The organism is Microbacterium sp. ANT_H45B, from assembly GCF_008369345.1.
GTDB lineage: Bacteria > Actinomycetota > Actinomycetes > Actinomycetales > Microbacteriaceae > Microbacterium.
On sequence record NZ_VOBK01000001.1, the window covers coordinates 850,327 to 965,669 of the forward strand.

The 115,343-nt window shown below is 67.4% G+C and carries 105 protein-coding genes and 3 pseudogenes (2 of these 108 only partly in view); 47 read left to right on the forward strand and 61 right to left on the reverse strand.

Annotated features, from left to right (window positions below; all coding sequences use genetic code 11):
* Together FQ142_RS04095 and FQ142_RS04100 are read right to left on the reverse strand one after the other, a co-directional pair.
* Positions 1–2,232, reverse strand: the 5' portion of a protein-coding gene (locus FQ142_RS04095; RefSeq protein ID WP_149422327.1) for a glycoside hydrolase family 2 TIM barrel-domain containing protein. The gene continues 192 nt to the left of window position 1, outside the view; the window shows 2,232 of its 2,424 coding nt (coding positions 1–2,232); the start codon lies at positions 2,230–2,232; the stop codon falls past the left edge of the window.
* Positions 2,233–2,284: 52 nt separating this feature from the next.
* Positions 2,285–3,607: an MFS transporter gene (locus tag FQ142_RS04100; RefSeq protein ID WP_149422328.1), complete on the reverse strand. Its 1,323-nt coding sequence runs from the start codon at positions 3,605–3,607 to the stop codon at positions 2,285–2,287.
* A gap of 116 nt (positions 3,608–3,723) precedes the next feature.
* Here FQ142_RS04100 and FQ142_RS04105 point away from each other — a divergent pair, with 116 nt between their 5' ends.
* A complete protein-coding gene (locus FQ142_RS04105; protein ID WP_149422329.1) occupies positions 3,724–4,674 on the forward strand; it encodes a LacI family DNA-binding transcriptional regulator in 951 nt (316 codons plus the stop codon).
* 237 nt (positions 4,675–4,911) lie between these two features.
* On the opposite strand, the gene FQ142_RS04110 is transcribed toward FQ142_RS04105, so the two are convergent.
* The gene (locus FQ142_RS04110) at positions 4,912–5,532 is read right to left on the reverse strand and encodes a TetR/AcrR family transcriptional regulator (RefSeq protein ID WP_149422330.1); all 621 of its coding nucleotides are present in this window, start codon (positions 5,530–5,532) and stop codon (positions 4,912–4,914) included.
* A 110-nt stretch (positions 5,533–5,642) separates the two neighbouring features.
* Here FQ142_RS04110 and FQ142_RS04115 point away from each other — a divergent pair, with 110 nt between their 5' ends.
* Positions 5,643–7,811 carry a beta-glucosidase family protein gene (locus FQ142_RS04115; protein WP_149422331.1) on the forward strand — a complete coding sequence of 723 codons (2,169 nt, stop codon included), beginning with the start codon at positions 5,643–5,645 and terminating at the stop codon, positions 7,809–7,811.
* A 144-nt stretch (positions 7,812–7,955) separates the two neighbouring features.
* Here the strand turns inward: FQ142_RS04115 and FQ142_RS04120 are convergent, their stop codons facing one another.
* Positions 7,956–10,604: an alpha-L-rhamnosidase gene (locus FQ142_RS04120; protein ID WP_149422332.1), complete on the reverse strand. Its 2,649-nt coding sequence runs from the start codon at positions 10,602–10,604 to the stop codon at positions 7,956–7,958.
* A gap of 20 nt (positions 10,605–10,624) precedes the next feature.
* Positions 10,625–11,863, reverse strand: a complete 1,239-nt coding sequence (locus FQ142_RS04125) for an MFS transporter (protein ID WP_149422333.1) — start codon at positions 11,861–11,863, stop codon at positions 10,625–10,627.
* A 228-nt stretch (positions 11,864–12,091) separates the two neighbouring features.
* Between FQ142_RS04125 and FQ142_RS04130 the strand changes: the two genes are divergently transcribed.
* The 3 genes and pseudogenes from FQ142_RS04130 (at position 12,092) to FQ142_RS17585 (ending at position 13,624) form a co-directional block, all read left to right on the forward strand.
* Complete coding sequence (locus FQ142_RS04130; RefSeq protein WP_188042294.1) at positions 12,092–12,676, forward strand: MarR family winged helix-turn-helix transcriptional regulator; 585 nt, start codon at positions 12,092–12,094, stop codon at positions 12,674–12,676.
* A gap of 211 nt (positions 12,677–12,887) precedes the next feature.
* Positions 12,888–13,073 (forward strand): annotated as a pseudogene (locus FQ142_RS17400) (recombinase family protein); the annotation flags it as partial.
* A gap of 20 nt (positions 13,074–13,093) precedes the next feature.
* Positions 13,094–13,624, forward strand: coding sequence for a zinc-binding dehydrogenase (locus tag FQ142_RS17585; RefSeq protein ID WP_223145275.1), 531 nt, complete (start codon positions 13,094–13,096; stop codon positions 13,622–13,624).
* On the opposite strand, the gene FQ142_RS04140 is transcribed toward FQ142_RS17585, so the two are convergent.
* The 3 genes from FQ142_RS04140 to FQ142_RS04150 form a co-directional block, all read right to left on the reverse strand.
* Positions 13,611–14,963, reverse strand: coding sequence for a HipA domain-containing protein (locus tag FQ142_RS04140; RefSeq protein ID WP_188042295.1), 1,353 nt, complete (start codon positions 14,961–14,963; stop codon positions 13,611–13,613). The genes FQ142_RS17585 and FQ142_RS04140 overlap by 14 nt on opposite strands.
* Positions 14,960–15,649 carry a helix-turn-helix transcriptional regulator gene (locus FQ142_RS04145; RefSeq protein ID WP_149422336.1) on the reverse strand — a complete coding sequence of 230 codons (690 nt, stop codon included), beginning with the start codon at positions 15,647–15,649 and terminating at the stop codon, positions 14,960–14,962. Before FQ142_RS04145 ends, FQ142_RS04140 begins: the two co-directional genes overlap by 4 nt.
* Positions 15,650–15,710: 61 nt before the next feature.
* On the reverse strand, positions 15,711–16,094 hold the full coding sequence (locus FQ142_RS04150; protein ID WP_188042296.1) for a MerR family transcriptional regulator: 384 nt from the start codon (positions 16,092–16,094) through the stop codon (positions 15,711–15,713).
* 115 nt (positions 16,095–16,209) lie between these two features.
* On the opposite strand from FQ142_RS04150, the gene FQ142_RS04155 reads away from it, so the two are divergent.
* Complete coding sequence (locus FQ142_RS04155) at positions 16,210–17,151, forward strand: aromatic alcohol reductase (protein WP_149422338.1); 942 nt, start codon at positions 16,210–16,212, stop codon at positions 17,149–17,151.
* Between the two features lie 69 nt (positions 17,152–17,220).
* On the opposite strand, the gene FQ142_RS04160 is transcribed toward FQ142_RS04155, so the two are convergent.
* The 3 genes and pseudogenes from FQ142_RS04160 to FQ142_RS04170 all read right to left on the reverse strand — a co-directional run bounded on the left by FQ142_RS04160 (position 17,221) and on the right by FQ142_RS04170 (position 20,109).
* A complete protein-coding gene (locus tag FQ142_RS04160; protein WP_149422339.1) occupies positions 17,221–18,402 on the reverse strand; it encodes a PucR family transcriptional regulator in 1,182 nt (393 codons plus the stop codon).
* A 33-nt stretch (positions 18,403–18,435) separates the two neighbouring features.
* Positions 18,436–18,627, reverse strand: a pseudogene (locus FQ142_RS04165) (amidohydrolase); the annotation flags it as partial.
* Positions 18,628–18,669: 42 nt separating this feature from the next.
* Positions 18,670–20,109 (reverse strand): peptide MFS transporter, encoded by a 1,440-nt coding sequence (locus tag FQ142_RS04170; protein ID WP_188042297.1) that lies wholly within the window; start codon positions 20,107–20,109, stop codon positions 18,670–18,672.
* A gap of 145 nt (positions 20,110–20,254) precedes the next feature.
* Here FQ142_RS04170 and FQ142_RS04175 point away from each other — a divergent pair, with 145 nt between their 5' ends.
* Together FQ142_RS04175 and FQ142_RS04180 are read left to right on the forward strand one after the other, a co-directional pair.
* On the forward strand, positions 20,255–21,160 hold the full coding sequence (locus tag FQ142_RS04175) for an alpha/beta fold hydrolase (protein ID WP_149422342.1): 906 nt from the start codon (positions 20,255–20,257) through the stop codon (positions 21,158–21,160).
* A 118-nt stretch (positions 21,161–21,278) separates the two neighbouring features.
* Entirely contained in the window at positions 21,279–22,553 is a 1,275-nt protein-coding gene (locus FQ142_RS04180) for a M24 family metallopeptidase (protein WP_149422343.1), read from the forward strand.
* Between the two features lie 289 nt (positions 22,554–22,842).
* Here the strand turns inward: FQ142_RS04180 and FQ142_RS04185 are convergent, their stop codons facing one another.
* The 8 genes and pseudogenes from FQ142_RS04185 to FQ142_RS04215 all read right to left on the reverse strand — a co-directional run bounded on the left by FQ142_RS04185 (position 22,843) and on the right by FQ142_RS04215 (position 30,765).
* Entirely contained in the window at positions 22,843–23,601 is a 759-nt protein-coding gene (locus tag FQ142_RS04185) for an ABC transporter ATP-binding protein (RefSeq protein ID WP_262492047.1), read from the reverse strand.
* Entirely contained in the window at positions 23,598–24,440 is an 843-nt protein-coding gene (locus FQ142_RS04190) for an ABC transporter ATP-binding protein (RefSeq protein ID WP_188042298.1), read from the reverse strand. The genes FQ142_RS04185 and FQ142_RS04190 overlap by 4 nt, the downstream gene beginning before the upstream one ends.
* A 47-nt stretch (positions 24,441–24,487) precedes the next feature.
* Positions 24,488–25,381: an ABC transporter permease gene (locus tag FQ142_RS04195; RefSeq protein WP_149422346.1), complete on the reverse strand. Its 894-nt coding sequence runs from the start codon at positions 25,379–25,381 to the stop codon at positions 24,488–24,490.
* A complete protein-coding gene (locus tag FQ142_RS04200; protein WP_188042299.1) occupies positions 25,378–26,028 on the reverse strand; it encodes an ABC transporter permease in 651 nt (216 codons plus the stop codon). The genes FQ142_RS04195 and FQ142_RS04200 overlap by 4 nt, the downstream gene beginning before the upstream one ends.
* Positions 26,029–26,058: 30 nt before the next feature.
* Positions 26,059–26,334, reverse strand: a pseudogene (locus FQ142_RS17735) (ABC transporter permease); the annotation flags it as partial.
* Positions 26,335–26,337: 3 nt separating this feature from the next.
* Positions 26,338–27,912, reverse strand: coding sequence for an ABC transporter substrate-binding protein (locus FQ142_RS04205; protein ID WP_149422348.1), 1,575 nt, complete (start codon positions 27,910–27,912; stop codon positions 26,338–26,340).
* Positions 27,913–27,953: 41 nt separating this feature from the next.
* Positions 27,954–30,068, reverse strand: coding sequence for a CocE/NonD family hydrolase (locus FQ142_RS04210; protein WP_149422349.1), 2,115 nt, complete (start codon positions 30,066–30,068; stop codon positions 27,954–27,956).
* Between the two features lie 124 nt (positions 30,069–30,192).
* Positions 30,193–30,765 carry a TetR/AcrR family transcriptional regulator gene (locus FQ142_RS04215; protein ID WP_188042300.1) on the reverse strand — a complete coding sequence of 191 codons (573 nt, stop codon included), beginning with the start codon at positions 30,763–30,765 and terminating at the stop codon, positions 30,193–30,195.
* A gap of 208 nt (positions 30,766–30,973) precedes the next feature.
* On the opposite strand from FQ142_RS04215, the gene FQ142_RS04220 reads away from it, so the two are divergent.
* Both FQ142_RS04220 and FQ142_RS04225 read left to right on the forward strand, forming a co-directional pair.
* Entirely contained in the window at positions 30,974–32,029 is a 1,056-nt protein-coding gene (locus FQ142_RS04220; protein ID WP_188042301.1) for a flavin reductase, read from the forward strand.
* 19 nt (positions 32,030–32,048) lie between these two features.
* Positions 32,049–33,395 (forward strand): LLM class flavin-dependent oxidoreductase, encoded by a 1,347-nt coding sequence (locus FQ142_RS04225; protein ID WP_149422352.1) that lies wholly within the window; start codon positions 32,049–32,051, stop codon positions 33,393–33,395.
* A 1,251-nt stretch (positions 33,396–34,646) separates the two neighbouring features.
* On the opposite strand, the gene FQ142_RS17410 is transcribed toward FQ142_RS04225, so the two are convergent.
* From FQ142_RS17410 to aztB, 6 genes are all read right to left on the reverse strand, one after another.
* Positions 34,647–36,191, reverse strand: a complete 1,545-nt coding sequence (locus tag FQ142_RS17410; protein WP_188042302.1) for a hypothetical protein — start codon at positions 36,189–36,191, stop codon at positions 34,647–34,649.
* Complete coding sequence (locus FQ142_RS04235) at positions 36,119–36,430, reverse strand: hypothetical protein (protein WP_149422353.1); 312 nt, start codon at positions 36,428–36,430, stop codon at positions 36,119–36,121. The genes FQ142_RS17410 and FQ142_RS04235 overlap by 73 nt, the downstream gene beginning before the upstream one ends.
* Before the next feature lie 125 nt (positions 36,431–36,555).
* Positions 36,556–37,767, reverse strand: coding sequence for a zinc metallochaperone AztD (aztD, locus tag FQ142_RS04240; RefSeq protein ID WP_149422354.1), 1,212 nt, complete (start codon positions 37,765–37,767; stop codon positions 36,556–36,558).
* A 29-nt stretch (positions 37,768–37,796) separates the two neighbouring features.
* Positions 37,797–38,717, reverse strand: coding sequence for a zinc ABC transporter substrate-binding protein AztC (aztC, locus tag FQ142_RS04245; protein ID WP_149422355.1), 921 nt, complete (start codon positions 38,715–38,717; stop codon positions 37,797–37,799).
* 1 nt (position 38,718) lies between these two features.
* Positions 38,719–39,942 (reverse strand): ABC transporter, encoded by a 1,224-nt coding sequence (locus tag FQ142_RS04250; RefSeq protein WP_149422356.1) that lies wholly within the window; start codon positions 39,940–39,942, stop codon positions 38,719–38,721.
* Positions 39,943–40,024: 82 nt separating this feature from the next.
* Positions 40,025–40,876 (reverse strand): zinc ABC transporter permease AztB, encoded by an 852-nt coding sequence (gene aztB, locus FQ142_RS04255; RefSeq protein ID WP_149422357.1) that lies wholly within the window; start codon positions 40,874–40,876, stop codon positions 40,025–40,027.
* 55 nt (positions 40,877–40,931) lie between these two features.
* Between aztB and aztA the strand changes: the two genes are divergently transcribed.
* A complete protein-coding gene (gene aztA, locus FQ142_RS04260) occupies positions 40,932–41,588 on the forward strand; it encodes a zinc ABC transporter ATP-binding protein AztA (protein ID WP_149422358.1) in 657 nt (218 codons plus the stop codon).
* Positions 41,589–41,755: 167 nt separating this feature from the next.
* Here aztA and FQ142_RS04265 read toward each other — a convergent pair whose 3' ends face one another.
* A complete protein-coding gene (locus FQ142_RS04265; protein WP_149422359.1) occupies positions 41,756–42,046 on the reverse strand; it encodes a hypothetical protein in 291 nt (96 codons plus the stop codon).
* Positions 42,047–42,201: 155 nt separating this feature from the next.
* Between FQ142_RS04265 and FQ142_RS04270 the strand changes: the two genes are divergently transcribed.
* Positions 42,202–42,858 carry a TetR family transcriptional regulator gene (locus FQ142_RS04270; protein ID WP_149422360.1) on the forward strand — a complete coding sequence of 219 codons (657 nt, stop codon included), beginning with the start codon at positions 42,202–42,204 and terminating at the stop codon, positions 42,856–42,858.
* Positions 42,859–43,012: 154 nt separating this feature from the next.
* Positions 43,013–43,582, forward strand: a complete 570-nt coding sequence (locus tag FQ142_RS04275; protein ID WP_149422361.1) for a hypothetical protein — start codon at positions 43,013–43,015, stop codon at positions 43,580–43,582.
* A gap of 12 nt (positions 43,583–43,594) precedes the next feature.
* On the opposite strand, the gene FQ142_RS04280 is transcribed toward FQ142_RS04275, so the two are convergent.
* From FQ142_RS04280 to uxaC, 7 genes are all read right to left on the reverse strand, one after another.
* A complete protein-coding gene (locus FQ142_RS04280; protein ID WP_149422362.1) occupies positions 43,595–44,605 on the reverse strand; it encodes a LacI family DNA-binding transcriptional regulator in 1,011 nt (336 codons plus the stop codon).
* Positions 44,606–44,710: 105 nt separating this feature from the next.
* Positions 44,711–45,706, reverse strand: coding sequence for a Gfo/Idh/MocA family protein (locus FQ142_RS04285; RefSeq protein ID WP_188042303.1), 996 nt, complete (start codon positions 45,704–45,706; stop codon positions 44,711–44,713).
* Between the two features lie 25 nt (positions 45,707–45,731).
* Positions 45,732–46,565, reverse strand: coding sequence for an ATP-binding cassette domain-containing protein (locus FQ142_RS04290; protein ID WP_149422364.1), 834 nt, complete (start codon positions 46,563–46,565; stop codon positions 45,732–45,734).
* Positions 46,562–48,373, reverse strand: coding sequence for a dipeptide/oligopeptide/nickel ABC transporter permease/ATP-binding protein (locus FQ142_RS04295; RefSeq protein WP_262492048.1), 1,812 nt, complete (start codon positions 48,371–48,373; stop codon positions 46,562–46,564). The genes FQ142_RS04290 and FQ142_RS04295 overlap by 4 nt, the downstream gene beginning before the upstream one ends.
* Complete coding sequence (locus tag FQ142_RS04300) at positions 48,370–49,311, reverse strand: ABC transporter permease (protein WP_149422365.1); 942 nt, start codon at positions 49,309–49,311, stop codon at positions 48,370–48,372. Before FQ142_RS04300 ends, FQ142_RS04295 begins: the two co-directional genes overlap by 4 nt.
* 61 nt (positions 49,312–49,372) lie before the next feature.
* Positions 49,373–50,719, reverse strand: coding sequence for a mannitol dehydrogenase family protein (locus FQ142_RS04305; protein WP_149422366.1), 1,347 nt, complete (start codon positions 50,717–50,719; stop codon positions 49,373–49,375).
* The gene (gene uxaC, locus FQ142_RS04310; protein WP_149422367.1) at positions 50,716–52,110 is read right to left on the reverse strand and encodes a glucuronate isomerase; all 1,395 of its coding nucleotides are present in this window, start codon (positions 52,108–52,110) and stop codon (positions 50,716–50,718) included. Before uxaC ends, FQ142_RS04305 begins: the two co-directional genes overlap by 4 nt.
* 179 nt (positions 52,111–52,289) lie before the next feature.
* Between uxaC and manD the strand changes: the two genes are divergently transcribed.
* The 6 genes from manD to FQ142_RS04340 all read left to right on the forward strand — a co-directional run bounded on the left by manD (position 52,290) and on the right by FQ142_RS04340 (position 59,524).
* Entirely contained in the window at positions 52,290–53,528 is a 1,239-nt protein-coding gene (gene manD / locus FQ142_RS04315) for a D-mannonate dehydratase ManD (protein ID WP_149422368.1), read from the forward strand.
* Between the two features lie 121 nt (positions 53,529–53,649).
* Positions 53,650–55,413, forward strand: a complete 1,764-nt coding sequence (uidA, locus tag FQ142_RS04320; RefSeq protein ID WP_149422369.1) for a beta-glucuronidase — start codon at positions 53,650–53,652, stop codon at positions 55,411–55,413.
* A gap of 189 nt (positions 55,414–55,602) precedes the next feature.
* On the forward strand, positions 55,603–57,156 hold the full coding sequence (locus FQ142_RS04325; protein ID WP_149422370.1) for an ABC transporter substrate-binding protein: 1,554 nt from the start codon (positions 55,603–55,605) through the stop codon (positions 57,154–57,156).
* A 150-nt stretch (positions 57,157–57,306) separates the two neighbouring features.
* Entirely contained in the window at positions 57,307–58,563 is a 1,257-nt protein-coding gene (locus FQ142_RS04330; RefSeq protein ID WP_149422371.1) for a flavin-dependent oxidoreductase, read from the forward strand.
* Positions 58,560–59,054 carry a MarR family winged helix-turn-helix transcriptional regulator gene (locus FQ142_RS04335; protein ID WP_149422372.1) on the forward strand — a complete coding sequence of 165 codons (495 nt, stop codon included), beginning with the start codon at positions 58,560–58,562 and terminating at the stop codon, positions 59,052–59,054. The genes FQ142_RS04330 and FQ142_RS04335 overlap by 4 nt, the downstream gene beginning before the upstream one ends.
* Positions 59,051–59,524 (forward strand): DUF3237 domain-containing protein, encoded by a 474-nt coding sequence (locus FQ142_RS04340; RefSeq protein ID WP_149422373.1) that lies wholly within the window; start codon positions 59,051–59,053, stop codon positions 59,522–59,524. Before FQ142_RS04335 ends, FQ142_RS04340 begins: the two co-directional genes overlap by 4 nt.
* Positions 59,525–59,549: 25 nt before the next feature.
* Here the strand turns inward: FQ142_RS04340 and FQ142_RS04345 are convergent, their stop codons facing one another.
* Complete coding sequence (locus FQ142_RS04345) at positions 59,550–60,569, reverse strand: LacI family DNA-binding transcriptional regulator (protein WP_149422374.1); 1,020 nt, start codon at positions 60,567–60,569, stop codon at positions 59,550–59,552.
* 147 nt (positions 60,570–60,716) lie between these two features.
* On the opposite strand from FQ142_RS04345, the gene FQ142_RS04350 reads away from it, so the two are divergent.
* The gene (locus tag FQ142_RS04350) at positions 60,717–62,189 is read left to right on the forward strand and encodes an APC family permease (RefSeq protein ID WP_149422375.1); all 1,473 of its coding nucleotides are present in this window, start codon (positions 60,717–60,719) and stop codon (positions 62,187–62,189) included.
* On the forward strand, positions 62,186–63,844 hold the full coding sequence (locus tag FQ142_RS04355; RefSeq protein WP_149422376.1) for an amidohydrolase: 1,659 nt from the start codon (positions 62,186–62,188) through the stop codon (positions 63,842–63,844). Before FQ142_RS04350 ends, FQ142_RS04355 begins: the two co-directional genes overlap by 4 nt.
* On the opposite strand, the gene FQ142_RS17415 is transcribed toward FQ142_RS04355, so the two are convergent.
* The 5 genes from FQ142_RS17415 to FQ142_RS04375 form a co-directional block, all read right to left on the reverse strand.
* On the reverse strand, positions 63,804–63,974 hold the full coding sequence (locus FQ142_RS17415; protein WP_188042304.1) for a hypothetical protein: 171 nt from the start codon (positions 63,972–63,974) through the stop codon (positions 63,804–63,806). The genes FQ142_RS04355 and FQ142_RS17415 overlap by 41 nt on opposite strands.
* A 76-nt stretch (positions 63,975–64,050) precedes the next feature.
* A complete protein-coding gene (locus FQ142_RS04360; protein WP_316502124.1) occupies positions 64,051–65,601 on the reverse strand; it encodes a glycoside hydrolase family 32 protein in 1,551 nt (516 codons plus the stop codon).
* On the reverse strand, positions 65,598–66,431 hold the full coding sequence (locus FQ142_RS04365; RefSeq protein WP_149422378.1) for a carbohydrate ABC transporter permease: 834 nt from the start codon (positions 66,429–66,431) through the stop codon (positions 65,598–65,600). Before FQ142_RS04365 ends, FQ142_RS04360 begins: the two co-directional genes overlap by 4 nt.
* Before the next feature lie 7 nt (positions 66,432–66,438).
* Positions 66,439–67,377 (reverse strand): carbohydrate ABC transporter permease, encoded by a 939-nt coding sequence (locus FQ142_RS04370; protein ID WP_223145267.1) that lies wholly within the window; start codon positions 67,375–67,377, stop codon positions 66,439–66,441.
* A complete protein-coding gene (locus tag FQ142_RS04375) occupies positions 67,377–68,759 on the reverse strand; it encodes an extracellular solute-binding protein (RefSeq protein WP_149422379.1) in 1,383 nt (460 codons plus the stop codon). Before FQ142_RS04375 ends, FQ142_RS04370 begins: the two co-directional genes overlap by 1 nt.
* Before the next feature lie 195 nt (positions 68,760–68,954).
* Between FQ142_RS04375 and FQ142_RS04380 the strand changes: the two genes are divergently transcribed.
* The 9 genes from FQ142_RS04380 to FQ142_RS04420 all read left to right on the forward strand — a co-directional run bounded on the left by FQ142_RS04380 (position 68,955) and on the right by FQ142_RS04420 (position 80,711).
* Positions 68,955–69,980 carry a LacI family DNA-binding transcriptional regulator gene (locus FQ142_RS04380; RefSeq protein ID WP_149422380.1) on the forward strand — a complete coding sequence of 342 codons (1,026 nt, stop codon included), beginning with the start codon at positions 68,955–68,957 and terminating at the stop codon, positions 69,978–69,980.
* 118 nt (positions 69,981–70,098) lie between these two features.
* The gene (locus tag FQ142_RS04385) at positions 70,099–71,082 is read left to right on the forward strand and encodes a LacI family DNA-binding transcriptional regulator (RefSeq protein WP_188042305.1); all 984 of its coding nucleotides are present in this window, start codon (positions 70,099–70,101) and stop codon (positions 71,080–71,082) included.
* Between the two features lie 84 nt (positions 71,083–71,166).
* Positions 71,167–72,834, forward strand: coding sequence for an ABC transporter substrate-binding protein (locus FQ142_RS04390; protein WP_149422382.1), 1,668 nt, complete (start codon positions 71,167–71,169; stop codon positions 72,832–72,834).
* 95 nt (positions 72,835–72,929) lie between these two features.
* Complete coding sequence (locus FQ142_RS04395) at positions 72,930–73,904, forward strand: ABC transporter permease (protein WP_056415664.1); 975 nt, start codon at positions 72,930–72,932, stop codon at positions 73,902–73,904.
* Between the two features lie 2 nt (positions 73,905–73,906).
* Entirely contained in the window at positions 73,907–74,851 is a 945-nt protein-coding gene (locus FQ142_RS04400; RefSeq protein WP_253384359.1) for an ABC transporter permease, read from the forward strand.
* Entirely contained in the window at positions 74,848–76,677 is a 1,830-nt protein-coding gene (locus FQ142_RS04405) for an ABC transporter ATP-binding protein (RefSeq protein ID WP_149422383.1), read from the forward strand. Before FQ142_RS04400 ends, FQ142_RS04405 begins: the two co-directional genes overlap by 4 nt.
* 84 nt (positions 76,678–76,761) lie before the next feature.
* The gene (locus FQ142_RS04410) at positions 76,762–78,141 is read left to right on the forward strand and encodes a glycoside hydrolase family 32 protein (protein ID WP_149422384.1); all 1,380 of its coding nucleotides are present in this window, start codon (positions 76,762–76,764) and stop codon (positions 78,139–78,141) included.
* Entirely contained in the window at positions 78,138–79,091 is a 954-nt protein-coding gene (locus FQ142_RS04415; RefSeq protein ID WP_149422385.1) for a carbohydrate kinase family protein, read from the forward strand. Before FQ142_RS04410 ends, FQ142_RS04415 begins: the two co-directional genes overlap by 4 nt.
* Before the next feature lie 36 nt (positions 79,092–79,127).
* The gene (locus FQ142_RS04420; RefSeq protein ID WP_262492050.1) at positions 79,128–80,711 is read left to right on the forward strand and encodes a glycoside hydrolase family 32 protein; all 1,584 of its coding nucleotides are present in this window, start codon (positions 79,128–79,130) and stop codon (positions 80,709–80,711) included.
* Between the two features lie 24 nt (positions 80,712–80,735).
* On the opposite strand, the gene dinB is transcribed toward FQ142_RS04420, so the two are convergent.
* Together dinB and FQ142_RS04430 are read right to left on the reverse strand one after the other, a co-directional pair.
* Positions 80,736–81,932, reverse strand: coding sequence for a DNA polymerase IV (gene dinB, locus FQ142_RS04425; protein WP_149422386.1), 1,197 nt, complete (start codon positions 81,930–81,932; stop codon positions 80,736–80,738).
* Positions 81,933–81,981: 49 nt separating this feature from the next.
* Complete coding sequence (locus FQ142_RS04430) at positions 81,982–82,644, reverse strand: ArsR family transcriptional regulator (protein WP_262492051.1); 663 nt, start codon at positions 82,642–82,644, stop codon at positions 81,982–81,984.
* Between the two features lie 116 nt (positions 82,645–82,760).
* Between FQ142_RS04430 and FQ142_RS04435 the strand changes: the two genes are divergently transcribed.
* The 11 genes from FQ142_RS04435 to FQ142_RS04485 all read left to right on the forward strand — a co-directional run bounded on the left by FQ142_RS04435 (position 82,761) and on the right by FQ142_RS04485 (position 91,864).
* Positions 82,761–83,021 (forward strand): DUF6458 family protein, encoded by a 261-nt coding sequence (locus FQ142_RS04435; RefSeq protein ID WP_056415682.1) that lies wholly within the window; start codon positions 82,761–82,763, stop codon positions 83,019–83,021.
* Positions 83,022–83,027: 6 nt separating this feature from the next.
* Positions 83,028–83,699, forward strand: coding sequence for a phosphatase PAP2 family protein (locus tag FQ142_RS04440; protein ID WP_149422388.1), 672 nt, complete (start codon positions 83,028–83,030; stop codon positions 83,697–83,699).
* The gene (locus FQ142_RS04445; RefSeq protein ID WP_149422389.1) at positions 83,696–84,508 is read left to right on the forward strand and encodes a DUF1206 domain-containing protein; all 813 of its coding nucleotides are present in this window, start codon (positions 83,696–83,698) and stop codon (positions 84,506–84,508) included. The genes FQ142_RS04440 and FQ142_RS04445 overlap by 4 nt, the downstream gene beginning before the upstream one ends.
* A gap of 119 nt (positions 84,509–84,627) precedes the next feature.
* Entirely contained in the window at positions 84,628–86,358 is a 1,731-nt protein-coding gene (locus tag FQ142_RS04450) for a DHA2 family efflux MFS transporter permease subunit (protein WP_149422390.1), read from the forward strand.
* Position 86,359: 1 nt separating this feature from the next.
* The gene (locus tag FQ142_RS04455; RefSeq protein WP_056415692.1) at positions 86,360–86,815 is read left to right on the forward strand and encodes a MarR family winged helix-turn-helix transcriptional regulator; all 456 of its coding nucleotides are present in this window, start codon (positions 86,360–86,362) and stop codon (positions 86,813–86,815) included.
* A gap of 123 nt (positions 86,816–86,938) precedes the next feature.
* On the forward strand, positions 86,939–87,676 hold the full coding sequence (locus FQ142_RS04460) for an ABC transporter permease (RefSeq protein WP_149422391.1): 738 nt from the start codon (positions 86,939–86,941) through the stop codon (positions 87,674–87,676).
* A complete protein-coding gene (locus tag FQ142_RS04465) occupies positions 87,676–88,446 on the forward strand; it encodes an ABC transporter permease (RefSeq protein WP_149422392.1) in 771 nt (256 codons plus the stop codon). The genes FQ142_RS04460 and FQ142_RS04465 overlap by 1 nt, the downstream gene beginning before the upstream one ends.
* A complete protein-coding gene (locus tag FQ142_RS04470) occupies positions 88,443–89,399 on the forward strand; it encodes an ABC transporter substrate-binding protein (RefSeq protein WP_149422393.1) in 957 nt (318 codons plus the stop codon). Before FQ142_RS04465 ends, FQ142_RS04470 begins: the two co-directional genes overlap by 4 nt.
* Positions 89,400–89,500: 101 nt before the next feature.
* Positions 89,501–90,034: a MarR family winged helix-turn-helix transcriptional regulator gene (locus tag FQ142_RS04475; protein ID WP_149422394.1), complete on the forward strand. Its 534-nt coding sequence runs from the start codon at positions 89,501–89,503 to the stop codon at positions 90,032–90,034.
* 39 nt (positions 90,035–90,073) lie between these two features.
* On the forward strand, positions 90,074–91,162 hold the full coding sequence (locus FQ142_RS04480) for an alkene reductase (RefSeq protein WP_149422395.1): 1,089 nt from the start codon (positions 90,074–90,076) through the stop codon (positions 91,160–91,162).
* Between the two features lie 66 nt (positions 91,163–91,228).
* Complete coding sequence (locus FQ142_RS04485) at positions 91,229–91,864, forward strand: DUF1684 domain-containing protein (RefSeq protein ID WP_149422396.1); 636 nt, start codon at positions 91,229–91,231, stop codon at positions 91,862–91,864.
* A 9-nt stretch (positions 91,865–91,873) separates the two neighbouring features.
* Here FQ142_RS04485 and FQ142_RS04490 read toward each other — a convergent pair whose 3' ends face one another.
* A complete protein-coding gene (locus FQ142_RS04490; protein WP_149422397.1) occupies positions 91,874–93,274 on the reverse strand; it encodes a threonine/serine exporter ThrE family protein in 1,401 nt (466 codons plus the stop codon).
* A 73-nt stretch (positions 93,275–93,347) separates the two neighbouring features.
* On the reverse strand, positions 93,348–93,692 hold the full coding sequence (locus FQ142_RS04495) for a hypothetical protein (RefSeq protein WP_056415709.1): 345 nt from the start codon (positions 93,690–93,692) through the stop codon (positions 93,348–93,350).
* A gap of 230 nt (positions 93,693–93,922) precedes the next feature.
* Here FQ142_RS04495 and FQ142_RS04500 point away from each other — a divergent pair, with 230 nt between their 5' ends.
* Positions 93,923–95,107 (forward strand): zinc-dependent alcohol dehydrogenase, encoded by a 1,185-nt coding sequence (locus FQ142_RS04500; RefSeq protein WP_149422398.1) that lies wholly within the window; start codon positions 93,923–93,925, stop codon positions 95,105–95,107.
* A gap of 3 nt (positions 95,108–95,110) precedes the next feature.
* Here the strand turns inward: FQ142_RS04500 and FQ142_RS04505 are convergent, their stop codons facing one another.
* Positions 95,111–95,929, reverse strand: coding sequence for a CPBP family intramembrane glutamic endopeptidase (locus tag FQ142_RS04505; RefSeq protein WP_149422399.1), 819 nt, complete (start codon positions 95,927–95,929; stop codon positions 95,111–95,113).
* Between the two features lie 135 nt (positions 95,930–96,064).
* On the reverse strand, positions 96,065–96,502 hold the full coding sequence (locus FQ142_RS04510) for an SRPBCC family protein (protein WP_149422400.1): 438 nt from the start codon (positions 96,500–96,502) through the stop codon (positions 96,065–96,067).
* Between the two features lie 226 nt (positions 96,503–96,728).
* On the opposite strand from FQ142_RS04510, the gene FQ142_RS04515 reads away from it, so the two are divergent.
* Positions 96,729–98,024 (forward strand): hypothetical protein, encoded by a 1,296-nt coding sequence (locus FQ142_RS04515; protein WP_149422401.1) that lies wholly within the window; start codon positions 96,729–96,731, stop codon positions 98,022–98,024.
* Between the two features lie 350 nt (positions 98,025–98,374).
* Here the strand turns inward: FQ142_RS04515 and FQ142_RS04520 are convergent, their stop codons facing one another.
* The 8 genes from FQ142_RS04520 to FQ142_RS04555 form a co-directional block, all read right to left on the reverse strand.
* On the reverse strand, positions 98,375–98,932 hold the full coding sequence (locus FQ142_RS04520; protein ID WP_149422402.1) for a hypothetical protein: 558 nt from the start codon (positions 98,930–98,932) through the stop codon (positions 98,375–98,377).
* On the reverse strand, positions 98,929–99,627 hold the full coding sequence (locus FQ142_RS04525) for a DUF4352 domain-containing protein (RefSeq protein ID WP_149422403.1): 699 nt from the start codon (positions 99,625–99,627) through the stop codon (positions 98,929–98,931). Before FQ142_RS04525 ends, FQ142_RS04520 begins: the two co-directional genes overlap by 4 nt.
* A 36-nt stretch (positions 99,628–99,663) precedes the next feature.
* A complete protein-coding gene (locus tag FQ142_RS04530; RefSeq protein ID WP_262492052.1) occupies positions 99,664–100,467 on the reverse strand; it encodes an endo alpha-1,4 polygalactosaminidase in 804 nt (267 codons plus the stop codon).
* Between the two features lie 5 nt (positions 100,468–100,472).
* Positions 100,473–101,168 (reverse strand): DUF899 family protein, encoded by a 696-nt coding sequence (locus tag FQ142_RS04535; RefSeq protein ID WP_149422405.1) that lies wholly within the window; start codon positions 101,166–101,168, stop codon positions 100,473–100,475.
* Positions 101,169–101,225: 57 nt separating this feature from the next.
* Positions 101,226–102,632 (reverse strand): MFS transporter, encoded by a 1,407-nt coding sequence (locus tag FQ142_RS04540; protein WP_262492053.1) that lies wholly within the window; start codon positions 102,630–102,632, stop codon positions 101,226–101,228.
* Between the two features lie 64 nt (positions 102,633–102,696).
* Positions 102,697–103,767 (reverse strand): YbdK family carboxylate-amine ligase, encoded by a 1,071-nt coding sequence (locus tag FQ142_RS04545; RefSeq protein ID WP_149422406.1) that lies wholly within the window; start codon positions 103,765–103,767, stop codon positions 102,697–102,699.
* A gap of 10 nt (positions 103,768–103,777) precedes the next feature.
* Positions 103,778–104,044: a Rho termination factor N-terminal domain-containing protein gene (locus FQ142_RS04550; RefSeq protein WP_056415735.1), complete on the reverse strand. Its 267-nt coding sequence runs from the start codon at positions 104,042–104,044 to the stop codon at positions 103,778–103,780.
* A gap of 65 nt (positions 104,045–104,109) precedes the next feature.
* Entirely contained in the window at positions 104,110–104,316 is a 207-nt protein-coding gene (locus FQ142_RS04555; protein ID WP_149422407.1) for a CsbD family protein, read from the reverse strand.
* A 251-nt stretch (positions 104,317–104,567) separates the two neighbouring features.
* Here FQ142_RS04555 and FQ142_RS04560 point away from each other — a divergent pair, with 251 nt between their 5' ends.
* A complete protein-coding gene (locus FQ142_RS04560; protein ID WP_262492054.1) occupies positions 104,568–104,924 on the forward strand; it encodes a hypothetical protein in 357 nt (118 codons plus the stop codon).
* A gap of 19 nt (positions 104,925–104,943) precedes the next feature.
* Here the strand turns inward: FQ142_RS04560 and FQ142_RS04565 are convergent, their stop codons facing one another.
* A complete protein-coding gene (locus FQ142_RS04565) occupies positions 104,944–105,291 on the reverse strand; it encodes a hypothetical protein (protein WP_188042306.1) in 348 nt (115 codons plus the stop codon).
* 327 nt (positions 105,292–105,618) lie between these two features.
* Here FQ142_RS04565 and FQ142_RS04570 point away from each other — a divergent pair, with 327 nt between their 5' ends.
* Complete coding sequence (locus tag FQ142_RS04570) at positions 105,619–106,104, forward strand: FBP domain-containing protein (protein WP_149422409.1); 486 nt, start codon at positions 105,619–105,621, stop codon at positions 106,102–106,104.
* A gap of 64 nt (positions 106,105–106,168) precedes the next feature.
* The gene (locus FQ142_RS04575; RefSeq protein ID WP_149422410.1) at positions 106,169–106,807 is read left to right on the forward strand and encodes a Type 1 glutamine amidotransferase-like domain-containing protein; all 639 of its coding nucleotides are present in this window, start codon (positions 106,169–106,171) and stop codon (positions 106,805–106,807) included.
* 224 nt (positions 106,808–107,031) lie between these two features.
* Here the strand turns inward: FQ142_RS04575 and FQ142_RS04580 are convergent, their stop codons facing one another.
* The 5 genes from FQ142_RS04580 to FQ142_RS04600 all read right to left on the reverse strand — a co-directional run bounded on the left by FQ142_RS04580 (position 107,032) and on the right by FQ142_RS04600 (position 113,072).
* The gene (locus FQ142_RS04580; protein ID WP_149422411.1) at positions 107,032–107,430 is read right to left on the reverse strand and encodes an ACT domain-containing protein; all 399 of its coding nucleotides are present in this window, start codon (positions 107,428–107,430) and stop codon (positions 107,032–107,034) included.
* A 142-nt stretch (positions 107,431–107,572) separates the two neighbouring features.
* Positions 107,573–109,891 carry a beta-glucosidase family protein gene (locus tag FQ142_RS04585; RefSeq protein WP_149422412.1) on the reverse strand — a complete coding sequence of 773 codons (2,319 nt, stop codon included), beginning with the start codon at positions 109,889–109,891 and terminating at the stop codon, positions 107,573–107,575.
* Positions 109,892–109,943: 52 nt separating this feature from the next.
* On the reverse strand, positions 109,944–110,816 hold the full coding sequence (locus FQ142_RS04590) for a carbohydrate ABC transporter permease (protein WP_056415754.1): 873 nt from the start codon (positions 110,814–110,816) through the stop codon (positions 109,944–109,946).
* Entirely contained in the window at positions 110,813–111,796 is a 984-nt protein-coding gene (locus tag FQ142_RS04595) for a carbohydrate ABC transporter permease (protein ID WP_149422413.1), read from the reverse strand. Before FQ142_RS04595 ends, FQ142_RS04590 begins: the two co-directional genes overlap by 4 nt.
* Positions 111,777–113,072: an ABC transporter substrate-binding protein gene (locus FQ142_RS04600; protein WP_149422414.1), complete on the reverse strand. Its 1,296-nt coding sequence runs from the start codon at positions 113,070–113,072 to the stop codon at positions 111,777–111,779. The genes FQ142_RS04595 and FQ142_RS04600 overlap by 20 nt, the downstream gene beginning before the upstream one ends.
* Positions 113,073–113,239: 167 nt before the next feature.
* Here FQ142_RS04600 and FQ142_RS04605 point away from each other — a divergent pair, with 167 nt between their 5' ends.
* Positions 113,240–114,241, forward strand: a complete 1,002-nt coding sequence (locus tag FQ142_RS04605) for a LacI family DNA-binding transcriptional regulator (RefSeq protein ID WP_149422415.1) — start codon at positions 113,240–113,242, stop codon at positions 114,239–114,241.
* Here FQ142_RS04605 and FQ142_RS04610 read toward each other — a convergent pair.
* Together FQ142_RS04610 and FQ142_RS04615 are read right to left on the reverse strand one after the other, a co-directional pair.
* The gene (locus FQ142_RS04610) at positions 114,186–115,037 is read right to left on the reverse strand and encodes a PaaX family transcriptional regulator C-terminal domain-containing protein (RefSeq protein WP_262492055.1); all 852 of its coding nucleotides are present in this window, start codon (positions 115,035–115,037) and stop codon (positions 114,186–114,188) included. The two genes, FQ142_RS04605 and FQ142_RS04610, sit on opposite strands and share 56 nt — an antisense overlap.
* A gap of 16 nt (positions 115,038–115,053) precedes the next feature.
* Positions 115,054–115,343: the end of a kynureninase gene (locus FQ142_RS04615; protein WP_149422417.1), read on the reverse strand. The gene runs 964 nt beyond the window's last position; only the last 290 of its 1,254 coding nucleotides appear in the window; its start codon lies off the right edge, out of view; its stop codon occupies positions 115,054–115,056.

Genomic DNA, 115,343 nt, shown 5'->3' on the forward strand with positions numbered 1-115,343 from the left:
AATCTCCACCGAGACGGCAGCGGTGACGTCAGTCGCGATCGTTCCTGTCTCGTCGGCGAGCTCGACGCTGACGTATGCGAGATCCGTACCGTCTGCTCGCAGTTCGGTGCGATCCGCGCTGAGGGCAATTTGGATACGGTCGCTGTGCGTGCGCAGCGTGCTCCTCCCGATTTCCTTTCCGTCTCGGATGGCGATCGCAGTGAGCTCACCCGGACGGTATTCGATGTCGAACTTCGCGATGCATGCCTTCTGGGCTCCAACCTGAGCATGGCCGATGGTTGAGCCATCGAGGCGGAGCTCGACCTCGTCGGAATCGCTGTAGACGTCGACCTTGATCGGCGACCCGGGCGGCACTTTCCAGCTCCAGCTGCTTACGACGTCATCCCACGACCAGCCACCCACGAACACTTCGCGTCCATGATGCTCGGGTCGCTGGACGGCGATGAAAGGCTGGTTCCGCAGTCCCCAGATTGTTTCCTGCCAGAACGAGACCGGGCGACGATTTCCGAGAATGTCGATCGTGCCGGATTGGGCGAGCATCCACGGAAATGGGGAGCTCGTGCCCCGCGGCGTATCGGCATCGTCTGGGTAGACGGGTCGTCCAATGCTCGCTTCACCGATGTAGTCCCATGCAGTCCAGGCGAAGTCGCCGATCACGGTCGGGTGCTGCTCGACGAGTGGCCAGATCCGATCGAGTGCTCGCGGGAAGGTCTCGGATCCCACAAGGATGCGGTTCGGGTGTTTCTCGGCGTCGATCGCGTAGCGAGCCTCGGCGTAGTTGACACCGCAGACGTCGAGCTGCGACTGGGATTCTTCGATTCGTTCGGAGACCAGGCCCGTCGAGCCAAGGGTGTTCATCATGTCTTCCATCGATCCCATGAGCGCGTTGATGTTCAAGGGCTCATCGCCCGAAGACATCTGTGCCGCGAAGACGTCCATGGTGGCGACCATGCCGTTGATGGCGTTGGTAATGAGGCGGGTGCTGTCGAGCGAACGCACTTTCTCCGCAAGGGCGCGGCCCCAGGTAGATCCGATTGAGCTACCGGTTTCGAAGATCTCGTTGCCGGTGGAGTACATGATGACGCTCGGGTGATTGAAGTCCTTAGCGACCATCGATTCGACGTCGCGCTCCCACCACTCGGGAAAATCCAGGGAGTAATCGAAGGCGGTCTTGCTCTTCGTCCACACATCGGACACCTCATCCCAGACGAGGAGTCCGTGGCGATCGCAGGCGTCGAGGAACGCGCGGCTGATGTTGTTGTGGGAACTGCGGACGGCGTTGTAGCCGGCCTCCTTGAGCAGCACGACGCGACGCTCCTCAGCGCGTGGGTGAGCGGCGCTGCCGAGCGGGCCGTTGTCGTGGTGAATGCAGCCTCCCCGGAGCTTCACCGAGCTCCCATTGATTCGCAGACCATGTACCGGATCGACGGTCACGGATCGTACGCCGAAAACGGATTCGTCCTCATCGAGGAGGGTGTCGCCCTCTTGTAGGCGAGTGTGCGCTGTATGCAGACGAGGGTCGTCGACGTCCCACAGCGCGGGCGCCAAGAGGTAGTGACGCAGGTGCACTCGCCCCGTCGTGCCAGGAAGGAGTGTGATCGGCGCTGTTTGCAGACTGAGCACCGTATCGGTATCGTCGCGGATCTCTGTCTCGACCCGGACGGTGCGCGTGTGTCGAGTCTCATTGGCGACCTCGACGCTGGTGGTCACGAATGCGAGGTCGGCCTCGATGACGGGGGTCGCGATGCGCACGCCGTCAAGCGGGATGTGCACAGGCTCAGTGGCTACGAGCCACACGTTCCGGTAGAGGCCGGCGCCGGTGTACCACCGGCTATCTTCATGGGTGCGGACCTCCACGCTGATGGTGTTCGCCTCGCCGAACCGGAGAAACGGATCCAGGGCGACGCTGAACCCGACGTACCCGTTCGGGCGCTGAGCCGCGAAGTCGCCGTTGACGTATACGACAGCGTCACGGTAGGCGCCTTCGATGTCGAGGACGACACTCTTTTCACGCCACTCCGCGGGCACGTCGATGGTCTTGGTGTACTCGAGGTGCGCGCTCGGGTAGTAGCCGGTGTGACTGCCGTTGGGGCTGTCCGCGGAGCGCGTCAGGTCGCGGAGGCCGTCGTGGGGCAGGGTAACGGGCGTCTTTACCGTTCCACCGCTGAAGGCGTCGAAGGGCGAGCCTTTGGGACCGACGCTCCAGTCACTGTTGAAGGGTTGACGGATCATGCGAGTGCCTCTCTGACGATGTGCGATAGGTGGTTGGATGAGCGATCGGTCATTACCGAACGCTCTTGATGAATCGGACACTGATGGCACCGAGGATGACGGCGACTATGGTCACGACGAAAAGAGGCTGATAGAGACCGGTCGCCGCGACGAGTGCGCCGGCCAGTGCGGGCGCAATCACCTGTGGTCCGGCATTCGCGACATTCATCACGCCGAGATCCCGCGCGGCGTTGTCCATGTTCGGCAGAACTCGGGTGATCAACGATTGATCGACGGCGAGGTAGATGCCGAAGGCAACGCCCAGGATGCCGCTTCCGATGAAGGCGCCGGTGAGAGTGGGTACCAGGAAGTAAACGAGTGCGCCGGGGGCGAAGAGGAGGCTCGACAGAGCCACGAACACACGAACTCGTCCGAATTTGTCCGACAGCCATCCGCCGATGATCGAGAAGATGAGGAGCGCGAGGGTGCTTACCCCCTGAACAGCGACGAAGACGGCGGCGGCTTCGGTGACCGTACCGACACCGATGTAGTCAGCAAGGATGTACAGCTGCATGCCAGACATGAAGTTGTAGCCGAAGATGATGAGGAACCGGCCGGCGAACGTCCACCAGAAGTCCGGGGCGCTGCGGAAGCTCGGAAAGCGAGCCGCCGCTCGGCGTTCGGCTTTGGAGGCGCGAACCGTCGCCCCGACCGGCACATAGTCCTTCGTCGTCAACGCGAAAATCGTCCCCATGACGAGCATGATCGCAGCGATGCCCACGTACCCCACGAACAGGTTCGTCGTGAGGCCAGCGATCGTGATTCCGCCGAAGCCGCCCACGATCGACGACGCGCCCACCAGCCCGGACATGGTCCCTCGGTTGCGGATCGGGACGCGCTCAGGGAGAACGGCGGTCAGAGCAGCCTGCAGACCACTCAGCGGCCACATCGCGACCGACCAGGTGATGGCAAGTACGAGGGGACTAGGGCTACTGGCGGTGACCAGCAGGGCGATGGTTGCCGTGACCGCGGATCCTAAGATCCAGATGTTACGGCGGCCAAGGAAGCGACTACTCGTCTTGTCCGAGAGGAACCCGAGTAGCGGCTGCGCTACCAAACTTGAGATTGCTCCGGCGCTGATCACGAGGCCCAGCATGCCGGCCGCCCCGGTCGTGTCGCCGAGCATCTGCGCGACCTGCCTACCGAGCATCACCTGAAGCACACCGCCCCAAACGACGTTGACACTGATCATCGCCAGGGGGTAGACGACCCAGAGCCATCGGCTCATGTTCTGCGGTCCGGTCGATGTGTCGAGAAGGGGATTAGGTGCAACTGCTGAGCCGGGAACGGCGGCTTGATAGGGGCCGGTTTCGGGTTGAACGTTATTGATCGACATTTGGGGTCTCCACGGCTCTGTGAGGGCGAACGCTTACGCGCGTTATCGGTCGATCTAACACCAAAATGATTACGCGCGTCAACTAGGCTTGTCGTATAGACTGAGGGGATGGGCACATGACGGTCACCAGCGATGACGTTGCACGCGCTGCGGGGGTGTCTCGGCCCGCTGTCAGTCAGATCCTGAATGGGCGAGGGCGCTTCGCCCCCGAAACCATTCGACGAGTGGAAGAGATGGCCGCGGCCATGAACTACCGCCCGTCAGCGGCCGCTCGAACTCTTGCTACCGGAACGAGCGACCTCGTCGTTGCTCTCGTACCCAACACAACGTTCGGAACTAACCTGCAAGACGTCATCGACGTTCTCACCGCAGAGCTCGCTCAAGTCGGTCTGACCCTCGTTCTGCATTTCGCGAGTTCTCCCGTAGAACTGCTTGAACACTTCATCACGACAATTCGCCCCCGAGCAGTGATCGCGCCCTTCGTCGCCGCCACGGCCGCGGAGCGGAAATCCATAGAAGACAGCGGCGTCACTCTGATCGATCTGGCGGCGGGGCAAGATGTGAACTATCGCATCGGTCAGCTCCAGGGTGAGTACCTAGTAGCGAAGGGGCACCAGAACCTCGTCTACGCACACCTGCACGACGCCCGCCTCGACGTTTACGGCGATACCCGAGAACAAGGACTAGCGGAGTATTGCCGAGAGCACGGCCTGGCAGCGCCGAATTCGATCCGACTATCTGTCGACCTTGTCGACGCGATATCCGTCTTGCGCCGCCTTCCCCACGGAGTGGCCATCGCCTGCTATAACGACGACGTCGCCGTCGCTCTCCTCGCCGCAGCCCGAGAAATCGACCGTCGCGTTCCTGAGGATGTAGCTCTGCTAGGCACCGACGCGACTCGAATCGGCGCACTAATGGCGCCCCGCCTCACCACCATCGCGGTTGACACAACGATCGCCGTACATGTGATGGTCCACCACATCGTGAGCCGGCTCGCCGGCTCTGTTCCCGTTGACCCCCTCACCGATCTTCATATGCTCAAAGTCGTACAGGGCGGCTCCGCATAGAGCGGCAAGCCGCGTGAAGACGAGGAGCTCAGCAACTGTCGCCGGGAACCGTCCAGACGACATAGCCGAGACTCAATGGGGCCGTCTCATTCGGAGGCTCTACGTCGGTTCGGCGGCGAATCGCGAGTTGCCCGAGAATCGTAAGGCCTACCCCAATCACCCCGACCCACGCGTCCATACCGCGAGATTGCGTGAACGCACCGAGGGCGCCTGGTGCGTCGCGCCGATCGCAAGGGATTACGGGGTCGAGTCTCGGTCGAGTAGCATCCCGGCGTCTCGCCAGAGCTCGAACAGATCAAGGTGCGGCTCCCGCAGCCAACTGATCTGCAGCCCATCAAGGACGGCGATCACCTCGATCGCAAACTCCTCCGGGCGCGGATGCCAGGAGCCTATTGCGGCAGCGACGGCTTTTCTGACGGTCAGAGCGCGTTCCAAAAAGTAACCATGGGCCGGGTGTTCCGGATTGAGCGATTCCGCGCCGAGCACGGTATACAGTCGCACGATCTCACGCTGGGAAGCGTTGCGCCGCACGGTCTCATCCAGGGCGCGCCAGGCGCCCTCTCGATCCAGAGGCGCGCCCATCTCCCCTTGACCAAGAACGGCGACGTCTACTTCGTCGCGGTGGCGCAGAACCGCAATCAGAATTTCTTCACGTGACGTGAAGTAGTGATCGAGTCCACGTCGGGTCATCCCGCACGCCTCGGCAAGACCGAGCAGCGTGAAGGCACTAAACCCACGCTCGGAAATCAACGTCGTCGCCTGCTCGATGATCATGGCGCGCCGCACCTCGGGCGCGAGACGGGTCCGTGATTGCCGCACTGTCGCAGTCTTGCCCGTCGTTTCTTCTTGCGCAGCCACGTCTATATGTCTATCATCTTCTTACCCGCATAGATGCGGGTAAGGGCCTTGATCCCAAAGATACCTTCGCAACGCTCATGTTGACGGAGGTCGAAGTTAAGGAAAAGTCGATGACGACCACTCACACCTTGTTCGATGACGCTGTTCAGCGCGTACGTGCTGGTAACACCGCGCAGTCTGAAGCCATCAGCCTCCTTGCGCAACTGACCGCGGAGGAAAAGCTGGGTCTGCTCGATGGCGATCAAGACTTCTGGTCGGGTATGGCGGAGATGACTCAGGGTTACAACCGAACCCCCATCGTCATGGGCTGCGTCGACCGGGTCGGTATCCCGGGTCTCCGATTCAGTGACGGACCGCGTGGTGTCGTCATGGGCGCCTCGACTGCCTTCCCCGTTTCCATGGCTCGCGGAGCGACCTGGGATCTCGCCCTCGAGGAGCAGATCGGGATCGCGATCGGCGCAGAGGTTCGAGCCCAAGGAGGAAACTTCTTCGGTGGCGTCTGCATCAACCTTCCCCGGCACCCTGCCTGGGGGCGCGCACAAGAGACGTATGGCGAGGACAGCTATGCGCTCGGTGAGTTCGGCGGCGCGCTCACTCGCGGTGTCCGCCATCATGCCATGGCCGTGTCGAAGCACTTCGCGTTGAATTCGATGGAGAACGGCCGCTTCGTCGTCAACGTCACCGCCGACGACGCCACACTTCACGAGGTCTACCTGCCGCACTTCCGACGCACCGTGGAAGCGGGCGTCGACGGGATCATGACCGCCTACAACAGCGTCAATGGTGAGTGGGCTGGACAGAACGAGATCCTCATGGAGGGCATTCTGCGTGGCCAGTGGGACTTCCAAGGAGTCACCGTCTCCGACTTCCTCCTCGGACTTCGGGACGCCGGCAAGTCCCTCCACGCAGGGCTGGATGTCGAGGAACCTTTCCAGCAGCAGCGTGCCCAGCACCTTGAGGCCGACCTCGACGCGGGGCGAGCCTCCTGGGCTGACGTCGATCGTGCCGGTCGACGCATCCTCGCCACCCAACTCGCGTTCTACGCGCGCGAACTCGACGACGAGCCCTCGATCGATGTGGTCTTCTCTCACGAACACCGCGCGCTGGCCCGAGAGGCTGCCGCTACCGCGGCGGTGCTCCTGAAGAACGACGACGTGAACGGTCAACCTCTTCTTCCCCTCGACGCATCATCGCTGCGACAGGTTGCGGTAATCGGTCGCCTCGCAGGATTGGCCAACACCGGCGACGAGGGCTCCTCGAACGTCCGCACGCCGCATGTCACAACTCCCCTAGAGGGCATCCGCACCGCCTTTCCGGGCGCGAGCGTCGACTTCGTAGAAGCCGACGACCCAAGCACCGCCGCGGCCAGCGCGGCCAGCGCGGACGTTGCGATCGTTGTCGTCGGGTACACCTCCGCCGACGAGGGCGAGTACCTCGGCAACATCATGACTTCTCACCCCAGCCTCCTGTCTCTGTTCCCTCCTGCGCCCGAGGGCGTGGATCTGGGCGCGTTGATGGACGCCGCCAGCGATGGCGGCACGGTGATGGGAAGCGCGATCGGCGGCGACCGCCGATCCCTGCGCTTGCGCCCCATCGATGCAGACATCATCCGCGCCACCGTCGCCGCCAACCCGCGCACAGTCGTGGTCATTGTCACCGCAGGCGCAGTCATCGCCGAAGAGTGGCGGCACGAAGTTCCCGCTGTACTTATCGGCTGGTACAACGGCTCCGAGGGAGGAACCGCCCTCGCGGACGTCCTCCTTGGCCATCATGACGCCACCGGCAGGCTGCCCTATTCCATACCTAAGGACGAAAGCCACCTCCCTTTCCTCGACATCGACGCCACCGAAATCACCTACGACCGGTGGCACGGACAACGACTCCTCGACCGCGACGGCAACTCCGCAGCATTCCCACTCGGTTTCGGACTGTCATACACGACATTCAGCATCGACCAGGTCACCGTCTCGCCCGTCGTCGACGAACACTTTGATGCCACGGTCTCCGTATCGAACACCGGAGATCGGCCCGGCCGACACGTCGTGCAGCTCTACGCCGTCATCGACGCGAACGACTTCCCCCGGCGCGTGCTCGTCGGTTTCGCACCCGTGTGGCTCGAGGCCGGCGAAACTAAGACCGTCACAGTCGAAGGATCGACCCGCCCCACCAACCGGTGGACTGACGACGGTTTCGTCCCTGCCTCCCCCTCAGCGGTCATCGAGGCAGCAGCCTTCTCCGGGGACAAGGAGGCAGCGACGACAACGCTGGACTTACTGTGAGAAGCACCCGCGCGATGGGGAGGCGCCACAGCAGGCGTCTTTCAAAGTAATTGCTTTTCGAAACGTTCGGCATAGGTCTGATACGCCTGACGATGAGATGACGCGAACGGCAGCATCGAGCCAAGCGATTTCGAATGAGTACGGCTATGGGTTGCCGTGCGCCATCTCTAATGCGCTCGACGTGAATTCGTGGCTTCCCGGTCCCACCTCCGTCGAGATTCTGCCTAGAACGATGTCCGCGCGAACGCCCGGGGGTATTTCAGTTGTCAGGGTTACCGCACCGGACGGGCTTGTGCTCCAGGCTGATGACGCGCGTCCGTACGGTGTGTCGATCGAGACCGAAGCGGAGGTCAGGCCACCTCCGATGATCGGAGCGATCCGCAGCCGGGCATACCCGGGTGCCGCGGGGGCCAGGCCGGCAACGCGCTCTTGTAGGAACGCGGCGACGGCACCGAACGCGTAGTGATTGTGTGAGGCTTCGGGTTCCCCGTGCTTGTAGCCGTCCCAGGTCTCCCATGTTGTCGTCGCTCCGAGTTCGATGGCGTGCAGCCACGATGGAGCGCTGGTCTGGAGGAGGACACGCAGAGCGACGTCGGCGTGCCCGGTGTCGACGAGCGTATCGAGCAACATCGGCGTGCTGAGGAACCCGGTGGCGAGGTGGTCGCCGGCTTGCCGCACGAGTTCCGCGAGGCGGGTGGCGGCTCGGTCGCGCTGACTCGGTTCGAGCAGATCGAATGCGAGGGCTCGCACGTAGTCGTCTTGCCGGTCGTCGCCGATGCGGCTTCCTTCTTCGGTCACGAAGGCGGCTCGCCAGGCCGTGCTCGCGTTGTCTGCGAGCTGTGCATAACGGCGCGAGTCTGTGTCCTCGCCCAGTACGTCGGCTATCCGCGACAGGAGTTGGGCGGAGTGGGCGAGATAGGCCGTTGCGACGCTCGTTCGTCGGCCGAGGAAATTGCCCGGCATCTCTGACGCGAGGGTTTCTCCGGGACGAAGCCACTCTCCCCAGTGGTAGCCGGTGTCGACGATGTACCGCTCGAGGTGTCCAACACCGCGCCTGAATCTGCGTCTCACGCCACGCTTGCGTGCGGCCCGCAACGCCAGCTGGTCGACCCACGCTTTGGAACTGGCGTACTGGTCTCGAAGGACTGTGGTGTCGCCGTAGTACTGGTACAGCGTCCAGGGCAGCATAACGGCGACGTCGCCCCAACCGGCCGAGGTGCGCGTGAAGCCCAGCGGGTTGCGGCTGATACCGACCGCGGCCTCGGAGGGAATGAAGGGAGGGATGGTGCCGTCCGAGTGCTGCTCGGCGGCGAGGTTGCGCAGGTATCGCCGGAGGTAGGCGTCGGCGTCGACCAGTTGCACCGCCGTCGGTCCGAACACCTGGATATCGCCCGTCCAGCCGCTGCGTTCCCGGGTCGGGCAGTCGGTCGGGGTGTCGGTGAAGTTCGAGCGGAGCGACTCCACCACGTTGTGCCAGAGCTGGTTCAGACGTCCGTCTGAACTCTGGAACTCGCTGATGGCAGGCAGCGGGGTCGAGAGGACGATGGCTTCCACGTCTTCGGTTGAGATAGGGTCCGCTGGTCCGTCGATGCACAGGTATCGGAACCCCTTGATCGTGGCACCGGGGGTGTACTCGACCGGCTCGCCAGCCAGGATCGCCTCGTCGCGTTGGAACCAGTCCTTCTTCGACGAGCCGCCGCCGAGGTAGCCGGTCGCGATCTCTCCGGTCGAGGAAAGTACCTCGCTGTAGATCAGCCGCACGGTGGCGCCCTCCGGACCTGACAATCTGACGCGTGCAACGCCGGACATGTTCTGGCCGAAGTCCACTAACTGCTTGCCTGACGGGGTGCGGGAGAGTGTTCCGCGGCGGCGGCCGATCTGCTCGACCCGCGCGACGGACTCCGCGATCATCAGGCGGTGTTCGGGGATGACCATAGCGGAAACGGCACCGTCTGATCGGCCGTGCAGCCACGGCAGTTCAGGAATCCTGAGGTCGACGCGTTCGCCATCCTTCGGATCCGCGACGCGAACGCGTCCGTAGCTGGCAGTCCAGCTCGCGTCGGTCGTCACGCTGATGGTGCTGCCGTCCGCGAGATCGAGTTGCAACTGCATCAGGGCTGCCAGCCGATCGCCATAGCGGTTGGGCAGCGAGAATGCGCCGAGGCGTCCCCTGAACCGGCCTTCGGAGACGATGATGCCGACGGTGTTCGTGCCGGCGCGCAGCGCGTCGGTCGTGTCGTAGACCTGGTACTCCGTGTAGTTGTGAAAGGGGGTCCATCTGGGGACGAGTGCCGTGCCGGTAATGTCATGCTCGTTGATGAACAGTCGATACCACCCAAGCGCACTGGTGTAGGCCCGCGCTCGCACGACATCGGCAGGGAGTTCGATCGTCGTCGACAGGTAGACGCTCCGCGGGTCCTTCTTCGCGGCCTCCGGGTGGCTGATCCAAGCGGCCCGCCAGTCGGTCGGGTGTAGCAGGCCGGTCTCGAACGAAGCCGTGGCCCAGTCGCTCACGGTGCCGTCTGCTCCATGCACACGCACGCGCCAGCTGTACTCGGTGCGCGAGCGGAGGGCAGCGCCGGCGTACTGGGCGCCGTATGGAGCCGTGCTCTTGATGTGGCCGCTCGTCCAGGTGATGTCATCGGGGAGGAAAGACGAGTCGTCAGAGACTTCGATCTCGTAACCGAGCTGCGGCGGCGCATCGCTCGGGAGCGTCCACGCGAATTCCGGAGCCACCGAGTCGATGCCGAAGGGCGCGGGGCGTCGATTGACTGTGAGTGAATGCGGGGTCATGGGGAGTCCTTTCGACAGGGTTAGCGGGAAGCGAGCGGCGCGGAGTGTTCTGCCTGGCCGATCGTGTCGGCCTCGGAGTCAAACTCGTCATGCCGGTCGCGAGTGCGGAACACAATCCACGCCCAGCCCACGCCGATAGCGGAACCGACCGTCAGGATGCCGAACAGGAGCGAGGGACCTCCGATGAGCAGAGTCGGGGTGATGCTTGCCAGCGCGGCTGCTGTGAACCGTTGGATGGCGATGATGGAGCCCTGCGCTGTCGTGCGCAGGAGTGTGGGGAATTGTTCCTGTGCCCAGACCCGCTGGATGCCTTCGAACGCGAAGGCCGAGCCCACGCCCATCAAGAGCAAGCTGCAGAGGTAGACCGGCACGCTCGCGCCGAAGATTGCGACGACCAGAGGAGAGAGAACGAAAGCGATTCCGCCGATCTGGAAAAAGCGGAACCGAACGGGCTTGTCCGCGATCCTCATGAACCAGAGGTACCCGATGATGCTCACTGGCAGCAGCGGAAGGGTGACGAGTGATGCCTGGCTGATCGTGACACCGCCGAAGTTGACGAGGATGTAGGTGCCATAGCTGCCGATCGTGCTCGCGATCAGATTAGTCAGCGAGGCGAACATCACCAAGGCGAGGAAGACCGTTCCATAAGGGCTCCGGAAGAGCATTCGGATGCTGGCGCGCTCCGCACGGACAGTCCTCACCCCGGCTCGTCGTTCCGCCTGGGCCGCGAGCCATGGTGCGGATTCTGGGATCGTCAGCCGTCCGAGAAGAATCAGTACGCCGACCACGGCGATGTGCCCGAAGAGGATCATCGGTGCCACCCGTCCCAGGTCGCCGACGAGGGTGCTGATGACGATGTTCGCAATAATGCCGGCCATCCACAGCAGGTTTGTGAACCCGATCAGGCGGCCCCGATTGTGCTCGGTAGCTGCCTCAGAGATAGTCGACAGCGAAACGGGCAGGTCGGCGCCGCTCGCGAATCCAAGCATGATCGCCCCGATCAGGATCACGGGGAACGATGACGCGAACACCAGCACGACCGCACCGACAACGAGTGCGATCATCGTCGCCGTGAAGACGGGGCGCCGACCGAAGCGATCGCCGAGACGACCACCCACGAGGGCACCGATGGCCATCGCTGCGGTGAGGGCTCCACCGGCCAAACCGATCTGGAGCTCGTCCAAACCGAGGGTCTGCTGAAAGACGACGATCGCGGTGGCAAAACCGGTGATGGCAGCGGCGTCGACGTATGAGGCCATACCGGACACGACGGCGACCCACCAGGGACGTGGGCCGGATGTGGTAGCGAGAGACACGGGACTTCTCCTTTGAAGAACACGGGATGAAGAATCGTCAGGCGACGAATGAAACGAATCAACTCGCACAGCGTCCCACGAAGTATGTTCCTGAGTCAAATAGTTTTCTCAGGTTCTTGCCAACTGCGCCTTATGCTTGGGGCGTCCCGAGTCCCAAAGGAGCTGCGTACGGTGCCGAGAAGTAAGAACGCCATTACGCTGCACGCCCTGGCGGCTGAGGAGATCGCTCCGCTGGCCGGAGCCCGTGTGTCGGCGTTCCAGTCGGCGTTCCAGGCGATCGTGACCTGGGGAACGTCGCGGACGTATCGCGAGCAACTTATGCGCGACAGCGGATTCCCTTTACCCAAAGACCTGCCAGCATTTCTGGTGATCAACCAGCTCGTATATCGCGGACTCGCGACGCCCACCTCGCTCGCTGACGCGGTCGACACCACACGGTCGAACATGAGCCGTATCATCGCCCGCCTCGAGGACGCAGCCTTGGTCTTCCGCGCGCACGACCCGCGAGACGCCCGCGGCACCGTAATCGGGCTGACCGCCTCCGGTCGAGATCTCGGAACCCGCGTGCTCGACTCCATGCAGGATTTCGGAGCGTTAGACGGATGGAGTGCGCAGGAGATCGAGATGCTCGAGCAGTTGACGATCAAGCTCGCGATGACGCTCGATGCGTTTCCGAACCATCCGCTCACCGTCACTGCTGGCGTATCGTTCAACCCCGTCGAACGGCCACCGGCTGCGGTCGAACGCGAGCTGTGACGTCACTGGTTAGATGAGGCGGCTATCGTCGCACGATGCCGAGGAGGGGTATGTGCATCAGCCCTGCGGTGTTCCGGCGAAGCACCAAGAAGCGATCACAGAAAGCCGCCTCGAAGCGCTAACAATCACACGGTTCTGTCTTAGAAAGACGTCTTACCGCAAAGCGTCTCAGCGTCGTGACCGGCAGGGGTTTCTGAGTCAGAATGGCCATATGAGACTTCTTGGGTACACGCGGGTGAGTACGTCGAGTCAGGACGCGCAGCTGCAGCTCGATGCTCTCGTCACGGCTGGGGTCCAGAAGCGAGACGTGTTCGCCGACGTCACCTCCGGAAGCAAGACCGCGATCGAGCGTCGAGGGATGAAGAAGCTCCTCGAGCACGCCGAGCCTGGTGACACGGCTAGGTTCACCCCCGGAGAATCGATGCTCGTGCACGCCGGTGCCGGTGGCTCGGCTCACAGTTCCTCCAGGTCGCTCGGACGCTCGGAGGGGGACGCATCGACGCGGTCGTCGGCACACCTGAAAAGCAAACGATCGGGCACCGCCTCGGATACGACAACACCTACCCCCGCACCGACCTGGCGTCCATCCCAGACGACCTCGTCATCGACCCCGTCGGAGGAGAAGCAGCCACACGTGCACTCCGCATGTTGCGGTCAGGTGGACGTCTCATCAAGGTCGGCAACGCCTCGCAAGCAGCGGACGTGACCATCAGCTCACTCGCGCACTGGCTGCAGAACAAGACCACCGCCGGATTCAACGTCGGCGCCTGGCTCGCCGCATTCCCCGAACACGGAACCCACTCCCTGCGATGGTCGCTCGACGCAGTCACGACAGGAACGGTCCGGGTCGACCTCACGCGAACGGGTCGCTGGGCGCAGACCACCGAGATTCTGAACAAGCTCCACGCCGGTGTGACGACGGGCAAAGCCACGATCAGAGTCGCCTAGGCCGTGCGGCAGTCCCCTCGAGCAGTGCACCTGAATGACTGATCGCACTCAGGGCGTCGAAGACTCTCAGGGTCTGCGTGTACGTGGCGTGCGGGTAGAGCGCGACGGAGGGGAGCTCGTTCAGGCGATCGGGGATTGCTTCGGTGACGACAGCGACGGCGGGCTGGAGGCCCGCGGCGACCTGGAGGGCGAAGTCCCGCAGATACCCTTCGGCGAGCCCTGCGTCGGCTTCGAGGCGTCGAATACTGTCGCCATTGAAGGTGCCGAGTGTGTTCGCGCCGTCGACGGCGAAAGCGAGCTCGACGTCGTCGAAGACCGCAGGTTCGTGGGCGAGGACTTGCTCTCGCTGCGTGAACGGGAGCGAGCTGTTGAGGTCATAAAAGGGGGCGAGCACGCTACGACCGGGCACGTGGGTGAGGGAGTAGTTCTTGGAGTGCCCATCGTTGTGACCGATGATCCAGGAGAAGACGTGCAGCTTCGCGAACCGCTCCTTGGCGGTCCTGGCGTCCGCAGCGCTGAGGTTGCGGTCGAAGACGGTGAAGATGTCGCGGTAGCCGGGGCCGCCGTCGGACTCGTACTTCTGGACGTGCGACGTCCCGGTAGCTTGAGCGAGGTCTTCCTGGTGGATTCGGCTGATGGCGCCGTTGTCTTCGAAGCGATCGAAGCGTTCCACTATGAGGACGTGCTCGCCGTCGAACTCGGCGATCACGGATGCGGCCGTGTCGATCCCGAGCAGGCGTGCGACCTGCAGCGTGATGTGCTCGGTGACGTCGGAGCCGGGCAGCGGCTGGATGCCCGGCTTGAAGATGTGTGTCGACGGCTGCCGTCCAGACGGCTCGAACCACTGATTGTCGCGAAGGGTGAGCGCGAACTTCCCCTGAGCGCCGCCGAGCGAGAACCCTTCTTCGACTGCGCGGTGCTGCAACCAGTCGGAATCGTCTCGACGGATCTGCCTGATCCGGTCGCCGATCTCTCTGTCGGTGAGCGGCGTCAGGTTCTCCTCCTGCCTGGGTGATGTGCCTGCGGGGTAGAACTCGAGTGCGCCGGCGACATCGGCTCCGTAGACGGAGAGCAGGTCGAAGGTGCTGTCGCTGGTCAGCTTCGCTTGCCGCGCCCACCGGGAACGAACATCAGCGCGGTCCGGCATGAGGTTGTCGAGGAACCGCTTGGTCTCGTCGTTCCCGAAGGGGGGACTTACGACGGGGAGTGTCACAGAGATGGGGACTGGGGTGTCCGATTCGACGTATTCGGGCAGGTAGCGCAGTTGCAGGTTCTCGCCCCGCCGGGTGATCGTGGCGACGTGGGTGTCGTAGAGGTACACGTTGAGGGCGCGGATCATTCGATACCTGCCTCGGCATACGGGTCGGCGTCCGTTCGGGCTTCCGCCGTTCGGGCATCCGCGGCGGCTCTGGAGCCGGCTTCCACCGCACGAGGCGGATCGATGAGGACGGAGCCCGGGACGGTGAGACGTTCGGTGAGTCCGCGGGAGGCTTCGCGGATGGAGGCGAGCGTAGCGGGGTCGAGGTTCGCTTCGATCTGCTTGAGGATGCCAGACGTGTCGCATTCGGGTGGGAGCGATGGGACGATCCGAGGGAGCGAGCCAAGGAGCTGCTTGTCGAGTGCTCCGAGCGTGCCCGAGCCGATCAGCGGTGTGATGCGCGTGGCGAGTGCGTCGGCCGCTGCCTGGGCGGCACCCGTCGCGACGGTCGTGGCGCGAGGGATGCGGCGCTCGGTGGTGGCGTCCAGGTGGATGCCGAGGTGGTCGAGGATGAGCAACACCGTGTCGAAGGAGGTGCCGCCGTTGCCGCGTTCGAGGCGGGCGAGGGACTGACGGGTGATGCCGACAGCGTCGGCGACGTCCTGCTGGGTGAGGTTGCGCTGGACGCGGGCGTTCTTGACCATACGCGCGAGGTCTGATGGTGTCTGCAGCTTCACCGTGGCCACCCCATCTGTGTTCGAAAAATCGCACCGCACGTTTTGGTTATAAAAATATACCATCATCGTCAGGTGCCGTAAAAAGAACATGGCGCGACTGTGCCAAAAACTTTACATGGGCAGGCCTTTCAGGCGGACTGCCGCGGACCGGTCACGCGGGTGCGGTCGTCAGCAGATCCGCATGGTCGGAGTTCTGGAGATAGCTGATGACAGCCTCGCGGCTCTTCTGCAGGCAGATGATGCGGTTCTCGACCACGCGCAGCTCTCTCGCCAGCTCTTCGGCGGAGGCTCGGCTCTCGTGCGTCGACTGCTGGTTCGGAACAGGCGCCTCGATGTCCAGCACGATCTTGATCATGCGAGTGGAGAGTCCCGCTTCGACGAGTGCACGGACGTGGCGGGCATGATCGATCTGCTCGGCGGAGTAGTCGCGGTACCCGTTCCCCGACCGTGATGCCGCGATGAGTCCCTGCTGCTCGTAGTAACGCAGCATGCGTGCCGGCGCTCCGATCTCTTCCGCGGCTTCGCTGATCTTCATCGCGGTGTGCCCTTCCTCGATGGTGCTGGATTTGACCTTGACAGTGATGTCAAAGTTTACGCTTTGTGAGCGTACGGCGTCCCGATCCTCGAGATGCCGGAGAAAGGAAGAACACATGTCAGTGAGCGGCTGGGACGGCGCCTCGCGGGAGATCCTCGTCATCGGAGCAGGTGAACTCGGGATGCCCGTGCTGCGCAACATCGCGCGCCGGGCGGCCGATGTGCCGGGAACTTCCGTGGATGTGCTGCTGCGCGCCCATACGATCGACTCCACCGTTCCGGCGAAGCAGCGCGACGTCGCGGAGATCCGCGCCCTCGGCATCGGGATCGTCCCCGGCGACCTGGTCGAGAACACCGTTGACGACCTCGCGGCGATCTTCTCGGGCTACGACACCGTCATCGGCTGCACGGGGATCACCGCAGGCCTCGACACTCCGATGAAGGTCGCGCAGGCCGCGCTGCAGGCGAAGCTCCCGCGGTACTTCCCGTGGCAGTTCGGAGTCGACTTCGATGTGATCGGGCGGGGGAGCCCTCAGGACATCTTCGACTCGCAGCTCGACGTGCGAGACCTCCTCCGATCACAGGACGCCACCGAGTGGGTGATCATATCCACAGGCATGTTCATGAACTACCTCTTCGAGCCCGGGTCGGGGATGGTCGACCTGCCGAACGACACCGTGAACGCACTCGGCACCCCGGACACCGCCGTCACCGTGACGACCCCGGAAGACATCGGTGCGCTCACCGCGGCGATCCTGTTCGCCGAGCCACGGATCCGGAACGAGATCGTCTACGTCGCCGGCGACACGATCACGTACAGCCAGCTGGCGGAGGCGCTGGAACAGGGTCTGGGGCGCTCGTTTGCGCTGCGCGTATGGTCGGAGCCCCTCCTCATGGCTGAACTCGCCGCCGACCCGGACAACATGACCAGGAAGTATCGCGCAGTGTTCGCGCAGGGACGCGGCGTGGCTTGGGGGAAGGAAGGCACGTTCAACGCGCGCCACGGCATCCCGACCATGACTCTGCGCGAATGGGTGGAGAGGAACCTCGTCGAGTAGACGACGCTGGTGGTGACGCTGCCGAGTGTGCCGATCTCGCCGCAAGCTGCTGCCCGCGGCTCCGCTGCGTCAGTCGATGAATCGCCGCTTCGCCAGCCAGGCGTGGATCACCAGGCGATCATCGCTCTTCGTGAGGTCGAGACCGATCGATGTCGCTGCGCGATCGAGGCGCTGATAGATGGTCGCCCGGTGCACACCGAACCGCGCAGCGATCGCAGTGGCGCTTCCCGCTTCCTCGAAATACGCAGTGAGCAACTCCGACACGTCGGGTGGTGCCGCCTCGAGCCGACGGATGGGGTCGGTGCGCAGATGCTCGGGCATGACGGGGCCGAACATGGCGGCCAGGGATGCTTCGACCGGTGAGTCGATCCAGTAAGAGGACGAACTGCGCATCGCCCGTGCGACTTTGGTGGCCACCACTGCCTGATCGTACGACTGCCAGGCATCGGCGAGACGATGAACGGTTCCGCCCACACCGACACGACCGGGAAGAGCATCCCCACTCCGCGCGCGGGTGAGTTCGCCGACGAGGCCGCTCACGATGCTGTCCAAGGCCTCGCGCGCAGGAGGCCTCTGAAAACCGATGAGGATGAACGTCGCGGGCGCCGTCGGAACGAACGCGTACGAATCGATGCGCGGCGTGGTGATCGCGCGAGAGATCAGGCGTGTGAGAACCTCGCGCACCGGCGGCCCGTCCCAGGGCCCCCACTCGAGGTCGACCTCCACGCACAGAGAGACCAGATGGTGCGACTGCGGGAACATCCCGAGCCCCCACAGCTCATCGGCCGCTCTCGTGCGATTCGTCTCCTCGTCGGTGAGGAGGGCCATCATCTCGGCCTCGACCTCGAGGTTCACGTCTTCGATGGATCGAGAGGCGTTCTCCATCAGGTGTCGCAGGACATCGGCCGCCTCGAGCACGCTCAGATACTCCGACGGCGGGAGTGGCGTGGACAGCGTGATGATCAGATACCCGAAGGTCTCAGCCGGAGAACGCAACGCCAGAAACATGCGCGGGAAGTGAATCCCGCTGTCGGCATCCGCGTCGATCACGACTGCCGCGGTGCGCGGGAGCATCGGGTGGCCGAGCGCCTCGTGCGCGTCGCGGGTGGTCAGCAGAGTGATGTGTGCGGGGTCCACGTCGTCGTGATGCCGGCTGCTGGCGACCAGGGTCAGATCGGCATAGACGAGGGATGCGGAACGCCGCAGCGACGCAGCGAGCCGATCGATGATCTCCTGCACTGCGTCGAACACGCTGCTCGCCTTTCTCGCGGCACTCCTGCGCCGCTACGCCACGATGTGGCCGGCCTGGATCACGAGTCGGACGTCTTCGAACGCTCGCATGTCGTCCAGGTCGCCACCCGGGACGGCGATGAGATCTCCGACCGCGCCGGGCGCGGTCGTCCCCAGATCGCTACGAGCCAGGCAGTTCGCCGCCATCACTGTAGCCGATCGCAGGGCGTCCATCGGCGTCATCCCCGCATCGACGAACTCGGAGGTCTCCTCCCCGGAGCTGCCAGCTCATGGTGCGACCTTTCGGCCGAGGGTGAGCCGTGCGATCAGCATGCCTGCCGCGACGACGAATCCGAGACCGCTGAACGCGGCGAAGTACACGCTCGGGTCGTCGGCATCGAACAGGTCACCGCCGACGCCGGCGAGGGATATGCCGAGTGAGATCCCGACATAGTGCAACGACAGCATCCGGCTCTCGTTGCCTGCGGGCGCGAGTTCTGTCGCGAGTGACATCCCCGACGGGGAGACCACGACGTCTGCCACACCGAAGACGAGCACCACGATGGCGAGCACCAGCATCGGCGTCATGGGCTGCGCCGAAGAGGCTGCCAGCAATCCCATCGCAAGACCGCAGCAGGCGAACGTGAAGATGAACTTCACGGAGAGCGTCGGCTGGCGGTCTCCCAACTTCGCCCACACCGCAGCCAGGATCGGCGCGGCGACGACGACGCACAGCGGCGCGAGACCCACCACGGTGGCCGGTGGAAGTTCGACGCCGAACAGGAAACGATCCGTCCGCACGTCCGAGAAGATCGCGATCGTCGTATAGATCTGCTGGAAGATCAGGTTGAACGCGACGGTCGCCACGAAGAACGGCAGGTACCGGACGATGCCCTTCCGGTCGCGTGCCGTGAAGGCGGACGAAGTGAAGTACCTCGTCAGTATGGCGACGACGTAGACGCCGGTCCCCACCGCGATCACGGTTGACGGGTTGATGCCGTGCGCGACCATGACCGACAGTGCGACGGTCGCCATGACCGCCGCGGCGATGGGGAGAGCCAAAGCCAGCCCGCGGGGTCGTTCTTCGGCGGGAGGGGGCGGACTGTTCGCCTCCACCGCTCTGCGGAACGGCAGGTAGAAGAAGAAGCCGAGAAGGATCACCGCTGCCGCGACGAGGAAGCCTGCCTGAAACCCCCACGCCTCCTGGATGAACCCCGATGCGGTGAATCCGACGAAGGCGCCCAGGGCGCTCCCGAGGTAGAAGATGGTGAATCCGGATTCACGCCTGGACGCCGTGCCGTTCATCACACCGCTGGTCAGTGTGCCTTCGCTGACCAGCGTCAGCGCGGGCGAGAGGGTGAGGAGAATGAGTCCCACTCCGAGTCCGACGGGGCCGGGAGCGAACGCGAGGGTGAGGTACCCGGCCGCAGAGATCAGCGCCCCAGCCCGCAGCCCTATCCCGGCGCCGATCACCCGATCGACCAGCCAGGAGGTGAAGATCGTCCCCAGCAGACTCATCGCGACCCAGGCGGAGACGATCGCGATGCTCTGGGCCGGCGGAAGCTCGAGACCTCCGTCGGACACCGCGAAGTAGACGTAATAGGTGATCAGTGCTTGCGCGCAGTACTGCGCGATCGTGTCGAATGTCGTGAAGCCGGTGACCGGGTACAGCGGCCGGGGGAGGCCCGCGAAGGTCCGAACGGATGAATCGGGAATGACGTTCGACATGGATCCGTCCCTTGCTGAGTGTCGTGTTGGATCGAGTAAATCGGATGCGTCACGGCTCAGATCTTTACAAGTGTCGTATCTCTGAGGTCGCCACCTCGACGATTGTCGACTGCCTCGATTATCGCTTCCCGTCCACGATGGGTCCATGCACAGCTCCCCCGCGTCTGTCGATGCCGGCCCGCTCGTACCCCCTTGGCGGCACAGCTACGACCTGCCTGTCGCTGGAGGCTCGACGATCCATGTCCGCGAATGGGGCGATCCGAGCGGTCCGCTGGTCATCTGGCACCACGGGACACCGAGTTCGTCCGCGTCGATACCCGGAGGGTGGGACGCCGCGCGAGACAGCGGCATCCGGCTCTGCTCCTTCGACCGGCCGGGGTATGCGCGATCCCTGCGGCGCCCAGGACGAGTCGTCGCCGATGCCGGCCACTGGGCGACGGCGATCGCCGATCACCTCGGTGTCGAGAGATTCGTATCCGTCGGCACCTCGGGCGGTGGCCCTTTCGCGGCGGCAGCGGCAGCTCTGCATCCCGACCGCGTGAGCGCGCTGGGCATCATCGTCGGCATCGCGCCGGGCGAGGACGGGTTCGATCCGGCGACCGACATGGTGGAGGCGACGGTCGGGGAGATCGCCGCGGCTCGCGCGGGCGAGGAACGCCTGCGGGCGTTCATCGACGACCTCGGTTCCGTCGACGATGCCCTGGACGAATGGCTGGCACGCTATCCCGAGAGCGACGTCGAGGTCTCTTCGCGCCCGGAGGTCAAGACGGAGGAAGATCTCGAGCAACAGGAGTGGGGCCTGCAGGGGATCGACGGATGGGTGGATGACGAGCTCGCGCTCTTTCAGCATGGATGGGGCCTCCGCGCAGCCCAGATCGTCGCTCCCACCGAGCTGCTCTTCGGCGATGCCGACGTCTTCGTGCCTCCGTCGCACGCCCGCCAATGGTCGCGACTGATCCCGCATGCCCGGCTCACCTGGGTGCCCGGCGGAGGCCACTACCTGAGAGACCATGAGACGCCGCTCCTTCGACGGCTCGCCGGACTCGCCTGAGACATAGCCTTCACGGACGCGCGCGACGACGCCGCGGCCCGACCATCGACGAGAGAGAGAAGGACGACATGACCGACCTGACACGCCAGCCAGCCGGCGCCACCCCGACGAGGCGGAGGTGTATCCCGAGGGGATCGGGAGGTTCGTCGCGGAGGAACTCGCCCGAGTCGCGCAGTTTCCCTCCGATGTCGCCTTCGAGAAGAGCGAGTACGACGCCCGGCGGACCCGATTGCGCAGCGCCATGGCGGATGCGAACATCGACGTCCTCCTCGTCACCGCCCCCGAGGGCTCGGCCTGGCTCCACGGCTTCACGTCCCGGGTATATGAATGGCAGGCATCGACGTACTTCCCCCCTTCTGCCGCGACCGTCGTCACCGCGGAGAACGACACGATGTTCTACGTCGACAGCGCGCTGCACACGGACCTCATCAGACGGACGTCGGTCGTCTCCGATTTCCGCCCCGTGCCCGAGAGCACGCTGACGACGAACACGACCGGCACGGCGTACGTCGACTTCATCGTGGAGCAACTGCGCAGCGAAGGCTGGCACAGCGGTCGAGTGGGCATGGAGTTGTGGAGCGGCATTCCCAATCCCGCTGTCATGCAGCTCTACCGCGACGCGTTGACCGACGCCGGCTACACGGTCGTCGACGCGACGGACGTGATCCGCAGAGTACGCCGAGTCAAGTCGCCGGCCGAACTCGACCGCATCATGCGGGCACAGCGCGCGGTGGACAGCGGCATCCGCGCCGTGCAGGAGCAGGTGGAGCCCGGCATGACGGAGTACGAGGCTCATGGCATCTACCTGCGAGGAGTGATGGACGGTGGCGGCGAGCAGTCGGCCATCCATGACACCGTCTACGCCGGCCCGCCGGAATCGTTCGGTCACGAAGTGAGCTCACGGCGCTACCGGTTCGACAGGGACGACTACATCCACGTCGACGGTGCCGCCGCCTCAGCGGGTTACCACGCGCGCGCGTGCCGGGTGCTCACTTTCGGCACACCGCGAGCGGAGCTGCAGCGTCTGAACGACATCTGCGCGGGGGCGTTGGAGGTGCTGACGGTCGTTCCCGACGCAGGCATGCCGTTCAGCGAATTGGACCGTGCGCTCGAGGACTACTTCCGAAAGGCGAACGTCGGCGGGGGAATCGGGTTCGTCGGCGGCTATGAATTGGGCATCTCGATGGGTGCCGATTACGTGGGGGAGTTCGTCTGGGGCTCGACTCTGCCTGAGCGCGGGGGAGTGATCGAGGCGGGCCTGGTCACGAACGTCGAGAGCCTGTCGTTCATTGCGCTGATCGATACGGTGCTGTTCGAGGAGAAGGGCGCGCGCACGCTGTCGGAGCTGCCCCTCGAGGTCCTGCCCGTCGACGCATCGAGCGACATCGGTTGAATCCACGAACCGCGCGAGGCGACGTCGAGATCGGCAGTCTGATCTACGTGCTGATCGTCTTCTTCCGGTTCTTCACATCGCCGACCTTCACATCCGTCGAACGGAGCTGAGCCGCTCGCTACATACGGTTCTTCCTGGCGACGGTGGTGTTCAACCTTCTGTACCAGCAGCTCTACGCGACCGTCGCGATCTACTCGGAGGCCAGAACCGATCGGTTCCTGTTCGGTCTGGGAGTGCCGGCCAATGCCGTGCTGGGCATCGCTCATGGTCGGGCCATGAGTTGCTCGGCTCAGGGCGCATCGAGAAAGGCTGACGCGAGCAGCTCGCGGGTGTACGGCGTACTGGGCGATCGGAAGATCTCGTCGGCTCCCCCCTGCTCGACGACGCGACCTTTCCGCATCACGACGAGGCGGTCGGCGACTGTGCGAGTCAAGTGCAGGTCGTGAGAGATCATGACGAGTGCCATGCCGCGGGTGTCTACGAGGTCGACCAGGAGGTGGATGATCTGGGCTTGCACGGAGACGTCCAACGATGCGGTCGCTTCATCTGCCACGAGCACGTCCGGTCGGCACGCGAGCGCTCGCGCGATGGACACTCGCTGAAGTTGTCCGCCGCTCAGTCCCCGAGGTACCCGGTCGAGCAGGTCACCCGACAGGCCCACGTCGCTCAAAGCCTCGTGAGCTGCTGCGAGTGCCTTCTCACGGGATAGACGCTGCACCACTCTGAAGGCTTCGCTCACCGTGGCCATAGCCGTCATCGTCGGGTTGAGCGAGGTGTAGGGGTCCTGGAAGATCATCTGGACCGAGCGGCGCTCGGGATCCGTTCTTCGCACGGCGGTCCATGGACGGCCGTGAATCTCGACCGTTCCGGATCGGGGTTTCATGACGCCGGTGAGCGATTTCGCCAACGTCGACTTCCCGGACCCGCTCTCGCCGACGATGGCGATCTTCTCCCCTGCTGACACGGAGAGGTTCACGTCCTCCACGACTGCAGCTGTCTTCTTCCCGTATCCCAGGCACAGATCCCGGGCGACGATGATCTCGCTCACGGTGACTCCTCCGATTCGACCGCGGTCCGAGCGGATGCGCTCTCCTGCGGCGGGTGTGTGGTCGTCGCGGAGGCATCGTCGAATGCGGACCGTGAAGGGTCGGCGTTGAGAAGCCCCTTCGTATACCCGTGACGAGGCGCTCGCAGGACGGATTCCGTCGGGCCGGATTCGACCGTCACGCCGCCGTTCATGACGTAGAGGCGGTTCGTGATCTGACGAACCACACCGATGTCGTGTGTGACGACGATCATGGCCATCCCCGTCTCCTTCTGCACGTCACGGAGAAGCGTGAGCACGGCCTTCTGCACCGTTGCGTCCAAGGCCGTGGTCGCCTCATCGGCGATGATCAGCTCGGGCCGACCCGCGAGCGCGAGTGCGATCATCACGCGTTGCCGCATCCCTCCGGAGAGTTGGTGGGGATAGGCGCGCAGTACGTCCTTGGGCTGGTTGATGCGGACCACGTCGAGAAGTTCGAGAGCACGTGCCCCGGCATTGCTGTTGCCGTCCAGTGCTCGTATCGTCTCTCGCAGTTGCGAGCCGATACGCATCAGCGGGTCGAGGCCGGCGAGAGATGCCTGAGGGACGTACCCGAGCGTGTGCCCACGGATCCGTCGCCATTCCGGCGTCGTCGCACCGATGAACGACTGCCGTCCGATGAGAAGGGACCCGTGTGACACGCGCCCGCCGATCGGGCCGAGCAGGCCGGTCGCGGCACGGCACATCATCGACTTGCCCGAGCCGGACTCGCCCACCAGTCCGACGGTCTCGCCGGCACGCACGGTCAGGCGGGCGTTCTTCACGACGTGCGTGTTCCCGATGTGGATCGAGATGTCGTTCATGTCCAGCAGTGGCGCGGGCGAAGAACTCGTTCCCTCGGCGATCGCGTTCATCGGGCACGCCCTTCGAGTCGTGCGACGAGGCGTTCGGCGATCGCGGCGAGCGATACCGCGCTGATGATCATGAAGACCAGGGGGAACAGGGTCACCCACCAGTATTGGCCGAGGACGGAACGACCTTCGAACATCATCTGTCCCCACTCGGCGGTAGGGGGTGCGATGCCGGCGCCGAACAGGCTCAGAGAGGCGATCAGGCCCATCACGACGATCATGTCGCCGATCGCGTACGATACGGATGCGCCGAGCACTTTCGGCGTGATGTGCCGGAAGACGATGCGGGTCGTCGAGTACCCCATGATGCGTGCGGCGGTGATGTAGTCCATTCCCCTCAGGCTGAGCGCTTGACTCCGCGCCAGCCGCGCGTAGTACGCCCAGCCGGTCAGCACCACCGCGACGATGATCGGGATAGTGCCGTTGGGCAGGAAGGCCACGTCGACGCCCTGGCCGAACACGACGACGAGAGCAAGGATCAGGATCAGGAACGGGAACGCGATGATGGCGTCGGTGATGCGCATCATGAGCCATTCCGCGAATCCGCCGATGAGCGTGACCGCGACTCCGACTATGCTGCCGATCGCCACGGAGATCGCAACGATGAGCAGCGGGATCAGATAGTCGACGCGGGACGCGGTGAAGGTTCTGATCATCACGTCTCGACCGAATCCGTCAGTACCGAACGGATGAGCCAGGGAAGGTGGTTGGTACGGCAGGCCGATGAACTGGTCCGGGCCGTAGCCGGTGATCACGGGAAGCGCGAACGACATCACGAAGATGAGGATGAGGAGCGCTGCCGCGACGACACCCGCGCGCGGAGAGAGCCGAGCGAGACCGGTGAAACGGACTCTGGGTCGTAGGGGGCCCGTCGCCGTGGAAACTGTCGTCATGAGGCAATCCTGATTCGAGGGTCGATGATGCGGTAGAGGATCTCGCACACGAAGTTGACGAGCACCACGCCGACTGCGGCGACGAGGGCCGTACCTTGAAGCACCGTGTAGTCACGGGATGCGACAGCTTCTTGGATGAGCAGCCCGAAACCGGGTAGGCCGAACAGCACTTCGACGATGACCGCGCTGCTCAACAGTGCGGCGGCGTTCACACCGATGACCGTGATGATCGGGAGTGCGCTGTTGGGGAGCAGATGCCGCAGCACGACCGATGCCGAAGAGAGCCCCCGCGCCTCTGCCGCCTCGAGGAACTGCAGATTCAGGATGGACAGAGCCGACTGGCGCGTGCTGCGCATCACCTGCGGTGCGAGATACCCCGCCAGCGCAACACTGGGCAGCAGCACGAAGCGGAGCGAGTCCGGCCAGCTCTCTGACCATCCGCCGGCCGGCAGCCAGCCCAAGCCGACCGCGAACACGGCGATCAGCAGGATCGCCAGCACGAACGGCGGCGTGGAGAGAGCGACGAGGCTCAGCGTGCCGATCGTCCGATCAGTGCGAGTTCCCTGACGCAGGGCCGACCGCAAGCCCAGCGGCACACCGAGGATCACGGAGATGACGACCGTCAGCGAGATGATCCCGAGTGTCACCGGCAATGCTTCTGCGATCACCCCGAGGACGGGCGCTCCGGTGATGAGGGAACTACCTACGTCCCCGCGCAGGATCGAGAGCAACGAGTTCCCGATCTGCGAGATGACCGGTTCATCGAGACCCAGTTGCGAGCGCAAGGCCTCCAATGCTTCGGGGGTTGCCTTGTCACCGAGGATGGAGCGTGCGGGGTCGCCTGGTGTGAGGCGAATCAGGATGGTTGTCGTCGCAACCACGGCCACCAAGACGACCCCGACATCAATGGCGCGTCTGACCAGGAGCCCCACCCAACGTGATCTGACGCGCATGGGTCACTCCGAGAGGGTCGCGACGTGGATGAGGTTGGTGGACCCCATGGACAGCACACCGGCGGCATCCTTCGACACGGCTGCTGCGGCGGTCAGGCCGGAGATCGTGGCGTAGGGCTGGTCGGCGAGGAAGATGTCATCGACTCGATCCATTGCCGCGGTCTTGGCGGAGTCGTCCAGTGCCAATGTGAGTTCGGTCACCGCTGTCTCGATGTCCGCGGATTCGTAGCTGGACAGGCAGCTCAGATATCCGGCGGAGTACTGCAGGCAGTAGCCCGGGAGTCCCTCAGGAACAGATGAGTAGTCCCCGAAGAGCCCGACATTCAGATCGAAGTCCGCGTCGAAGAGGCGTCCGATCTCCACCTGCCGTTCCGCGGACTCGATCGATGCGGTGATCCCGATCTCGGTGAGATTCTGTTGGATCACGACCGCGGCCTGCTGCGCCCACTCTTCAGACACCAGCAGGGAAAGATCGCACCCTTCCGCGCACGCCGTTCCTTCCAGCATCTTCTGCGCGGCCTCGACGTCCTTCTTCACGTCGCCTGCGTAGCCAGGCGCGAATGCCTCGGGGAAGAATCCGGACATCGGCTTCGCGTAACCGCCGGTGGCGATGTTGGCGATCTGCGCCCGGTCCAGCGCAAGACTGATGGCCTTGCGCACATTGACGTCGGCGGTGATGTCGCCCTTGTTGTTCATGTTCAGGTAGTAGAAACCCACCGATTCCGTCACCTGAGGAAGGACATCCCCCGTGAGCGACGAGAGTTGGCTGGGCAGCGGATCGACGGCGAAGTCGATCTGGCCGGTGCGCACCTGCTGGATGCGGCTGTTCGCGTCCGTCACGACGACGACGTCGATCGTCTTCGCGGCAGGCAGGTCGCCGGCGAAATCGGGGTACCTCTCGAGCGAGAACTTGTTCGAGAAGTACTCGCCGTCGACGCTGAAAGCTCCCGCGAATGTGGGCACCGCGGGAATCGCAAGATCCGCGCCGATCTCGGAGGCCTTGAGGATCGCCATGTTCGGGTACGCGAGGAACGTCTCGAACGAGGGATACGGTCGCGTGAATGTGAACCGCACTGTGGCATTGTCCACCGCTTCGACCGCGCTCACCGGAGCGATCTGCCCCGCATAGGCGTTGGCTTCATACGAGCGGGCTCGCTCGAAGGTCGCGACGACATCGGCAGCGGTGAGCGGGGTGTCGTCCGTGAAGGTCGCTCCGTCCTTCAGAGTCACGGTGTACTGGAGGCCGTCTTCGCTCAACTCCGCCCCGGACGCGAGCGAGGGGGTCACCCCTGAGCTGTCCGGAGCGAGCTCGAAGAGCGTCCCGCCGATGAGCTTGAGGAGGCGGACGTCGTGCGTGGCGGTCACGAGCAGCGGATCCAACGTTCCGGGCTTCGCGTTGACCGCGAGAGCGAGTGGCTCAGTCACATCGGCGTGGGTTGTGACGACGGGCGCCATCTCGAGGTCGGGGGTGGTGGCTCCGTTGTCGCCGCCACCTGCACACGCCGAGAGCAGGAGAGACGCAGCGATGAGGAGAGGAACGGCTCGGGTGGAGCTGCGCCGGAGTGTGGTCGAGGTCATTGAGACTGTCCTTCGAGTAGATCAGCTGGTGAGGGGGACGCTCAGCACTGCTCGCGCGGGATGGTGCGCGTCCAGTTGCGGGCAAAGATGCGCCGGTTGGCTTCGTACGCCTCGATCTGAGTCGCTACGAGGAAGTCGGTGGCTGTGGAGGACATCGAGCTCTGCACCTCAACGCGTGTGGGTGATGAGCGTCCGTCTTCTGTGAACGTGAAGTCGCGGCGGCATTCGATTCGAGCGCTGAGTGGGTCGCCTTCTTCGATGAGGTATCGCGTTTCGCCGGATGTTCCGTGGACGAGACCGCGATCCGTCAGCCGGGTCAGCTGGAGGGGGAAGGCATCGGCGATCTCGAACACGCCGGTCGATGCGTCGTGGCGCATGGTCCGTGACGCCGATGCGAGCGGGAGCAGTTCTTCCGTGGCCAGAGGCTCGGCGCTTCGGCTCTCGCCGAGATCGACGGGCAGAACGTCACCCGTCGGCTGAAGGGGCACGTCGAGCACGCTGTCCTCGCCGAGAGTGATCGAGATGGTCGCGTTCTCCGGCGACGGCCAGACCCACGGCCAATATGCCGTGTCGAGCGCGATACGTAGGCGATGGCCCGGCTCGAACCGGTAGCCGTTGCTACGCAACGGGATCGAGACGGTGTACGGGACGCCGGGCTCCAACGGCTCGGGCTGCTCGTCGCCATTGCGGTGGCTGAGGTTCAGGAACCCGCGAGAGACGAGGGTGGAGGATCCGTCGGGGTGCACATCCACGAGTCGAACCGCGAGGAGTGCGTAGCTCTTGTCGGCGGAGACTCGCACCTGGAGTGTCGCCACGCCCAGCAGTGCCAGGGGCGATTTCAGCGCATCGCCCGTGAACGTCAGCGACTTCTGGTCCTCGGCCCGCTGATCGCCGGGAATGTCGGAGCCCTGGGTTCCGAAACCGCCCGGGCACCAGTTGCCGCGGTCCGACGGAGGCACCAGGTCGCTCGAGTGCGAGACAACCGATTCCGCGCTCGGGCTCGCGCCCAACATTCCCTCGTCGTTGAGGAAGAAACGCGCATCATTCCGACCGGCACTGGGCCACTCGTCGTAGGCGACCCAGTCACCGGATCGCTCTGCGTACCCCGCCTGGGCGGGCAACGCATCCTGCATCCAGACCTGCATCTTCGGTTCGTCGTGGATGCCGTTGTCAGCGCCCTTCAGGCAGTAGTCCCACCATCGGACGGCGAGACCCAGGAAATCGATCGCCGGGCCGGGAGCCCCTGCATGCGGATACGTATGTGCCCACGGGCCGATGAGCCCTTTGGCCACGCCGTCATACCCTTCGAGAACTCGAAAGACGGAGTCGCGGTATGCGTCGTTCCAGCCGCCGACCATGAAGATCGGGCACGACATCGCGTTGTAGTCCTCGATGACCGAGCCGTGCTTCCAGTACGCATCGCGGGTCTGATGGCTCATCCACTCGTGACCGATCGGCTGGACATCGTCCAGCCGGGAGAGCCACACCTCACGCCAATCGTCCCGTGTTCGGCCGTTCGGCGGCAGAGCCGCCAACGCCGTCACCGTAGCCCCCCAGCTCAGCTGGTCCCAGGCATTGACGGCACCGCCCATGTAATGCACGTCGTCGACGTACCGGTCATCGGTGGATGCCAGACTGATCACTCCAGCCAAAGCCGGCGGGTTCCGGGCCGCAACCTGCAGCCCTGCGAAGCCACCCCACGAGATCCCGACCATCCCCACCCTGCCGGTGGACCAGGCCTGCTCGGCCAGCCAGGCGATGACGTCGAGGGCATCGGATTGCTCCTGCTGGAGATACTCGTCGTCGAGGAACCCGTCGGAGTCGCCGCTCCCGCGGATGTCCACCCGAACGGACGCGTAGCCGTGTTGTGCGAAGAACGGATGCATCGAGGCGTCGCGACCGGCTGTCATGTCGTTCTTGCGATACGGCACATACTCCAGCACGGCGGGCACGGGCGCTTGTTCCGATGCGCTCGTCGGCAACCAGATCGTTGCGCTGAGGCGCGAGCCATCAGCAAGCGGGATCCACCTCTCGATCTCTTCGATCGAACCGGCAACCAATGGGGTCATCGAGATTTCTTGCCCTTCAACGTTGATGGAGCGTCGGCTCTCTTGTGCGAGATTCAGATACTGTAACAGTAGGTACAATAACTCCACTACGCAGGGAAGTCACAACTTCTTCACGTTTGGCGGGAACCGTCAGCGGGGCCGGCCGCGACACGCATCGACAGCGCCGTCGACGCATGACACGTCCGGGGCGAGGTGCACAGATCTCGTGCGACTAGCTTCGAGGAGCCTCGAGAAGGCGGGAGAAGTGCAACACCGACGTCCGCAGCCGTTCGCGATCACCGGTGCTGATGAGGTCGACGGTGAGGCCGGTCTGTGCAGCGAGCAGGAGGGTCGACAGGGTGCGAGCCTCTGCGAGCGAGTGGCCGTCCTCCACCAGCCAGCGGCTGAAGTAGTCGATCCAGTACGACAGCAGCTCCTCTCGCATCTCGTCTGACAGCGCGGTGTCTGTCATCATCGCCTCCATGTTGAGGCGGGAGTACGCCAGCCGGGGAGGCTCACGCATCCACCAGTCCCAGATCGCGACGAATGCCTGGGCTACAGTCGCGTGGGAATCCGCCGATCGCAGATCCTCGAGTACCGCGAGGTTCGCTTCTCTGGCTCTCGCCAGAGCCGCCTCGACGAGCTTCTCCTTCGAGCCGAACTGATAGAAGATCACGCTCGTGGTGGCGCCGAGCGCGGTGGCGAGATTGCGCATCGTGAGGTTCGCGAGCCCATTCTGAGCGAGGTAGGCGATCGCCAACTCGAGAATCTCGCCTCTGCGCTCAGGAGCAGGCGGACGGGCCATGGGGAGACTCCTCGCGTCGCGAAAGCTGGTCACAGGCTCGAGAATCGTGCCGGTGCGACCTTCAGCATAGGCGAGGATCAGTCCGATATTCGTACCCACCGGCGGTGAGCTTGGTGTTATTGTATCAAGCGTCATGAAAACCAATGAGAACGCTTCCCACCCTCAGAGTCCCTCCGCCGCGCTCGATCCGGCGCGATACCGACAGGTGATGGGCCAGTACCCCACCGGCATCGCCATGGTCACCGCGATGAGTCATGACGGGTCGCCTGTCGGAATGATCGTCGGCACGTTCGCATCCGTCTCGTTGGATCCGCCGCTCGTGTCCTTCATGCCCACTCGCACATCCACGACGTGGCCGCAGATCGAAGCGGCGGGATCGTTCTGCGTGAATGTGCTCACGGTGGCTCAGGAGCCTGTCTGCCGAGCGTTCCGCGCGGAAGGGGTCGACCGATTCGCGGGCGAGCCGTGGCGCACCGGTGCGACCGGCTCGCCGATCCTCGAACGGTCTGCAGCGTGGATCGACTGCGAGATCGTGAACGTCCTCGATGCCGGAGATCACGTCATCGTGCTGGGCGCGGTGGTCGAGATGGACGCGCCGAACACGGAGCTGCCGATGCTGTTCTTCCAGGGGGGGTACGGGAGCTTCACTCCGCAGACCATGGTCTCGCCCTACCTCAATGTCGCGAGCAACCTGGCCTTCGTCGATCGCGCGAGGCCGCTGATGGAGTCGCTCTCGTCTGCGCTGGGCTGCGAGTGCGTCCTGGCGACTTCTGAACGGGACGACTTCCTCATCATGGCCAGCGCCGGAGTGCCCTCCGACTCGCAACGAGCGATGATCGTCGGAGAACGAGTTCCGCTGGTCGCGCCCTTCGGACGGACTGCGATGGCGTGGGCGCCTGAATCCGATGTCGATCGCTGGCAGCGCAAGGCGCTGGACGACGAGACGGGTGACGCAGCGCGCGAGATGCTCGATGTCATTCGCCGACGCGGATACTCCATTTCGATCGAGGACCCCTCGCGCCAGCCGTCCAGCTCCCCGACGGTCTCGGTTCTGGACCCCGGAGCAGAACTGCCGCTCTCGCTCGAGCCGGTGGAGGGACAGGTGCAGAGCATCAGCGCGCCCATCAGGCGTGGTTCCGGCGCGGCGGAGTTCGTCCTCGGTGTCTACGGAATGGCCGACACGAGCGCCGAGGGCGTGGACAACGCCGCCCGAGCCTTGATGGAGACCACCCGTGAACTCGCCACGCACCTCGATGACCACTGAACCGGAAGGAAACAACACCATGAGCGACACGGAGCGCGACGACAAGATGATCCTGGGTGCCCTGCTCTCGCCGACGAGCGCACACATCGCGGGCTGGCGCCACGACGGCGCGCTGACGAACGTCGACGTGACGTTCCCCGAACTCGTGAAGGTGGTCAAGAGCGCCGAGCAGGCGAAGCTCGACTTCGTCTTCATCGCCGATGAGCTGAGCATGCCGGCAGGCGAAGCCGAGACGCTGAGTCGCGATCCTCTCGTCTATCGCTTCGAGCCGCTCACGCTCGTCGCCGCTCTCGCCGTCGCATCGAAGAACATCGGGCTCGTGGTGACGCAGTCGACCACGTACAACGAGCCGTACCACATCGCTCGCAAGCTCGCGTCGATCGATCAGCTCAGCGGCGGCCGACTGGGCTGGAACCTCGTGACGTCCTACGTCCCCGAGGAGGCCAAGAACTTCAGCCGGTCCGAGCACCTCGCGAGCGTCGATCGATACGAGCGCGCCGAAGAATTCCTTCAGGTGGCGCAGGGGCTCTGGGACAGCTGGGACGACGATGCGTTCGATGGCGGTGACGAGACGGGCCGGTACTTCGATCCTCGCAAGATGCACCGCCTCGATCACGAAGGCACGCATTTCTCCGTGCGCGGACCGCTCAACGTCCGTCGACCCGTGCAAGGCGCCCCTGTCCAGGTGCAGGCGGGCTCCTCCGAAGCCGGTCGAGAGCTCGCAGCGAAGTACGCGGAGATCACCTTCACGGCGCAGAACTCTCTCGACGCGGCCCTCGCCTTCACGAACGACATCAAGACGCGTGCAGCCAGGCACGGCCGCTCCGCATCCAGCGTTCGCGTCATCGCCGGAGTCCAGCCCATCATCGGAGCCACGATGGAAGAGGCGCAGGCCAAGTACAGGGAGATGCAGTCCCTGATCCACCCGGAGGTCGGTCTCACCCGACTCTCCCAACTGCTGGACTACGACGTCACCCAGCTGCCTCTCGACGCACCGCTTCCCGACGATCTCCCCGAGACCGAGAACTACAAGAGCCGCCGCGCACTGATCATCGAGACCGGACGCCGGGAGAACCTGACCCTGCGGGAGCTGTATCAGAAGGTCGTCAGCTCCTACGGACACCGCGTCGTCATCGGCACACCGCAGTCGGTGGCCGACGAGCTCGCCGACTGGTTCATCGCCGGCGCGGTCGATGGATACATCCTGTCTCCGGCTTATCTGCCGGACGGTCTCCATGACTTCATCCGCACCGTCGTGCCGGAGCTGCGCTCTCGAGGTCTCCTGCGAGCAGAGTATGAGGGGGCGACCTTCCGCGAGAACCTCGGCCTGGCCCGTCCCGAGCGAGGCGCGTACGCGACTTCCTGACCATCGTTCTCGGCGGAGATGCGCGAACGCGGCGACGTTAACGTCAAACTCGCGGACGTCGTGGCTGAGATGTTGCTGCCGCTCAACGACGCACACAGCGGGTGCTGGGGTCTTGCAATCGTGGACAGAGACGTGGTCCACTTCCGACTCCGCTCCTCGGACGTCACCTCTCTCCGAGCGGCGACGGAAAATATTCTGGCAGTGCTCCGGGTGAATCAATGGGTCATGGAGACGCTGCCTCCCCGCGCCCGAAGTGAATCGACTGACCGCGGCCCCGGCGGTCTCTTTCGGCTGCGAATCGGAGAACATGAGGAGACAGTAATCCAGTCGAATCGGGTCGGGGAGGAAGAGGCCTGGGGGCAGGTGCACGTACTCTCCCGCCTCGGGCTGGTCTGGTACTCCGCGACCCGCGGTGCGGCCTCAGTGTTGTGGGTGCTGACTGCTTTACTTGCAGGGGGATCCCTGTTGGCCGCTTTTGTGCTCCAAGACCCCGCCGGGCAGCCATGGCTGGCAGCGTGGGGACATGCGACTCTCGATCGTATCTTTACCGGTGCATTGGGAGCAGCGCTGGTCGCCAGCGTCACGGGCGCGCAACTGTTGCAGGCGGCGCGTCGGCCAGGCGGCCAACGTGTGCTCATTCGGTGGCGGTAACCTGCACGCCCTGTTGCGCGCAGGAGTTCTCCCCCCTCGCCCGGAATGTCCCCGGAAGCCATGGTCGCTCCGCTGGATGCGACGGTGGAGAACATCCAGTCCGAACTGGACTACTACCTCTACGGCGGTCTCGCCGCAGCGCAGCAGGTCTTGCCCGACATGATCGGACGCGACTCGGGAGCCCTCCTCTTCACCACGGGCGGATCCTCGAAGAACCCGCTTGCCGGGCCGCCCGAGTTCGGCAACATCGCCACCGCCGCCCTGCGCGCCTATGCAATGAAACTGAACCAGGTCACCGCCGGCACCGGTGTGTACGCGGCGCACGTGCCGATCTCCACCTGGATCTCGACGGAAGCAAAAAGCAGAAGTAGCAGCGAGGGGATGCCGGGGGTGAAACCTCCAGGCATCCCCTCTCTCTGCGATCATCGGTGGATCAGCGGTGCGGTCGTGATCGTCGAGCGTTGTCAGCCCCTGTCGCCGGTATATAGACGAGTCGCGCGAGGTAGGTCGAGGCTGGTTTTCTCGGCACAGTCGGCAGCGAACCTGGCGACGGATCGCAGCTCATCCATCGACAACTCGAAATCTCCGCCCTCACCGGTTCTACGACGTGGTGTACACGAGGTTGTGCGTCGACTGCGACGACGCCCATCGACCGAGGGGTGCGAACCCGACATTCGGGGAGCACTTGCGACCACCGTCGGCTGCGACACCCGGATCACCAGTGCACACCGCTGGCGAGCCACCGGGGATCATCGAGACCACGCCGATGCCGTATGCACCGATCGTTCCGTCGGCGCGCTGACCGAGAGCAATGACGGGGCCACCGCTGTCGCCGTTCCCTGCCGCAGGAACACCCGCGGCCTGGTTGGTCCAGCGGGTCCAGTAGCAGGTCAGGAAACCGATGCAGCTGTAAGTATCTGCGCTGTCGGCCGCGTTGTTGCACACGAGCCCGGACCGAGAGCCGCTGTAGCAGATGCCGTTCCCGCCCACCGGCGCGACGTATCCGCGGATCGGCGCGACAGTGGCGTTGTCGGTGTGGTTGCCGACGAGCACCCACGTCGACAGTGACGCCGGCTCGATGAACAGCTCGAGGTCGGTGTCGCCCGGCGCCTGGAAGGTCGACTTGCCTGCGGAGTGCGAACCGCCACCGAAGTACCACGTCTGGTTCTGCACCGTCGCGCAGTGGTCAGCCGTGAGCATGTTGTATTGGCTGTCCTGACCGCGAAGCACCGGGAAGCCGGTCGTGCACGACGTCGAGTTGTTTGTCATGTAGTTTCCGGACATCACCGGCGCTGTCGAGCGCGCTCGCGTGGTGGAGATCGCCATCTCCTCGCGCTCGAAGTTCACGGGGATGCCCTCGAACGCTTCGGGTAGCGGGGCCGCGCGGAGCGTTCGGTCGCTCGCGGTCTCGATGCCGACCGTGATCGATGATCCATCCGGCGCCGGCTTACCGGACGCGAACGTCGCGCCAGCGGGAAGCGCGCCGGGGGTGGCCGCGAGCGTCTCGATCGCTAACTCTAGATCGGCGATCGGCCGAACAGACGGGACGATCTTCCACTGCTGCTCTGAAGGGAGCATCTGGTCGATCGATGCAGCTACCTCAGTTGAGTCGCCGTACACGTAAAACGTCAGGACGTCGGTGTCCTTGTCCCAGGTCACGGTGTTGATCGATCGCACATCATCGTCCATGACGATGTCCGTGACAGCGACTTGCGAATCGAGAGTCAGCTGGCCATCCGGCAGCGTGAGATCTGCGGCTGTGACCGCGACGCTGTCCTTCGGCAGTTGCTGGTCGATTCCGACGCTGCCGAGATGGCCGTCGGTGGGATCGTCGGAGACTCCCGACGGGTCCGCCGCGTTGGCGGGGACCGCCGACATTGCGACGAGACATGCAACTGCCATGGTTCCGAAGAGTGTTGTTCGAGTGCGTTTCACTGCGCTTCCCAACTTCCTGGCCCGCCCGTTTGGCGAGCAGTTGCATTCGAAGCTATCGAGAATCTGTGGCGCATCGCTGTCCCCCTTAAGGGGGACAATTCGCCCGAATACGAGCGAAAACCAGGTGGCGGTAAACCCTATCGTGCACTCGAGACGAACGCCAGGATCGTTCCCAGAACGGTGCCCAGGAGCAACGCGGCTGCCGTCCATCCGACGATCCGACGACGGTCTCGTTCACGCGTGGATGCGTAGACGCCAGCTCCGATGCCGCCGGCGACAGCCGCCGCCATCGTGATCCCGGCGATCAGCGCCTGGAGCCCGTAGTCCGGCACAGGTGGCGCCGGATCGACCAGCGGAATTGCGAATCGGTAGGTCATGACGAATGCGAGGACCGCGACCGAGACCACGGTCATCGCGGTGATCAAGAACCAGACTGTCGAGGTGCGCATCACTTCATCATGTCGACCTTGATGCGGGCTCGGCTACTCGCCGCGCATCCGGAAGCAGCAGCAGAAGAGGGGATGCCCGAGGCGACAGCCCCAGACATCCCCATCTTCATGCGACCCGCGGTAGATCAGCCTGCGGCCGGGGCGATCTCGTTCGGTGTCACGTCGAGCTCGGTGCTGGCGAGCACCTCGCCTGTGGTCAGGTCGACCGCGTGCACGCTGTTCGCCGCGGGCTCGGTGACGTACGCGATGTCTCCGGCGACGACGATGGCCGGGTGGGCGTCCTGCCACTCGGCGGGACCCTCCCATGCGTCGACGACGGGGAAGCTGTCGGTGATCTCGCCCGACGCCGGGTCGAGCACGTGGATCGCCCCGTCGGTGCTGAGGATGTAGGCGAGATCGTCCGGTCCGCGGACGATGTCACGGAAGGTGTACTCGACGCCCTCGGGCAGGTCGACGACCTCGAGCGTCTTGGCCTCGGTGTCGATCAGGGTCACCGCGCTGAGCAGGTAGCCCTCGGCGTCGATGTCGTTCTTGTAGTCGCCGACGATGAGGGGGCTGGTCTCGCTGACGTACGCATTGCCCATGCGTCCGTACGGCTGATCGGGGGCGTCGACCTTGGTGATCTCGCCGTCGTGGTAGATCAGCGCGCCGTTCTCGCAGCCGAAGACGACGGCCTCGTCCTTCGCGGTGCCCTCGCCGTGGACTCCGGGGCACTGGTCGGACGACGCGATCTCGGTGCCGTCGGCATCCTTCGCCACGATGCCGTTGCGACCGTCGGCGTTGCCGACGGTGGTCAGGAAGGTGCCGTCTTCGAGCACGACCGAGACGCCGTGGTGCGCCTCGACGCCGTCGACGGTCTCGACCTCGGGCAGTCCACCGGTGCTCGACAGGTCGGCGGTGTCGACGATGGTCGTGTCGCTCGTGCCGTCGGCGTAGAGCACGGTCTTGCCGGCGTGCCGCACGACGTGGCCGGGGGTGTCGGCCTCGAAGATCGTGTCGGTCAGTGCGGGGTCATCGGTGGATCCCGCTGCGGTGTCGAGCACCTGGAAGCCCTCGCTCATCGTGACCATGACGTGCCGGTCGTCGCCGGCGGCGTTGAGACGCGTGAACGGCTCGGAGTCGAAGTCCGCGAGGGTGTCGAGAGTCTCGCCGTCGAGCACGAGGATGCCGCCCTCGTAGGCGACCGCGACGCGGGGGCCCGACTGCACGTCGGATCCGCTGCCGTCGGGGGTGGATGCCGGTGTGGTCGAGCCGCCGGCGGCGCACGACGCCAGCGTGACGACGGCGCCGAGCGCCGCGACGCCGATCAGTGCGCGACGAAGGGGGGAGGTTCGCATGTGCATTCCTCTTTCTCTGTGGGGAGGTCTCAGCGGGTGAGACCGGTGGTGATGCGCTCGGTGTTGATGCGCATCATGGTCAGGTAGTCGGGGGCGCCCCCGTCGGGACCGGTGAGGGATTCGGTGAAGAGCTCGATGACCTCGACCTGCACGTCGGCCTCGCTCGCGAGCGCCTGCACCAGCCGATCGGGAGACGACGACTCCGCGAAGATCGCGGGCACGCCGGTCTCGTCGATCGCGTCGACGAGGTCGGCGAGATCGGATGCCGAGGGGGCGGCGAGCGTCGTGCCACCAGGGATCACTGCTCCGACGATCTCGAAGTCGAAGCGCTCGGCGAGGTAGCCGAAGACGTGGTGGTTGGTCACCAGCGCACGCCGCTCGTCGGGGATCGTCGCGAACGCCTCGGTCATCTCCGCATCCAGTGCCCTGAGCTGTGAGCGATAGTCGTCGACCGTCGCGTCGAGGTCCTCGGCATCGATGCCCTCGAGCTCTGCGAGCACGGGTTCGAGGGCGTCGACGACGTCGATCATGCGCGCGGGGTCGGTCCAGAAGTGCGAGTCCGGCATCCCCGCGGCATCACCCACGCTGTAGTCGAGCACCTGGATGGCGTCGCCGGCCACGAACGCGGGCACTCCGTCGGCCGCGTCGAGGTGCTGCTGCAGCCCCTCTTCGAGGCCGAGGCCGTTCGACACCAGCAGGTCGGCGCCCCGCAGGGTCGCGGCCTCCTGCGCCGAGATCTCGAACGAGTGCGGGTCGGCATCGGGCTTCATGAGTGTCACGACCTGCGCCTGGTCACCGACCAGTTCTCCGACGACGTCGCCGAGGATGTTCGTCGAGACCACGATGGTCGGGCGCGGGTCGACCGGAGTCGAGCAGGCGGCGAGTCCGGTCGCGACGAGGGCGGCGAGGGCGCTGAGCGCGGCGGTCGTGAAGAGGCGTGCGGGGCGCATGTCATCGTCCTGTCTCGGCGACGAACGCCGGTGCGGTGTCGGTGTCGAAGGTGCGGGCGATGCGCGCGGCATCCGCGTAGTCGATCTCGAACAGGCGGTGCTCGCTCGGCGCGCTCAGGTAGGCGCGGTGCTGATCGGCGATCAGCGCCGGAGCAGCGCCCGCGGCGAGGGACTCGGTGACGAGCGGTGCGGTCTCGGCGATCACCGCTCCGCTCTCGTCGTCGAGCACGAGCACACGTCCGTCCTGGGCGAGTGCGAGCAGAGTGCCGTCTTCGTCGTCGACCGCGGTCACACGCACGAGCGGAGCAGGGGAGGGGAGCAGCGTCCACGACCTCGCGCGCGTGTCGAGGAGCCAGATCCCCTCGGATCCCGCGAGGCCGGCGACGGTGGGGCGCCCTTCGCGGTTGTCGAAGGACTCGGCGGGAGGCGCGGTCGTCCCAGCCGGATACGGGATGCGCTCCACCTGCAGTCCGTCGCCGTCGACATGCGCGAGCAGCGCGCCGTCCCCGCATCCGATCACCGCGCCGACCCGTGTCGTGATCGTGCCGGCGGGGTCTGTGCAGGGCTCTTCGAGACCGGTCGGCTCACCCGCGGCCGTGTACCCGCGCACGCTTGTGCCGATGCCGGCGGATGCCTCGGTGACCAGGGCGAACGAGCCGACCGGCACGACGAGCCCCTCGTGCGGCTCGCGCTCGATGCGGAAGAGCTCGCTGATCTCGCCCTTCGACAGCGCCTGGGTGTCGAGCAGCACGGCGTCGCCGGAGTCGGCGAACGAGATTCCGGTGCCGCCGGTCGTCGACAGGTTGGTCGTCGCGACCGCGGCCGTGCCTTCGCCGGACACCGAGCCGAGCACGGCGGGGTCCGCGCGGTAGTAGTGGAAGTGATCGACGTGATCCCAGGTCCACACGCCGCTGTCGACGATCTCGACACCGTCGTTCGTCTGAGCGAACAGGTAGCGGCCATCGGTCGTCAGTGCGCTCGGCGCGGAGATCTCGCCGATGTCCGTGACGCTCTCATCGAGGAGGTCGAGGTGGGTCACGGCCCCGTCGGGATCGATCGAGGTCAACCCGAGCTGGGGTTCGGCCACCTCCTCCGCTCCGGCGACGGCGCCGTGGCCGCCATCGGACGATGCCGTCGCGGCCGGGTCGGCGGAGCCCGCGGTGCAGGCGGACAAGGAGACGGTGAGGGCGCCCGCGAGGGCGAAGAGGGCGAGGCGAGAGCGCACGAGGTCCCTTCCTGTCGGGTGTCGGTGTCGGGTGTGTGGGTGTCGGGGTGTGTGGGCGTCTGGGGACGGTCGTGACGGCGGCTCAGGCGCGTCGCGCGCGTGAGGAGAGGGAGTCGACGACTCTGTGCGCCGCCCATGAGAGGCACGCGAGCAGGATGGCGGATGCCGCGACGGAGGCGCCGGCCGCCGTCGCGGCATACCAGGATGCGAGCAGGCCGAGGAAGACGGCGGCGACGCCGAAGATCGCCGCCAGCGCCATGCGGGTCGGGATGCGGGTCGTCCAGTGTCCTGCGGCGACGGCCGGGGCGAGCAGCAGGCCGACGACGAGCATCGAGCCGACGGCCTGGTACGACGCGACGACGGCGAGGGTCACGAGTCCGACGAGCGCGGCCTGAGCGACCTGCGGCCGCAGCCCCAGCACCGCCGCGATCCGCGCGTCGAGCGACAGGGCCACGAACGAACGGTGGAGCGCGGCGGCGGCGATCAGTCCGACGGTCGCGGCGGCGGCGAGCAGCACGAGATCCGTCCCGCTGATCGCGAGGATGTCTCCGAACAGGATCGCCGTCGCATCCGTGGCGAAGCTGCCGGAGTGCGAGATGACGATGACGCCCAGGGCCAGCATCGAGACGAACAGCAGGCCGATGCTCGTGTCGTACGACAGGCGCGCTCGCCGCTGGAGGGCGCCGATGCCGAGGCTCATGGCGATGGCGCTCAGCGCCCCGCCGACGAGCACGGGCAGCGAGAGCACCGTGGCGAGAGCGACGCCGGGGAGCATGCCGTGTGCGAGCGCCTCACCGAGGAACGCCATCCCGCGGATGACCACCCAGGTGCCGACGACCGCGCAGAGGATCGCGACCAGTGCGCCGCCGAGCATCCCGCGCTGCAGGAAGTCGAGGGCGAAGGGGGCGAGTACGCCGGCCGGATGAATGGTCATGGTGAGTGAGCCTAGAGCTTTTTGAGAATGATTATCAAACTCATATGATGAGATCATGCCCGACCACGCCCTCCTTCACGATGCGACCGCGACCCTCGCCGACGTGCACGTGTCATTCGGCGAGCGAGCCGCCCTCGTGGGTGTCGATGCCCGTATCCGCGCCGGCGCGATCACCGTGATCACCGGGCCCAACGGTGCGGGCAAGTCGACTCTTCTCGAGGTGCTCGGAGGTACGCGGGCGATGACCTCGGGCGGTCGGGACGTGCGGGGCACGGTGGCGTTCGTGCCGCAGCGGGCCGCGATCCCCGCCGGCCTTCCCGTATCGGTGAGAGACGTCGTCAGCGTCGGGGCGTGGGGCCGACTCGGACTGTGGCGGCGCATGGACGCCGCCGCGCGCGAGCTCGTCGAGAGGTCGATGGATCGCCTCGACATCCGCTCGCTGGCCCGCGAGCCGTTCGCCGCGCTCTCCGGCGGGCAGCAGCAGAGGACGTTGCTCGCCCAGGGGCTCGCGCGGGATGCCGACCTTCTGCTGCTCGATGAGCCGACGACGGGCCTCGACGCGCCGAGCGCTCTGCGCATCCGCCTCGTGCTCCGCGAGGAATCCGCACGCGGCGTCGCCATCGTGTGCGTGTCGCACGACCCCGCCGTGATCGGCGACGCCGAGCACACGATCCGATTGGTCGACGGGCGCAGGACTGCTCAGAGCGGCTGACCGATGGCCGTGGCCGTCGCCACTCGAGGGGATGCGATCCGATCCGCCGGCTGGGGGATCGACGGATCGGATCGCGCCGGAGAGCTCTCGGGGGTCGTCTCCGGCGGGCGCGGCTCTGAAGGGGTCGATGCTGACCCACCTGGGGGTGTCTTCAGAGCCGGCCGGCTTCAGGGGTCGCGGCGCGGCGAGGTCGCGAGCCCGGCGATGATCTCGTCGGCACGACCCAGGAGGCGGGAGGCGAGCATCCTCATCTTCTCGGGGTCGAGGTTCTCGGCCCCGGGAAGTTCGTCAGGCGTGTCGCACGCGGCGAGCAGTTTCTCTGCGGCCTCCCGCAGCGTGCTCGCTCGTCGGAACCGCTCGCGAGGATTCGTCGTCGTCGTCGTCGTCGTCGTCGTCGTGGTGTTGGTCGTGGCGGGGGCGGCGTGAGTGATCCCGCTCGGCGCGGGGCGGAGTGTCATGGCCCCTCCCGCTCAGGTCGAGCGTGCCTCTCTCGATTCACGTGTCCCTCCAGTTCAGCAGACGTTCGTCTGCTGAAATGAATCTACCCGTGATGACCGCTCCCACAAACTCGAGCCTGCGGAAGGTCGCCCGATTCAGCGGGTAGCGTGCATAGGTGGGTTCCAGATCTGATCAGAAGGCGGCGACCAGGGAGAGCATCCTTCTCGCCGCTGCTCAGCAGTTCGCCGAGCATGGGTACGCGGCGACATCGATCTCGGGCATCGCCACCCAGATGGGCAAGCCGAAGTCCGCTCTGAGCTACAGCCAGTTCCGTTCCAAGCTGGACATCGCCAACACGATCGTGGAGCGTCAGCTCGAGGTGTGGAAGGTGCTCATCGAGCGTGTCGAGCGTGTCGAGCATGCGGAGCCGGGCCTGCCGCGTCTTCTCACCCTCCTCGTCAGTGCCGCGGCGGACGCGCGGACGAGCCCGTTCGGCCCCGCAGCCATTCGACTCGTCCTCGAAAGTCACGAGCACCACCTCTTCGAGCTGCCCTACACCGGACAGAGCTGGTTCGAGTACGCGTACGCGCAGGTCGGTGAAGCCGTCGCTCTCGGACAGCTTCCTCCCGCGACGGATCCGCGCGAGGTCGGCTACCTGATCCTGAGCGCGAGCTTCGGAGTCTACGAAGCGAACAAGAACGGATTCCGCCTCGTAGACCCCGACCGCGCCCTTCGGATGCTCTGGACCGGATTGCTGAGAGAGGCCGGCGTCGCCGACCCGGCGGCCATCGTCGACGTCGTGCACGTGGTCGCGCTCGATGTGGAGTACTGACAGACGATCGCCCGCTCGTCAGCCTCGGATGCGCGTGTGGTTCTCGAGATGAGCGAGGCTCGTTCTAGGGTTGACCCGTTCTCCTCCGGACGAGCACCCGTCGGGCTCCGGACCGATCGGATGCCATGAACACCTCCCACGATTCGAGGATTCGATGACCACGCAGCCGCCTCCGCCTCCGCAGCCGCCGCAGTATCCGTCGCCTCCGCCGGCCCCGTACGCGGTGTTCTCGGGCATGCTCGGCGACAACGCCTCCGGCGGCTGGCTGCTCGCGCGGGCGGAGGTCAGCAACGGCCTCATCACCCTCTGGGTCGAGCTGCCGAGCGGCTGGACCCAGTACTTCAGCGTCAGGGCCGACGAGGTCACGGTGAAGTCGGCGGCGCAGCGCATCACGCTGGTCGTCCGCGGACAGAGCTATCCGCTGCTCGCCGACGCCCGCGCCGTGGGCAGAGCCATCGGGCTCGGCGTCGTCGGCGGCGTCGCCGACGTCGTCGGCAAGCCGGGTCTCGAGATTGGAGCCGACCTCGGTCGCGGCGCCAACGTCGCCGGTGCTGCGCGCGCCTTCCAGCAGGGGGGAGGGCCCGAATTCCTCGTTGCGGCGCGGCAGTCGGGTGCGCGAACCTCGAGACTCGGCTACGGCCCCTTGCTCGCGATCGGCTGCGGGGGAGGACTGCTCGTCGTCGTCGTGGTCACCGTGATCACTCTGGTGGCGATCAACTTCTGAGGTCCTGACGCGTCAGGACGGTGCGGCTCCCGTGGACTCCCGGATGACGAGGGTCGTCTCGAGGGGAGCGTCCGTGCGCTCGTCCTCCGCACCGGCGAGTATCTCGAGCAGACGCTCGACGGCGCGAGCGCCTGCCGCGGTGAGCTGCGCGCGAACGGTGGTCAGAGGGGGTGTGATGAGTTCGCTGCCGAAGATGTCGTCGAAGCCCGAGACGCTGAGGTCACGGGGAACCACGAGTCCCTGCTCGGCCGCGGCCTGCATCAGCCCGATGGCGATCAGATCGTTGAACCCGATGACCGCGGTCGCCCGCGAGGCGATCACCCGTCGGAGCGCATCGCGGCCCCCCTCGATGGTCGGCGCGTTGTGCCCCACCTCGGTCAGTGCCATGCCTCTGTGCTCGGCCCCCTCGAGAAGGCGTTCGAAGCGTCGTGCGGAGATCCACGACGTCGACGGCCCCGCGACGTAGACGAGCGCCCGATGGCCGAGTCCGTCGAGATGCGTGAGAAGCGCGTCGACGCCGCTGTCGATGTCGGGCAGCACACCGCTGACGCCGTCGACGGCCCGGTTGATGAGCACGGCGGGCTTCTTGGCCGCGAGAGCCGTGATGCGTTCGTTCGACAGACGCGTCGTGGCGAGCACCACCCCGTCGACGCTGGGCAGCAGACGCTCGATGGTCTCGGCCTCGGCCTCGTCGGACTCCTGCGACTCGGCGATCACCAGCGTGTACCCCGCCTCGGCGGCTGTCTTCTCCGCACCTCTGACGATGCCGAAGATCACCGGGTTCGTGATGTCGGCCACGACCAGAGCGAGCGTCTGACGCCGCCCCGTCGGCAGCGCGCGCGCCATGGGGTTGAAGCGGAAGTCGAGCTGGTCCGCTGCCGCCCGGATGCGCGCCTCCGTCTTCGCGCTGACCCTGCCCGGCTTCGACAGTGCTCGGGAGACGGTCGAAGGGTTCACTCCCGCCAGCTCGGCGATGTCGTAGATCGTGGGCGCCTTCGTGCTTCGAGACGGAGTCTCAGACATGCGCAGCCATCCGCTCCGCGCGCGCGAGCGTCGCCGACGGGGTGAGGGATGGAGATGGGGACATGAGACGATCTTCGCGCGAAGCGAGGGGAGAGTCCAACACGGTCATCGGGACCCCTGCCCGGCGGCGCGGAAGATCTGCGTTCTCGCCTCCGCGAGCACGGCGAGCACCGAGAGCGTGGCGTCGGCATCATGCTCCGGATGCTGCAGCTGACCGCTCCGCACAGCCTCGTGCACGGAACGGATCATCGGGGTGTAGCCGTGACCCTCGAGAGGCAGGGCGAGCTCTTCCGGACGTTCGAAGAGCGCGGGGACGTCGCCGGAGTGGATCCGTGCTCTGTGGCCCGCCCAGAACATGCCCTCGATACTCGCCCACCCCCGCGACCCGCTGACGGCAGCCGTCGGATCGACGAAAGCGAGCGCGGATACCGCGGCCTGCGAGAGTCCCGATTCATGGCGCAGGGTCAGAGCCGCCGAGACATCCACGCCGTCACGCACCTGGCCGGTCGCCTCGACCCCTGTGACCGGTCCGAGCGCCCAGGTCGCCAGAGTCGTCGTGTAGATCGCCTGGTTCAGGATCACGCTCCCGCCGAGTTCCGCGCTCCAGCGGCTGCCGCCGGGCGGGAAGGGCGCACCGAACCCGCCGCGCACGTGGCTCAGTTCTCCGAAGTCCCCGGACAGAGCGCGCCGCATCACCTCCCGGTGCAGCGGATTGAACTTCATCCACATGCCCTCCATCGCGAACCTGCCGTGGGCGGTGGCGCAGTCGAACACCTCGGCGGCCTCTGCATCCGACATCGCCATCGGCTTCTCGACCAGCACGTGCTTTCCCGCCGACAGCAGCTGCACGGCGAGCGCCGCATGCGTCGCGGCGGGGGTGGCGATGTAGGCGATGTCGACATCGTCCGCGGCGAGCACAGCTGCGAGATCCGTCGTCACGACTGTCTCGTGCCTCCGCGCGAAGCCCGCCAGGCGTTCGGGATCTCGTCCCCAGGCGCGGGTGATCGTCCCCTCGGCCGCACGGATGTCGGAGGCGAACGAGTCGGAGATCTTTCCCGTGCCGATCACCGCCCAGCGCAGCCCCTCGGCGGCAGCGGTCACCGTGCGCCACCTCGCGTGCGAGCCGTCACGCCGTGCGTTCCGCATCCATCAGCGCCCGGCGGGCGAGGCGTCGCTCCTGCTGGCGCCGAGGATCGGCGACGGGTGCCGCGAGGAGGAGCTTGCGTGTGTACGGATCATCGGGTTCCGAGGTCACCTTGGCCGCAGGGCCCGTCTCGACCATGTCGCCGCGGTAGAGCACCGCCACTCGGTGGCTGATGTGCCGCACGACGGTGAGGTCGTGGGAGACGAACAGATACGCCACACCCGTCGCCCGCTGGATCTCGACGAAGAGGTCGAGCACGCGGGCCTGCGTCGAGAGGTCGAGGGCCGACACGGGCTCATCGCACACGATGAGGCGGGGGCGGGGCGCGAGCGCCCGCGCGATGGCCACCCGCTGCCGCTGTCCGCCGGAGAACTCTCGCGGCAGCCTCTCGATCGCGTCGGACGGCAGACCGACCTGGTCGAGGAGCGTGCGGACCTGGGCGCGCGCGTCGCGTCCCGTCGCTCCCTGCACGATCAGGGGCTCGGCGAGGATGTCGCCGATGGTCATGGCCGGGTTGAGCGACGTGTACGGATCCTGGAAGACGACCTGGATGTCCTTCGAAAGCTTCCGCCTCGCGGCGCCCGACACGGTGGTGATGTCCTCGCCGGCGAAGCGGATGGACCCGCCGGATGCGCGGACGAGGCCCAGCACGGCGCGGCCGATGGTCGTCTTGCCGGAGCCGGACTCTCCGACGAGTCCGAGGGTCTCGCCGGCGGCCACGTCGAGGGAGACGCCGTGCAGGACCTCGACCGGAGCCGCGCGGAACCCCCGGGCGGGGAAGGCGACGCGCAGATCGCGCACTTCGAGCAGGCTCATTTCGCGTCTCCTTCGACAGCGGCGGGCGGGGCATCGGCACGGACCGATTCCTCTTCGAGGATGGAGCCGAGCAGCATCTGCGTGTACGGATGCTGAGGGTGATCGAAGATCTCGAGGGTCGTCCCCGCCTCCACGATGGATCCGTTCTGCATGACGGCGATGCGGTCGCAGACATCGGCGACGACGCCGAAGTTGTGCGTGACCAGGAGGACGGCCATGTCGAGCTCGGCCTGGAGGTCGCGCAGGAGGTCGAGGATCTCCGCCTGGACCGTCACGTCCAGGGCCGTGGTCGGCTCGTCGGCGATGAGCAGCTTCGGTCGGCTCGCGACGGCGCCGGCGATGAGCGCGCGCTGCGCCATGCCGCCGGAGATCTCGTGGGGGTAGGAGTCGAAGGTCCTCTGCGGATCCGCGATGCCCACGCGGGCGAGGAGCGAGAGGACCAGATCCTTCGCCTCCGCCTTCGACATGCTGCTGGACGATCGGACGCCCTCGACCAGCTGCACGCCGACGCGGTAGCTGGGGTCGAGATTCGACATCGGCTCCTGGGGGATGTACGCGATCTCGCGTCCGCGGAGGGTGCGCATGCGCGCCTCGGGGAGTCCCACGAGCTCACGGCCGTCGAACACGATGGAGCCGCTGGTGATGATCGCCTCGTTCGGCAGCACTCCGAGAGTGGCGAACGCGGTCTGCGACTTGCCGGATCCGGACTCGCCGACCAGCCCGACGACTTCCCCGCGATTGATCTTGAGGTCGACGCCGCGCACGACTTCGGCGATCCCGCCGGAGGCCTGCGGGTAGGCGATGGCGAGGTTCCTGATCTCCACGAGGTTACGGGCGTCGACCACCTCGTCCTCGTCGGCGGATCGCTCGGCGCTCGGTGCCGCGCCGATGCGCGCGGCCTTGGGCTTGGCCCCCTCGAAGGCGTCGCGCAGCGAATTGCCCAGCAGTACCAGCGATGCGGTGATGACACCCAGCAGGAGGCTCGGCCAGAGGAACTGGGTGGGGGCGATGTAGAGGTTGCGGAAGCCGGAGGCGATCATCGCCCCGAAGCTCGGGATCTCGATCGAGCCGACTCCGAGGAAGGCGAGACCGGACTGGACGCCGATGCTCGTTCCCGCGAGGAAGGCGGCGGCGATGATGATCGGTCCCCGCACCACGAAGAGCACATGTCGGCCGAGGATGCGCAGGTTTCCCAGACCTGACACCCGTGCGGCATCGACGTAGAGCTCGTTCTTGACCCCGAGCACGAGGTTGCGGACGATCCGGTAGATGCCTGGCGCCAGCAGGACGCCGAAGATGAGTATGGTCGGTCGGTAGTCGCCGCGGGTGACGGGCATCAGGATGATCAGCAGCAGGACGCCGGGGAAGGTCATGATCAGGCTGAAGACCCACTCGGTGGCCGACTGCGTGATCCGCCCGAAGTAGCCGCCGACGAGACCGCCCAGAACGCCGACGACGAGCGCCACGCTCGTTCCCAGCAGTGCGGCTATCACCGCGGTGTTGATGGAGTGCAGCAGCCTGGCGAAGATGTCACGCCCCGACTCGTCGGCCCCGAGCAGGAATCCGGGAGTGCCCACGGGGGCATTGATGGCGTTCAGGTCCGTCTGGTTCGGACCATGAGAGGTGAGGAAGGGCGTGAGCAGGCCGAGGAGCACGATGATGACCAGAAGGCTGATCGTGATGACGGCCTGCGGGTCGCGCAGCAGCTTCTTCCACACCGGGGTCCGCGACGACCGTGTCGCGGTGGCGATGGCTTCGGTGCCGGGAACGCGCACCGTCCGCGTGGTGGGATCGTTGGGGAGCGTCACTGGACTCTCGCTTTCGGGTTCAACCAGCCATTGGCGAGGTCGGTGATGAGGTTGACGACGAAGACCAGGAGCACGCCGAAGGCGGTGATGGCCATGATGACCGGGATGTCACCCTGGAGCGAGGCGTTGAACGCGAAGCTGCCGTAGCCCGGCAGGGCGAACACGTTCTCGATGATGAGCGAGGACCCGAACATCGAGATGAACTCGAGGGACAGCACGGTCAGTGCGGGACTGCCGGCGTTTCGCAGCGCATGCCGGATGACGATCGACGACGTCGACACTCCGCGGGTGCGCAGGGTGCGCACGTAGTCGCGACGGAGCTCGTCGATCATGCGTCCTCGCACCTGGGCCGCGAGGTTCGCGACGCCGCCGACCACGAGGACGATCACCGGGATGGTGATGCTGCGCACCCACGCCAGAGGATCGTCCGTGAGCGGGGTGAAGCCGGTCGCCGGCAGCCACTTCAGCTGCACGGAGAAGATGACGACGAGGCCGATCGCGAGAAGGAGCCCCGGCACGATGTATCCGACGAGCGAGATCACCTGCGCCGTGCGGTCGGCGGCTCCTCCGCGCGATGCCGCCCACACGCCGAGCAGCGTCGAGAGGACTGCAGTGATGAGAAGGGCCGGCACGATGAGGGAGAGCGTCACCAGCAGGCGCTGGATGACCGACGGTGCGACCGGCAGCGACGTGTACACCGAGACCCCGAAGTCGCCCTGCACCGCGTGGAGGAGCCACTCGAAGTACTGCACGACGAGAGGGCGGTCCCAGCCTCGGGCGTTCATGAGGTCGGCGACCGACTGCGGCGTCGCAGAGGGGCCGAGGATCGTGTACGCCGCCGCTTCGAACGAGCTCCCGAGCAGCAGGAACGTGATGAAGGTCACGAGCAGCGCGAGGACGAGACCCGTGAGGAGCCTGCGCAAGATGTAGAGGGTCATGATCTGTCCTGGTTCGATCCCGAGAGGTGATGCGGATGGAGGGTGCGAGAGGCTGTGGTCATCATGTTCGCACCGGGGAGAACGTGTTCATCGCCGTCTCGACGGAGGACACGAACGCGGCACTCGCGGCGAGTGCGGGTGACACCGCTCCGACCATGGTCGAGATGTCCGCGTCGGGAGGCGTCGGTGAGCCGAGCAGCCCGTCGCGGCCCGCCTGGATCCAGGCGGCCACCGCTGTCGCGCCGCCGGGAGCCGAGCGCCCGGCGGCCAGTTCGCGAAGTGCCACCGGAGCCACCCGCAGCGCGAGCTTCAGCTGCGAGTGGAGGGCGATCTGACTCAGGCGATGCTCTATGCGTCGGTTCGCGAACCTGCTGACGAGGTCGGCGCGATAGCGATCGGGATCGACGGAGGAGGGGAGATGCGCGGCCGCCTCGTCCCAGAACGTCTCGACAGCCCGCCGGCACTCGTCGTCGACGATGGCGTCGGCGACCGAGACGTGTCCGCGCAGCAGCCCGAGGCAGGCGAGCAGCGTGTGCGCGCCGTTCAGCATCCACAGCTTGCGGTCCTCCCACGGTGCCAGCTCGTCGACGAACGTCGCTCCGGCGGTGTGCCACTCCGGGCGGCCCGCGGGGAAATCGCCCTGGATCACCCAGTCGCTGAACGGCTCGGCGATGACCGGCGCCCGATCACCCAGAGGAGCTCCCAGCTCCGCGAGCTCCTCGTCCGATACGCTCGGGGTGATGCGGTCGACCGAGCTCGACGGGAACGACGCCGTCTGCGCGAGCCAGGTGCCGAAGGCCTCGTCGATGCTGTGCGCCCACGAGAGGAGCCCGCGGCGCAGCATCCCGCCGTTGTCCGGCAGGTTGTCGCACGACATCACCGCTACGGCACCCGCTCCCGAACGTCGTCTGTGCTCAAGGGCGAGCAGCAGGCGTCCGAGGGCTGTGGTCGTCGTGGCGGTCTTCGGGTCGGCGCCCCGGAGGATCACGTCGCGCAGGGCCGCGTCGTCGGACACGACCTCGGGGTCGTCCGCGTCGTGCAGGCCGTCCGCAGCGAGCCGATAGCCTCTCTCGGTCACCGTCAGCGAGATGATGGCCGTGTCCGGCGCCGCGACATCGTCGAGGAACTCGGGCAGTTCGTCTCCCGATCGCGCACTCACGATGCTGGACACGACCTGCATCCGGTCGCCCTCGTCGCCGCGCTCGACCAGGGTGTAGAGGCCGTCCTGTGCCGACAGCGCGTCGGCGAGAGCGCGCGAGCGACCCGTGTAGGCGGAGATGCCCCATCGGTCGGAATCGGCGGAGCGATCGGTGTACCAGGCGAGGTGGGAGCGGCTGAACGCGCCAAGCCCCAGGTGCACGATCCGCACCGGCGGAGCGCTCGCGGAGCGGCTCAGGAGCGCGGTCACAGCTTGAACACCCGTCTCGGGAGTGCATCGACGGACTCGCCGATCACCCGCCGCGCTGCGGCCTCCGACAGTCGGCCCTCGCCGACGAGACGGGCGAGGAACGCCGCATCGGCCCGGCGAGCGGTGTCATGCCGTGCAGGGATCGAGAGGAAGGCGCGGGTGTCGTCGATGAATCCCGAGCTGCGGGTGAACCCGGCGGTCTCGGTGACGGCTGAGCGGAATCTGTTCATCGCATCGGGAGCGTCGAGGAACCACCAGGGTGCTCCGACGTAGACCGAGGGGTAGAAGCCCGCGAGGGGCGCGAGTTCCCGCGAGTACGCGGTCTCATCGACGGTGAACAGCACCAGGTGCAGGTCGCGGGCGAGTCCGAAGCGCTCGAGGAGCGGGCGAAGCCCGCGTGTGAAGTCCGTGGACACCGGGATGTCGTGGCCCGAGTCAGGGCCGAACGAGCGGAAGGTCGCGGTGCTGTGATTGCGGAGGACGCCGGCGTGCACGGTCATCACCAGCCCGTCGTCGACGCTCATTCCGGCCATCTGCAGCAGCATGTGGCCCCGGAACACGCGCCGCTCCTGCGCTGTCGCCGAGCCGGCCCGCACCGACGAGAAGAGCGCGTCCGCGTCGTGCGGATCGAGGTCGACCGTGAAGGGCTCTTCCACGCCGTGATCGGCGGAGACCGCACCATGGGCGATGAAGTGCGCACGTCGAGCGCGTAGGGCCTCGAGATAACCGGCGAACGTCGGCGGCTGGGACTCCGCTTCGAGCAGGCGGGCGACGCCGTCGGCGAAGCCCTCCGCGTCGGGATCGACGTAACGGTCGGGACGGAAGGTCGGCAGGACCCTGCCGCCGACGGCTCCGCGGAGCGCGTCGTGCTCGGCGAGGTCGGAGAGGGGGTCGTCGGTGGTCGCCAGCACGTCGATGCCGAAGGAGTCGAAGAGTGCGCGGGGGCGGAACTCCGGGGTGCGCAGCAGTGCGGCCACGCGCTCGTACTGACGGTCGGCGTTGGCTTCGCTGAGGTCTTCATCGAAGCCCAGCAGCCCGAAGAACTCCTCTCGCAGCCAGTGCGCCGACGCGGTGCCCTCGAGGACGTGCCAGTGGGCGGCGAAGATCCTCCAGGCGTCGCGCGGATCCACCTGATGACCCCCCAGGCCCAGACGGTCGAGGTCGACACCGGAGGCGTGCAGCAGGCGGGTGATGTAGTGATCGTCGCGCAGCAACAGGCTCGTCGGATTCTCGAACGGCTCGTCGTGCGACAGCCACTCGACGGGGACATGGCCGTGCGGCGAGATGATCGGGGCGCCCGCGACGGATTCGTAGAGATCCCGGGAGATCGCGCGAGTGCGCGGATCGACGGGGAAGAGGCGATCCGGGTCACGGCGTCGTGGCTGAAGCATGCGGATCAGTCTGGCTCTTTGGCAATCGAATGTCAATCGGTTGCCGTGCTGTTTTCAGCGATATTGGGGAATACCGCCTGCTGTGCGGCAATCGCTTGCCAATGATCGGTCATCATGATTCACTGAAGTTTCCACCGCAGCGCCGCGGCTCTCGTCGGCGCCGATCGAAGGACAGCAGAATGGTCATCACCTCAGCCGAAGTCATCGTCACGAGCCCGGACAGGAACTTCGTGACACTCAAGCTCACGACCGATGACGGGCACACCGGACTCGGCGACGCCACCCTGAACGGACGCGAGCAGGCAGTGGTCGCGTACCTCGCCGAGCACGTCGTGCCGCTGCTGCTCGGACGAGACGCGCACAGCATCGAGGACACCTGGCAGTTCCTCTACCGCTCCGCCTACTGGCGCCGGGGGCCGGTCACCATGGCCGCGATCGCCGCCGTCGACATGGCGCTCTGGGACATCAAGGGCAAGGCTGCGGGCCTGCCGGTGTACCAGCTCCTCGGTGGGGCCTCGCGACGAGGGCTCCTGGCCTACGGCCACGCCAGCGGACGTGACCTGCCCGAACTCTTCGACAGTGTTCGTGCGCACCTCGAGAAGGGGTACCGCGCCATCCGGATCCAGTCCGCGGTCCCCGGCCTGACGTCGATCTACGGGATCGCCTCCAACGCCACGTACGAGGCGAACAGCGGAGTGCGCTACGACCACGAGCCCGCGCAGCGCGGAGGTCTGCCGAACGAGGAGGACTGGGACACGCGTAGCTACCTGCGGCACATGCCGACCGTCTTCGAGGCGGTGCGCAACGAGTTCGGTCCCGAGCTGCCGCTGCTGCACGACGGACACCACAGGATGACGCCCATCCAGGCGGCGCAGCTCGGCAAGAGCCTCGAGCCCTACGACCTGTTCTGGCTGGAGGACTGCACCCCGGCGGAGAATCAGGAGGCCCTGCGTCTCGTGCGTCAGCACACCACCACGCCCCTGGCGATCGGCGAGATCTTCAACACCGTCTGGGACTACCAGCAGATCATCCGGGAGCAGCTGATCGACTACGTCCGCTCCGCCGTGACGCACACCGGTGGCATCACCCACCTCAAGAAGGTGCTCGACTACGCGGCGCAGTACCAGATCAAGTCGGGGATGCACGGTCCGACCGACATCTCTCCGGTGGGCATGGCTGCGGCGATGCATCTGGGACTGTCGATCCACAACTTCGGCATCCAGGAGTACATGGAGCACGGGCAGAAGACCGACGCGGTCTTCCAGCAGAGCTTCTCCTGGGTCGACGGGCATCTGCACCCGGGAGAGGCTCCCGGCCTGGGCGTCGAGCTCGACATGGACGAGGCCGGCCGCTATCCGTACCAGCGCGCCTATCTGCCCTTCAACCGCCTCGCCGACGGCACGGTGCACGATTGGTGACCTCGCCGACGTCGCGCGATCTCCGAGATGATGGAGATGACCGGTCGACGGATCTGGATCGATTCACTGTTGGCAACCGATTGACAAAATGCACCGCTCCCGGCGGTCGAGAGGATGCATCATGCTGACCCCCCGAAGCACGCCCTCCCGCGACATCCGATCCCTCGACGGGCTGTGGCTCTTCGCTCTGGATCATGAGGTGTCCGAGACGCCGTGGACCACGACGCTGCCGGTGACTCGGCAGGCACCCGTCCCCTCCAGCTACAACGACGTCTTCGTCGACCCCGCGATCCGCGACCACGTGGGCGTCGTGTGGTACCAGCGCGAGATCGCGGTGCCGGCGACGTGGCGGGACGAGCGGATCGTGCTGCGCGTCGATGCCGCCACCCACAGGGGCGCGGTCTACGTGGGCGACACCCTGGTGGTGGAGCACGACGGCGGCTACACGCCCTTCGAAGCCGACATCACGGATCACGTCGAGGCGGGGACCGCCGTCCGCGTCTCGATCGCCGTCGACAACCGGCTCACGTGGGAGACGATCCCGCCAGGGCTCGTGGTCCCCGGTGAGAACGGTCGGGACACGCAGGTGTACCGCCACGACTTCTTCAATTACGGGGGCCTGCCTCGGAGCGTGCGGCTCTACTCCACCCCGCGGCAGCACATCACCGACATCCGGGTGGACACGGCGGTACGGGATGACGGCGTCGCCGTCGTCGCGTACACCGCCGGGCTCAGCACGGAGATGCCCGTGTCGGTGACGCTCGTGGACGAGGAGGGCGTCGAGGTCGGCCGCTCTCTCGGATCGACCGGCGAGATCATCGTCGACTCGCCGCACCTGTGGCAGCCGGGCGCGGCCTATCTCTACGACCTGGTGGTCCGCGCCGAGGGCGACTCGCGTGATGAGTACACGCTGCCCGTCGGCATCCGCACGGTCGAGGTGCGAGGGCAGCAGTTCCTCATCAACGGCGAGCCGTTCTACTTCACGGGGTTCGGCAAGCACGAGGACGCGGACATCAGAGGCAAGGGTCATGACAACGCCGTCATGGTGCGGGACTTCGAGCTCCTGGGGTGGATCGGGGCCAACTCGTTCCGCACCTCGCACTACCCGTACGCGGAGGAATGGCTCGACTACGCGGACCGACACGGGATCGTCGTCATCGACGAGACCGCGGCCGTCGGTCTGAACATCAACATGGCGGCGGGACTGCTGGGCGGAGCGACGCAGCCCACGTTCTCGCCGGAGACCATGAACGACCGCACCCGGGAGTCGCACGCGCAGGGTATCCGCGAGCTCATCGCGCGGGATGCGAATCACCCGTCGGTGGTCATGTGGTGCATCGCGAACGAGCCGGCGTCGGCCGAAGACGGGGTGCGCGAGTACTTCGAGCCCCTGGTGCAGCTCACCCGAGAGCTCGATCCCTCGCGCCCCGTCACCTTCGCGAACCAGGGTGCCGCGCGCTATGACAACGACCTCATCGTCGACCTCTTCGATGTCATCTGCCTGAACCGGTACTTCGGCTGGTACGAGACGACCGGCGACCTGGTGGCGGCAGAGAAGGCTCTCGAGGAGGAGTTGACGGGGTGGGCGGCGCATCACGACAAGCCGATCATCATGACCGAGTACGGCGTCGACACGCTCAGCGGGCTGCACAGTGTCGCCGAGGTGCCCTGGACGGAGGAATACCAGATCGCGTTCCTGGAGATGTATCACCGGGTGTTCGACCGGATCGACGCCGTCGTCGGTGAGCAGATCTGGAACTTCGCCGACTTCCAGACGACGGTCGGCATCTTCCGCGTCGACGGGAACAAGAAGGGCGTCTTCACTCGGGATCGCCGGCCGAAGTCGGTGGCTCGGGTCCTGCGGCAGCGCTGGTCGGACGGCTGATCGGCAGCTCTCGGAACGGACGGACGGATGACGGGGCGGCTCCTGCGATCGCGCAGGGGTCGCCCCTTTGCGCGCGCGGGCGGAGCGGGTCGTCATAGTGTTGGCAATCGGTTGTCAAAATCGCCGATACGTGGTTGACTGTCGTCATTCGGGCAACGTCAGCCCGTTACGACGAAGGAGTCTCGCATCATGCGCACCAGTTCACAGCGTCGATCTGCGCGTGCCGCCACGGCAATCGCCGCAGCTCTCGCCCTCGCACTGAGCATCACCGCCTGCAGCAGCCCGAGCGGGGGGCAGTCCGAGGGCCAGTCGAACGACAGCGCCACGCTCACCCTGGCGATCCAGGCGCCGCCCCCCTCGCTGGACCCCGCCCAGCTCGACGAGGGAACCGGGACGTTCATCTGGTCCTCGCTGTTCGACACGCTCCTGAAGGTCGACAACGAAGGGAAGATCGTCCCCAACGCCGCAGAGTCGTGGGAGTACTCGGAAGATCTGCTCACGCTCACTCTCACTCTCCGCGACGATCTGACCTTCAGCACGGGCGGCGCCGTGACCGCTCAGGACGTGGCCGACACGCTCAACCGCACTCGCGAGACCCCCGGGCAGCAGCAGCCGAAGCTGAGCTCCGTCGAGTCCGTCGAGGCGCCGGATGACGTGACCGTGGTGCTCAATCTCTCGAAGCCCGACCCGGTGCTGGTGAACTATCTCGCCCAGGCCACCGGAGTCATCGGAGATCCCGCCGTGCTCGACGATGCCGAGAGCGCCGTCCGTCCCACCGGATCCGGTCCGTACGAGCTCGCAGACTCGACGGTCGACGGCACCTCCTACGTCCTGCAGCGTCGCGACGACTACTGGAACGCCGAGGCGTATCCCTTCGAGACCGTCACGGTCCGCGTGATCCAGGACTCCACCGCGATCTTCAACGCGCTCGTCGCCGGCGAGATCAACGCGGCCAACATCCAGGCCCCGCAGCTCGAGCAGGCGAAGAGCTCCAACCTCACCGTGGCGCAGATCGGCTCGGCGGCGACGATCCTCCTGCTCCTCGCAGACCGGGAGGGGGCGATCCAGCCGGCGCTCGGAGACGAGCGCGTGCGGCAGGCGCTCAACATGGCGTTCGATCGCCAGCTCTATGTGGACACTCTCTTCGCGGGCATCGCGGAGCCGACCGAGCAGAACTTCAACATGAACGGCGCCGCGTACGACGCCTCGCTCGAAGACACCTATCCGTTCGACCCCGAGGCGGCCCGCGAGCTGCTGGCCGACGCCGGATACCCCGACGGATTCACGCTGACGATGCCGAGCACGCTCGTGTCGCAGAACTACGAGCCCGCGATCACGCAGTCCCTCGGTGACATCGGGGTGACGGTGCAGTGGGAGCCGGTGCCGCCGCAGAACATCGCCAGCTCGCTGACCGGTGGTCAGTACGCGGCGGTCGTCTGGGCCGAGGGCACGAACCTCGCCGGTCGAGAGATGGCGAACCACTTCTCTCCGAACGGCTTCCTGAACCCCTTCAACTGGGAGACGCCCGAGTTCGACGAGATGCTCACGGCGATCGCCGCCGAGTCGGACCTCGACGCACAGGCGGAGCTCTACAAGAAGGCCAGCGCCTACACCGTGGAGCATGCTCTGAACGCCCCGATCGCCTCGTTGGGTGCGCTGTGGGCGACCTCGAAGGACGTCGAAGTGGCGACCGAGGTGAACGTGCCGAAGACCGTGCGGATGTTCGCCCCGTCGGGCGACTGACTCGCGACAGCAGGGCACCCGCGCCTCAGGCGCGGGTGCCCTGTGCGATCGCGGCGACGCCGCCGAGCGATTCCTGACCCTTGCGCCCATGTAGTTTTGTTGCAAAACTACGTGGGGCGGCTCACGGTGAGTCGCAGCCAGGAGCGATCAATGAAGATCATCATCATCGGGGCGGGCATCGGCGGACTCGCCGCGGCCGTCAGTCTGCACGAGGCCGGACTGCGCGACGTCACCGTCTACGAGCGCAGCACCGCGATCCGCGGCCTCGGGGTCGGCATCAACCTGCTGCCGCACGCGCTGCGCGAACTCACCGAGCTCGGCATCGCCGACACGATAGCCGAGCTGGGTGTCGAGCCGCGGACTCTCGCCTATTACAACCGTGTCGGGCAGCCGATCTGGAGCGAGCCGCGCGGCATCGCGGCGGGCTACCGCTGGCCGCAGCTGTCGGTGCATCGAGGTCGGCTCCAGCTCGCGCTGCGCGACCTCGCAGAGGCTCGTCTCGCCGAGCCCATCCGCCTCGATCACCGTCTCATCGACATCGCTCGCAACGACGACGGCACCGAGACCGCGCGCTTCGCCACCGGCGGCGGCACAGTCGAGGACACGGCAGACGTGATCATCGGCGCCGACGGGATCCACTCCGCACTGCGCGCGCTGCGATACCCCGCCGAGGGGGCGCCGCCGTGGAGCGGCCTCACCCTGTGGCGCGGGGTGACCCGGATCCCGGCGTTCCTCGACGGACGCACCATGATCATGGCGGGCGACGGCGAGCAGAAGTTCGTCGCCTACCCGCTCGCCCCCGTCGACGCCGACGGCCGGATGCCGGTGAACTTCATCGCCGAGCGTCGCGTCGGCGGATCAGGAGACGCGGACTGGAACCGCGCCGTCGACCCCGCGCCGATCGCCGAGCTGTTCCGGGACTGGCGCTTCGACTGGCTCGATGTGCCGGCGGCCATCGCCACCGCGGACGAGATCCTCGAATACCCCATGGTCGACCGAGACGCCCTGCCGCAGTGGACGTTCGGTCGCACCACGCTGCTCGGCGACGCGGCCCACGCGATGTACCCGAACGGGTCGAACGGCGGCTCGCAGGCGATCCTCGATGCCCGCACCCTCGCCTTCCACCTGGCCACGGCAGGAGGCATCGATGAGGCGCTCGCCGCGTACGAGCAGGCGCGGCGTCCTGCGATGACCGCGCTGCTCGCCGGCACGCGTGCCACCGGACCCGAGCGGGTGATGCAGCTCGCTCGAGAGCGGGCCCCGCACGGATTCGCCGACATCGACGATGTGATCCCGTACGCCGAACGCGAGCGGATCGCCGTCGACTACAAGACCGCAGCGGGCTTCCTGCCCGAGACCCTCAACGAGCGCCCCTCGCTCACGCCGGCATCGGCGGTGACGCCATGAGCGATCTCGACGCGGGCAGGCTCGCCGCCGTCATCTCCCCGCTGCGCCGCGCACTGCTCGCCGCGACACGCGCAGAGGCCCGCTTGCCGGAGCTGTCGGATGCGCAGATCGACGTGATCCGCGCGCTCCCTCGGGGCACGTCTCGAGGCCCGGCCGAGATCGCCGACCGGCTGCGTCTGAGCCGCTCGACCGTGAGCAACCTGCTCGGCGCGATGGAGGGTGACGGTCTCGTCGAGCGGACTCCCGCTCCGACAGACGGTCGGCGGGTCGTGGTGCGGGCCTCGGCGGCCGCACTCGACCTGTTCGACCGGTTCGACGCGGCGAACTCCGCGCTCGTCGCTCAGGCGTCGGCGCGGCTGGAGCCCGGGGAGCGGGCGGCACTCGATGCGGCTCTCCCCGTTCTCGAAAGGCTCTGCGCCGTGCTCGCCGGCACGGAGTCGCCGCCCGCGACGCCAGATACGGCTGCCCCAGCTGAGGAGCCGATCCGATGACATCGCACGACGAGCTTCCGCGTCCCGGCCTCGAGATCGCGTTCGACGTCACCGTGGATCTCGGTCCGCTCGAAGACCACCTCGTCACCAGCGTCGGTCATCGTCGTGTGGTGCCGATCCTCGGCGGAAGGGTCACCGGCGGGGTCGAGGCCGAGATCCTGCCGGGGGGCGCCGACTGGCAGATCGTGCGTGCTGACGGCACGATCGAGATCGACGGTCGCTATACCGCTCGCACCGCAGGCGGCGACCTGCTTCTGCTCCACGCCACAGGCCTGCGCACCGGCACCCCGGACATCCTCGAACGGCTGGGTCGAGGCGAAGAGGTCGACCCCGGCTCGTACTACTTCCGCACCACGGTGCAGATCGAGACGGCGGCACCGGGGCTCGCGCACCTGCAGCGTGCCCTGTTCCTCGCGGTGGCCCAACGGCAGGCGAACGCCGTGCGCTACCGCGCCTATCGGGTGAGCTAGCGGCGGGCTCGGGCGTCGGCAGATCTCAGGATCGTGCGTGTCCGACGGGGCGGGTCGATGCGCGCTCGCGATAGATCAGGTCGAACCACTCGGTGCCGCGCACGGAGTCATCGGCCTTCTCGATCAGCGAGATGAGCATCTCGCCCGCTCGCATCCCGGCATCCTTGGCGCGCAGATCGAGAGCCGAGATGGGAGGCTGCACGATCTGCAGTGCGGGACTGTCGTTGTACGCGACGAGCTGGACATCGTCGGGGACGGAGTGGCCGAGTTCGCGGAGCGTCGAGAGGATGCCGACGCCGAGACCCTCGGGGAGGCACACGATCGCGTCGACATCGGGGTGAGCGTCGTGCAGGCCCCGGATCATCGTGTGCAGTTCCTCAGCCGAAGGGACGCCGTGGAGGTCGATGAACCTGACGGTGATACCGGTGGCGTCCGCCCAGTCCGCGGCCGCGTCGGCGGCGAGCCGCGCCCACATCTGATCGATCATGGGCCGCACCACGGCGATCGACGTCGCTCCGCTCGCACGCAGCCGATCGAGCAGCCGATCCATCGCGGTGCGATGATCGCCCGCCAGCGCCACGGTGGGTTCGGGCATCCCCGGAGGCACCAGCTCGGAGGTCACGACCGGGCGCCCGGATTCGAGGATCGCACGGGCGAGCTCGTCGTCGCCGATCACATCGGTCATCACGAATCCGTCGACGTGGAGGGTTCGAGCCTTGGACGCGGGGAACTCGGCGGGAATGAGAGACACCGTCAGCTCTCGATCCTCTGTGCTCTGCACGACGCCGACGGCGAAGTTCATGTAGTACTCCATGAAGTTCATGCCGCGAGGCAACCAGAGTCCGATCGAGCCCGCCCGTGCCTGGCGGAGGTTGCGCGCTCCGCTGTTCGTCGAGTAGCTGAGGGTCTGCGCCGCCTCGAGCACCCGACGTCTCGTCTCGGCGGAGACACGACCGGTGCCGGCGAGCGCGCGGGATGCCGTGCCTCGCGAGATTCCGCACAGATCGGCGACGTCCTGCAGCGTCGCGGCTCGTGTCGATGACATCGTGACCTCCCTGTCGATCCTATGTCGCCGCTGGGTATCAATATTGCCCAATCGATTGCGCAATCGATGTTCCGTGCGCCACACTGTCGTCCAACGACCCGCAGGCGTGTTGCGCAGGTCGGCCACCCGACGGAAGGAAAGCACGCCATGACCCAGCAGACGTCTCTTCGAAACGAGGAGCACACCGGCCAGCTGAAGAAAGCAGCCCTCAGTGCGTGGGGGGTCGTCTTCCTCGTCATATCGGCTGCGGCCCCGTTGAGCGTTCTCGCGGGGATCGGACCCCTGGCTGTCCTGATCGGCGGCGTCTCGGCTCCGATCGTCTACGCCGTCGCGGGCATCGTCCTCGCCGTGTTCGCCGTCGGGTTCCTCTTCATGGCGCGCAACCTCACCGCGATGGGCGGCTTCTACACCTACATCGCGGTCGGCCTCGGCCGCGTGGTCGGACTCGCGGCCGGCTTCCTGGCCTGGATCTCCTACAACCTTCTGCAGATCGGCCTCTGGGGCCTGTTCGGGGTCATGGCGCAGGGCATGTTCGCCACCGTCTTCGGCATCGACGTGCCGTGGTGGCTCCTCGCGGTGATCGGCGCGGTGCTCGTCTTCGCGCTGGCCGTCGCCGGTGTCGATGTGGGGGCGAAGGTGCTGGGAGTGCTCCTGGTCCTCGAGACCATCCTGCTCGTGGTGCTCGCCTCGTCGATCCTCACCCAGCGCGCCGGGCAGCTCGAGTTCGGGACGTTCGCGCCCGAGAACATCTTCACGCCGAGCATGTTCGCCATCCTCGGATTCGGATTCGCCGCGTTCATGGGGTTCGAGTCGACCGTCCTGTACCGCAGTGAGACCCGCGACCCCGATCGTTCGATCCCGCGCGCGACGTACATCGCGGTGGCATTCCTGGCAGTGTTCTACACGGTCACCCTGTGGCTCGTGATCCAGGCATTCGGTGACGGCGAGGTGCAAGGGGTGATCGCTCAGGACCCCGCGGCCTTCTTCTTCACCGCCATGGGAGCGTATGTGGGGGACTGGGGCGTATCGGTGATGTTCGTGCTCATCGTGACGAGCATCTTCGCCGGCCAGCTCGCCTTCCACAACGCGATCAACCGCTACAGCTTCGCGTTGGCGCGCGACGGGATCCTCCCGGCGGCCTTCACCAGGACCAACCGCATGGGGGCGCCGTGGATCGCCGGCGTGATCCAGAGCGTCGTGGCCGTCATCGTCGTCATCGCGTTCGGCACCGCCGGCCTCGACCCGCTCACGCAGCTCGTCATCCTCGTGAACTCGCCCGGCGTCTACGGCATCATCACGCTGCAGCTTCTCGCCTCGATCGCCGTGCTGATCTTCATCATGCGCAACAGGCACCTGGCGCGCCGGTGGTACGTGCTGCCGGCTGCCGTCGTCTCGCTGGTCGCGATGGCCGTGCTGCTCGTCGTCCTGGTGATCACCATCGACTACCTGACGTCGGCGGGTCCCGCGATCAACGCGATCATCCTCGCCGTCGTCCCCGTTGTGCTGCTGCTCGGCGCCGCCTACGCACTCGTCCTCCGCGCCCGCCGACCCGAGGTGTTCGCGCGGATCGGCGGTGCCGATCCTGAGACGGCCCGCGTCGAGAACGGAGAAGCCCGATGACGCGCGACGGCATCGCGGACCTGGTGGTCTTCGCGGGCACGGTGGTCACGATGGACTCCGACCCGGCAACCTCCGACGGGGTCGAGGGAGTGGCCATCGTCGCAGGAGAGGTGGCGGCGGTCGGACGCAGGGCCGCGCTGCAGGCCTGGATCGACGAGACGACCCGGGTGGTCGACCTTCCCGGTGCGGTGATCCTCCCGGGTTTCGTCGACAGCCACATCCATCCGGTGTTCGGCATCGAGCTCACCCGTGGCGCGGATCTCAGCCGGTGCCGCACCCTCGCCGACGTGGAGTCGGCGCTTCGGGGCGAGGTCGCCGGACTGTCCCCCGAGGACTGGCTGCTCGGCTGGGGGCTCGACCCGAACGTGTTCGGCGAAGAGGCCGTCTCCCATGCGGTCCTGAATTCCGTGGCGGGCGAGCGGCCCGCCCGCATCCGCTTCTTCGACGCCCATGCCGCGCTCGCGTCCGATGCGGCACTCGCGCTCGGCGGCGTCACCGGTCGCGAGGAGTTCACCGACGGCTCCCGCGTCGTGACCGACGAGCAGGGCCGCCCCACGGGCTACCTCCTGGAGCTTCAGGCCATCGACCTCGTGGAGAGGGTGCTCCCCCCGCTGAGCTTCGAGCACCGCGTCGATGCCCTCTACGAGGTGCTCCTGAACATGGCCAGGGGTGGATTCACCTCCGGACAGGTGCAGGACCTCGCGCCCGATGCGATCCCGCTGCTGACGGCGATCGAAGAGACGCGCGACCTTCCGATCCGGTTGCGCATGTCGCCCTGGTACGTGCCGGGGACCCCGATCGACGAGGTGGTCCGGCTGGCCGCACTGCAGGGCGCTCATGGTCGGCACTGGGTGGTCGAGGGCGTCAAGCTCATGATCGATGGCACCATCGACAACGGCACGGCCTGGCTGCATGAACCGGATTGTCTCGGAGAGTCCACCACCTCGCTGTGGCTCGACCCCGACCAGTACCGCAACGCCCTCACCGAGCTCGACCGGCGTGGCATCCCCACGACGACGCACGCGATCGGTGACGCCGGGATCGACTTCGTGGTGCGCGCGATCGACGGTCTGACGGAGCACGCGGCGACGCACCGTATCGAGCACATCGAGACGATGACGGATGCCGCACTGGCCGTCTTCATGTCGTCGAAGGCGACCGCGAGCATGCAGCCGACCCACTGCACGCTCTTCACCCGAGCGGATGAGAGCGACAACTGGTCGCGACGTCTGGGCCATGCCCGCGCGGGCCGCGGATTCCGTACCCGTGATCTGGTCCGTGCCGGGATTCCGCTCGCGCTCGGTTCGGACTGGCCCGTCGCGCCGAGCGACGCCGTGGGCATCCTCGCGGATGCACAACTGCGGCGCCCGCACGACGACCCGACCGCGCCGCCTATCGGCCCGGATCAGGCGCTCGATGCGATGACGGCGCTACGCGGGTTGACCGTCGAGCCCTATCGCACCATCGGTCGCACCGGCGGTGTTCTGCGGGCGGGCGCCGTCGCCGACATCACGGTGCTCGACCGCGATCCTCGGACGGCTGATCCCGAGAGCCTGGGCGAGGCCGCGGTGCTGTTGACGATCGTCGACGGTCGTGTCGTGGTCGACGCGGGCGTCAGCGGAGTTCGCGGGTCGAGTAGAGGCGGACGGCGGTGATCGTGCCGATGACGATGACGAGCACGCCGACGGCGACCACCCGTCGGGAGATCGGCAGGATGCCGTAGAGCGTGTAGAGATGGTCGCGCTCGTCGCCGAGGAACGGCCCCGAGAGCATCAGCGATGTCACGAAGGCGGAGGCGTGTCGACGGGGGAGACGCCCGAGTTCGACGGGATGCGCGAGCCGTCGGCGGTTCGCGTGTGGGTCAGCCTCGGGTATCCACCACCTCGGCTCGCGCCCCGCTCAGCGCTCCGCCGACGGCATTGACGGAGTAGGTGCGGTGCGATGCGGCGGGGATCAGTGCGGTGAGCACCCTCTCGCCGTCCTGTGCGAACAGTTCGACAGAGGAGACCCGCTCGTTGAGCGCATCGATCCACACATCCCATCCGATCTCGTCCGGCTGGCCGAGGAGCATCGACGGAGTCCTGGCGAAACCCGGGGGCATCCCCGCACCGGGGCGATCGAGCTCGAGGCGTCCGCTCGCACGGTCCTGACGGATCACGACCGTCTCATCGCGTGACGACGACTCGATGCGCAGCTCGACGCTCTGCGCATCGCCGAACGCCGCGGCGAAGCGGATCCGCGCGGCCCCGGTCAGTCCGTCGGCGAGCACGACGCCGCCGGTCAGGCAGCCCAGCTCGACGTTCTCGGCGGGGTCGACCTCGACCGCCGGCTCCTGCCGCAGCCGCTCGATCCCGTTCTGGTCGCGGGTGAGCGAAAGCCTGCGGGGAAGCGTCATCGCGCTGCGATTCTCGTCGGCGTCGTCGGCGGGGATGCGACCGGCGTACTCCCAGTTGTCCATCCAGGCGATGAGGGTGCGGTCGGGTCGACCGAGACCGTCGAACGTGACGCCGGCGTAGCAGTCCGGTCCGAAATCGATCCACCCGAACTCCTCCAGCTCCTCGCGAGACTGACTCCGGTCCGTCAGCATCGCGGGCTCGGGAGCCGGGTGGGGCGCGCTGGGGTGGAAGACCGTGCCGTCGAAGTCGCCGACGACGTAGTGCGTGCCGGAGCCCCCGGCGATGCCTCCGGGGTTCAGGCTGATCAGCAGCACCCATCGCACGTCGTCGTCATCGCCGTCGACGGCGAGCGGGAACATGTCCGGGCATTCCCAGACGCCGCCGACCGGTCCGGCCGGACCGTACGACGAGAGGAAGGTCCAGGTCTTGAGGTCGTCGGACCGGTGGAACAGCACCTGACGGTCCTGCGCCTCGACCGCGACCATCACCCAGTATCCGTCCCCGCCGTCGTCGTAGCGGAACACCTTCGGGTCGCGGAAGTCGCTCGTGCCGCGGTCGAGCACGGGGTTGCCCGGGTACTTCGTCCAGGCATACCCGCCGTCGGTGCTGTATGCGAGCGCCTGAGCCTGATGCCCCGGTGCCGCAGCCGTGTACAGCGCCACCAGCGGCGGTCGTTCGGCCGTGCCGAATCCCGAGGTGTTGCCGTGGTCCACCACGACGGAGCCCGAGAAGATCTGCGCATCGTCGTCCCAGAGGATCGCCGGATCGTGCTCTGTCCACCGCAGCAGATCGGTGCTCGTCGCATGGCCCCAGCTGAGGTTCGCGTGCGCGATGCCCTGCGGGTTGCACTGGAAGTACAGGTGGTAGCGGCCGTCGTGGAAGACGAGACCGTTGGGATCGTTCATCCAGTTGTGGCGCGGAGAGAAGTGCGTTCGCGGGCTCGTGGTGCGGACCGGGGGAAGGTCAGTGGGGGTCACCGGGGAGGTCGTCTTTCTCGTCGAGGGGGCGTCGGTCACTTGCCGACGCCCGCCGTGAGTCCTTCGCGCAGCGGCTTCTGCCCGAAGAAGAACACCAGCAGCGCAGGGATCATCGAGAGGATCACTCCGGCGAGCACCGTCGAGATGCTTCCGGTGCCGAGATTGCCCTGCAGAGTCACGAGCCCGAGCGGCAACGTGAAGTTCTGATCGCTGATGGTCATGATGAGCGGTCGGAAGAACTCGTTCCAGTGATAGTTGAAGGCGAGGATGCCGACGATCGCGAGGGCCGGCGTCGCCAGCGGCAGGTACACGCCGAAGAACGTGCGCCAGGGACCCGCGCCGTCGAGCTGCGCGGCCTCGCCCAGCTCCGTCGGGATCCCCATGAAGTACTGCCGCATCAGGAACGTGCCGAATGCGGTGGGCAGGGCGGGCACGATGAGCGCCAGGAGGGTGTCGGCGAGCCCCATTCCCCGCACCAGCATGAACACGGGCACGATCGTGACCTGCAGTGGAACCATCATGGTCGCGAGGATCAGGGCGAAGAGGATCTTCTTGCTGCGGAACTCGAACTTGGCGAAGACGTAGCCCGCCATCGCCGCAGAGAGCATCTGCCCGGCGGCGACGAGCATCACCACGAGCGCGCTGTTCCAGGCATACAGCCAGAGCGGGATCTTGGTGAAGACGTCGGCGAACGCTCCGAAGCCCACCGTGACCTCTTGCGTGACGCTGTCTGTGGGCGACAGCGCCGTGACGAGCGTCCAGACGACGGGCCCGAGGGTGAGGAACACCGCCACCCCGAGGATGACGAACTTGCCGCCCGTGCCGAGGCTGTGGGCCCACGAGCGCTTCGTGATGATTGTCGTGGTCATGATGGCCTCACCCGTAGAAGACGAATCGGCGGCTCAGCCGGAACTGGATGGCCGTGACGAGCATGATGAGCAGGGTCAACACGATTCCGATGGCGGAGGCGCCGCCGAAGTCGAGCTCTCGGAAGGCGGACTCGTAGATCACCATGACGGCGGTTCGGGTCTCATCGCCGGGCCCACCTCGCGTGAGCACCCACGGCTGATCGAAGATCTGCAGCGCGTTGATGATGGCCATGACCGATGCGACCAGCAGTGTCGGGCTCACCAGGGGCAGCGTGATCATGCGGAACTGCGTCCATCCGGCGGCGCCGTCGAGGGAGGATGCCTCGTAGACCTCGCTCGGGATCGCCGCGAGGCCCCCGATGAAGAGCAGGAACGTGAAGCCGAAGTTCTGCCACACGTAGACCAGCAGCACCACGACCTTCGCTCCGAAGCCGGTCGTCAGCCACCCGACGTCGGCGATGCCGATCAGGTTGAGTGTCTGGTTCACGAGCCCGAACTCCTGATTGAACAGGTAGGCCATGATCAGGGAGACGGATGCCGCCGACAGGATCAGCGGGAAGAACAGCGACGACCGGAAGAAGGTGCGCAACCATGTCGGCATCTTCGACTGCACGAGGATGGCGAGCACCAGCGCGACCGTCAGCTGCAGGATGACCGCCACGATCACGAAGCCGATGGTGTTCAGGAAAGACACGCGCACCGTCGGGTTCATCGCGAGATCGACGAAGTTGTCGACTCCGACGAACACCGGATCGGAGATGATGTCCCACCGGAAGAAGGCCAGGACGAACGATCCGACGATCGGGACGAGGTTGAACAGCCCGAGGCCGATCACGGTGGGGGCCAGGAAGACCCAGATGATGGACCGCCCCGAGCGGGCGACGGTGCCGGTCTCGCCGCGCGCGCCCGGCGGGACGGTCAGGGTTCGCGTGCTGCTCTCGGGCATCATCGTCCTCCCAGCGCGATCTCGAGATCTCGCTGCATCGTCTCCAGCCCGCGGCGGACGCCGGACGGGCCGTTCGTGATCGTCGACACCACGTTCTTCAGCAACGCCGACTCGACCGCAGCCTGTTGGGGAGGCGCCGGCATCGGGCCGGTGTCGGGGAATCTGTCGAGGGTGTCGTAGAAGACGTCCCAGTGGGCGGGCCCCACCCCGGCGCCGTACAGTTCGGCGTTGAGCGAGCGGCGAGGGAGTGACGAGTCGGGCTTCGGGTGGGCGATCTTCATGCCCTCGACCGAGACGCAGTACTTGAGCCATTCCCAGGCCTCGTCCTTGCGCGGAGAGGTCTCCATGATCGCGTATCCTCCGGCACCGAACTGGTGACGCTGCCCCGCCATCCGGGGGAAGTACGTCACGTCGTAGGCATCGTTCGCGACGCCCGCCTCTTCGAGGCCGCTCACCCAGAATCCGCCCGCGGGGGTCATGCCGACCGCGCCGGTGGAGAACAGGGAGACCAGCTCGTTCCCGCCGCCCTGTGCGGGGTTCGCCGCAAGACCCTCCGAGACCATGCTCTGCAGCACGGAGAAGCTCTCCTCGACGCTCTCGTTCAGCGCATCCGCCTGCTGCCATACGTATCCTCCGCTGCGGGCCGGCTGGTCGGGATAGAAGCGGTTCCAGAACCAGTCGCCTCCGCCGGCCTTCTCCTCGCGGAGGAAGCTGGTGTTGTTGACGTAGAGCCACGGAACGACGCCGCCCCAGAGCCGGTTGTTCCAGAAGTACGGCAGGAACTGCCCCGGCGCGCTCTTCTTCATCGCCCGGGCGGTCGCGAAGAAGTCATCCAGTGTCCAGTTGTCCGCGGGGCGCTCGAGCCCCGCACGCTCCATCGCCTGGGTGCTGTAGAAGACGTTCGCCGCATTGAAGTTGTCGGGCATCTGGAACAGGCTGCCCTGGTACATGAACGCCTCGATGAGCGCCGGGTTCACGTCGTCGAAGTACTCCTGCATGTCCGACGCGTCGCGGCGCACGAAGTCGTCGAGCGGGTGCGCGAGGCGCGAGGCGAAGAGCTGCGCGCCCTCCGTCGCCACCGTGACGACATCCGGAGGCGTGCCCGCCGCGATCATCGTGAGGATCTTCGCGAAGTACTCGCTCCAGTCCTGTCCCTGGATGGCGACGATGCGCACCTCGATGCCGGGGTGTGCGCGCTGGAACCCGTCGACCAGCGCCTGACGCGCGACCGCGTCTTGCGCGGTGCCGAAGAGAGCGACCGTCAGGACATCCTTTCCGCGCCCGGGGATGTCGGCTCCGGTGAGTCGAGGCCACGAGACCACGGTGCCGACGATGCCCAATCCGATGGCGCCGAACAGGGCTCTGCGAGTGAGATCAACCACGATGTTCTCTCCTGAGTGAGTGACTCCGCAGGCGGGAAGCAGTACCCGACCGAAGATGCTGAATTGATTCAGCAGGCCGAGGCTAGCATCGCGGATCGGGGGCTGCAAGTATTCTGCTAAATCAATTCAACGCGCGTCGTTCCGGGGTCGGGGCTGCACTGCCTAAGCTGGAGATGTCACGACAGGAGGATGCCGGTGCCGAACAACGTCGATCGCAGGCCGACGCTCGCCGATGTCGCCGCGCTCTCCGGCATGTCGAAGACCGCGGTCAGCATGATCCTGAACGATCGACCGGGCTCGCGCCTCTCCGTCGATGCCGCACGACGCATCCGCGCCGCCGCCGAGGAGCTCGGGTACCGGCCCAATCCCGCAGCTCAGAGCCTGCGACTCGGAAAGACGAAGACGCTCGGTTTCATCTCCGATCAGATCACCGTGACCCGCTATGCCTCCGAGATGATCCGCGGCCTGCTCTCGGCGGCGAAAGAGCACGGCTACACCGTTCTCATCGCCGAGACCGAGGGCGACGACGCGACGATCTCCGACGAGATCCAGGCCATGATCGACCGACGTGTCGACGGCATCCTGATCGGACTCCTCGGCGCGCGGATGATCGAGGTTCCGCAGATGCCCCAGGACGTCCCTGTCGTGATCGTGAACGGCACGTCGACGACCGGGCACCCCTCGGTGCTGCCGGACGAGCGCACCGCCGGTCACGCGATGGCGCAGCTGCTCACCGACGCCGGGCACCGCCGCATCGGTGTGATCGGCAACAATCCCCTCGCGGTCTCGTCTCCACGGCACTCGGTCACCATCGGGCCGCGGTTCGACGGCATCCACGCCGCCTTCGCCGAGGCGGGCGTTCGGCCGTTCGTCGTCGACGTCCCGGACTGGAACCCCGATGTCGGCTACACCCGCACCCTGCAGATGCTCGATGCCCATCCCGATCTCACGGCGATCCTGGCCGGCAACGACGGCGTGGCGTTCGGCACGTACCAGGCGATCGCGGAGCGCGGGCTGAAGGTGCCGGACGACATCTCCGTCGCGTCGTTCGACGACGAAGAGCTGGCGAGCTTCCAGCGACCGGGCCTGACGACCGCGCGGCTCCCCTATGACGTGATGGGGCGCACTGCCGTCGAGATGCTGCTCGGCGAGATCCCCCTGGGGGCGGTGCTGATCCCCATGCCGGTCATCACGCGATCGTCGATACGCCGCCTGGGCTGACGGAATTGCCGAGCTGCGGATGGAACGCTTGACACTCGTTCTGTCGCGCGTTAGCTTTGGGTCTCACACGTACTAACGCGCGACAGAACGGTCAACGATGACGAAGCGACCCGTCACCATGAGTGATGTAGCCAGAGATCTCGGTCTCTCCCGCTCGGCTGTGTCCTTCGCGTTCAACGACGAGAACCAGGTCTCCGCCGAGACCCGTGACCGCGTGCGGGAGCGGGCGGCCGAGCTCGGGTATCGTCCGAACGCCGGCGCCAGGGCGCTCGCCGGACAGCGCACCGACCTGTTCGGGCTCGTGACCGACATCGTGTCGACCCCCTTCGGCGGCGATCTGATCGCCGGGGCGCAGGACTGGTTCTGGCGCCACGGCAAGTCGCTCATCATCGCCGGTGCGGCGCACATCGAGCGTCCGGACGCCCGGTCGATCGAGATGATGCTCGAGCACCGCGTCGGCGGCATCATCGTCGCCACCACCTGGAACCGGCCCATCGACCTCCCTGCCTCCCTCGACGGGGTTCCTGTCGTGCTCGTCCACTGCTTCGATCCGCTCGGACGCTATTCGACGGTCCTGCCCGACGAGGAGAACGGCGGCTATTCCGCGACGTCGATGCTGCTCGAGGCGCGGCGTCGCCGGGTGGCGTTCATCAATCTGCCGGGCGATCTCGTGGCCGCCGAAGGCCGAGAGGCCGGCTACCGCCGCGCCATGGCCGATGCGGGGATCGCCATCGACCCCGCGCTCATGGTCCGGTCCGGCCCCGAGGCCGAAGACGGCTACCGGGTCGCGATCGAGCTGCTGCGCGATGGCGACATCGACGGACTGTTCTGCGCCAACGACCGCATCGCGATGGGCGCGTACGAGGCCGCGAGGGAACTCGGTCTCCGCATCCCCGAAGACATCTCGATCGTCGGCTTCGACAACCAGGAGATCATCGCCGGATCCTTGCGTCCCGGCCTCTCCTCGGTCGCCCTGCCCTTCCGCGAGATGGGGGAGCGGGGCGCGGAGCTCCTCATGAACGCCGCCGACGGCGAGCCGCCGTCCCACGTGATGGTGGGCTGCCCGCCCATCGCGCGGAATTCGGTCTCGATTCCGACCTGACCCGATCTGACCCGCAGGGTTCCCGCACGATGCGGGCATCCGTCTCGACACCCGAACAGTCCTGTTCAAAGATGAAAGGAAATCATGACTGATTCTCGTTCGCGCCGTTTCTGGCGCGCGTTAGTTGGCGCCACCGCCGTGGTCGGCGCGGCCGCCATGGCACTGTCGGGCTGCGCTCCGGCCCAGTCCGGTGCGAAGTCCGACATGCTCCGCGTCGCCGCTATCGGCAACGCGTCGTTCGTGCAGAACTTCAACCCCTTCTCGCCGACCGCGGTCGCGATGTCGAAGAACGCCGTCTACGAGTCGATGATGGTGACGAACCTCCCCAAGGGCGAGATCGTGCCCTGGCTCGCCTCCGGGTACGAGTGGAGCGACGACGGACTCACGCTCACCTTCACGCTCAACGACGACCTCACCTGGTCCGACGGCGAGGAGCTGACGTCGGAGGACGTGGCGTACTCCTTCGACCTCGCCCGCGAGGTGCTCGGCGAGTCGACCTACGAGTACGTCGACTCGGTCGCGACCCCCGATGACACGACGGTCGCCTTCGCGTTCAACCGTCCCTACACGCCCGGCCTGTATGAGCTGGGTGTTCAGCTGATCGTTCCCGAGCACATCTGGAAGGACGTCGACGACCCGGCGAAGTTCCAGAACTCCGACCCCGTCGCCTCGGGCCCGTTCACCGAGGTCGCCAACTTCTCGGCGCAGTCCTTCGATCTGCTCCGCAACCCGCACTACTGGCAGAAGGACAAGGCCGACTACACCGGCATCCGAGTCATCGCCTACGGCGGAAACGACGCCGCGAACATCGCCGCGATCAACGGCGACATCGACTTCGGCCTCGGCTTCATCCAGGACATCCAGAAGACCTACGTGGATGTCGATCCCGAGCACCGCGGCTACTGGTTCCCGGCCGTCGGCTCCACCATCGCCCTGACGCTCAACACCGCGCAGGGGCCCTACGACGACGTGAACCTCCGCAAGGCGATCAGCATGGGCATCGACCGCGAGGCCGTCGTCGCCAAGGGGATGAACGGCTACACGCACCCCTCCGACTGCACCGGCCTGAGCGACGCGTATGACACGTGGCGCGACGAGGCACTCGTCTCGCAGTGCGACTGGACCACCTACGACGTGGATGCCGCGAATGCGCTGCTCGACTCGTCGGGCTACGAGCGCGGGGCCGACGGCATGCGCGTCACTCCCGACGGAGCACCGCTGGAGTTCAGCATCGGCGTCGGGTCCGCCTCGACCGACTGGATCGCGGTCGCCCAGGTGATCTCCGACAACATGACCGAGCTCGGCATCAGCGCACCGCTGAAGGTGCAGGACTGGTCGCAGATCAACCAGGCGCTGTTCGGCGGTACGTTCCAGGGCAACATCGCCTGGAGCGGCGCGGGCGTCACGCCGTTCGAGTACTACCGCAGCGCGATGTCGTGCCGCACGGTGAAGCCCGTGGGCGAGGAGGCGACCCAGAACTTCCAGCGCTTCTGCAGTGAAGAGGCGGACCAGCTGCTCGATCAGTTCGCCGCGGCCACCAGCGACGAGGAGCAGGCGGCCGTCATGGACAAGCTGCAGGCCGTCTACTCGGAGTCCGCGCCCACCATCCCGCTGTTCCCCGGCCCGGAGTGGGGTGCCTACAACAGCACCAACTTCGTGGGCTGGCCGAGCGAGGACGACCCCTACGCGACGCTGTCGGCCAGCGTCTCGAGCACCGTGATGGTGCTGGCGAACATCCGCCCGCGCGAGTGAGGGCTCCCGGTGGCGGCGCCTCCGCGCCGCCACCGGCACCCTTCTCCATCCGTTCCCCGCCCGCGACCAGCGGCGACCACGTTGAGAGGCATCTGATGGCTTTCGTTCTCCGCAGACTCGGCTACTACCTGATCGCGTTCTGGGCATCCCTCACGATCAACTTCCTGCTCCCGCGCCTGATGCCTGGCGACCCCGTCGGCCGCATGCTCGGTCAGATGCAGAACCTGACCGACGATCAGGTCGCGCAGTTCCGGCACCTGTTCGGTCTCGACGACCGTCCGGTGTGGCAGCAGTACATCCAGTACATCGGCGACGTCTTCACCGGCAACCTCGGCCTCTCGATCTCGCAGTTCCCGACGCCCGTCGTGCAGGTGATCGGCGCGCAGCTCGGGTACACGATCCTTCTCGGCGGCACGGCGCTGGTGATCTCGTTCGTCCTCGGCAACCTGCTGGGCATCTGGGCGGCCTGGCGGCGCGGCGGTGCGCTGGACACCATCTTCCCGCCGCTGCTGGTGTTCACCGGGTCGTTCCCCTACTTCTTCATCGCGATGATCGCGCTGTACCTGTTCGCCGTGACCCTGAAGTGGTTCCCGATCGGTCAGGCGTTCACGCTCGGCACCGTCCCCTCGTTCAGCGGGGAGTTCATCGGCGACCTGATGCTGCACCTCGTCTTGCCCGCCGGCACGATCGTGGCGGTCTCGATCGGCGGATGGATGCTGGGCATGCGCAACACCATGATCGGCACCGCCGCCGAGGACTACATCACGATGGCGCGCGCGAAGGGTCTGACCGAGCGGCGGATCATGTACCGCTACGCGGCCCGCAACGCCATGCTGCCCTCGGTGACCGCCTTCGGGATGTCGATCGGCTTCGTGGTCGGCGGCGCCCTGCTCACCGAGGTCGTCTTCGCCTACCCCGGCATCGGCTATCAGCTGCTCCGGGCCGTGCAGGCGCTGGACTACCCGCTCATGCAGGGCATCTTCCTCACCCTGACCGGCGCCGTGCTGGTCGCCAACTTCCTGATCGACATCTTCTACGTGCGGCTCGACCCGCGTGTGCGAGTGAGGTAATCATGTCCGTACAGAATTCCGGATCGAGCATGCTCTCGACGGCGACGACCTCGCGTCCCGGCGTCCCGGTGAAGAGCCCGGTGTACCGCGACCACCTGCTCGCGCGTCTGCTGCGAGACCGTCGTGCGGTGATCGGCCTCGTCATCCTGGCGATCTTCGTCGTCGTCGCCGTCGCCGCGCCGCTGCTGGCACCGGGCAATCCCCGTGCCTCGGTGGTCGCCGGCTCCGAGGCGCCGTCGCTCGCGCACCTTCTCGGCACGACGGCCAAGGGCGAGGACGTCCTCGCACTTCTGATCTGGGGATCCCAGAGCTCGCTCGGCATCGGGTTCACCGTCGGAGCGCTGGCCACTCTCATCGGTCTGCTGGTCGGTCTGGTGTCGGCCTTCTTCGGCCGCGTCGTCGACGACGTGCTGTCGGTCGTGACGAACATCTTCCTGCTGATCCCCGGGCTGCCTCTCCTGATCATCCTCGCCGCGTTCCTCCCGCCAGGACCCGGGACCATCGTCATCGTGCTCGTGGCCACCGGGTGGGCCGGGTCGGCGCGAGTGGTGCGGTCGCAAGCCCTCTCCCTGCGCGGCAAGGACTACACCGACGCCGCGGTCGTGACCGGGGAGCGCCCGCTGACGATCATGTTCCGCGAGATGCTGCCCAACATGGCGTCCATCGTGATGAGCACCTTCCTCGCCTGCGTGATCTTCGGCATCGGGGCCCAGGCGGGACTGGAGTTCCTCGGCCTCGGCGACGTCTCGGCCATCAGCTGGGGCACGAACCTGTACTGGGCGAGCATCGAAGGCTCTCTCATCCGAGGCACCTGGTGGACCTTCGTCCCCTCGGGCGTCGCCATCGCCCTGGTGGCGTTCGCGCTCGCCCTCATCAACTACGCCGTCGACGAGATCACCAATCCTCGACTCGCCGGACGCACCAAGAGAAAGGACCGCCGGCGATGATCACCACACCGAGCGCGAGCGCGAGCAGCGCGCAAGCACCCGACGCGGCCGACGTCATCCTCGACGTCCGCGACCTCACCATCGCCTACGAGGTGAACGGACGATCCGTCACCGCCGTCGAGAACGTGTCCTTCACCATCCGCCGCGGAGAGACGTTCGGCCTGGCCGGCGAGTCCGGAAGCGGCAAGAGCACGATCGCGAACGCCATCCTCAAGCTCCTCGGCGGCAACGGCCGCATCGTCTCCGGGTCGATCCGCTGCGGCGACGTCGAGATCGAGCATCTGACCGGAGAGGAGCTGCGCGCGTTCCGGTGGAATCGCGTCTCGATGGTCTTCCAGAGCGCGATGAACTCCCTGAACCCCGTGATGACGGTCGGGGATCAGATCGTCGACGTCTTCACCACGCACCGGAAGATGAGGCGAGCGGAGGCGCGTGAGCGGGCGCGGCAGTTGCTCGAGCTCGTGGGCATCGACCCCGATCGCATGACGTCGTACCCTCATCAGCTCTCCGGGGGCATGCGTCAGCGTGCGGTGATCGCGATCGCCCTGGCCCTCGAGCCCGATCTGCTCATCATGGACGAGCCCACCACGGCGCTCGACGTCGTCGTGCAGCAGGAGATCATCAACGAGATCAAGGAGCTGCAGGCCCGCCTCGGGTTCGCGATCCTCTTCATCACGCACGACCTCTCGCTGATGGTCGAGATCAGTCAGCGCCTCGGCATCATGCGTCACGGCGTTCTGCTGGAGGTGGGGGACTCGGCCGAGGTGTATGCGCGACCGACGCACGAGTACACGCGACAGCTCATCGACGCCTTTCCGCCCATCACCCGCGACCCGTCCGCGCCGGCACCGTCGACGGCCGCGGCCGTCGACGGACCCGCGTCGGATCCGGCTGCGGCGGGCGAGGTCGTGGTCTCGTTCCGCGACGTGACCAAGGACTTCATGGGCGGATCGATGTTCGCGCGCCGCAGCACCAGAGCCGTCGACGGTGCGAGCTTCGATCTGCACGCCGGCGAGATCATGGCGCTCGTGGGCGAGTCCGGCAGCGGCAAGAGCACGATCGCCCGCATCCTCGCACGACTCGAGCAGCCGTCCGACGGCCGCCTGATCGTCGAAGGCATCGATGTGCTCCGCGACGAGCCGCGGCGCGCGTCACGCCGATACCGGAACACGGTGCAGATGGTGTTCCAGGATCCCTTCGGATCCCTGAACCCGACGAAGCGCATCCGTCACTTCCTCGAGCGCCCGCTCGCCATCTACTCCGACCTCTCCGCCGCACAGCGACGCGAGGAGGCCGCGGCCCTGATGCGCTCCGTCGAGCTCGACCCCGCGCTGCTGGACCGGCACCCGCACGAGCTCTCCGGAGGACAGCGTCAGCGGGTGGCGATCGCCCGCGCGCTGGCGGTGAACCCGAAGGTGATCCTCGCCGACGAGCCCACCTCGATGCTGGACGTGTCGGTGCGGATGGGGGTGCTGCAGCTGCTGAAGCGCCTCCGCGACGAGCGCGGCATCTCGATCCTCTACATCACGCACGATCTCGCCTCCGCGCGCTTCGTCGCGGACACGACGATCGTCATGCTCCGCGGAGCGCTCGTCGAAGGCGGCGCGAGCGCGGAGGTGATGGACGCGCCGCAGCATCCGTACACCCGGCTGCTCGTCTCAGCCGCCCCCGATCCGCTCCGACGCACACCCTTCGACCGGGAGGATCGTGCCCGCGTCCGTGCGCAGATCCACACGATCACGGAGGGCCGATCGCCGGCGCAGGAGCGGCCGGCGCATCGATTCGTCTCCTCGACGCACTGGTACAGCCAGGACGGCGTCGAGTGAGAGCCGCGATCCCCATCCCGACGATCCCCATCCCGACGACCCGCACCACGACGACCACCACGACTTCGAACTGAGAACCACGCAATGACGACGCCCCTCACCGATGCGACCAGTCGCCCGCAGGCCCACTTCGCTCCCGCGGAGAACTGGATGAACGACCCGAACGGCCTCATCCACCATGACGGCCTGTACCACCTGTACTTCCAGCACAACCCCGAGTCGGCGGACTGGGGGAACATGAGCTGGGGGCACGCCACCAGCCGGGACCTGCGGACATGGCAGGAGCACGCCGTGGCGTTGCGGTTCGACGACGACGAGCAGATCTTCTCCGGCTCCGTCGTGTTCGACGCGACGAACTCGTCGGGCTTCGGCGTCGACGGTCGTGCGCCTCTGATCGCGCTCTACACCTCGGCGACCGATCACGGCCAGGCGCAGGCGCTCGCCCACAGCGCGGACGGCGGCTACACGTGGACGAAGCACGGCGTGGTCCTCGACCGCGGCACCGCGGACTTCCGTGACCCGAAGGTGTTCCGCCACGGCGGCGAGTGGATCCTCGTCGCGGTGGAGGCGCTCGACCGGCAGGTGCACCTGTTCCGGTCCGATGACCTGCTCGCCTGGCAGCCGCTCAGCGTCTTCGGGCCGTTCGGTGCACCCGAGGGCATGTGGGAGTGCCCCGACCTGTTCCCGGTGGAGAACCGGTGGGTGCTGGCGCTGTCGGTGAATCCGGGGCATCCGGGCGGCGGCTCGGGCATGCAGTACATCGTGGGCGACTTCGACGGGACGACATTCACCCCGTCGCACTGGGACTGGCTCGATCACGGGCACGACTACTACGCCGGGGTCACCTTCAGCGGTCTGGAGGAGCCCGTGATGCTCGCCTGGCTCAGCAACTGGGCGTACGCGCGCGAGGTTCCCACGCACCCGTGGCGCGGCAGCATGGCGCTCCCGCGTCGGCTCTCGCTCCGCGGAGATGTGCTGCTGCAGCGGCCCGCCGTCGAGGTCGACCGTCCGGCCGCCTTCTCGTGCGAGCACACCCCCGTCCCCGTGGGCGGATTCGAGCTGCCGCGGGAGGCGCAGGGAGCCGCGCTGCGCATCGAGCTCGCGATCCGTCCCGCTGAGGCGGAGGTCGAGCTGCACGTCCGTGCCGGAGCGGAGCCGGGCGATGCCATCGTCGTGCGGTACGCCGACGGCGTAGTGAGCGTGGACCGCTCCGGCGCGTCGAACACGTCGTTCTCGGCCGACTACGGGCTCACCTCGTCGGCGTCCGTGGAACTGCGCGACGGCGTTCTCGACCTCGACGTCTGGGTCGACAGCACTTCGGTCGAGGTGTTCGCCGACGGGGGCGCGGTCACGATCAGCGAGCAGATCGTGACCACGGACGAGCGGGTCGGCGTCCGCATCGCGGCGAGTCGCCCCGGGGCGACGATCGATTCGCTGGTGATCACCGATCTGGACCGCGCATGAGCGGCGCGGCGACCGAATCGGTCGATGCCCTCGTCATCGGCGAGGCCCTCGTCGACGTCGTCGATGACGGCACATCGACGACCGAGCACCCCGGGGGCAGCCCCGCCAACGTCGCGCTGGGGCTCGGCCGTCGCGGCCTGGATGTCGCACTGCTGACCGACCTCGGGCGCGACGCGCGGGGGAGTCGGATCGTTCGCCATCTGGAACGATCGGGCGTGCGGGTGCTGGCCGGATCCTTCTCCGACCGGCCCACCTCCACAGCGACCGCGACCATGCGCGAGGACGGTTCGGCGTCGTACCTCTTCGACGTGCAGTGGAATCCCGGGGCGGCGCCGCTGGCGGTCGCCCCCGCACTCGTGCACACCGGATCGATCGGCGCCTTCCTCTCGCCGGGTCGCGCGACCGTGCTCGCACACCTGGATCGGCTCGATGCGCGCCTCGTCACGTTCGACCCGAACATCCGTCCCGCCCTGCTCGGCACCCATGCCGAGACGTTCGCGGACTTCGAGGAGCTGGCCTCTCGGGCGGACGTCGTGAAGATGAGCGACGAAGACGCCGAGTGGCTGTATCCGCGGCTGTCGCCGACCGAGGCCGGCGAGCGGGTGCATGCCCTGGGCCCGCGGTTGGTCGTGATCACCCTCGGCGCCGACGGCGCACTGCTCGTCGCTCAGGGCATCGCCGTCTCCGTCGCCGCATCCCCCGTGTCGGTCACGGACACGATCGGTGCCGGCGACACCTATATGAGCTCGCTCATCGCCGACCTGCTGGCCGCGGATCGTCCTCTCGACCGGTCGACGATCGAGGTCCTCGGCGTCCGCGCCGCCGGGGCCGCGGCGATCACGGTGTCCAGGGCCGGTGCGGACCTGCCCTGGGCGAAAGACCTGGCGACGGCAGGGCAGCCGTCGTTCGACGCGACCGGCGGGCGAGCGTGCGCCGTCGCGCACCCCTAACGGCAGCGCCGATGCTGCCCTCAACGGAAGGTGATCATGGACACTCCTCACGCGCTCTCCCGCCGCGCACTCCTCGCGGGGGCGGGGGCCGCCGCGATCGGCGGCTCGCTCGCCCTGGTGGCCGGTGAATCCGCCGCCGCCTCGACACTCGCTCCCGCGACTCCTGCCGCAGCGGGAGGCCCCTCCTCGAAAGGACGATCGCGCATGCGACCGACGTACCACTTCAGCGTGCCCGACAACTGGAAGAACGACCCCCAGCGGCCGATCTACCTCGACGGCGAGTACCACTACTACTACCTCTACAACGCCGACTACCTCGAGGGCGGAGTCGGCACGTCGTGGCGCCGCGCGACGACCCGTGACCATGTCGAGTTCCGCGACCGAGGCGAGGCGATCCCGAAGTTCAGCGACGCCAACGGCGACTGCTGGTCGGGATCGCTGGTCATCGACGAGCAGAACACGGCGGGATACGGTGCGGGTGCCGTCATCGCCCTCGTCACGCAGGCTCCGGAGGGGCGACAGGCGCAGTATCTCTGGTATTCGACCGACCGTGGTCGCTCCTTCCGCCCGGGTGGAACGGCGCCGGTGCTCGCGAATCCCGGAACGCCGGACTTCCGCGACCCCAAGGTGATCTGGGACTCCGACCGGAACCGGTGGTTCATGGCCAATGCGGAGGGGCAGGAGATCGGCTTCTACGCGTCCCCCGACCTGCGCTCCTGGACTCGGGTGGGGGAGTTCGTGCGCACCGACCTCGGCCTTCTGGAATGTCCGGACATCTTCCGGATGACGGCGGACGACGGAACCTCCCACTGGATCCTCGGCACCAGCGGCAACGGCAAGGCTCGCGGCCTTCCGGCCACCTACGCCTACTGGACGGGCCGCTTCGACGGTGCATCGTTCGTCACCGACCGCGACGAGCCGGAGTGGCTCGACTACGGCTTCGACTTCTACGGTGCGGTCACGTACCCGAACCACGACGCGGCGGGCGCCGAGGATCCGACCCTCCGGCGCGCGATCGGCTGGGCGAACTTCTGGGACTACCCGCACAACACCCCCACACTCGCCACCGACGGCTACAACGGCGATGACATGATCGTCCGTGACGTCCGGCTGAAGCGGGGGACCGACGACTACTATCTCGCCTCCGCCCCCACCGCCGCGCTCGCCGACCACGTGAGGCGCACGCACAGCCTGGGCGATGTCGAGGTCACCGGGACGCGGGACCTCGAGCTGCGAGAGCTGGCCTACGAGATCTCCTGCGAGATCGTCTGGGATCCTGCGGCGCCTCCGGCCAACGTCGGCCTGGAGGTCTGCCGCGCCCCCGGCGGCGGGCGCCACGTCGCCGTAGGAGCATATCTCGCGGGCGGATTCGCGTACGTCAACCGGCGTCCGACTATCAACCCCACCGGCGGCGAGACCCAGACACCGGTCGATCCCTCGGCCGGGCGCCTGAGCCTGCGGATCCTCGTCGACCGCACGAGCGTCGAGATGTTCGTCGGAGACGGCCGCGCCGTGCACTCGCACCGCGTGTTCCCGCTGGAGGGCGACAACCGCATCCGCCTGTACTCCCATGAAGGCACGAGCACGTTCCGTGGGCTGACGGTGAAGCGGCTCGCGTAACGGCCGGATCTCTCCCCGCGCGCCTCATCGGTGCTCGGGGAGAGTCGGACTCGACCAGCCGGGGTCCCGCCCGAGCTGCGCGGCACGGGAGACGGATGCCGCGCCGAAACGCTCGCGCAGCGTGTCGAGCACGCCGTCGAGACGCTGCTCGTCGCCCCAGTCGATGGGCAGCTCGGGCGGCACGCGCTCGGCCCTGTCGAGCTGCGACAGCGAGACGCCGAGGAGGGTGATGCCACGGTCGGTGATCTCGGGCTGCGCGGCGGCCAGCAGCCGTCGTGCCGTGGTGAGCAGGATCGCCGTGCGGTCGGTCGGCGTGCCGACGGTGCGCGACCGGGTCGCCTTCGTGTAGTCGCCGAAGCGCAGGCGCAGCACGACCGTGCGGCAGACGCGCTCACCGTCGCGCAGCCGTCGCGCGAGGCGATCGATGATCTCGGTGAGGAGGAGATCGAGGTCGTCGGGCGAGCGCGGACGGCTCCCCAGAGCGCGCTGCGACCCGATCGATCGGCGTCGTCGGGCGGTGTCGACCGGGCGGGGGTCTCGCAGGCGGGCGAGCGCATGCAGGTGCGCTCCGACCGCGGTGCCCAGCATGCTCTCGGCGGTCGACGCCTCGAGCTCGGCGAGCTGGCCGACGGTCCGGATGCCGTAGCGGTGCAGCTTCTCGGCCGTCACCGCTCCCACTCCCCACAGCCGCTCCACCGGAAGCGGGAGCAGGAACTCCTCTTCTCGGTCGGGTTCGACGACGAGCAGCCCGTCGGGCTTGCTGGCCGCGCTCGCCACCTTCGCGAGGAACTTGGTGCGCGCCACGCCGACCGAGATCGCCAGCCCGACCTCCGTTCGCACGCGCTCGCGCAGGCGAGCGGCGACCTGCTCCGGTGTGCCGGCGATGCGCCGCAATCCGCCGACCTCGAGAAAGGCCTCGTCGATCGAGAGACCCTCGACGAGAGGCGTCGTGTCGCGGAAGATCGCGAAGACGTCTCTGCTCGCCGCGGAGTACGCCTCCATGCGCGGGGGGACGACCACGGCATCGGGGCACAGGTCGCGCGCCTGTCTTCCGCCCATCGCGGTGCGCACGCCGCGGGCCTTGGCCTCGTAGCTCGCCGCCAGCACGACGCCGCCCCCGACGATGACCGGTCGGCCGCGCAGGGCCGGTGCATCGCGCTGCTCGACTGACGCGTAGAACGCGTCGAGGTCTGCATGCAGCACGGTCGCCTCGCCCCGCATCCCGACCTCCCGTTGACGCGATGATCGTCGCACGGACCGGGGACAGTGCTCAGACGGGGAGGAGCCGGGACGAGAAGGAGCGGATCCGCCGGAAGAGGGTGTCGAAGGCCGCGTCGAAGGCGGCGGCGGTGCCGACTCTGGCCGGATCGCGGATGGACCAGTGCAGGTCGTCGCCGTCGCGCAGTCGTTCATGGGCGTCGTCGCACACGGTGATCACGAGATCTCCGTGCGCGCGTACGTCTTCGATGTGCTGCGGCGGATGGTCGGAGGGGATGGTGAGGCCGTGGCGGGCCGCCGACGCCGCCGCCTCCGGATTCACCGCCACCGCAGGACGTGTTCCCGCCGATGCGACGTCGACCGAGCTCGTGTCGCGCCAGATGGCCTCGGCGAGCTGCGACCGTGCGGAGTTCGCGGTGCACACGAAGAGCACACGCTGCGGCGGCACGATGCTCGGGGGTGCGAGGGTGTCGAAGACCTCGGGGCGAAGGCCGATGTAGTTGCGGCGGCGATCGAACTCCGAGCGCGAACGGGAGATGATCTGCGCCGACTCGAGAACGCCGAGATGGTGCGCGATCAGATTCGAGCGCAGATCCAGGGCCGTCCCGATCTCCGAGGACGACAGATCTCCGATCGTGAGCAGATCGACGATCCGCAGGCGCGTCTGATCCGCGAGGGCGGCGAAGATCCCCGTTCGGCGTTCCAGATCGGTCATCACCTTCATCACTATCAGACACTCGCAGATGTGTCCACGGCTATTGACTCAACGCCGACTGACCATATCGTGGTCCCACGGGTCCGCAGAGGCGGCCCAGGAGAGGAATCCACATAATGGGTATCGGAACCGGCATTGCGCTCATCGTCATCGGAGCGATCCTCGTCTTCGCGCTCAACATCGACACCGGCGGATTCGTCGATCTCGATCTGATCGGCTACATCCTCATGGGCGCCGGCGCCCTGGTGTTCCTGATCAGCCTCATCTTCGTCACGCGCAGCAGGCGCACCGAGACCGTCGCCCGCACCGCGGTCGACCCCGCGACGGGCGAGCGGGTCACGCGGAGGAGCATCCGCGACAACGAACCCCTCGCCTGACCCCGCGTGTCCGACGCCGCCCGTCGCGACGCCGCGCTGCTGACGGCCGTCTCTGCCGTCGTCGCCTTCGTCGCGTTGCGCAGCGTCGTCGCGATCGGCGGACACCGGCCGCTGGCGATCGACGTCTGGTGGCACGACCTCATGGGGGCAGCGTCGAGTGACGTCGGCATCGTCATCGCATGGGTGCCCGCCGTCATCGGGGGCACCATCGGCATGATCCTGGTCGGCGCCGCTCTGGTCGTCCTCCTGCTCTGGCGCGGACGGCGAGGCGACGCCGTGACGCTGGCGACCGCCATGGTCGCGGTCGTCGCCGTCGGTGCGACGATGGCGGCCGTGATCGGCCGGACGCGCCCCGCGGACTCGCTGGCGGAGAGCGTGGCCACCTCCTTCCCCTCCGGGCACACCGCGGTTGCGACGACGGTCGTCGTCGTTCTCGGCATCGCGCTCCGTCGCCGCCTCGTCTGGGTGCTGGGCACGATCTGGGTCCTCACGATGATGTGGAGTCGCACCTACCTCTCGGCGCACTGGCTCAGCGATGTCATCGCAGGCATGCTCGAGGGCATCGGCGTCGCCACCCTCGTCTGGGTGTGCGCCGAGGCTGTCCGTGATCGTCATGCCGCGCGCCTGTCCGACACCCCTCCCTTCGAGCACTCCGACGAAAGCGCCACCACACCATGAATGTCCCCACATCCGCTGCCGGCACCGCCAGGGCAGCACAGAGCAGTACGGCGTTCCGCATCCTCGCCAGAGTCGGCTACGTCGTGCTCGGCATCCTGCATCTCCTCATCGGGTTCATCGCCATCTCCCTCGCGACCGGCGGGGGCGGGGGCAGCGCCGACCAGGGCGGAGCGCTGTCGCAGATCCAACAGTCGCCCGCCGGCACCGCCCTGCTGTGGATCATCGTGCTCGGGCTGTTCGCGCTCGCGATCTGGCAGATCGCGGAGGCGGTCGTCGAGCGCGATCCCGATGCCAAGAAGAAGTGGGCTCACCGCATCAAGTTCGCGGGGACGGCCGTGGCGTACGTCGCGATCGGGGCGACCGCGCTCGTGTATGCGCTCGGCGGGCGGTCGGAGTCCTCCGATTCGTCGCAGTCCTTCAGCGCACGGCTGCTGGCCGTGCCCGCCGGGGTCGTGCTGCTCGTGCTCGTGGGCCTCGTCGTCGTCGCGGTGGGCGTCGCGTTCATCGCGCGGGGCGCCACTCGGGCGTTCACGAAGAACCTCTCGCTGCCCGGCGGCGCGGCCCGCTCCGGCATCATCGCGTTCGGCATCGCCGGCTACATCGCCAAGGGGATCGCGGTCGCCGTCGCCGGCGTGCTGTTCGTCATCGCCGCTCTCACGCACGATCCCGAGACGGCCGGCGGTCTCGACTCCGCGTTGCGCAGCCTCGCCGGGCTGCCTTTCGGTGCGGTCATCCTCTGGGCGGTCGGCGCGGGGGTCGTGGTCTACGGACTGTTCTGCGTCGCTCGAGCGCGGTACGCGAGGATGTGACGCCCCAGCCTGCCGGAGGAGGGCGACGGGGATGGTTGCTCCAGGTCGACAGTTGCGCTTTAGCAACCATCGGGCGTATAGTTGATTCTTATCAACTTTCTACACAGGAGCATCCCACTGTGACCCACGTCTCTTCCTCTTCTCTCGCTGAGCCCACGCGCTCTCCGCGCGAGGTCTTCACCGCGATCTCCGGGCTCGTCGTCGGCATGTTCGTCGCCGTGCTCTCCGGCACGGTCGTGTCGACCTCGATGCCTGTCATCATCGCCGACCTCGGCGGCACCCAGTCCCAGTACACCTGGGTCATCACCGCGAGCCTGCTGGCGACCGCCGTCTCCACCCCGATCTGGGGCAAGCTCGCCGACCTCGTCGACCGCAAGGTCCTCGTGCAGATCTCGCTCATCATCTTCACCGTCGGCACGGTGATCGCGGGATTCTCGACCGACACGAACATGCTCATCGCGGTGCGCGTCATCCAGGGCATCGGCGTCGGCGGTCTGATGTCGCTCGTCATGATCGCGGTCGCGCTGATCATCTCGCCCCGTGAGCGCGGCAAGTACATGGGCGTCGTCGGCGGGATCATGGCCCTCGGCACCATCGGCGGCCCGCTGCTCGGCGGACTCCTCACCGACGTGTGGGGCTGGCGCTCCAACTTCTTCGTCGGCGTGCCCTTCGCGCTCCTCGCGCTGGTGCTGCTGCAGTTCACGCTGCACCTGCCCAAGCCGCAGCGCGACACCAGGGTCTCGATCGACTACTTCGGCATCGTCCTGCTCGCGGTCGGCGTCTCGACCCTGCTGATCTGGGTGTCGATGGGCGGCAGCCAGTTCGATTGGGATTCCTCGACCAGCATCATGCTCGTCGTCACCGCCGCGGTCGCGATCGCCGGATTCATCACCGTCGAGTTCTTCGTCAAGGAACCGATCGTGCCGATGTCGCTGTTCCGCAACCGCACCTTCACGCTCTCCGTCATCGCGTCGATCGCGATCGGCGTCTCGATGTTCGCGACCTCGGTGTTCCTCGCGCAGTACTTCCAGCTGGCCCGTGGCGCCACACCCACGGAGTCCGGCCTCATGACCATCCCGATGATCATCGGTCAGATGGGTGCGTCGATCATCATCGGCCAGCTGGTGAGCCGGTTCGGCAAGTGGAAGGGCTGGATGCTCACGGGCTCCGCGCTCACCACGATCGGCGTGAGCCTGATGGCGACGCTGCGCTACGACACCCCGTTCCCGCTCGTCGCGACGTACATGTTCGTCCTCGGCGCCGGACTCGGCATGGTGATGCAGAACCTCACCCTCATCGTGCAGAACGACACGAACCCGAAGCAGCTGGGGGCCGCGTCGTCGAACGTGAACTTCTTCCGCACCATCGCCGGCACCATCGGCGTGACGGTCATGGGCTCACTGCTGTCGACGAGCGTCGCCTCGTACATGTCCGACGCTCTCGAGGGATTCACGCCGACCACTCCTGACGAGGTCGACGCGCTCACCCACCTCGCCTCGGGCGATGTGCCCAAGGTGACGCAGCTCCCCGACACCATCCGTGCGATCGTCGAGGGCGCCTACGGCCATGGCATCGCGGATGCCTTCATCATCGCCATCCCGCTCGCCGTGATCTCGATCATCGCGATCGCGTTCATCCGCAACAAGCCGCTCTCGACCAAGAACGCCGCCGAGCAGCTGCGCGAGCAGGCCGAGGAGTCGGTGCTCGACGTCTCGGAGGCCGAGGTCGGGGCGAACATGTCGACCGGCACCATCCGGATCTCGGCAGCGCAGGCGTCCACCGCCACCGGGTCGGTGACCGTCCTCGAGCACGACCGCGAGGATGAGCAGGGCCGGGAGTCGAGGAACTGAGATGACCATCTCAGACGCGGCGGTGTCCGCAGATGTGGACACCGCCCTCGGCGACCTCCAGACGCATCTGAACCTCATCTTCGCGAGGACCAGGACGCTCTGGCGCGAGTCGGCGGCGCGCATCGACCCCGAGCTGCAGGTCGGCGGTTACAAGCTGCTCGCCTTCATCGACCGCGCGGGCTCGGCCAGCGCACACGAACTGGCCGAGCGGTTCGAGATGGACAAATCCGTCATCAGCCGGCACGTGCGGATGCTCGAGGAGCTCGGGCTCCTGGCCTCTCGGGCGGACGAGCGGGACGGGCGGCTGCGCGTGCTGACGGCGACGCCGTCGGCCTGCGCCGCCCTCGCCGAGCTCCGCAGCGACCACGCCTCGCGACTGCGCACCGTCGTCGCGGAGCTGACGCCGGAGGAGATCGACGCCGCCTCCAAGGTCTTCCGACTGCTCGCCGAGGTCTGAGCGCCGTAACCGAACGATCGCTTCCTGTGTCGTCTCGGGTTGTCGATCGACGTCTTCTGTGGTTCAGTCGAATGTCTTGACTGCGCGAGTCGGCGTCCCAAGACCGGACAGAACGGTGCTTCGGTGAACTGGATCGCCTCCAACCTCGGCCTGATATTCGATCTCACGATCAATCACGTCCGTCTGGCGATCGTGCCCATCCTCCTCGGCTTCGTGATCGCGGTGCCGCTGGGGTGGGTGGCCAGTCGCAATCGCATCGCCAGGACGTTCATCATCACCACGGGCAGCCTGCTCTACACGATCCCGTCGCTGCCGCTGTTCGTCATCCTGCCGGTCATCCTCGGCACCCGGATCCTCGATGACACGAACCTGGTCGTGGCGCTCACGATCTACGCGGTCGCGATCATGCTGCGCTCGGCCACCGATGCGTTCGGATCCGTCGATCGGGCGATCATCGAGTCGGCGAAGGCCGTCGGCTTCTCGCGAGGCGGCCGGTTCTGGCGCGTCGAGTTCCCGCTCGCCGGGCCGGTGCTCGTCGCCGGCCTCCGCGTCGTCTCCGTGTCGACCATCGCCCTCGTCTCGGTGGGTGTGATCATCGGCTCCGAGAACCTCGGCTACCTCTTCCAGAACGGCAAGCAGCGCGGCATCCTCGAGGAGGTCGTCGTCGGGATCGTCATGAGTCTGCTCATCGCCCTCGTCTTCGATCTGATCCTGGTGGCGATCGGGCGGGTTCTGATGCCCTGGAGCCGCGCGGCCGGCACACGTGCGCAGGGTGGCGCGCCCACCGGCAGCGACACCACGGCCGCCGATGCGGGTGCCGGCGGCGGTCGGCTGCTCGCGCCCCCGGGAGCGGGTGTCTGATGAACTTCTTCCTCGACGCCATCGCCTGGATCTTCGATCCCGCCAACTGGGTGCCGGGCTCGCAGAGTCCGCTGCCCATCGGCGACCGGCTCGTCGAGCACCTCCTCTACTCGGGGGTCTCGCTCGCCATCGCGATGCTGATCGCTCTTCCGCTCGGCTTCTACATCGGGCACACCGGGCGCGGTCGGCAGTTCGTCATCGGCTTCACCGGTGCGATGCGCGCCCTCCCCACGCTGGGGCTCCTGTTCTTCCTCACGATGGTGCTGCGCTCCGGCCTCAGCACCACTCCGGCCGTGCTCGTCGGCTCCGTCATCGCGTTCGTCCTGCTGGCCATCCCGTCGCTGCTCGCCGGCGCCTACGCGGGGCTCGAGAGCGTCGGCCGCGAGGCGATCGATGCGGCGCGCTCGATCGGGATGACGGAGATGCAGATCCTGCGCAAGGTCGAGATCCCGCTCGGTCTTCCCGTGATCATCGGCGGGATCCGCTCGGCCACCCTGCAGGTCATCGCGACGGTGACGATCGCGTCGTACGTCGGACTCGGCGGCCTGGGGCGCATCATCTCCTCCGGCATCGGCCTCAACGACTACACCGTGATCCTCGGCGGCGCGCTCCTGGTCACCGCCCTCGCCCTCGTCATCGACGGCGTCTTCGCGCTTCTCCAGCGTCTCACCCGCACTCGGGGACAGGCGAGGCGTCCCCTCCGCAGCGTTCAGCGAAACAGATCGGATGCCGCTGTGGCGCCGATCCTCGACGAAAGGACCCCCGCATGACCTCTCGAGCCCGCAAGACCTGGCTGACAGCCTGCCTGCTCGCCGTCAGCAGCACCGTCGCACTCACCGGCTGCGCGACCTCCGACCCGACGTCGTCCGGCGGCGAGTCCGGTGGGGCCGCCGACGGCGACGCCATCATCGTCGGCTCCTTCGCCTTCCCCGAGAGCGAGATCCTCGGCGAGATCTACGCGCAGGCGCTCGAGGGCGAAGGCTTCGACGTCTCCACGAAGTTCAACATCGGTCCGCGACAGCAGACCATCCCCGCTCTCCAGGACGGGTCAATCAACCTCATCCCGGAGTACAACGGCAACCTGCTGGCCTACTACGACACGGCCTACGAGGAGCGGACGACCGAGGACGTCGACGCCGCGCTGCCGGATGCCGTGGGTGCAGACGATCTGCAGGTGCTCGACTCGGCTGAGGCCGAGGACAAGGACGCCTACGTGGTGACGAAGAAGACCGCCGAGGAGAACGACCTGAAGACGATCGGCGACCTGAAGGCGCTGGAGCCCTTCTCGCTCGCCTCGAACCCGCAGTTCGGCGAGCTCGGGTACGGCATCCCGGGCCTGCGCGACGTCTACGGCGTCGGCACCGAAGCCGGTCAGGTCACGTTCGTCCCGTACGAGGACTTCGGCGGCCCCGACACCGTGCAGGCGCTCGTCGACGGCACGGTGCAGGTGGCGGACATCTACACGACCTCTCCGGCGATCAAGTCCGAGGATCTCGTCGTGCTCGACGACCCCGAGAACATGATCTCGGCGCAGAACGTCATCCCGCTGCTCTCGAAGGACATCTACACGGACAAGCTCGCAGAGGTGCTCAACGCGATCTCGGCGAAGCTCACCACCGACGACCTGATCGAGCTGCGCGACCGGGTCGAGGGCGACGAGAAGGCATCGGCGGCGACGGCGGCGGAAGAGTGGCTCACCGCCGCGGGCCTGCTCGACAAGTGACCGTGCGGACGGATCACCCGTCCCTCACCTGATCGACGCAGTGATCCGTGCGAAGCCCCGCTGTCGCACCGGCAGCGGGGCTTCGCCGTATCATGGCGAGCATGAGCGCCTCTTCCGACGAACACGCCGGACCCGACGCATCCGCCCAGGACGCCGCGTCCGCCGGGACCGTCGATCTCGACGAGGCGGTGTCGCGCGTCGAGCACGAACTGGGGCGGCTCTTCGCCCGCATCCGCGTGAGCTGGCGGGAGGCGGCGCAGACCGTGCATCCCGACCTCCAGCCCCTCGGATACCAGGTGCTGACCTCGATCGCGACCGGCAAGGCGACGTCGGCCGGCGCGATCATCGAACGACTGCAGACCGACAAGACCGCCGTCAGTCGCCAGGTGCGGCAGCTCGAGCAGCTCGGGCTGGTCGAGAGCGTGCGGGATCCCGACGATCGGCGAGCGCGGGTTCTCGTCGCGACCGCACTCGCTCAGGAGAAGGTCACGGCCGCGCGCTCGCGCTATGAAGCCCGACTGGCCGCGCGGCTCGGCCAGTGGTCGCAGGCCGACCTCGATCGCTTCGCCGAGATGCTCTCGGAACTCGGTGGCGGGGCATCCGACGGTGCGGACGGCAAGACTCCGGCATCCTGACCGGGAATACGCGACGAGCGACGCGACTTGACCCTCACTGTGAGTCTTTACGAGCCCGCCGTCTTCGGCGCCCTTCCGCTGTCCAACCGCGTCGTCATGGCGCCGCTGACCCGCACCCGTGCGGACGATGACGGCGTGCCCACCGAGACGATGGTGGAGTACTACCGTCAGCGCGCGGGGCAGGGTCTCATCCTCACCGAGGGCACGTGGCCCGCGGCCGAGGGCAAGTCGTACCCCGGACAGCCCGGCATCGTGACGCCCGCGCAGATCGAGGGCTGGCGTCGCATCGCCGACGCCGTGCACGAAGAGGGCGGCACGATCGTGATGCAGCTCATGCACGGCGGTCGCGTCTCGCACCCGGCGATCTCCGGAGAGCCCCGCGTGGTCGCGCCGAGCGCTCTCGCCGCTCCCGGTCAGACGCACACGCCCGAGGGCAAGGTCGACATGCCGGTCGCGCACGCTCTGACCCTCGACGAGATCCCCGAGGTGATCGAGCAGTTCGTGCAGGCCGCCCGCAACGCGATCGCCGCCGGTCTCGACGGCGTCGAGGTGCACGGCGCCAACGGCTACCTGGTGCAGGAGTTCCTCTCGCCCGTGTCGAACGTCCGCGACGACCGGTACGGCGGGTCTCCCGAGAACCGTGCGCGGTTCGCGATCGAGGTCACGACCGCGGTCGCCGAGGCCGTCGGCGGCGACCGGACCGGCATCCGCCTGTCGCCGCAGCACAACATCCAGGGCGTCCTCGAGGAGGACGACGCCGATGCGCTCGCGACCTACCTCGCCGTCGCCGACGGGCTCCGCCCGCTGGGCCTCGCCTTCGTCGACATCCTGAACGCCGCCCCCACGGGCGAGCTCGTCCAGCGCATCCGCCGCGCGCTCGGTGCATCCCTGATCATCAACTCGGGATTCGGGCTCGTCACGACCCGGGAGGAGGCCGAAGGCCTCGTCGCCGACGGATGGGCGGATGCCGTCGCCGTCGGCCGCCCCGTGATCGCCAACCCCGACCTCGTCGAGCGCTGGCGTCAGGGAGCCGAGCTCAACGAGCCGCGCCCCGCGCTGTTCTACGGCCGCACCGGCGAGGGCTACACCGACTACCCTTCGCTCGAGACGGTGCGCACCGGCGCCTGAGCGGAGAACGCCTGTCGGATCCCGAACCTGAGCGATCCGACAGGCCGGGCGCGTAGCCTGAACCCCATGACGCTCATGAAAGCTCGCACCGCCGCCGAGGTCGTCGACTGGCGACGCCGTGTGTTCGCCCTGTACGACGCCGTCCGGCAGGCGGAATCGCCGGAGGAGGCGCACGAGCTCTGGCGCATCGAACGCGACGACCTCATGCTGCATCACCCGGCGACTCCGCTGCGTGCGGGCGACAGGGCCCTGTTCGAAGGGCTGCCCATCGCCTCGTACGATCCGCAGTGGCGTTTCGAGCTGCCGATCCTGCCCGCCGATCCCGGCGGCTTCGACTTCGCGACCGGAACCGACGGCGTCGTGCCGTTCGAGCGCATCGGCAGGGTGGAGATCCCCGACACCGGCTCTCTCGACATCTGGCGCCTGACGACTTATGGGGGGGGATTGTTCATCCCGGTGCGCGACGCGCTGGCCGGACGCCCCGGCGGCACTTACGGGGGCGGCCGCTACCTGATCGACACGATCAAGGGCGCAGACCTCGGATCGGATGCCGAGCGCGGCACGATCGTCCTCGATTTCAACTTCGCCTACAACCCGTCGTGCGCCTATGATCCGGCATGGGCCTGCCCTCTGGCGCAGCCGGGCAACGTGCTGCCGGTGGCGGTTCCGGTGGGCGAGATGTACGCCGGCACCGCCGACTGACCGCCCGGGTCAGCGCCGGACGCGCGCCCGCGTCTTCGCGACGCTGCTGAGCGTGGCCCGGACCGGCGTGCCCAGGTAGAGGCCGAGCGAGGCGCCGGAGGCGAGCCCGATCCCGATCACGGCGGCGCCGATCAGCGATCCGCCGGTACCGACCACGCCGCTCTGCGTCCCCACGGCGTGCACCATCTCGAGCAGCCCCTGGAACACCGCGACACCGGGCACCAGGGGGACGATGGCGGCGGTCGTGACGGCGACCGACGGCACATGCAGGTTGCGGGCGATGAGCATGCCGATGAAGCTCGAGGCCAGCGCGCCGATCGCGCTCGCCGCGGCCGGATGCAGGTTGAGACCGGTCATCGCCGTGTAGCCGGCGATGGTGACGGCGCTCAGCAGCGCGCTGACGAGGATGATCCTGAGGCCGGCGCCGTTGAAGACCGCGACGGCGATCGCCACGATGATCGCGCCCGCGAACTGGTTCACCAGCGGCCCGAAGGGGGCGGGATCATCGGGGAGTCCCATGGTGAAGCCGAACACCTTGCCGAGCTCGAGTCCGACGAGGATGCCGATCACCACGCCGAGCGTCTGCATCGTGAGATCGAGGATGCGTCCGCCTGCGGTCAGCGCGAAGCCGTCGATCGCGTCCTGCGCGGCGCCGACCACGGTGAGCCCGGCGAGCATGAGCACGATTCCGGACGCCACGATGATCGAGGGGCGGATGCCGACGAACGGCTCGATCCCGGCCGCGCCGAGCGCCGACACCGCCACGGCGACGATCGTGGTCACGAATCCACCGGCGATCTGGCTGAAGAAGAGGGGGACCCTGATGCGGGCGAGGCCGGCCTGGGTCAGTGCGGCGCCGAGAGCGGCCACGAAGGTGAGCCCGACAACGATCGGCGATGCTCCCAGCATGATGCTGACGCCGACGGCCAGCAGCGCCCTGGCCACGATCACCACCGGCTGCTGGTAGCGGAAGGGGAGCCGGCGCAGCGCCTTGAAGGCGATGCGAGCGGATTCGAGGTCGAGCCCGTCGTCGATGTCGGCGACGAGTGCCTGCACCCGCTGCAGCTTCGCATGATCCGGGGCGGCGACGCGCACGACGCGGACGAGGGTCTCAGGCCAGACCTCGCCGCTCAGGTGGAACGAGACGGTGATCGAGTTGTAGGTGACGTCGACCTGCACGTCGCGCATGCCGTACGCCGCGCAGATGCGGGTGATGGCGAGGGTCACCTCGTGCGCTGACGCGCCCACTCCGAACATCGATTCACCGATGCGGGTGGCGAGATCGAGGACCCGCGGCACCGTGCGCTCGTCGATGACGGGCATGGCCTCGGTGAGGGCCACAGCCGACGGATCGGTGTGCAGGACTCTGCGCACGGAGGCGAGCAGTCGCCGTGGGGGATTCTGGGCCATAGCCTCATTCTCCCGCCTCGGAGACGCGTGTTCCGGCGACCCGCAGGACTGCGAGCGGATCGTCGGGACGACGTCAGGCGAAGGCCGGGGTCGGTGCCTTCTGGACCGGCGCGGAGGCGGGCTCCGAAGGCTCCGGGACCAGGTAGAGGCCGCTGGGGGCGTTCGCGGTGAACGCGAGAGCCTCGATCCAGTTGCGGTTGATCGAGGGCTGCCTGCTGCCGCTGTACTTGAACACGAGCGAGCTGCCGGCATGCACCCATACGGTCGTGCGTCCGCCGCCCACGCTCATGTCCTCGCGCCAGGTGAACGAGAACGGCTCACCGCGACGCAGCTTGGTGGTGATGACCAGCTGCAGGTGCGTCAGCGCCCGGTCCTCGATCTCCGCCTTGACGCTTCCTTCATAGACGAGCTTGCCCATCGTGATCTCCTCAGTTCGCCACGGAACCCGTGCCACGCGGTGCAATCAGGATGATCACTGGCGGTATTCCAGCTTCCCACAGATACCCACCCCTCGGGCTGCGATCTCTCTCAGGATCAGTGCGCATGGCGTGATGTCGGCATCCGGGTCGAGCGTCTGTCAACCCTCTGTGCCGATCCGCCGGCGGGTGTGGAGTCTGGAAGACCGGTGAACGACGAGGAGGACGCACGATGAAGGCACTCACCTGGCAGGGCACCCGCTCCGTGGCGGTCGAGGAGGTGCCGGATCCCGTGATCGAGCATCCGACGGATGCGATCGTGCGGATCACCTCCTCGGCGATCTGCGGCTCGGATCTGCACCTGTACGAACTCCTCGGGCCGTTCCTCGACCGGGGCGACATCCTCGGTCACGAGCCCATGGGCGTCGTGGTGGAAGTCGGCGGCGCGGTGAAGGACCTGGCCGTCGGAGACCGTGTCGTCGTGCCGTTCACCATCTCCTGCGGGCACTGCTTCTTCTGCCTGCGCGGCCTGCAGTCGCAGTGCGAGACGACCCAGGTGAAGGAGTACGGCAGCGGAGCCTCGCTCTTCGGCTACACCAAGCTCTACGGGCAGGTGCCCGGTGGACAGGCGGAGTACCTGCGCGTGCCGCTCGCGGACTACAACCACATCAAGGTCGCCTCCGACCTCCCCGATGAGCGCTACCTGTTCCTCAGTGACATCCTGCCGACGGCGTGGCAGGGCGTGGAGTACGCGGAGGTCCCCGAGGGGGGCACTCTCGCCGTGATGGGTCTGGGGCCGGTCGGCCAGTTCGTGGCGCGGATCGGCGCGCACCGCGGATACCGTGTGCTCGCCGTCGACCCGGTCGCCGAGCGGCGCGATATGGCCGCACGCCACGGCGCCGAGGTCTTCGACCTCACCGACGACATCGTCGAGCAGCTGAGGGACCTCACAGGCGGGCGAGGTGCGGATGCCGCCGTCGACGCCGTCGGCATGGAGGCTCACGGAAACCCTGGCGTCTCGCTCGTGCAGAAGGCGGTGGGCCTGCTCCCCGATGCGGCGGCCCGGCAGGTCTTCGACAAGGCGGGCATCGATCGCCTCGCCGCGCTGTATTCGTCGATCGACGTCGTACGACGCGGAGGGACGGTGTCTCTGAGCGGCGTGTATGCGGGAGATGCCGACATCCTGCCGATGAAGACCATGTTCGACAAGCAGATCAGCCTGCGCATGGGGCAGTGCAACGTGAAGCGCTGGATCGACGACCTGATGCCCCTGGTCGAGGACCTCGCGGATCCGCTGGGCGTGATGGACCTCACCACCCACACCGCGCCGCTCGAGGACGCACCGAAGCTGTACGAGACATTCCAGCGCAAGGAGGACGGCTGCATCAAGGTGGTGCTGCAGCCCTCCGCGGTGTGACGGTCAGGCGGCCCCGTACGACGGGGTCGCCTGATCCCGTCCCACCCGCCCGCGGATGAAGAACAGTGCGATGAGCCCGACGACGATCACCGCGGGATTCCCGATGCCCGCGAGCGAGCTCAGGGCTCCTTCCACCGGGTAGGCGGTGTGCAGGAAGATGCTGGGGTCCGTGCTCGCGTGCAGCAGGATCGGCGCGATGATCGTTCCCGTCACCCGCATCGCGAGGTACATGCAGACACCGAAGGCGAACGTGTAGACGAGCTGGAACAGTGTCGCGGGCAGCGACTGGCCCGTGAGGAGGTTGCCGGCGTGCAGCGCCGCGAACAGCGCCGACGAGATCAGTGCCACGACGATCTCGCGCTGCCCGGCCCGGCGGAGCAGCGTGACCACGAGCCCCCGGGTGAGCACCTCCTCGGCGAAGCCGATGAAGAGTCCTGTGAGCAGCCAGGTCGCGACGACCTGTGTCCCCGCGGCGCCGTAGTCGACCGAGAGCAGATGCAGCACGTTGAACAGGAGCACCACGGCGACAGCGATCCACATCCAGCCGCGCCCGCGGATCGGCTGCGGACGGAAGAGCTGATGCAGCCAGCCGACCGACGCGGCGAAGCCGATCAGGAGCAGACATCCGACCAGGATCGGCGCGGCGTAGAAGACGAGGATGCCCGCTGCGCTGCTCGGATCGTCGATCTGCGTCGCGAGCGGAGTCAGCAGCAGCGAGAGGCCGTTGTAGAGGACGAAGTACACGACGACCAGCACCACGGCGCGCCACCAGCCACCGCGGTCCCAGAAGCGGGTCCAGCCCGACCGTGTCGCTTCGCTCATGGATCTCCCGTCGCATCCGCGACGGTCGCGGCCCCTTCGCACCAATATATGGGTTGGTTCCCTCCGCGCGGCAGAGGCGGATGCCGGTACGGATCACGCGGTGCGGGGCAGGCGGCGTGGGGCAGGCGGTGCGGGTCAGGCGGCGAGACCTTCGGCGAGGTACGCCAGCCGGTGCAGCGTCTCGGAGTTCCGCCAGCGCAGCAGGGGCGTCGTGAGCACGCCCGGCAGCAGCGTGGCGGGTCCGCTCACGGGCTCCTCGTCGATGCGCACCATCGTTCCGTCGCCGTACGAGCGCACGCGCAGGGTGACGCGTGCTTCGCCGATCGGCCAGCCCTTGGCCCGCATCACCATGCGGTGTGGCGGATCCCATTCCTCGACCACGGTCGTGTCGTCGAGGAGCGCCGGCCAGACCCCCACCGAGTGGTGGAGTTCGGCGCCCGGCCGGGGCCAGGTCTCGTCGACGTCGCGCATCCTCGATGCGCCGACGACCCAGGCGGGGTAGAGCCAGCCGTTCCCCAGAATCCGGAACACGTCCTCCGGGGTGCAGCCCATCGTGCGTACGTTCTTCGCCATGTCGACTCCTGTTCTCGGTCACGCGGGCGCGGGTTCTCAGTCACGCGGACGCGGTCCGTCTGCGGCGATCCTCTCTGTATCGTGCGTGCCGGTCACGCCCTTGACCGAGGGGGTTGACGGCCGTGCTGCGTGATGCACCGAGGGAACAGGCGCCCTGCGATGCGTGCCCGTTCCCTCGGTGGGCCTCCGCCACAGGCCGGGCGCGTGACCGGCTACGGTAGGGCACATGTCGCAGGCCTTCCGGATCTTCGCGCGCATCGTCGCCGGGCACTGGCCCGCGCTCATGGCGTGGTACCTCGGGGGAGAGGCTCTGCACCGGGTGCTCATCGAGCTCGCGGGTTTCGTCGGCGGCCACACCAGTCTCGGCGGGCTGCTGCTGCTGCCGCTCGCGGTCGCCGCTCGACTCGTCTCGTACGTCGCGATGTACCTGACGGTGCGGCCGTCGCTGCCGCACGGCCGCAGGGAGGACGCCGGAGGCATCCGCGAGTTCGCCTCCGCCATGCTGGCCGCGATCCTGCCCTTCTTCGCGTTCTACACGGCGTGGGGCCTGCTCGACGCCGACCAGATCGAGTTCTTCCAGATCGCGAATTCGGTCGCGGTCGCGGGTGTCGGATACGATCCCGCTCAGCTCGGCGACCGAGGCGGCCTGATCGCGGTCGGCGTCCTGCCGCTTGCCGTGCTTCTCGTCGCCTTCGTTGCGCGTCTGCTCTTCGCCCGCTACGCCGCACGGTTGCCACGCTGGACGATCATCCTCGCGACGTACGCCGAGGCGCTGTGGACGTTCATGCTGTTCATGTTCGTCGCCCGCTGGTGGGCGGGGGTGCTCGACTGGTTCTCCCAGCGAGAGGCGGTCGGCTGGGTGCAGGGAGTCGGCGACTGGTTCGCCGTCAATCTCGCCCCGGTCGCGATCGTGTGGGAGGGAGCGGCCTGGGTCGTCGGCATCCTGGTCGCGGCCCTCATCGTGCCTGCGGCCTGGCTGACGGTCGCAGGCGTGATCTTCGGCACCACCTTCGATTCCACCCCCTCTCTCGGGCGCTGGGGGGGAGCGGCGGCGCGAGGCGCGGCGCGGAGCGCGGCGATGAGCGTCGCGCGCACCCTGGTGATGCGCCTGGAAGGGCTGTGGGCCGCAGTCACCGTGATCTGGCGAGGAGGACCGCTGCTCTACGGCGCCTACGCGCTCGCCTACGCGGCCTGGGCGCTCGCCGAGCAGGCGGGGACCCGCGCCGTATTTCAGCTGATCGGCGGCCACGAGGCATCGTTCTGGGCCGGACTCTTCCCCCTGGTCACTGTGGCGGTCGCTGCAGTGACCGAGCCGCTCAGGGTCGCGATCGTCGTGACGGCATACGACGGGGTGCTCGGGCGACCTCAGTCAGAACTCGACACCAGGCCCTCAGGGATCGATGTAGAACCGGGCCAGATCGTCGTCGCTGCCCTCGATGTCGAGCCGGAACGGCCCGTCGGCGTCGTCGGGAAGCAGGAAGACGAGCAGGATGCGGTACGCATCCGTCTCGACGGTGCATGAGCTCTCTCCGTCATCGGACGAGACCTCGAGGCCCTTTCGCGAGCTGATCCAGGTGCGCGATGAGTCCGGCTCGGTGAGTGTCGACCGGCCGCAGAGCGAGGCGTCGAAACCTCCGCTCGACGACAACCGCACGCTGAGCGTGCGCGAGCCCGACGGAGCCTCGAACTCGCGCCACTCGGTGGCGCCGAGTGTCAGGGTCTGCCCGGCGATGTCGACGCTCGTGTCGGCCTCGACGACCCGGTCGGTCGGACGCGCGCTCGGCAGGATGTCGAGCCAGATCGTGACCGCGACCATCGCGACAGCGGCGACGACGAGCGCGATCAGCGCCGTGCGTTGCCTGCGCCACCAGCTCACGGAGTGCTCCATGCGGGGGCCTCGATGTCGAGGGTCGGAACTCGTGGCAGGTCGTCCAGAGCGAGGGATATGGCGATGAGGTCGTCGAGCTCGGCGGTGTAATACGAGGTGGTCAGGCGCAGCTCCGCGGTTCCCGCGACGACGTCGGGAGGCAGCTCGAACGCCAGCATGCCCTCGGTGTCCGTGCCGACCCGCAGCGGTGCACCCTTGAGAGTCGTCGCGACCCGTTCGCTGGAGTGGAACACGCGGTCGCCGATCGCCAGCGCCGCCAGCTGGATCGCGGCATCCGCCTCGGTGGTGGGTGCAGAGGCGGTGACCCTCACCACGAGCCAGTTGCCCTCTGCGCTCCAGTGGGAGGTGGGAACGGCGACCTCATCGGCGAAGGTCGCGTCGGACGCCGTCGCGATCAGAGAGCGCGACTGCACGGCGTCGCCGACCGCCCCACGCAGCAGAAGGGGGCCGATCACCGCGTCGTCGCCGGGGGTGACGGCGGTGAGCGCTCCGGCGCCGAGCAGCAGCACGCCGCCCAGGATCCAGGGGCGGGCGCGCTTCATCGCGCATCCTCCGCGGCGACGGTGATGCGCGCGCCGACTTCTGCGGCGCGCCAGCTGACCGCAGTCGACGAGATCAGCACTCTCCCGCGACGCACCTCCGCCTCGTGTACGTCGAGCGAGACCTCGCCGTCCGAGAGCGCCTCCTCCGGCACGGTCCAGGCGAAGGTGACCTGACTGGGCACGCCCGGCTGGAGGATCACCTGTCCGGCCGAGCCGTCGGCGCGCCAGACCGACACGGAGGCATCGGTCGCCGTCGCATCCGCCAGATCGAGGAGTGGGCCCGGGATATTGATGATGTTGGTGGCAGTGCGGTCGGCGGTGGTGCCGACGCCGATCGGAGCATCCGTCAGGTTCTCCATGCGCGTGGTCATCACGAGGAGCTTTTCGCCCGGGTCGGCGCTCAGATACTCGGATTCGATCTCCGTGGCGACCTCGGCGCCGAGCACCGTGATCGCGTAGGTCGACATGCGTGCCTCGTCGCCGACGCCGAGTTCGGGCGGGTGCACGGTGGCCCGGGTGAAACCGCCCGTCACGCCCACCACGAGCAGGACAGCGGTGGCCGTCGCCGCGGCGATCCAGATTCCCCGTGGTACGTCGAGGATCGCCCGACCCCACCGCGCGATGATCGCGCGCGCGGACAGCACGGGCGGGGCGGTGTCATGACCCGCTCCCTCGTGATCCCCCGTCATGCTCACGGGGTCAGCCTACTCACGCCCTTCGCGAGGCGACGATTACGGGCAGGTCTCGAACACGTACCCCTCGACATCCGGAGTGACGAGGTCGCGATCGCGCAGCACCATCGAGGCGGGGGACTCGGGATCGGCGCACATCTCGTCGAACGACCGCGGGAGCTCGTCGCTGTACTCGATGTCGATCACGGCATCGCCGTAGACGGCGGCGTAGACGCCGCATTCCTCGTAGACCGCGCACTCTTCGACCACGGCGAAGTCGAACCCGGCGCGCTCGTGCAGGACCACCGCATCCTCCGCCGCGTTCTTCTGCCCTGCCGCGAGCCCCGAGGCGTGGGCGACGTCGACGAGCAGGGTGGCGAGGGCGAAGTTGTCGTCGAGAGTGAGCGCGTCATGAGATCGCGTGTACGAGTCGAGGTTGTCGAACTCGACCGCGTCGAAGCCCGACGTCGCACACCCCTCGATCCAGGCCCCGACGGTCTCGGCGATGCGCTGACGCCGATCGTCCGTCGACGTGTCGAGCAGAGCCTCATCCGGCCAGTCCGGATCGAACACCGGCTCGCCGCCGCGCTGCAGCACCAGGTCCCTCGGCCAGGACTCGAGCTCACCGGGCTGCGTCTGGAACCCGTTGACGTAGCAGACCGAGTACAGTCCATCCGCCGGTTCGTCCGACCGATCGCGGCCCACGATGCCGACGCCGTCTGCCGGCTCGTAGCCGCCGCCGAGCTGGTAGTCGGGGGTGGCGCCCGCCGGCGGGAGAGCGGCATCCGGTGCCGCCGGTGGCGCGGCCGCCGCGCACCCGGCGAGAGCGAGGGCGAGCAGGGCCGCGGCCACCGCGGCCGCCACGCGCCTCAGTTGCCGGCCCCGTACAGTGCGGCGATCTCTTTCGAACCCATCCCCTGATCGTACGTGCCGTGCTGTGGCCATCCGGCGGGCGAGTCCTCCCACTCCTCCTGGCGGCCGTAGGGGAGGAGGTCCACCAGGCCGTGCAGGTGGCTGAGCCGCTCGGTGCCGCGGCCGTTCGTGTGCCACGTGCGGTACACGGTGTCACCGTCGCGCAGCAGGACGTTCACCGCGAAGCCCTCGTTCGGCCCGGCATCCATGTCCGCGCCGAAGGTGCTGTCGGCGCTCGAGTACCAGTCCATCCGGTTGCCGACCCGGTCGCGATACGCCAGAGCCTCGTCGATCGGTCCGTTCGTCACGATCACGAAGCGCGCGTCGTAGTACCGCTCGAGCACGTCGAGCCGTGTGAACTGCGAGGTGAAGCCGGTGCAGCCGGGGCACTGCCACTCGTTGCCGTCGGACCACATGTGGTTGTACACGATGAGCTGCGGATGCTCGCCGAAGATCTCGGCGAGACCCACCGGCCCGTCGGCGCCGACGAGCGTGTACGGCGCAAGCTGCACCATCGGCAGACGACGCCGCTGCGCGGCGATCGCGTCGAGTTCACGGGTCGCCGCCTTCTCGCGCACACGCAGTGCCTCGAGATCGCGACGCCACGTCTCGGCATCGACGATGGGCGGAAGGGGAGACGGGGTGCTGCTCACGAGGGACCTCCGGATGCTCGGGCGGTGAACTCAGTCTGCGCCCGGCCACCGACACGGTCAACCGATGGGCGTCGGGGCTCCGTCGACCGTCTCGGCGGGCGCGTCTTCGGCCGGGTTGCGACGGATGCCGATCCACGACACCACGCCACCGAGCACGAGCAGGCTCGCGGTGACCAGAGCGGCGTTGTGGAAGCCTGCGAGATCGAGGGTGCCGCCGATGATCGTCGACAGCATCGCCACGACGAGCAGGCCCGCGACACGGGACACGGCGTTGTTGACGGCGGATGCGATGCCGGAGCGCGACTCGTCGATGGCCCCGAGGATCGCCGAGGTGAGCGGCGCGACCGTCAGAGACAGACCGAGTCCCATCACGATCATGGCCGGCAGCACCTGCCACCAGTAGTCGAAGCTCTCGGCGACCGTCAGCAGAAGCAGCGCACCTGCGGCCATGACGATCGGTCCGACCGTCATGAAGATGCGGGGCCCGAACCTGCCCGCCCACGATCCGGCGCGTGAGCTGAGGAGGATCATCAGGATCGTCAGCGGCAGGCTGGCGAGCCCCGCGGCGGTGGCGGTGAGCCCCGCACCCTGCTGCAGGTAGACGCCGACCACGAAGCCGTTGAGCGAGAGGGCGGCGTACACGAACAGGGTCGCCACATTGCCCCAGGCGAAGTCGCGCACGCGGAATAGCGAGAGCGGCATGAGGGGAGCGGTCGAACGCTGCTGGCGCACCAGGAACCACGCGAACAGGGCCGCCCCCGTGAGGCCGGGCACCCAGATCGCGGGGGACTGCCAGCCAAGGTTCGGCTGCTCGATCAGCGCGAATACGACCGCGCCGAGGCCGATCGCGCACAGGGCTCCACTGAGCCAGTCGACCTTCACGCCGCTCGGCTTCTCGGCGAGCTTCAGACGCGACAGCAGCACCAGCGTGACGGCGATCGGGAGCACGTTGATGAGGAACACGAACCGCCAGGACAGGAAGTCGACGAACAGTCCGCCCAGCAGCGGGCCGACCAGCTGAGCGCCGGTCGTGAATGCCGTCCAGGTGCCGATCGCGCGTGACTGCACGTCGGCGCGCATGGTCGCCGTGATCAGGGCCAGTGAACTCGGCACCAGCAGAGCCCCGGCCGCTCCCTGCGCAGCCCTGGCGATGATCAGGATGAGCGGATCGGGCGCTGCGGCCACCGCGACCGACGCGACGCCGAACGCGATCAACCCGATGCGCATCACGAGCACCCGGCCATAGGCGTCGGACAGCGACCCCGCGAGGAGGATCAGGGCGCTGAGGGTGATCAGGTACGCGTCGACCACCCACTGCTGGGTCGTGATGCCGCCGCCGAGCTCCCTGCTGATCGCGGGCAGCGCGACGGTCACCACCGTCCCGTCGAGGAACGTCACGAACGAGGCGAGCACGGCGACCGAGATCACCAGACGTTGGAGCGGGGCGAAGCGGGAGGTGGCCACAGCCAGACACTACTCCCGCCCGGGGACGGCCGGGGCGGCCGGGGCGGTGCCGCCGACGCGCGCGTCAGAGCGTCGCGGTGCCCTCGAGGTAGAGGTCGCGCAGCCCGGCGGTGCCGTTCTCGGCGTAGGCCCGCAGCTGCCGCTGCGCTCCGGTGCCGTCCGTCGCGATGCGCGCGAGCCCCTCGGCGACGAGATCGGCGTCACCCAGTCGATCGAGGGTCGGGGTGAGACGGTCGAGCAGGCCCGCACTGATGCGTCGGGCAGAGGCGACCTCGCCGGTGAGCGGATCGACGAGTCGTGCGTCCGGCCCGAATCGTGCGGCCGTCCACAGCGACGCGTCGATCACGTCGAGCGGCATCGGCGCCGCTGCGTCGAAGGCGTCGCTGGTCATGATGCCGCGACACAGGGCGGCGGCGAGAAGGGTGTCTTCAGAATCGAGCTGCGCGTCGAACACCCGCACCTCGACCGTCGGGAAGCGCTCCGACAGCCGCACCGTCCAGGACAGCGAGCTCGCATCCGCGATCGCCCCCATCGAGACGAGCTGATCGATGCGGGTGCGGTAGTCGTCGAGGTCCTCGAAGTGCGGAGGGCTCCACGACGAGGGCAGCCGGTGGATCAGGATGCTGCGCCAGCTGGCGAATCCGGAGTCGCGGCCGTGGGTGAAGGGGGAATTGCCGGTCAGCGCGAGCAAGGTGGGCAGCCAGGCGCGGATGCGGTTGAGCACGCGTACGCGCTCCTCGTCGCCGTCGACCTCGACGTGCACGTGCACCCCGTTCACCTCGTGCTCGCGCGTGATCTCACCCAGCTGCGCCGAGACGGCGTCGTAGTGGGGGGAGGACGAGACCACGAAGCGGTTGGGGGAGATGAACGGCGTGCCGGAGCAGGCGACGATGGCGCCGTGCATCTGGGCCGCGCGTCCCAGACGACTGCGCGTGCGCCGCAGATCCGCCCTGGCCTGCTCGGTGGTGATGACGGGCGCGGTGGCCGACTCGAGCTGGCACGTGAGGTACTCCGCGGTGAGGCCGGGACCGACGTCTCGCAGGATCTCGTCGCGCGCCTCGACGCTCATGCCCGAGGGGACGAGGGTCTGCTCATCGAGCAGTACGAACTCCTCTTCGATGCCGAATCGGGCCACGGGGGTGAACCTAGTGGTCCCTGAGCGTGGAGATCAGCTTCTCTTTGCGCATGCGGCTGTAGCCCGACAGGCCCAGCTCCTTGGCGCGGGCCCGCAACTCCGAGACCGTCCAGTCCTCGTAGTCGCCATGCTCTCCGCCGCGTCTGCCGACCGCGCTGCGGCCGTCCCTCGCCGCCGCATTCGAGATGCGCGCGGCCTTCTCCTTCGAGGCACCGTCGTCTCGGAGCTCCTCGTAGAGCTCCGGATCCTTGAGCGAACTGTTCCTGCGTCCGGGCATGACCTCTACTCCTCTCTCGTCGGCGGGACTGCACCGGCGGGCTCGCGCCCGCCGGTGGGGGACACTCAGTCCTTGAGACCGTCCCGAAGGTTCTCGCCGGCGTTGTGCGCGGCATCCTTCACGTTCTCGCCGGCCTGCTTGGCCGACGCCTTGGTCTGGTCGGCGCGGCCTTCGGCCTCGAGCTTCTCGTTGTCGGTGACCTTGCCGACGCCCTCTTTGATCTTGCCGCCGACCTTCTCGGCCGAGTTCTTGATGTCGTCTGCTCCGCTCATGGCGTGCCGTCCTCTCATCTGTCGATCACTGTCCGACCAACCTCGCACGGGCCACGGATGCTGCACACGGGATTGACAACGAGCGCGGCTCGTGAGAGCCGCGGATCGACCGTCGACGTGGACGTCCGGGCGGACTAGCCTGGCCCTCAGGCGGGTGGCCCTGCCCGTTCTCACCCCGGCTGCGGCCGACGACGGAGGCGGTACAGATGGACTCGATGATGATGGGCGCCATGACGCAGAGCATGAAGTCGATGCCCGACATGGCGGCGATGGACATGTCCGTCCTGCAGGCGTGCATGGACGCCTGCGCGGCATGCGAGCAGGCGTGCACCGTGTGCTCGACGCAGATGATGGACTGCAGCTCTGCGTGCATGAACTGCGCCGACATGGCGGGCACCATGATGAGGTCGATGCTGCGGATGCAGGGGATGACCCCCGCGTCGATGATGGCGATGCTCGACGCCTGCATCGCGATGTGCCAGACGTGCATGGACGAGTGCATGCAGCACGCGGATCACAGCGACGTCTGCCGGATGTGCGCTCAGGCCTGCAAGGACTGCATGGATGCCTGCATGGCAGTGAAGGACATGATGATGGCGAGCGCCTGACGCTCGCTCCCCGAACGTCTCAGGCGAGTGCGATGTTGAACTGCGTCCGCCCCACGGACAGGACGCCGTAGCGCACGTGCAGCGCGACCGGGGTGCCGACGGGAGCTTCGAGAGCGGCCCCCGCCGCGCTCCAGATCTCGTGGGCGGTGCCGTCGAGTGTGCGCACGGCGAGGGTTCCCGAGAGCGCGTCGGCGTGCTCCACGACCGCATCGACCCAGTCGCTCGGAGTCGCCGATGCCATGCGGGCCTGGATGAGGTGCAGGGCGTGGCCGTCGGCGAAGGAGGAGCACGCGAAGCCGTGCCGGCACATGCACGCGGAACGCTCACGCACCGAGAGGGGCGGCAGGCTGTTCAGCGGCGTGGACACGGTGGTCTCCTTCGTGAGTGGACGTTCCGGCAAGAGTAGGTCGGTCGCGACACCGAGGGAACCGGGACCGACACGCGGTGAAACAAACGGGCGTAGACTCTCCGGGTGCTGTTGTCGAAGAGTGCTCCCCGGACGCCGGGTAGAGCGCGGAACGGAGCCGTGGGCGCATTCCGCGCCACGGACAGAGGCTGACGATCGGCCGGAGGCGGAACATCCCGTCCCCGGTGGCCCGTCGTACCCCGCATCCGTCGTGATGCGCTCCCTCTTCTCCTGCCGCCGCTCGGCGGCCCGCCGCTTCGCGCGGCCGACACGAAAGTCTGCACCCTCATGCGTCCCATCGACGAGCGCACCCTGCGCGCCTCCTTCCTCAACGCCTCCCGCAAAGAGGTCTCCGACCTGACCCTGCCCCCGGGCTTCGCCGACCTCGACGTCGAGAAGCTCGACTACCTCGGCTGGGTCGATCCGAAGCTCCCCCGTCGCTCATACGTCGTCGCCTGGGTCGACGACGTCGTCACCGGCGTCATGCTGCAGCGGGCGGAGCAGCGCGTTCTCGCCAGGGCGCAGTGCTCCTGGTGCGAGGACGTGACGCTCCGCAACGACGTGCAGCTCTACGTGGCACGCAAGGCGGGCCCCGCCGGCCGCAAGGGCGACAGCATCGGGACCCTGCTGTGCGCGGAGTTCGGATGCTCGCGGAACGTGCGGATGCTGCCGCCCTTGGCCTATGAGGGATACGACCGGGAGCTCGCCCGGGAGATGCGCATCCTCAGGCTGCAGGAGCACGTCGGGGCGTTCATCGCGGCCGTCCGGGGCTAGAACGAGGCGCTTCCGCGGCCAGGGGGGGGCGGACGATGTCGGGGGCGATTCGTACGCTGGACGGATGAAGCTCCTCCTCCTCTCCCGCAATCCCGGGGCGATGCGTCCGTTCCTCGACGGCGTTCGCCCCGGGGCACCCCTGCGCGTCGGCTACATCCGCGATGCCCAGGTCGCGTATGCCGGCGCGCCCTTCGTCGCCGCCGAACGTCGCGCCGTCGAGGTTCTCGGGCACGAGATCGTCGACATCACGGTGCGGGATCTCACGTCATCCGCTTTCGCGGCGACGCTCTCCACCGTCGACGCCGTGTATGTCGCGGGCGGCAGCACGTTCGCTCTGCTCGAGGCGCTCACGATCACGGGGAGCGACGTCGTCCTCGCCGAGCGGGTGCGCGACGGGATGCCGTACATCGGATGCAGCGCAGGGTCGATCATCGCCGGGCCCGACATCACCCCCGCCTCGCTCATGGACGACCCCGCCGATGCGCCGTCCCTCACCGAGTTCGCGGGCCTGGGGCTGATCGACCGCACGGTGATCCCCCATGCCGACGGACTGCTCGAGCCCTACCCGTCCTCGCTGATCGACGAGACCATCGCACGGTACGGATTGAGTCACCGGCTTCTGCCGCTGCGCGACGATCAGGCGCTGCTCGTCGACGGCGATCGGGAGACGGTGATCGACTCGGCGGATGGAGGGGACGACTAGGGAGCAGCGCTGCGGCGCGACATCCGTCTCGTCGTGCGTCGGACGATCTCGAAGCGGGCGGGGCTCTCCGTCGCGGCGGTCGCGGTGGGTTCTGACCTGATCGGAAGTTTCGCCGATCGGCGACTCTGGGCGCCGTCGTCGTAGTTCCTGATCTTCGCCCTTGGCGGCGTGATCCACCGGAAGTGCGTCGCCGCTGTTCTCCTGGTCAAACAGGTCCCGCAGGGCTAAATGAGCAGGTGACCGGCGTTCGTGAGTGCGTCCTCTGCACGATCCGCGTCTCCGCGGGGAACCATCAGTACATCGCCGTCGTAGGTGGAGACGACGAACACAGGGCAGCTGATCGCTGACAGCGGCGACACCAATGACGTCACCACTCCCGTCAATCCGAAGGGGATGGGGCCACCGACGTACAGCGCGGCCCAGGGCCCGTCGATCTCGGCGTCGGGCGGTGCGGAGCCAGCGGGGCACACGATGGATATCTCCTGCGGGGTGCGCGTGATCGAGACGAAGGGGCCTTCGCCGATCACGTCGACCAGGAGGGAACGGACGTCGGACGACACAGGAAAGCGTGCGACGACGTATTCGCCCGGGAGGCGCTGCAGCGTGACGGGGGAAGTGGGCATGAATGCGACCCTTCACTACATCGCGCGGAAGGCTCTCAGCTGGAGCCACTGCATTCGCGCGGTCCTACGATACGGCACTGCCCCGGAGTGCTCAGGGTCTCGGAGCACGAGTGGGCGCGCCGAGACTCGATCTCGTCGCGCGTCACACGATCTCGAAGCGGGCCACCGTCTCCTCCTCGTCGCAGGCGCCGCCGACCCACAGTCGGATCGTACCGGGCTCGACGCGCTTCACGCCGTCGAGCCCGGTGAACGCGAGACGGTCGATCGGCACCTCGAAGCGCACGACCGCCTCGGCGCCCGGCAGCAGCGCGACCCGGCGGAAGCCCAGCAGCTGGGCGACCGGACGGGCCACGCTCGCGACCTCGTCGTGCGCGTACAGCTGCACCACATCCGTGGCCGCCACCGCGCCGGTGTTGCGCACCCGCACGGAGGCGTGGAGCGTCTCGCCGGCGGCGACCGATGCGGGGGCTGTGAGCCCCTCGTGCGTGAAGGTCGTGTAGCTCAGGCCGAACCCGAAGGGCCGCACGGGTGTGGGGTCGGCGCTGGTCACATCGGTACGACCGCCCAGCACCGCGTGCAGGTACGAGTACGGCTGCGCCCCCGCCGAGCGGGGCAGCGAGACCGGCAGTCGACCCGACGGCACCACGCGCCCGCTCAGCAGAGCCGCGAGTGCCGGAGCGCCCTCCTCTCCGGGGAAGAACGTCTGCACGACGGCCGCCGGTCGCTGGGGTGAGGCGGCGGGAGCGGATGCCGGGACGGTCGCCGACGCCGGGGCGTTCACGGCCCCGAGCCCGACCATCGTGCCCGTGGCGCCGGCGCGCTCGGGCAGCGCCCAGTCGAGCTCGTACGGGCGACCGGTCATGGCGATCAGGACCACCGGTGTGCCGGTCGCGACGATGCTCTCGACGAGCTCGCGCTGGACTCCGGGGAGCCCGAGATCCTCGACGTCGTTGCCCTCGCCGACCGTGCCGCGCCCGAACAGCCCGGCGCGATCGCCCACCACGACGATCGCCAGGTCGGCTGCGCGTGCGGCTGCCACCGCGTCGGGGATGCCGGAGCGGTCGGCGCCCTCGACGTCGCACCCGAGGGTCGTGGTGACCTCCGCGAGCGGGAACTCGTCGCGCACGGCGTCGACGACCGTCGGCAGAGCGATGCCGGCGGGCGTGCCGGGGTGGTGCGCGAGCACGTGGTTGACGAATGAATAGCACCCCATCAGCGCGTCGGCGCTGTCGGCGTTGGGACCGATCACCGCGATCTTCGAGGGCGCGCTCCCCTCGAGCGGCAGCACGCCGTCATTGCTGAGCAGCACGACGGACTCCTCGGCCAGGCGGCGGGCGAGTTCGCGATGCTCCGCCGGGTCGAGGTCGATGTCGGAGGGGGGCGAGGTGAAGTCGGCATCCAGCAGCCCCAGCTCCTCCTTCTGCGACAGGACGCGTGCGACCGCACGGTCCAGATGCGCTTCGGAGAGCCGGCCGTCGCGCACCTGCGCGGCGAGGGTCAGATAGGCGTCGGGAGAGGGGAGCTCCACGTCGAGGCCCGCGGTGAGGGCGAGTCGCGCCGCCTCCGCCTTGTCGGCCGCGACGCGGTGCATGGTGCGCAGGAAGTCGACGGCGAAGTAGTCCGACACCACGACGCCGTCGAACCCCCACCGGTCGCGGAGGATCTCGGTGAGGTAGTGGGCGTCGGCGGTGACCGGCACACCGTCGATGTCGACGTAGGAGTTCATCACGCTGCGCACCCCGCCCTCGCGGACGGCCATCTCGAACGGGGGGAGGAGCACGTCTTCGATCTCCCGCCGGCCGGCGCTGACCGGGGCGTGGTTGCGTCCGGCGCGAGACGCGGAATAGCCGACGAAGTGCTTGAGCGTCGCGTGCACCCCCTCGGACTGCAGCCCTCGGACGTAGGCGGTCCCCACCCGTCCGACGAGCAGCGGATCCTCGGCGATGCACTCGTCGACCCGCCCCCATCGGGGATCGCGGATCACGTCGAGCACCGGGGCGAGCCCCTGGTGCACCCCCAGCGTGCGCATCGACGACCCGATCGCCCGGCCGACCTCCTCGACGAGTTCGGGATCGAAGGATGCGCCCCACGCCAGCGGCGTGGGGAAGGTCGCGGCCTTCCAGGCGGCGAGCCCGGTCAGACACTCCTCGTGCACGAGGGCGGGGATGCCCAGTCTGGTCTCCGTCTGCAGTCGGCGCTGCTCCGCCCAGAGCCAGGCCGCCCGGTCTGCGGGGTCGACGGGGCGGGTGCCGTAGACCCTCGTCAGATGGCCGATCCCGTGCGCGGTCGCCTCGTCGTACCGGGTCGAGCTCTTCTTCTCGCCGGCCATCGGCGCGACCACCTCGTCGCCCTGATCGACCCAGAAGCCGACCAGCTGCGCCTGCTTCTCGTCGAGCGTCATCTCGGCGAGCAGCGCGTCGACGCGGGGGGAATGGCGTGCTTCGCCGGGGGACTGCGACATCGTGGTCTCTTTCTCGTTCTCTTCGTCGTCGGCGATCGCGCGCTCGACGGGATCAGCCCTTGACGGCACCGGTGAGCCCTCCGACGATGCGCCGCTCGAACAGGCTGAAGAAGATCAGTGCGGGGATCATCGACAGCGACGTGAAGGCGAGCACCTTGGCGGTGTCGACGGAGTACTGCGACGCGAACGACTGCACCCCGAGCGGCAGGGTGAAGGTCGCGGCGTCGTTGAGGATGAAGAGCGGCAGCAGATAGCCGTTCCAGCTGCCGATGAAGGCCAGGATGCCGGTCGTGATGACCCCCGGCAGCGACAGGGGCAGAACCATTCGCCAGAAGAAGCCGATGCGACTGCAGCCGTCGATGAACGCCGCCTCCTGGATCTCGTCGGGGATCGCCCGCAGGAACGGCACCAGGATGATGATCGTCGTGGGCAGAGCGAAGGCGATCTGGGGCAGGATCACCCCGCCGAGGGAGTTCATCAGGCCGAGGCTGCGCACCACGATGTACAGCGGGGTGATCGCCACGGTCAGCGGGAACATCAGTCCGGCGGCGAAGAACGCGTAGAGCACGCCTCGGCCCGCGAACCGGTATCTGGCCAGCACGTACGCCGCCATCAGCCCCAGTGCGACGACGCCCACGGTCGTCGCGAGCGCGACGATCGTCGAGTTCAGCACCTGGCGCCAGAAGATCCCGCCGGTGAGCACGTCGAGGTAGTTCCCGATCGCCCACGGCTGGGGCAGGCCCGCGGGATCCGTGGTGATCTGCGCGTTCGTGCGGAACCCGCCGACGATGATGTACGCGATCGGCGCGAGCATCAGGCCCACGGCGATCAGCGCCACGAAGTACACCGTGGGGTTCGCCCAGGGAAGCCGCGGCCTGGACGGGCGTCCCGGACGCTGGGTGACGAGCACCGAGGTGGCGGTCATCGGACGGACTCCTTCTCGAGTTCCGGCGCGACCGGCGCGTCGGGGATCGTGCGCGTGCGGGGCCGACCCGACGCTCCGGTGAGCGCGCCGTCGGTGTCCTTGCGGAGCACGGCGCGCTGGTAGACGAGCGCGACGACGAGCGAGATCAGGAACAGCACCACGGCGACCGCGTTGCCGTAGCCGAAGTTGCCGGCGTTGCGTCCCTCCGAGACCATGTACGTCGCCATGGTCGAGGTGCCCGCGGTCGAGGCGATGTACTGCCCCCAGATGATGTAGACGAGGTCGAACAGCTGCAGCGAGCCGATGATCGACAGGAACGCCCAGATGCGCAGTGTCGGGGCGAGCAGCGGCAGCGTGATCTGCCACTGGATCTGCCAGTAGGACGCGCCGTCGATGGCCGCGGCCTCGTGCAGCTCCTCGGGGATGCCCTGGAGTCCTGCGAGGAAGAGGATGACGGCGAATCCGACATACTTCCAGGTGATGATCGCCATCAGGGTCCAGATCGCGATGTCGGGGTTCGAGAGCCAGTCCGTGGCGAGGAATCCCAGGCCGATCTTCTCGAGCAGGTCGTTGAACGCGCCGTTCGTCTGGAGCATCAGGCTCCAGCCGGTGCCCACCACCACCTCGGAGATCACGTACGGGACGAAGATCAGCACACGGATCAGCGACTGTCCGCGCATCCGCCGGTTCAGCAGCAGCGCCAGCGCGATGGCCGCGGGTCCCTGCAGCACCAGGGACAGGACGAGGATGAACCCGTTGTGCGCGAGCGCGTCGAGGAACAGCGGGTCCTGCACGATCGTGAGGTAGTTCTTCAGGCCGACGAAGTCGGTCGGCGGCCCGTATCCCTGCCAGCTGAAGAAGCCGTAGAACGCGGCCATCAGCACGGGGAAGATCACGAACGCGAGGAAGACGACCAGGGCGGGCCCGGCCAGAAGGATCACTTCCAGCCGGGCTCCTGCCTCACGCCTTCGCCGCGGCATCCTGAACGGCCTTGACGATGTCCTCCGGGGTTCCCTGACCGGCGAGCATGGTGACGACGGCGACGTTCAGCGCGTTGCCGACGTTCTGTCCGTAGACGGTGTCGAGCCACTGGGTCGCGTAGGGGGCGGAGTTGTACGCCTCGAGGATCGACTGGAGGTAGGGCTCGGTGACGGCCTCCTGGGCGACGGTGTTGACCGGCGGCGCGTTGAAGGCCTGGTAGTACGCCGTCTGCACGTCGGAGGTGCCGAGGTAGTTCAGGAAGTCGACGCAGGCGTCGGGCGCATCGACCGAGCAGGAGAAGCCGTCGACACCGCCCATCATCGAACCGGGCTCGCCCTCGCCGCCCTCGATCTCGGGGAACGGGAACCAGCTGAGATCGGCGAGCGGCTCCTCGTCGGGGGTCAGTGAGGCGATGACTCCGGGGTTCCACGCGCCCATGAGCTCCATCGCGGCCTGGTGGTTCGCGATGAGGCCGGCCGAGCTGCCGGCGCCCTGCTGCGCGGGGGTGGTCAGGAAGCCGGAGTTGAACGGCTCCGTGGCGGCGAAGGACTCCAGGTCCTCCCCGGCGCGGATCCAGCACTCGTCGCTGAAGTCCATCTCGTCGGCGGCTGCGGCGAGGGTGTCGGAGCTGCACTCGCGCAGAGCCAGCCAGTAGTACCAGTGCGCCGCAGGCCACGCATCCTTCGCTCCGAGCGCGATCGGGTCGATGCCCGCGGTCTTGAGCGTGGCGGCCGTCTTCTCCAGCTCGTCGAGCGTGGTCGGGTTCTCGGTGATGCCCGCCTCGTCGAACAGATCCTGGCTGTAGAAGAGCCCGCCGGGCAGCACGGCGACCGGCATGGCGTAGATCTTGCCGTCGAGGCTGTTGGCGGAGTACGCGGCGTCCGGGATCTCGTCCGCGGCCGCACCCGTGATCTCGTCGGTGAGGTCCTTGAGCTGCCCGGCCTTCACCATCGCGGCCATCTTGCCACCGCCGCGCTGCAGGAAGATGTCGGGGGCGTCGCCGGAGTTCAGCGCGGTCTGCAGCTTGCCGTCGAGGTCCTCGTTCTGCACGGACTGGATCTCGATCGAGACGCCCGGGTTGTCGGCCTCGAAGTCGGCGACCGTCTTCTCCCAGAACTCCACGCCGGGTCCGGTGGTCGAGTTGTGCCAGAGGGTCATGCTGGTGTCGCCGCCGTCGCCGGTGCCGGATACGTCTGCCGTGCAGCCCGAAAGGGCAAGCGCTCCCACGGCCAGGACGGTGACCGCGGAGGCGAGGGGGAGCCTTCTGCTGTTCATGTGATCGTTCTCCTCATCGAGAGTTGCGCACCGCGTCGCTGCGGGCGCCTGCGGACGCTCGGGGGTGAGACCGCAGTGGGATGCAGTCTTCTGCCGTGCTCGAAGGGCGTCAAACGTTTTCGAAAACAGTTTCCATGCGGGAGCGCGCGGGGCTACGCTGGCGTCTCATGGGGGCTCGTACCACGATCCACGACGTCGCTCGGGCGGCCGGGGTGTCGGTGTCGACGGTGTCGAAAGCGGTGAACGGCCGATACGGCATCGCCGATGCCACCGTGCAGAGGGTCCTCGACGCCGTGAAGGATCTCGGATACGAATCGAGTCTCGTCGCGAGCAGCATGCGGGCGCGACGCACCGGAGTCATCGGTGTGCTGCTGGCCGACTTCGAGCCGTTCAGCGCCGAGATCCTCAAGGGCGTCGGCACCGCCGTGCACGACACGGCCTTCGACCTGCTCGCCTACAGCGGCTCGCACCGCGGCGCGGGCGACGGCTGGGAGCGACGCTCGTTGAGCCGGCTCTCCGGCACGCTCATCGACGCGGCGATCTTGGTCACCCCGACCGTGGTCAGCGCGGGGACCGAGATCCCGGTGGTCGCGATCGACCCGCACACGGGACGCGCCGATCTTCCGACGGTGGAATCCGACAGCTTCGGTGGCGCGCTCGCGGCGACAAACCACCTGATCGGACTCGGCCATCGCCGCATCGGCTTCCTCGCCGGCCGCCCCGACCTGCGCTCGGCAGGACTGCGAGATGCCGGGTATCGGCGGGCGCTGGCCGAGGCCGGCATCGTCCTCGACCCGTCGCTCATCGGCATCGGCCGCTACGAGCTGGACGCGACCAGGGAGTCCGCGCGGGTGATGCTCAGCGCGACGAATCGACCGACGGCGATCTTCGCCGCCAACGACCTGTCGGCGATCGCGGTGATCGACGTCGCCCACGAGCTCGGGCTGCGCGTGCCCGCGGATCTGTCGGTGATCGGGTTCGACGACGTGCCGGAGGCCACCCGCCGAGCGCTCCCGCTCACCACGATCCAGCAGCCCATGCGCCGGCTGGGGTCGGTGGCGGCGGAGATGGTGTTCACACTGCTGTCGGGTCAGGCGATCGACGAGATGAACGTCATCCTGCCGACGCGTCTCGTGGTGCGGGCGACGACGGCGCCGCCGTCGCGGTGACCTCGCGCACTCGCCGCCACGCGGCATCGGCCAGCGCTGCGGACAGCCGGGTGAACTCCGCCACGCTCGCGCCGCCGGGCCAGTCCTCCGGCAGCATCGACGGCGGCAGGCCGGGGTCGAGATAGGGCAGCACGCGCCAGCTGTCGATCAGGCGCACGTACCCCGCGAAGGGGTCGTCGGGGAGTGCCGCGAGCGCCGACTGGAAGGTGAGGTGCTCGGCACGCAGCGCAGCGAGATCCCACCAGGCCGCGGCGGCCTCGTGCGGCGTACTCGCCATGACCGGACTGTGCGCCTGGAACAGCGTCACCCAGGGGTGCGCGTCGAGATCGGCGACGATCTGCCAGGCCTCGTCCTGCAGATGGCCGGGGCAGATCCAGAGAGCGGGCGACACCACCCCCGCGCCGATCCAGTGCAGTCGACGGCGCAGCTGATGGCGCACACCGCGGGCGCTCTCGGGGATCGAGAACGAGATCAGGCACCAGCTGTCGGCCTCCGTCATCTCGCGCATCTCGAAGATGCGGCGGTCGCCCCGCTCCAGCATCGTCGTGGCCGCCGGGTTCAGGCGATATCCGACGGCATGCCGACGCTCGGCCAGCAGCAGGCCCTTCTGCTTGAGCCGGGTGATGCCGGTGCGCGCCTGCGCGGCGGGGATGCCGAGGTCGTGGGCGAGCGCGATCAGATCGGCCGTCGACACCCAGCCTCCGAGTGGACGCAGATACAGGCCGATCAGTGTGCGCAGCAGCGAGGCGGTGCTGCCGGGGCGCGCATCGATGTCGTCGAGCACCGCGTCGTCCACGACCCGACGATCGCGGTCAGCCCTCATGCGACTCCAGGGCATCCCGCACCGCGAGCACGCCGGTGATCGTCTCGACGTGCGAGGTGCTGAGGGGCGACAGTCCCAGGCGGATGCCGTCGGGAAAACGGAAGTCGGGGATGATGCCCTGCGCCCACAGCCGCTGCGTCACCGCGCGGAAGTCGGGGTGCCCGATCGTGACGTGTCCGCCCCGAAGGGTGGAATCCCGAGGGCTCAAGAGGCGCACGCCGAGGGGCGCGAGAGCCTCGTCGTAGGCGCGGACGGCGAGATCGGTCAGCGAGACCGACT

Bases quoted from the DNA above. Each gene is read 5' to 3' on its own strand.
- FQ142_RS04100 (WP_149422328.1), bottom strand. From the start codon at position 3,607: ATGTCGATCAATAACGTTCAACCCGAAACCGGCCCCTATCAAGCCGCC.
- FQ142_RS04105 (WP_149422329.1), top strand. From the start codon at position 3,724: ATGACGGTCACCAGCGATGACGTTGCACGCGCTGCGGGGGTGTCTCGG.
- FQ142_RS04115 (WP_149422331.1), top strand. From the start codon at position 5,643: ATGACGACCACTCACACCTTGTTCGATGACGCTGTTCAGCGCGTACGT.
- FQ142_RS04120 (WP_149422332.1), bottom strand. From the start codon at position 10,604: ATGACCCCGCATTCACTCACAGTCAATCGACGCCCCGCGCCCTTCGGC.
- FQ142_RS04125 (WP_149422333.1), bottom strand. From the start codon at position 11,863: ATGGCCTCATACGTCGACGCCGCTGCCATCACCGGTTTTGCCACCGCG.
- FQ142_RS04140 (WP_188042295.1), bottom strand. From the start codon at position 14,963: ATGATCCGCGCCCTCAACGTGTACCTCTACGACACCCACGTCGCCACG.
- FQ142_RS04145 (WP_149422336.1), bottom strand. From the start codon at position 15,649: ATGTTCTTTTTACGGCACCTGACGATGATGGTATATTTTTATAACCAA.
- FQ142_RS04150 (WP_188042296.1), bottom strand. From the start codon at position 16,094: ATGAAGATCAGCGAAGCCGCGGAAGAGATCGGAGCGCCGGCACGCATG.
- FQ142_RS04155 (WP_149422338.1), top strand. From the start codon at position 16,210: ATGTCAGTGAGCGGCTGGGACGGCGCCTCGCGGGAGATCCTCGTCATC.
- FQ142_RS04170 (WP_188042297.1), bottom strand. From the start codon at position 20,109: ATGTCGAACGTCATTCCCGATTCATCCGTTCGGACCTTCGCGGGCCTC.
- FQ142_RS04175 (WP_149422342.1), top strand. From the start codon at position 20,255: ATGCACAGCTCCCCCGCGTCTGTCGATGCCGGCCCGCTCGTACCCCCT.
- FQ142_RS04190 (WP_188042298.1), bottom strand. From the start codon at position 24,440: ATGAACGACATCTCGATCCACATCGGGAACACGCACGTCGTGAAGAAC.
- FQ142_RS04195 (WP_149422346.1), bottom strand. From the start codon at position 25,381: ATGACGACAGTTTCCACGGCGACGGGCCCCCTACGACCCAGAGTCCGT.
- FQ142_RS04205 (WP_149422348.1), bottom strand. From the start codon at position 27,912: ATGACCTCGACCACACTCCGGCGCAGCTCCACCCGAGCCGTTCCTCTC.
- FQ142_RS04215 (WP_188042300.1), bottom strand. From the start codon at position 30,765: ATGGCCCGTCCGCCTGCTCCTGAGCGCAGAGGCGAGATTCTCGAGTTG.
- FQ142_RS04220 (WP_188042301.1), top strand. From the start codon at position 30,974: ATGGGCCAGTACCCCACCGGCATCGCCATGGTCACCGCGATGAGTCAT.
- FQ142_RS04225 (WP_149422352.1), top strand. From the start codon at position 32,049: ATGAGCGACACGGAGCGCGACGACAAGATGATCCTGGGTGCCCTGCTC.
- FQ142_RS17410 (WP_188042302.1), bottom strand. From the start codon at position 36,191: ATGGACGGCAGCCGCGTTGCTCCTGGGCACCGTTCTGGGAACGATCCT.
- FQ142_RS04235 (WP_149422353.1), bottom strand. From the start codon at position 36,430: ATGCGCACCTCGACAGTCTGGTTCTTGATCACCGCGATGACCGTGGTC.
- aztD (WP_149422354.1), bottom strand. From the start codon at position 37,767: ATGCGAACCTCCCCCCTTCGTCGCGCACTGATCGGCGTCGCGGCGCTC.
- aztC (WP_149422355.1), bottom strand. From the start codon at position 38,717: ATGCGCCCCGCACGCCTCTTCACGACCGCCGCGCTCAGCGCCCTCGCC.
- aztB (WP_149422357.1), bottom strand. From the start codon at position 40,876: ATGACCATTCATCCGGCCGGCGTACTCGCCCCCTTCGCCCTCGACTTC.
- aztA (WP_149422358.1), top strand. From the start codon at position 40,932: ATGCCCGACCACGCCCTCCTTCACGATGCGACCGCGACCCTCGCCGAC.
- FQ142_RS04265 (WP_149422359.1), bottom strand. From the start codon at position 42,046: ATGACACTCCGCCCCGCGCCGAGCGGGATCACTCACGCCGCCCCCGCC.
- FQ142_RS04275 (WP_149422361.1), top strand. From the start codon at position 43,013: ATGACCACGCAGCCGCCTCCGCCTCCGCAGCCGCCGCAGTATCCGTCG.
- FQ142_RS04280 (WP_149422362.1), bottom strand. From the start codon at position 44,605: ATGTCTGAGACTCCGTCTCGAAGCACGAAGGCGCCCACGATCTACGAC.
- FQ142_RS04290 (WP_149422364.1), bottom strand. From the start codon at position 46,565: ATGAGCCTGCTCGAAGTGCGCGATCTGCGCGTCGCCTTCCCCGCCCGG.
- FQ142_RS04300 (WP_149422365.1), bottom strand. From the start codon at position 49,311: ATGACCCTCTACATCTTGCGCAGGCTCCTCACGGGTCTCGTCCTCGCG.
- uxaC (WP_149422367.1), bottom strand. From the start codon at position 52,110: ATGCTTCAGCCACGACGCCGTGACCCGGATCGCCTCTTCCCCGTCGAT.
- manD (WP_149422368.1), top strand. From the start codon at position 52,290: ATGGTCATCACCTCAGCCGAAGTCATCGTCACGAGCCCGGACAGGAAC.
- uidA (WP_149422369.1), top strand. From the start codon at position 53,650: ATGCTGACCCCCCGAAGCACGCCCTCCCGCGACATCCGATCCCTCGAC.
- FQ142_RS04325 (WP_149422370.1), top strand. From the start codon at position 55,603: ATGCGCACCAGTTCACAGCGTCGATCTGCGCGTGCCGCCACGGCAATC.
- FQ142_RS04330 (WP_149422371.1), top strand. From the start codon at position 57,307: ATGAAGATCATCATCATCGGGGCGGGCATCGGCGGACTCGCCGCGGCC.
- FQ142_RS04335 (WP_149422372.1), top strand. From the start codon at position 58,560: ATGAGCGATCTCGACGCGGGCAGGCTCGCCGCCGTCATCTCCCCGCTG.
- FQ142_RS04340 (WP_149422373.1), top strand. From the start codon at position 59,051: ATGACATCGCACGACGAGCTTCCGCGTCCCGGCCTCGAGATCGCGTTC.
- FQ142_RS04345 (WP_149422374.1), bottom strand. From the start codon at position 60,569: ATGTCATCGACACGAGCCGCGACGCTGCAGGACGTCGCCGATCTGTGC.
- FQ142_RS04350 (WP_149422375.1), top strand. From the start codon at position 60,717: ATGACCCAGCAGACGTCTCTTCGAAACGAGGAGCACACCGGCCAGCTG.
- FQ142_RS04355 (WP_149422376.1), top strand. From the start codon at position 62,186: ATGACGCGCGACGGCATCGCGGACCTGGTGGTCTTCGCGGGCACGGTG.
- FQ142_RS04365 (WP_149422378.1), bottom strand. From the start codon at position 66,431: ATGACCACGACAATCATCACGAAGCGCTCGTGGGCCCACAGCCTCGGC.
- FQ142_RS04370 (WP_223145267.1), bottom strand. From the start codon at position 67,377: ATGCCCGAGAGCAGCACGCGAACCCTGACCGTCCCGCCGGGCGCGCGC.
- FQ142_RS04385 (WP_188042305.1), top strand. From the start codon at position 70,099: ATGAGTGATGTAGCCAGAGATCTCGGTCTCTCCCGCTCGGCTGTGTCC.
- FQ142_RS04390 (WP_149422382.1), top strand. From the start codon at position 71,167: ATGACTGATTCTCGTTCGCGCCGTTTCTGGCGCGCGTTAGTTGGCGCC.
- FQ142_RS04395 (WP_056415664.1), top strand. From the start codon at position 72,930: ATGGCTTTCGTTCTCCGCAGACTCGGCTACTACCTGATCGCGTTCTGG.
- FQ142_RS04400 (WP_253384359.1), top strand. From the start codon at position 73,907: ATGTCCGTACAGAATTCCGGATCGAGCATGCTCTCGACGGCGACGACC.
- FQ142_RS04405 (WP_149422383.1), top strand. From the start codon at position 74,848: ATGATCACCACACCGAGCGCGAGCGCGAGCAGCGCGCAAGCACCCGAC.
- FQ142_RS04410 (WP_149422384.1), top strand. From the start codon at position 76,762: ATGACGACGCCCCTCACCGATGCGACCAGTCGCCCGCAGGCCCACTTC.
- FQ142_RS04415 (WP_149422385.1), top strand. From the start codon at position 78,138: ATGAGCGGCGCGGCGACCGAATCGGTCGATGCCCTCGTCATCGGCGAG.
- FQ142_RS04420 (WP_262492050.1), top strand. From the start codon at position 79,128: ATGGACACTCCTCACGCGCTCTCCCGCCGCGCACTCCTCGCGGGGGCG.
- dinB (WP_149422386.1), bottom strand. From the start codon at position 81,932: ATGCGGGGCGAGGCGACCGTGCTGCATGCAGACCTCGACGCGTTCTAC.
- FQ142_RS04430 (WP_262492051.1), bottom strand. From the start codon at position 82,644: ATGACCGATCTGGAACGCCGAACGGGGATCTTCGCCGCCCTCGCGGAT.
- FQ142_RS04435 (WP_056415682.1), top strand. From the start codon at position 82,761: ATGGGTATCGGAACCGGCATTGCGCTCATCGTCATCGGAGCGATCCTC.
- FQ142_RS04445 (WP_149422389.1), top strand. From the start codon at position 83,696: ATGAATGTCCCCACATCCGCTGCCGGCACCGCCAGGGCAGCACAGAGC.
- FQ142_RS04455 (WP_056415692.1), top strand. From the start codon at position 86,360: ATGACCATCTCAGACGCGGCGGTGTCCGCAGATGTGGACACCGCCCTC.
- FQ142_RS04465 (WP_149422392.1), top strand. From the start codon at position 87,676: ATGAACTTCTTCCTCGACGCCATCGCCTGGATCTTCGATCCCGCCAAC.
- FQ142_RS04470 (WP_149422393.1), top strand. From the start codon at position 88,443: ATGACCTCTCGAGCCCGCAAGACCTGGCTGACAGCCTGCCTGCTCGCC.
- FQ142_RS04475 (WP_149422394.1), top strand. From the start codon at position 89,501: ATGAGCGCCTCTTCCGACGAACACGCCGGACCCGACGCATCCGCCCAG.
- FQ142_RS04485 (WP_149422396.1), top strand. From the start codon at position 91,229: ATGACGCTCATGAAAGCTCGCACCGCCGCCGAGGTCGTCGACTGGCGA.
- FQ142_RS04490 (WP_149422397.1), bottom strand. From the start codon at position 93,274: ATGGCCCAGAATCCCCCACGGCGACTGCTCGCCTCCGTGCGCAGAGTC.
- FQ142_RS04495 (WP_056415709.1), bottom strand. From the start codon at position 93,692: ATGGGCAAGCTCGTCTATGAAGGAAGCGTCAAGGCGGAGATCGAGGAC.
- FQ142_RS04500 (WP_149422398.1), top strand. From the start codon at position 93,923: ATGAAGGCACTCACCTGGCAGGGCACCCGCTCCGTGGCGGTCGAGGAG.
- FQ142_RS04505 (WP_149422399.1), bottom strand. From the start codon at position 95,929: ATGAGCGAAGCGACACGGTCGGGCTGGACCCGCTTCTGGGACCGCGGT.
- FQ142_RS04510 (WP_149422400.1), bottom strand. From the start codon at position 96,502: ATGGCGAAGAACGTACGCACGATGGGCTGCACCCCGGAGGACGTGTTC.
- FQ142_RS04515 (WP_149422401.1), top strand. From the start codon at position 96,729: ATGTCGCAGGCCTTCCGGATCTTCGCGCGCATCGTCGCCGGGCACTGG.
- FQ142_RS04520 (WP_149422402.1), bottom strand. From the start codon at position 98,932: ATGAAGCGCGCCCGCCCCTGGATCCTGGGCGGCGTGCTGCTGCTCGGC.
- FQ142_RS04550 (WP_056415735.1), bottom strand. From the start codon at position 104,044: ATGCCCGGACGCAGGAACAGTTCGCTCAAGGATCCGGAGCTCTACGAG.
- FQ142_RS04555 (WP_149422407.1), bottom strand. From the start codon at position 104,316: ATGAGCGGAGCAGACGACATCAAGAACTCGGCCGAGAAGGTCGGCGGC.
- FQ142_RS04560 (WP_262492054.1), top strand. From the start codon at position 104,568: ATGCCCGACATGGCGGCGATGGACATGTCCGTCCTGCAGGCGTGCATG.
- FQ142_RS04570 (WP_149422409.1), top strand. From the start codon at position 105,619: ATGCGTCCCATCGACGAGCGCACCCTGCGCGCCTCCTTCCTCAACGCC.
- FQ142_RS04575 (WP_149422410.1), top strand. From the start codon at position 106,169: ATGAAGCTCCTCCTCCTCTCCCGCAATCCCGGGGCGATGCGTCCGTTC.
- FQ142_RS04580 (WP_149422411.1), bottom strand. From the start codon at position 107,430: ATGCCCACTTCCCCCGTCACGCTGCAGCGCCTCCCGGGCGAATACGTC.
- FQ142_RS04585 (WP_149422412.1), bottom strand. From the start codon at position 109,891: ATGTCGCAGTCCCCCGGCGAAGCACGCCATTCCCCCCGCGTCGACGCG.
- FQ142_RS04590 (WP_056415754.1), bottom strand. From the start codon at position 110,816: ATGACCGCCACCTCGGTGCTCGTCACCCAGCGTCCGGGACGCCCGTCC.
- FQ142_RS04595 (WP_149422413.1), bottom strand. From the start codon at position 111,796: ATGCCGCGGCGAAGGCGTGAGGCAGGAGCCCGGCTGGAAGTGATCCTT.
- FQ142_RS04600 (WP_149422414.1), bottom strand. From the start codon at position 113,072: ATGAACAGCAGAAGGCTCCCCCTCGCCTCCGCGGTCACCGTCCTGGCC.
- FQ142_RS04605 (WP_149422415.1), top strand. From the start codon at position 113,240: ATGGGGGCTCGTACCACGATCCACGACGTCGCTCGGGCGGCCGGGGTG.